Raw genomic sequence first — 115,343 nt, forward strand, 5'->3', positions numbered from 1 at the left:
TCCTCCAACGGACGGCCGATCGGCACACCACCCGGCGCAGCCACGCGATGCGTGGCAGCAAACGTGGTGCACTCCGTCGGGCCGTAACCATTCACGACAGTCGTGTCAGGACACGCCGCCCGGACCCGCTCCACCGCCACCGGCGACACCACATCACCACCGGTCCAGACCTCCCTCACCACCGCGAGGCAACCCGGATCCTCCTCCGCCACCAACGAGAACAACCCCGACGTCAACCACAGCCCCGTCACCCCGGGCAGCACCCGCCTCAGCGAAGCCACCGTCACCTCACCCGGCTCCATCACCACCACCTGACCACCCGTCAACAGCGGCACCCACAACTCCATCGTCGACGCATCGAACGAGTACGGCGAATGCAACAGCACCCGCTCCATCGCCCCACCCGCCGCAAAACCGCCGTCCAGCGCCAGCGCCGCCACCTCCGCATGCGACACCGCCACACCCTTCGGCCGGCCCGTCGACCCCGAGGTGTACATCACATACGCCAACTGAGCAGCCGACACCGCCACGTTCGGCCGCTCGCCCACCGCATCGTCGATGTCCAGTACCGTCAGGCCGAGCTCACCGGCCTGCTCACGCAGCCCGGCATCCGTCAGCACCACCTTCGCGCCCGTCTCCGCCGCAATCGTCTGCCGATGCGCCAACGGGTACCGCGCATCCAGCGGCACATAGCAGCCGCCCGCCTTCACCACCCCCAGCAGCGCCACCACCAACTCCACCGAACGGCCCATCAACACCGCCACACCCTGCTCCGCCACGACCCCGTGCGCCAGCAACCGCCGCGCCACCCCATTCGCCCTGGCATCCAGTTCCGCATAACTCAGCTCCACACCGCCACAACTCACCGCCACCGCCCGCGGCGTCCGCGCCACCTGCCCCGCGAACAGCTCCGGCAGCGAGAGCGGAATCCGCTCCGTCACCGGACCGTTCTGCCACCCGGCCAGCAACTCCCGCTCCTGGCCGGTCAGCACCTCCACCCGCGACACGGGCTGCTCCGGCGCGGCGAGCAGCTGCCCGAGCACCCGCACCAGGCGCGGCCCGAACCGCTCGCCGCTCGCGGGCTCGAAGAGATCGCGGGCGTAGGTGACGCTGCCCGTGATCCCGCCCGGGCCGCCGCCGGGTCCGAAGGACTCGGCGAAGGTGAAGTTGAGGTCGAACTTGGCGGGCGCCTCGCCGCCGGCCAGCGGCTCCGCCACGAGGCCGGGCAGGTCCAGCGTCACCCCGGCGTTGTTCTGCAGGCTGAGCATCACCTGGAAGAGCGGGTGCCTCGCCATCGAGCGCGACGGTGCCAGGTCCTCCACCAGCCGCTCGAACGGCACGTCCTGGTGGGCGAACGCCGCGAGGCCCGCGTCCCGGACCCGCCCCACGAGGTCGGCGAAGCCGGGATCGCCGGACAGGTCGGTGCGCAGCACCAGGGTGTTGACGAAGAAGCCGATCAGGTCGTTCAGGCCCTCGTCCATCCGGCCGGCGACCGCCGTGCCGATCGGGATGTCCTCCCCCGCTCCCAGCCGGGAGAGCAGCACCGCGACCGCCGCCTGCAGCACCATGAACACCGTGCCGCCCTTGGACCTGGCCAACTCGGCCATCGAGCGGTGCAGTTCCACCGGGATCTCGAACTCGGCCGTGCCGCCCCGGTGTCCGGCGACGGCCGGGCGGGCGCGGTCGGCGGGCAGCACCAGCTCTTCCGGCAGGTCGGCGAGCGCGCCGCGCCAGTAGGCCAGCTGCTCGCTGAGCAGGCTCTCCGGGTCATCCTCCTCGCCGAGCAGTTCGCGCTGCCAGAGCGCGTAGTCGGCGTACTGGCCGGGCAGTTCCTCCCAGTCCGGCTCGCCGCCGGTCAGCCGGGCCCGGTAGGCGGTGGCGACGTCGCGGGCCAGCGGGCCCATCGACCAGCCGTCGCCCGCAATGTGGTGCACTACGACCAGCAGCACGTGGTCTTCCGGGCCGCGCCGGAACAGCCAGGCCCGCAGCGGAAACTCGCGAGACAGGTCGAAGACGCAGCGGGCCGCCCGGCCGAGTTCCGCCGTGAGCGCCGCCTCGTCCAGCGCGGTGGCGTCGACCTCGGTGAGCAGCGGACCCACCGTGTCGGCCTCCCGGATGTCCTGCCAGGGCTGGCCGTCGACCGCCGGGAACACCGTGCGCAGCACCTCGTGCCGGCCGACCACGTCGTGCAGCGCGCCGTGCAGGGCGGCGGTGTCGAGGGTGCCGGTCATCCGCAGGCCGAGCGGGATGTTGTAGGTGGCGTTGGGGCCCTCCAGCTGGCCGAGGAACCAGAGCCGCTGCTGGGCGAAAGAGACGGGGATCATTGGTCAGGACTCCTTGTTCCCGCGCATTGCCCGGAACGCGGGCCGTGCCTTCTTGTTCGTCGATTCGAGCCGCTTTGCCACACCGGCGACCGTCGGTGCCTCGAAGAGGGCCTGGATCGGCAGTTCCACGCCGAGCGCGGTGCGGATCCGGCTGACCAGGCGGGTGGCCAGCAGGGAGTGGCCGCCCAGGTCGAAGAAGTTGTCATCCAGGCCGACACCGGTCACGCCCAGCACCTGTTCGAAGGCCTCGCAGAGCTTCTGCTCGCGCGGTGTGGCCGGTGCCCGGTGCGGCACGGTGGAGCCGAGGTCGGGGGCCGGCAGCGCCTTGCGGTCCAGCTTGTTGTTGGCGGTCAGCGGCAGCCGCTCCAGCAGCACCGCCGCCGACGGCACCATGTAGTCGGGCAGCCGCTCAGCCAGGTGGCCGCGCAACTCCTCGACTGTGACGGCCCGTTCGGCCGGCTCGGCGAGCACCGCGTAGGCGACCAGGCGCTTGTCGCCGGGCCGGTCCTCGCGGGCGATCACGGCCACGTCGGAGACCGCCGGGTGGGCGGCCAACACGGCCTCGATCTCGGCGAGTTCGATCCGGAAGCCGCGGATCTTCACCTGGTCGTCGGCGCGGCCGACGAACTCCAGCAGCCCTCCCCCGGCCTCCGGCCGGGAGCACCCCCATCGGTTCCAGCGCACCAGGTCGCCGGTGCGGTAGAGCCGGCCGCCGGCGGAGAACGGGTCCGCGACGAACCGTTCGGCGGTCAGCGCGGCCCGGCCCAGGTAGCCGCGAGCCAGGCCGGTGCCGGCCAGGTACAGCTCCCCCGCCGTGCCGACCGGGACCGGGCGCAGCGCCGAATCCAGCACGTAGGCACGGGTGTTGTCCATCGGCCGGCCGATCGGCAGCACGGCGGGCACCTGTTCGGCGTCGGTGACGGGCACCTGGGTGGCGCAGAGCGTGGTCTCGGTGGGCCCGTAGGTGTTGCGGACCACGATGCCCGGGCAGGCCTCGAGCACCCGACGGACGGCCCCGGCGGGCACCACGTCGCCGCCGGTGCCGACCTCGTGCAGACCGGCGAAGGAGGCCGGGTCGTCCTCGGCGAGCACTCGGAACAGGCCCGCCGTCAGGTGCAGGTGGGTCAGCTGGTGGCGGTCCTTCAGTCCGCGCAGCGCACCGGCGTCGAGCCGGCCCTCGGGGGCGATCACCACGGTGCCGCCGGCGGTGAGCGGCACCCACAGCTCGTAGGTGGAGGCGTCGAAGGCGTGCGGGGCCTGGAACAGCACCCGCTGCGGGACGGTCTCCCGCCAGCACCGGTCGAGCACCAGCTCGGCCACGCCGCGGTGGGTGTTGGCGATGCCCTTGGGCAGGCCGGTGGAGCCGGAGGTGTACATCACGTAGGCCGGCTGGTCGGGGTGGGTGGCGGTCGCGGGGCCGGTCGGGTCGGCCGCCGTGGTGTCGACGGTCAGCACCCGGCCGCCGGCGGCCGCGACGGAGCGGGCGAAGGCGCCCGCTCCGGTCTCGGCGTCCACCAGCAGCAGGTCGCCGCCGGCATCCCGGTGGATCACGGCCATCCGGGCCTCGGGGGCCCGGGCGTCGATCGGCACGTACGCGCCGCCGGACTTGAGGACGGCGAGCAGGGTGATCACCAGGTCGGCCGAGCGGCGCATCAGCACCGGCACCAGGGTCTCGGGGCCGACCCCGAGCCCGGCGAGCTGCCGGGCCAACGCATTGGCCCGGGTGTCGAGTTCGGCGTAGCTGAGCTGCTGGTCGCCGAAGGCCAGGGCGGTGGCCCGCGGGCTGCGGGCGGCCTGGCTCTCGAACAGCTCGGTGAGGGTGGTCGCGGGCCGGTCCACGGCGGTCGCGTTCCAGTCGCCGAGCAGGGTGTGCCGCTGGGCCTCGGTCAGCACCTCGATCCGGGTCAGCGGGGTCTCGGGTGCGTGCTCGAGTGCGGTGAGCAGCCCGTCCAGTGCGGTGTTGGTCAACTCGCAGACCAGCGCCGGGTCGATCGGGCCGACGGCCTGGGCGGAGAGCAGGAATCCGCTGCCCAGGTCGTCGATCGCCACGGTGAGCGGGTAGTTGGTGCGGTCCTGGCCGTGCCGCGCCTCCGTGCCGACCAGTCCCGCGGGTGCGCTGCCGGCCGGCGCCTGGTGGCTGTGGCGGTAGTTGAGCAGCGCGGTGAAGAGCGGCGCGGGCGCCGCGATGCCGCTGGCCTGCTGGGCGAGGGCCAGCGGGGCGTGCTCGTGCACCAGCAGGTCGGCGAGCCGGCCGCGCATGGCGCGCACCGCCTCGGCGGCGCCGAGGCCCGCGGTGTCCAGCCGGACCGGCAGGGTGTTGATGAACAGGCCGGGCACCCGGTCGGCGCCGCTGCCGGAGTTCATCCGGCCGAACAGCAGGGTGCCGAAGACCACGTCCTCCCGGTTGGCCGTCGCCGCGACCACCCGGGCCCAGGCCACGTGGAAGAGCGTCGCCGGGCTGACGCCCGCCGCGCGCGCCTGCTCGCGGATCCGGTCGGCCAGCCCGTCGGCGAGCCGCAGTTCGGCCTCGGTGACCCGGCTGCCGTCGCCGCGCACGTCCAACAGGCCGAACGGCGCGGTCGGTTCGGTGATGCCGCCGAGCAGGTCGGCGAAGAACTTCTGGTGCTCCTCGCGGGAGACCCCGAGCCGGGCCTGGGCGACGAACTCGCGGAACGGCAGGGGCTGGGGCAGCCGGTCGGCGGTGCCGGCCAGCACGGCCTGGATCTCGCCGAGCAGGATGTCCAACGCGGTGTGGTCGGTGACCAGGTGGTGCCGCTGCAGCACCAGCAGCCAGCGCTCGCTGCCGGGTTCGGCGGCGATGTGGGCGCGCAGCAGCGGGGCCCGGGTCAGGTCCATGGTCGCCGGGACGGCGGCGAGCAGTTCGGCCATCGGGTCCGGGCCGGTCAGGCTGTGCTGCTGGAGCGGCAGTTCAGCGCTCCGGGCGACCACCTGGACCGGCTCGGGCAGGTCCTTCCAGAGGACGGCCGTGCGCAGGATGTCATGGCGGCTGACCACCTGCTGCAGGGCGCCGAGGAAGGCGTCCAGCCGCTCGCGGGAGTCGAAGGCCATGAGCGCCGGGACGACGTAGATGTCGTCACCGCCCTCGCCCTCCGCCATCAGGTGGTGGAAGAAGATGCCCTCCTGGAGCGGGGCGAGGGGGTAGAGGTCGGCGATGTTGGCGGCGCCGCCGGGGAATTCGTCGGCGATGCGGTCGAGTTGGTCCTGGGTCAGTTCGGCGAGGGTGACCATGTCGGGGGTGATCCGCTCGGTGCCGGGCGGGATCAGGTTCGGCGGAACGGTCACGCCGCTGGTTCCGGCGGTGGTGGAGGCGGCCAGGCCCGCGGCGGTCGGGGCGGCGAACAGCGCCCGGACGTTGACCTCGACGCCCTGCGCCCGCAGCCGCTCGACCAGCGTGACGGCGAGCAGCGAGTGGCCGCCCAGCTCGAAGAAATTGTCGTCCAGCCCGACCAGCGGCACGCCGAGGACCTGGGCGAACTCGGTGCAGAGCACCTCCTCCTGCGGGGTGCGCGGGGCGCGGTAGGGCGCGGTGCCGCTGGGGAGCTCGGGGGCGGGGAGGGCGCGGCGGTCGAGTTTGCCGTTGACGGTGAGCGGGAGGGCGTCGAGGGCGACGATGGCGGCGGGGACCATGAACTCGGGCAGCACGGTGGCGAGGTGGTCGCGCAGGGCGGTGGTGTCCAGGCCGCCGGGGGCGGCGGCGTAGCCGATCAGCCGGTCCTCGCGGACCAGGACGGCGGCACGCTGGACGCCGGGCCAGGCGGCCAGGGCCGCTTCGATCTCGCCCAGTTCGATGCGGTAGCCGCGGATCTTGACCTGGTCGTCGGTACGGCCCAGGTACTCGATGTTGCCATCGGCCCGCCACCGGACCAGGTCGCCGGTGCGGTACATCCGCCCGTCGTTGAACGGGTCGGCGATGAACCGCTCGGCGGTCAGGCCCGGACGGTTGAGGTAGCCGCGCGCCAGCTGGGCACCGGCGATGTACAGCTCACCGGGCACACCGACCGGGACCGGGCGCAGAGCCGCGTCCAGGACGTAGGCGCGGGTGTTCCACATCGGCCGGCCGATCGGCACGATCCCCGCATCGGGCAGGTCCGGGTGGGCATCGAGCAGGAAATCGGTGCAGCCGACCGTGGCCTCCGTGGGGCCGTAGTGGTTGACCACCGCCACCCCCGGATGCCGCTCACGCCAACGGCGCAGCTGCGCGACCTGCGAACCCTCACCACCCACCATCAGCCGACCCGTCGGCACATGCACCCGCGAGATCGCGTCCAGGTAGGCCAGCGCACTCGGCGTCGCCTTCAGGAAACTCAGGCTCTCCCCCGCGAGGGCAGCGGGCAGGTGCTCGTCGGGGGCCGCGATGCGGACCCGGCCGCCGCTGATCAGCGCGCCGTAGAGGCCGGTGACACCCGCGTCGAAGGAGATCGAGGCGTGCTGGAGCGTGGTGCCCCGCACCTCGGGGTAGGCCTGGACGACGCGGGTGAGGTAGTTGACCAGGCCGGCATGCGGGACCAGAACGCCCTTCGGGCGACCGGTGGAACCGGAGGTGTAGATCACGTACCCGGGCTGACGCGGATCGATCGCCAGATCCAGATTGGCGGAGTCGAAGCCGCTCACGTCCGGGAAGTCGGCATCGGTGAGGATGACCGCCGGAGCGCAGTCCTCCAGCATGTAGGCGATCCGGTCCGCCGGATACTCCGGATCCACCGGAACGTAGGCGCCACCGGCCTTGAGCACCGCCAGCATCGCCACGACCACCTCCGTCGACCGCCGCAGCACCAACGCCACCCGCGACTCCGCACCCACCCCCTGCGCACGCAGGTACCGCGCGAGGCGGTTGGCGCGCGCGTTCAACTCCGCATAGCCGAGCACGGCATCGGCGCACGCCACCGCCTCCGCCTCCGGCGTGCGCCCCGCCTGCGCCTCGAACAACGCGGTCAGCGTCGTCGACGGCACCTCACGCGCCGTGTCGTTCCACTCCACCAGCAACCGGTACCGCTCGGCCTCCGACAACAACTCCACGGCATCCACCGGCCGTTCGGGAGCGGCCAGCAAGCCGGTGAGCACCCGGGCGAAGCGCTCGGCCAACTGCGCGGCCGTCGCCGCGTCGAACAGGTCGGTGGCGTAGGTGAGGAGGCCGCTCAGACCGGCCGGCGTGCCGTCCTGGTCCGCCGACTCTGCGAGCGTGAAGCCGAGATCGTATCGGGCCGCCGGAGCGGCGGCCGGCAACGGCTCGGCGTGCAGGCCGGGGAGGTGCACGGTGGCCGCTTCGTTGTTCTGCAGGCTGAGCATCACCTGGAAGAGCGGGTGCCGCGCCATCGACCGCGACGGCGCCAGCTCCTCCACCAGCCGCTCGAACGGCACATCCTGGTGAGCGAACGCCGCGAGACCCGACTCCCGCACCCGGCCGAGCAGTTCGGTGAAACTCGGCGCACCCGACAGATCCGTGCGCAGCACCAGGGTGTTGACGAAGAACCCGACCAGCTCGTCCAGCGCATCATCCGTGCGACCCGCGACCGGCGTACCGATCGGGATGTCGGTACCCGCGCCCAGGCGTGACAGCAGCACCGCCAGCGCGGCCTGCAGCACCATGAAGACGGTCACGCCTTCCGCCGCCGCCAACTCCGCGAGGCGGGCGTGCACTTCGGGTGTGAGCAGCAGCGGCACGCTGTCGCCCCGGTGGCTGGCCACGGCCGGGCGGGGGCGGTCGGTGGGGAGGGTCAGCTCCTCGGGCAGGCCGGCGAGGTTCTGCCGCCAGAAGTCCAACTGCTCGGCAAGCACCTCGCCCAGCAACTCCCGCTGCCAGAGCGCGAAGTCCGCGTACTGCACCGGCAGCGGCACCCACTGCGGGCTGGTGCCGGTGCTGCGGGCGGCATAGGCGGTGGAGAGGTCGCGGGCCAGCGGGGCGAGCGACCAGCCGTCGCCCGCGATGTGGTGCAGCAGCAGCCGGAGCTCGTGCTCGGTCTCGCTCTGGCGCACCAGCCAGGCGTGCAGCGGCACTTCGGTCCGCAGGTCGAAGGTGTGGCCGGTGCCGTCCTCGCCGGTGGTGACGGTCAGCAGCGGGCCCACCGCCTCGGCGGGCAGCACCTGCTGCACCGGGCCGCCGTCCACCATCGGGAAGACGGTGCGCAGCGACTCGTGCCGGGCGACCACGTCGTGCAGGGCGGCCTCGAGCGCCTGCAGGTCGAGTGGGCCGGAGAGGCGCAGCGCGAGCGGGATGGTGTAGGTGGTGCTGGGGCCTTCGAGTTCACCGAGGAACCAGAGGCGCTGCTGGGCGAAGGAGACCGGCAGCACCTCGGGGCGCGTCCCGGCCGTGAGCGCGGGGCGGCGGCTGCTCATGGCCTCGGCGTCGAGGCGGGCCGCCAAGGCGGCCACCGTGGGCGCCTCGAAGAGCGCGCGGATCGGCAGCTCCACGTCCATCGCCGTCCGGATGCGGCTCACCAGGCGAGTGGCCAGCAGCGAGTGGCCGCCCGACGCGAAGAAACTGTCGTCGATACCGACGCCTGCCAGGCCCAGCAGCTCGGCGAAGAGCCCGCACAACTGCTCCTCGCGCGCGGTGCGGGGGGCGCGCTGGGCGGTGGTGACGGTGTCGGGGGCGGGCAGGGCGCGGCGGTCGAGCTTGCCGTTGACGGTCAGCGGCAAGGCGTCCAGCGGGACCAGGACGCCGGGGACCAGATACTCGGGGAGCGTGGCGGCCAGCTGGGCGCGGACGTCCTGCGGGTCCGCGTCGCCGACCAGATAGGCGACCAGGCGCTTCACACCCGGGGCGTCCTCCCGGACCATCGCCACCGCCTGGGTGACGCCGGACTGCGCGAGCAACGCGGCCTCGACCTCGCCCAGCTCGATCCGGAAGCCGCGCAGCTTCACCTGCTGGTCCGCACGGCCCACGTAATCGAGCTGCCCGGTGCGGTTCCACCGCACCAAGTCGCCCGTCCGGTACATGCGTCCACCACCGAACGGGTCGGCCAGGAAGCGCTCCGCCGTCTGCCCGGGCCGCTGGAAGTAGCCGCGTGCCACCCCGGCACCGGCCAGGTACAGCTCACCGGTGACACCGACCGGGACCGGCCGCAGGGCCGAATCCAGCACGTACGCACGCATGTTGTCCAGCGGACCGCCGATCGGCAGGGCGGACTCGGTGTGCGCGACCGGGGCGGCCGTGGCGAAGGTGGTGGTCTCGGTCGGGCCGTAGACGTTCACCACCACGGTGTCCGGGCAGGCCTCGCGCACCCGGGCGACCAGCACCGGCGCGACGGTGTCGCCGCCGGTCCACACCTGCCGCAGCCCCGCGAAGCAGCCCGGGTCCTCCTCGGCGAAGAGGCCGAACAGGCCGATGGTGAGGAAGAGCCAGCTCACCCCGTGCTCCGCGACCACCCGGGCCAGTCCGGCCGAGGTCAGTCCACCGCTGGGCGCGACGACGATCTGATGGCCCGTCAGGAGCGGTGCCCAGAGCTCGAAGGTGGCGGCGTCGAAGGAGTGCGGCGAGTGCATCAGCACCCGGTCCGCGTCGGCGAACCGGCGGTCCATCGCCAGCGCGATCACATCGCGGTGGGTGACCGCCACGCCCTTGGGGCGGCCGGTGGAGCCGGAGGTGTACATCACGTACACCAGTTGGCCCTCGTGCGCGGCCACGGCGAGTGGCGGCTCGGTGGTGCTGCCCGGGCCGCCCGTGCTGCCGGTGGTGGCGTCGGCTGTCGTCAGCACGGTGAGCCCGAGTTCGGCAGCCTGTTCGCGCAGCCCGTCGTCGGTGATCACCACGGTGGCGCCGGTCTCGGCCGCGATCATCCGGCGGTGGGCCAGCGGGTAGCGGGCGTCCAGCGGCACGTAGCAGCCGCCGGCCTTGACCACCGCGAGCAGCGCCACCACCAGCTCGGCCGAGCGGTCCATCAGCACCGCCACCGCGCGCTCGGGACCGACCCCCTCGGCGGCCAGCCGCCGGGCCAGCGCCTCGGCGGCGGCGTCGAGCTCGGTGTAACTGAGCACCGTCCCGCCGAACGCCACCGCCGGGGCCTCCGGCGTCCGGGCCACCTGGGCGGCGAACAGCTCCGCCAGCGTGCCGGAGGGCAGAGCCGTGGCGGTGTCGTTCCACTCGGCGAGAAGCCGGTGCCGCTCCTCGCTGCTCAGGACGTCGACGGAGCCGACGTTCTGCTCCGGCGCTGCTGCCACCGCGTGCAGGACACGGAGGAAGCGGTCCGCGATCGCGGTCGCGCTCTCCTGGTCGAACAGGTCGGTGGCGAAGGTCAGGGTGCCGAGCAGGCCAGCCGCGCCGGGCTGCTCCTCCAGAGCGAAGGCCAGGTCGAACTTGGCCGCCGGTTCGCCGACCGTGACCGGGGCGGCCGTCAGGCCCGGCAGCTCCACGGTGGCGGGCGCGATGTTCTGCAGGGTGAGCATCACCTGGAAGAGCGGGTGCCGGGCGAGCGAGCGGGACGGTGCCAGCTCCTCCACCAGCCGCTCGAAGGGCACGTCCTGGTGAGCAAAGCCGGCGAGGCCCGACTCGCGGACGCGGGCCAGGAGTTCGGTGAAGCTCGGGTCGCCGGACAGGTCGGTGCGCAGGACCAGAGTGTTGACGAAGAAGCCGACCAGGTCGTCCAGCGCCTCATCGGTGCGACCGGCGACCGGGCTGCCGATCGGGATGTCGGTGCCCGCGCCGAGCCGGGACAGCGTCACGGCGAGCCCCGCCTGCAGCACCATGAACAGCGTGCTGCCCTCGGTGCGCGCCAAGTCTGCGAGCTGATCGTGCAGTTCGCCGGGGATCGCGAGGTCGACGGTGGCGCCCCGGTGGCTGGCGGTGGCCGGGCGGGGGCGGTCGGTGGGAAGCGCAAGCTCTTCGGGGAGATCGGCCAGTGCACCACGCCAGTAGGCGAGTTGCTGGTTCATGAGGTCGCCGAGCTGGTCGCGCTGCCAGAGCGCGTAGTCGGCGTACTGGACGGGCAGCGGGGACCACTGCGGCTCCTGGCCGGCGGTCCGGGCTGCGTATGCGGTGGAGAGGTCGCGGGCCAGCGGAGCCAGGGACCAGCCGTCGCCCGCGATGTGGTGCAGGACGACGAGCAGGATGTGCTCGTCCGGGCCGTGCTGGAAGAGCCAGGCGCGGATGGGGAGTTCGGTGGCGAGGTCGAAGGTGTGGGCGGCCAGGCGGTCGTCCCGGTCGGAGACCGTGGTCAGCAGGCTGCCGATCTCCTCGGCCGGGATGACTCGCTGCTGGTCCACGCTCGGGAAGACGGTGCGCAGCACCTCGTGCCGGGCCACCACGTCGTGGAGGGCGGCGTGGAGGGCGCATGCGTCGAGCGGGCCGGCGAGGCGGAGGGCGAGGGGGATGTTGTAGGTGGCGTTCGGGCCCTCCAGCTCGTTCAGGAACCAGAGGCGCTGCTGGGCGGCGGAGAGCGGCAGGACCTCGGGCCGGGGCTCGATCGCGGTGAGCGCCGGGCGCCGGGCCGTGGTGTCGTCCAGGCGCAGGGCCAGACCGGCCACGGTCGGCGCCTCGAAGAGCGCGCGGATCGGCAGCTCGACGCCGAGCACGGTCCGGATGCGGCTGACCAGGCGGGTGGCGAGGAGGGAGTGACCGCCCAGCGCGAAGAAGTTGTCGTCCACCCCGACCTGCGGCAGGCCCAGGACGTCGGCGAAGGCCGCGCAGAGCAGCGTCTCGTGAGCGGTGGCGGGGGCGCGGTAGGTGGTGGCGGCGAACTCCGGGGTGGGCAGGGCGCGGCGGTCGAGCTTGCCGTTGACGGTCACGGGGAGGGCATCGAGGAGGACGAGGGCGGCAGGGACCATGTACTCGGGCAGGGCACGTGCGACGTGGCGCAGAATGTCGGCCCGGTCGACTTCCGCCGGAACGACCAGGTAGGCGACGAGACGATCCTCGCGGAGCAGAACGGCGGCCTGGCCGACCTTCGGGTACGAGAGCAGGACGCTCTCGATCTCGCCCAGCTCGATACGGAAGCCGCGCAGCTTCACCTGGTCATCGGTACGGCCCAGGTACTCCAGCGCGCCGTCCGTGCGCCAGCGGGCCAAGTCGCCCGTGCGGTACATGCGCTCACCCGGCGAGAAGGGGTTGGCGACGAACCGCTCGGCCGAGAGAGCCGGGCGGGCCAGGTAGCCGTGCGCGAGCTGCACGCCCGCGAGGTAGAGCTCACCCGGGACACCGACAGGGACCGGGCGCAGGCGGGCGTCCAGGACGTGGAGCTGCGTGTTCCAGACCGGACGGCCGATCGGGACGGTCACCGACGGCTCGGCGCAGTCCCAGAACGTCACATCCACCGACGCCTCGGTCGGACCGTACAGGTTGTGCAGGCCCGTGCCGGGGAGAGCAGCCAGGAAGCGATCGCGCAGGTCGGCGGGCAGGGCCTCGCCGCTGCACATCACCGCGCGCAGACCCGTGCACTCGGCGGCGGAGGGCTCAGCAACGAAGGCCTGAAGCATCGACGGCACGAAGTGCGTCACCGTGACCCGCTCACGCCGGATCAGCTCGGCCAGATACGCCGGGTCGCGGTGACCGCCGGGGCGGGCGAGGACCAGCGTCGCGCCCTCCAGCAGTGGCCAGAAGAACTCCCACACGCTCACGTCGAAACCGAACGGCGTCTTCTGCAGGACACGGTCCTCAGCGGTCAGCCCGTACTCCGCCTGCATCCACGCCAGCCGGTTCACGATGCCCGCGTGCGGGACGACGACGCCCTTCGGGCGGCCCGTCGAGCCCGACGTGAAGATCACATACGCCGGACTCTGCGGAGCAACCACACGATCCGTCAGGTTCGACGCCCCGTAGCCAGCCGACTCCTCAACCACGTCACGGGTTACCGGCGCAGCGTCCGCCGCCGACAGCAGGTACTTCCGCCGCTCGGCAGGCAGCTCCGGATCCACCGGCAGATACGCACCCCCCGCCTTCACCACACCCAACAACGCCACCACCAACTCCACCGACCGCTCCATCACGACCGGCACCACGCCAACCCCGCGCTCCACCACCAACCGCGCCAACCGGTTCGCCCGAGCATTCAACTCAGCGAACGTCACCGACTCACCCTCGAACACCACCGCCACCGCATCCGGCGTCCGCCCCACCTGCGCCTCGAACAACCCCGCCAGCGTGGCGTCCGGCACCTCATGCGCGGTCGCATTCCACTCCCCCGCCGGCCCACCCCCAACGTCGACCGACCCGACTTCCCGCTCCGGAGACGCCACCACCGACTCCACCACCCGCACGAACCGCTCCGCCAGCAGCTCGGCGCTCGCACGGTCGAACAGATCCACCGCGAACGTCAACTCACCCGCCAACCCCGCATCACCCGCCGCCAGCTCGACCGCCAGGTCGAACTTGGCCGCCGGTGCCGGCAGCGGCACCACCGAGGCCGCCACACCCGGCAGCTCGAGGGCGGCATCGCCGGTGTTGCGCAGGGTGAGCATCACCTGGAAGAGCGGGTGCCGGGCAAGCGAACGCGAGGGCGCCAGCTCCTCCACCAGCCGCTCGAAGGGCACGTCCTGGCGAGCGAACCCGGCGAGGCCCGACTCGCGGACGCGGGCCAGGAGTTCGGTGAAGCTTGGATTGCCGGACAGGTCGGTGCGCAGGACCAGGGTGTTGACGAAGAAGCCGACCAGCTCGTCCAGCGCCTCATCGGTGCGGCCCGCGATCGGGGTACCGATCGGGATGTCGGTGCCCGCGCCCAGGCGCGACAGCAGCACCGCAAACGCGGCCTGCAGCACCATGAACACCGTCACACCCTCAGCCCGCGCCAACTCCACTACTCGCTGGTGCAGTTCAGTGGTCAGGACCAGCGGCACGCTACCGCCCCGGTGGCTGGCGGTGGCCGGGCGGGGGCGGTCGGTGGGAAGCGCAAGCTCTTCGGGGAGATCGGCCAGCGCGTGCCGCCAGTAGGCGAGTTGCTGGTCCATGAGGTCGCCGAGCTGGTCGCGCTGCCAGAGCGCATAGTCGGCATACTGGACAGGCAGCGGGGACCACTGCGGCTCCTGGCCGGCGGTCCGGGCCGCGTATGCGGTGGAGAGGTCGCGGGCCAGCGGAGCCAGGGACCAGCCGTCGCCCGCGATGTGGTGCAGGACGACGAGCAGGGTGTGCTCGTCCGGACTGTGCTGGAAGAGCCAGGCGCGCAGCGGACGTTCGGCGGCGAGGTCGAAAGTGTGAGCAGCCAGCTGGTCGTTCCACTCCTCAACCAGCGTCAGCAGCGGGCCCGTCTGCTCGGCCGGGATGACCTGCTGCTGGTCCACGCTCGGGAAGACGGTGCGCAGCACCTCGTGCCGGGCCACCACGTCGTGGAGGGCGGCGTGGAGGGCGCGTGCGTCGAGCGGGCCGGCGAGGCGGAGGGCGAGGGGGATGTTGTAGGTGGCGTTCGGGCCCTCCAGTTCGTTGAGGAACCAGAGGCGCTGCTGGGCGGCGGAGAGCGGCAGCACCTCGGGCCGAGGCTCGATCGCGGTGAGCGCCGGGCGCCGGGCCGTGGTGTCGTCCAGGCGCACGGCCAGACCGGCCACGGTCGGCGCCTCGAAGAGCGCGCGGATCGGCAGCTCGACGCCGAGCACGGTCCGGATGCGGCTGACCAGGCGGGTTGCGAGGAGGGAGTGACCGCCCAGCACGAAGAAGTTGTCGTCCATACCCACCTGCGGCAGGCCCAGCACCTCGGCGAACGCCGCGCAGAGCAGTTCCTCGCGGAGCGAGCCCGCTGCCCGGGAGACCGCCAGTGCCACCTGGTCAGGAGCGGGGAGGGCGCGGCGGTCGAGCTTGCCATTGACGGTCACGGGCAGGGCATCGAGGACCACGATCGCCGAGGGGACCATGTACTCGGGCAGGGCACGTGCGACGTGGCGCAGAATGTCGGCCCGGTCGACTTCCGCCGGAGCGACCAGGTAGGCGACGAGGCGGTCCTCGCGGAGCAGAACGGCGGCCTGGCTGACCTTCGGGTACGAGAGCAGGACGCTCTCGATCTCGCCCAGCTCGATCCGGAAGCCGCGCAGCTTCACCTGGTCATCGGTACGGCCCAGGTACTCCAGCGCGCCGTCCGTGCGCCAGCGGGCCAAGTCTCCGGTGCGGTACATGCGCTCGCCCGGCGCGAAGGGGTTGGCGACGAACCGCTCGGCCGAGAGGGCCGGGCGGGCCAGGTAGCCGTGCGCGAGCTGCACGCCCGCGAGGTAGAGCTCACCCGGGACACCGACAGGGAGCGGGCGCAGGCGGGCGTCCAGGACGTGGAGCTGCGTGTTCCAGACCGGGCGGCCGATCGGGACGGTCACCGACGGCTCGGCGCAGTCCCAGAACGTCACATCCACCGACGCCTCGGTCGGACCGTACAGGTTGTGCAGGCCCGTGCCGGGGAGAGCAGCCAGGAAGCGATCGCGCAGGTCGGCGGGCAGGGCCTCGCCGCTGCACATCACCGCGCGCAGACCCGTGCACTCGGCGGCGGAGGGCTCAGCAACGAAGGCCTGAAGCATCGACGGCACGAAGTGCGTCACCGTGACCCGCTCACGCCGGATCAGCTCGGCCAGATAGGCCGGGTCGCGGTGACCGCCGGGGCGGGCGAGGACCAGCGTCGCGCCCTCCAGCAGTGGCCAGAAGAACTCCCACACGCTTACGTCGAAACCGAACGGCGTCTTCTGCAGCACCCGGTCCTCAGAACTCAGCCCATACTCCGCCTGCATCCACGCCAGCCGGTTCACAATCCCCGCGTGCGGAACCACCACACCCTTCGGCCGACCCGTCGACCCCGACGTGAAGATCACATACGCCGGATCGTCCGGGCTGATGCGGCGGTCCGTCAGGTCCGAGGAGTCGTAAGAGCCCGACGCCTCAACCACCTCACGCGTCACCGGCGCAGCGTCAGCCCCCGACAACAGATACTCCCGCCGCTCCGCAGGCAGCTCCGGATCCACCGGCAGATACGCACCCCCCGCCTTCACCACACCCAGCAACGCCACCACCAACTCCACCGACCGCTCCATCACGACCGGCACCACACCCACCCCACGCTCCACCACCAACCGCGCAAGCCGGTTCGCCCGAGCATTCAACTCACCGAACGTCACCGACTCACCCTCGAACACCACCGCCACCGCATCCGGCGTCCGCCCCACCTGCGCCTCGAACAACCCCGCCAACGTGGCGTCCGGCACCTCACGCGCAGTCGCATTCCACTCCCCCACCGGCCCACCCCCAACGTCGACCGACCCGACCTCCCGCTCCGGGTCTTCGACGATCGCGGCGACGGCCGTCCGCACCAGCTCGCAGACCCGGTCGGCGGCTATCGGGGCGACGGCCTGGACCTCGACACCGAAGTCGGTGCCGAAGTCGTCGACGGTCAGCGTGAGCGGGTAGTTGGTGCGCTCGTGCAGGTAGGCGACCTCCACGCCCGTCAGGCCCGTCTCCGCCGACCGGCCCGGTCCGGCGGCCTGGCTGTGGCGGTAGTTGAGCAGCGCGGTGAACAGCGGCGCGGGGGCCGCGATGCCGCTGGCCTGCTGGGCGAGCGCGAGCGGGGCGTGCTCGTGCTGGAGCAGGTCGGCGAGCTGGTCGCGCATCGCGTGCAGGGCGTCGGTCGCGCGGACCTGCCCCGCGTCGACCCGGACCGGCAGGGTGTTGATGAAGAGGCCGGGCACCCGGTCGGCACCGGCGCCCGCGTTCATCCGGCCGAACAGCACGGTGCCGAAGACCACGTCGTCCCGGCCCGAGGTGGCGGCGACCACGCGGGCGAAGGCCAGGTGGAACAGCGTGGCCGGGCTGACCCCGAGACTGCGTGCCCGCTCGCGCAGCCGGGTCGCGAGGGCGGGGTCCAGGGTGGCGTGCGCCTCGGCCACGGCGGCGGCGTCACCGTGGGCATCGAGCACGCCGTACGGCGCGGTGGGCTCGGCAACCTCGCCGAGCAGCCCGCCGAAGTACCGCTCGTGCTCCGCTGCCGGCACACCGAGCCGGGCCTGGGCGACGAACTCCCGGTACGGGCGCGGGGCGGGCAGCTGCTCCTGCCGGCCGTCGAGGATGGCGCGGATCTCGGCCAGCAGCAGCTCGAGCGCCGTGTGGTCGATCACCAGGTGGTGCTGGCGGATCAGCAGCAGCCAGCCTTCGCCGGCCGGCTCAGCGGCGATCCGGGCCTGCAGCAGCGGCGCGCGGGTGAGGTCCATCGGGGCGCGCCCGGTCGCGGCCAGCCGGGCCACCGGGTCTCCGCCGTCCTGGCTCAAGTCGACGACCTCCACCGGCAGTTCCGCCCGCCGGGCGACCACCTGCACGGGCTCCCGCAGTCCGTCGCGCAGGATGGCCGTCCGCAGCACGTCATGGCGGTCCACGACCAACTGGAGCGCGCGCAGGAAGGCGTCGAGCCGGTCGCGCGAGTCGAAGCGCAGGACGGTCGGCATGACGTAGACGTCCTCGCCGCCGGCCGTCAGCAGGTGGTGGAAGAGGATGCCCTCCTGCAGCGGGGCGAGCGGGTAGACGTCAGCGATGTTCGCCACACCGCCGGGGAAGTCGGCGACGATGCGGGCCAGCTCGGCAGCGGAGAGGTCCACCAATGGCAGCATCTCGGGCGTGAGTTCCCGAACGTCGGCGGGGATGACGTTCGGCGGCACCACGACGCCGGGCGCGGCGGACCCGGTCGCGGCGGCCAGGCCGGCGACGGTCGGCGCGGCGAAGAGCGCGCGCACGTTGACCTGCACACCCCGGCTGCGCAGGCGCTCGGCGAGGGTGACGGCGAGCAGGGAGTGGCCGCCCAGTTCGAAGAAGTTGTCGTCCACACCCACCTCGGCGCGGCCAAGCACCTCGGCGAAGACCTCGCAGAGCAGCGTCTCGTGAGCGGTGGCGGGGGCGCGGTAGGCGGCGGAGCCGAACTCCGGGGTGGGCAGGGCACGGCGGTCGAGCTTGCCGTTGACCGTGACCGGGAGCGCGTCGAGGACGACGAAGGCGGCGGGGACCATGTACTCGGGCAGCACAGCGGCGAGGCCCGCCCGCACCTCGGCGGTGTCCAGGTCGGCGGGCGCGACCAGGTAGGCGACCAGGCGGTCCTCGCGGAGCAGAACGGCGGCCTGGTCGACCTTCGGGTACGAGTGCAGGACGCTCTCGATCTCGCCCAGCTCGATCCGGAAGCCGCGCAGCTTCACCTGGTCATCGGTACGACCCAGATACTCCAGCGCACCATCCGTGCGCCAGCGAGCCAAGTCGCCGGTGCGGTACATGCGCTCACCCGGCGAGAAGGGATTAGCGACGAAACGCTCAGCCGACAAAGCAGGACGCGCCAGATAGCCCTGCGCGAGCTGCACGCCCGCGAGGTACAACTCACCCGCAACACCAACCGGGACCGGGCGCAGACGGGCATCCAGGACGTGAAGCTGGGTGTTCCACACCGGGCGGCCGATCGGGACGGTCACCGACGGCTCGGCGCAGTCCCAGAACGTCACATCCACCGACACCTCGGTCGGACCGTACAGGTTGTGCAGACCCACCCCCGGCAGAAGGTCGACAAAGCGATCACGCAGATCCGCCGACAACGCCTCACCACTGCACATCACCGCCCGCAGACCCGAGCACCCCGCAGCCGAAGGCTCAGCAACGAACGCCTGAAGCATCGACGGCACGAAGTGCGTCACCGTCACCCGCTCACGCCGGATCAGCCCGGCCAGATACGCCGGATCCCGGTGACCACCAGGACGCGCGACGACCAGCGTCGCGCCCTCCAGCAACGGCCAGAAGAACTCCCACACACTCACGTCGAAACCGAACGGCGTCTTCTGCAGCACCCGGTCCTCAGAACTCAGCCCATACTCCGCCTGCATCCACGCCAGCCGGTTCACAATCCCCGCGTGCGGAACCACCACACCCTTCGGCCGACCCGTCGACCCCGACGTGAAGATCACATACGCCGGACTCTGTGGAGCAACCACACGATCCGTCAGATTCGACGACCCGTAGCCGGCCGACTCCTCAACCACCTCACGCGTCACCGGCGCCGCATCCGCCGCCGACAGCAGGTACTCCCGCCGCTCGGCAGGCAGCTCCGGATCCACCGGCAGATACGCACCCCCCGCCTTCACCACACCCAACAACGCCACCACCAACTCCACCGACCGCTCCATCACGACCGGCACCACGCCAACCCCGCGCTCCACCACCAACCGCGCCAACCGGTTCGCCCGAGCATTCAACTCACCGAACGTCACCGACTCACCCTCGAACACCACCGCCACCGCATCCGGCGTCCGCCCCACCTGCGCCTCGAACAACCCCGCCAACGTAGCGTCCGGCACCTCACGCGCAGTCGCATTCCACTCCCCCGCCGGCCCACCCCCAACGTCGACCGACCCGACTTCCCGCTCCGGAGACACCACCACCGACTCCACCACCCGCACAAACCGCTCCGCCAACGCCACCGCAGTTGAGCGCTCGAACAGATCCACCGCGAACGTCAGCTCACCCGCCAACCCCGCACCACCCGCCGCCTCGCCGAGGGTGAACGAGAGGTCGAAGCGCGCCGCCTCCGGCCCGGTCGCCAGCTGCTCGACCTCGAGGCCGGCCAGCTCCAGCTCCGCCCGCTGGTTGTTCTGCACCGCCAGCATGACCTGGAAGAGCGGGTGCCGCGCCATCGAGCGCGAGACCGCCAGCTCCTCCACCAGCCGCTCGAACGGCACATCCTGGTGGGCGAACGCATTGAGCACCGACTCCCGCACCCGGCCGAGCAGTTCGGTGAAGCTCGGCTCGCCGGAGACGTCGGTCCGCAGCACCAGCATGTTGACGAAGAACCCGACCAGCTCGTCCAGCGCCTCATCGGTGCGGCCCGCCACCGGCGTGCCGATCGCGATGTCGGTGCCCGCCCCCAGCCGCGACAGCAGCACCGCAAGCGCCGCCTGCAGCACCATGAACACCGTCACACCCTCGGCGCGCGCCAACTCCACCACCCGCTGGTGCAGTTCCGCCGACAGGACCAGCGGCACACGGTCGCCCCGGTGGCTGGCGGTCGCCGGCCGGGGGCGGTCGGTCGAGAGCGCCAACTCCTCGGGCAGCCCGGCCAGCGCACCACGCCAGTAGTCGAGCTGCTGGTCCACGAGGCCGCCGAGCCGCTCGCGCTGCCAGAGCGCATAGTCCGCGTACTGCACGGGCAGCGCAGCCCACTGCGGCGCCCGCCCCTCCACCCGCGCCGCGTAGGCGGCCGACAGGTCGCGGGCCAGCGGAACCAGCGACCAGCCGTCACCCGCGATGTGGTGCAGGACGACGAGGAGCGTGTACTCGTCGGCACCGTGCTGGAACAGCCACGCGCGCAGCGGAAGTTCGGTCGCGAGGTCGAAGGTGTGGGCGGCCAGCCGCTCGTCCCACTCCTCAACCACCGTCAGCAGCGCACCCACCTGCTCGGCCGGCAGCACCACCTGCCGGTCCACCCCCGGGAACACCGTCCGCAGCACCTCGTGCCGCCCCACCACGTCGCGCAGCGCCGCGTCCAGCGCCGCCACGTCCAGCGTGCCCGAGAGCCGCAGCGCCATCGGCGAGTTGTAGGTGGCGTTCGGCCCCTCCAGCTCGTTCAGGAACCACAACCGCTGCTGCGCGAACGACTGCGGCAGCACCTCGGGCCGGGGCTCGACGACCGCGATTGCCGGGCGCTGCGCGAGGGCATCGTCCAGCCGCACCGCCAGCGCGGCCACCGTGGGCGCCTCGAAGAGCAGCCGGATCGGCAGCTCCATCCCGAGCACGGTCCGGACCCGGCTCGCCAGCCGCGTCGCGAGCAGCGAATGCCCGCCCAGCTCGAAGAAGTTGTCGTCCACCCCGACCGCCGCGCGCCCCAGCACCTCCGCGAAGGCCGCGCACAGCAGTTCCTCACGCACCGTGGCAGGGGCCCGGTAACCGGCCGCCGAGCTGAACTCCGGGTCGGGCAGCGCCCGCCGGTCCAGCTTGCCGTTGACGGTGAGCGGCAGCGCGTCGAGCAGCACCACGGCCGACGGGACCATGTACTCCGGCAGCATCGTGCCCGCGTGCGCGCGCAGTTGTGCAGGGTCGACCGCGCCCTCCGCCACCACGTACCCGACCAGCCGGTCCTCGCGCACCACCACGGCCGCCTGGCCGACCGCCGGGTGCGCCAGCAGCGCGCCCTCGACCTCGCCGAGCTCGATCCGGAAGCCGCGGATCTTCACCTGGTCGTCGGCCCGGCCGACGAACTCCAGCTCCCCGTCCGCCGTCCAGTGCACCACGTCGCCGGTGCGGTACATCCGGGTGCCGGGCTCACCGTACGGGTCGGCGGGGAACCGGCTGGCGGTCAGCTCCGGGCGGCCCAGGTAGCCGCGGGCCAGGCCGGCGCCGGCCACGTACAACTCGCCCGCCACACCGGGCGGGCAGGGCCGCAGTGCGCCGTCGAGCACATAGACCCGCAGGTCGGGGATGGCGCCGCCGATCAGGCTGCCGCTGTCCAGCGCGGGCTCCAGGGCCCGGTAGCTGACGTGCACCGTGGTCTCGGTGATGCCGTACATGTTGACCAGCCGCGGCGCGTCCGCCGCATGCCGCCGGTACCAGCTGCCCAGCCGCGACAGGTCCAGCGCCTCGCCGCCGAACACCACCACCCGCAGCGCCAGCCGGCGCCCCGGATCCCCCAGCTCCCCCGACTCCGCCAGCTCGGCCGCCCGGGCGTCGGCGTGCATCAACTGGTAGAAGGCGGACGGGGTCTGGTTGAGCACCGTAACCCGCTCCCGGACCAGCAGCTCGAGGAACTCCGCGGGCGAGCGCGACACCAGAGTCGGCACCACGACGAGCCGGCCGCCGAAGAGCAGTGCGCCCCACAGCTCCCAGACCGAGAAGTCGAAGGCGAAGGAGTGGAACCAGGTCCACACGTCCGAGGCGCCGAAGCCGAACCACTGGTCGGTGGCCGAGAAGAGCCGCGCCACCTGCGCGTGCGCGACGACGACGCCCTTGGGGCGGCCGGTCGAGCCGGAGGTGTAGATCACGTAGGCCGGATGCGCGGGGTCGATCGCCACGCCCAAGTCGGCGTCGCTGTAGGCCTCCAGCAGTCCGGGCCGGTCCACCGCCAGGTCACCCGGGCCGCCGTCCAGCCCGACGGTGAGCACCGGGCGGGCGTCCGCGAGCATGTAGGCGATCCGGTCCGCCGGGTAGTCCGGGTCCACCGGCAGGTAGGCGCCGCCCGCCTTGAGCACGGCGACCAGCGCCACCACCAGCTCGGCGCAGCGCGGCATCGCCACCGCGACCAGCGACTCCGGCCCGACCCCGCGCTCGACCAGCAGCCGGGCCAGCCGGTTCGCCCGCGCGTTCAACTCGCGGTAGGTCAAGGCCTCTTCGCCGGAGCCGAAGGTGACCGCCACCGCCTCCGGCGTCCGCGCCACCTGCGCCTCGAACAGCTCCGGCAGCACCCCGCCGGGCGCGGCCGCCACCGCCGGGGGCTGCCACTCCGCCAGCAGCCGCTCGCGCAGCTCCGGCTCCAGCAGCTCCACCCGGCCCAGCGGCGCGCCGGCGTCGATGGCACCCTCCGCCAGCTCGTCCAGCAGCCGGGTGAACCGGGCGGCGTGCTCGGCGAGTTCGGCCTCGGTGTAGAGCGCGGGGTTGCCCTCCAGCAGCACCCGCAGCCCGCCGCCGGGACCGCCGTCGAGCAGCACGAAGGACAGGTCGTCGACCACGCCGTGCGCGAAGTTGGTGGAGCTCGCCGTGAGTTCGCCGAACCGCGCCGCAGCGCCGATGCCGTCGAAGGCCATCACGTTCACCAGCGGCCCGACCAGCCGGCCGGCGTCGGGGCCGAGCAGGCCCAGGTCGCGCCGCAACTCCTCGTGCCGGTAGAGCTGGTGGCGCAGCGCCTCGCGCATGGTCGCACTGGTCCGCCGGACCAGGTCGGCGAGGGTGGCGTCGGGGCGGACGGTGAGCCGGATCGGCAGCACGTTGCTCTGCATCGCCAGGGTCTCGCGGCGCAGCTTGGTGGCGCGGCCGGTGACGGGCAGGCCGAGCACCAGGTCCTCGGCACCGGTGAGCCGGTTGAGGTAGAGGGCGGTGGCGGCGGTGAGCAGCACGGGCAGGCTGCTGCGCAGGCCGCGGGCGGCGGCGCGCAGCCGGTCGGCGGCGGCCGGTGCGAGGTCGGTGCCGTGCCGCAGCGCGTGGTGGGCGGCGGGCGCGGTGCGGCCGGCCGGGCCGACCGGCTCGGGGCGGTCGGCGAGCAGCTCGGTCCAGTAGCGGCGGTCGGCGGCGTGCTGCTCGCTCCCGCGGTAGGCGAGGTCGGCCTCGACCAGCGGGCCGAAGGGGGCGAGCGGGGTGCCGGTGGGGCGGCCCTCGGTCAGGGCGGTGTAGATCTCGCCGACCCGGGCGGCGGTCTGCGCGCCGACGTAGCCGTCGGCGACCAGGTGGTGGGCCCGCTGGTACCAGTAGAGGCGGTCGGGGCCGGCCGGGAAGACCACCTGGGCGACGGCGGGGTCGCGCAGCAGGTCGAGCGGGCGGGCCAGGTCGGCGCGGATCCACTCCTGCACGGCGGCCCAGGGGTCGGCGGCACGGGTCACGTCGACCACTTGGAGCCCCCGCTCGTCGAGCGGCCCGGCGTACTGCCGCGGCTCGTCGCCGTCCAGTACGAAGCGCAGCCGCAGCTGCCCGGTCTCGCTGAGCAGTTGGCGCACCGCGCGGACGAACAGCGCCGCGTCCACCGGCCCGTGGAACTCCAGGCAGTGGGCGATCCGGTGGGCGGGACTGGCCGGGTCCAACTGCTGGGCGAACCACACCCCGGACTGGGCGGCGGTCAGCGGCCAGGTGACGGATCGGTTGTCCGACATCTTCAGGGTGCTCCGGTTCGTCTAGCGGTGCCGCGGGCGCGGCGGCGGCTTTGCTCGGGGGGGTACTTCAACTAAGGCGGTCGGCCTGGTCAGCGGGCCTGCCAGACCGGGTCGCGCTCCTCGACGAAGGCCCGCGGGCCTTCCTCCGCATCGGCGCTGTGCATCCGGCGCTCCTCCCAGGGGAATCGGGTCCGGAAGGCCTGCTGCAGGGGCATGGTGGCGGCCGCGGCGGCGGCCTCCTTGACGGCCCGGACGGCCAGCGGGGCGCAGCGCAGGATGTCCGCGACCCAGCCGGCCACGCACTCGTCCAGCTGCTCGGGTGGCACCACCTCGTTGACCAGGCCGAGTTCGTAGGCCCGGGCGGCGGTCATCGGGCGGCCGCTGATCAGGTGGCCGAGGGCGATCCGGGGCGGGGCCTGCCGGGTGAGCCGGAAGACGCCGCCGGCGCCGGCGATCAGGCCGAGCCTGGCCTCGGGCAGCGCGAAGGTGGCGGTGTCGGCGGCCACGATCACGTCGCAGGCGAGGGCGAGTTCGAAGCCGCCGCCGAAGGCGTGGCCGTTGACCCGGGCGATCACCGGCTTGGCCAGCTCGAACCGCTCGGTGAGCCGGGGGTAGCCGGGCTTGCCGTGGCTGCCGAAGGTGGCGGGGGTATTGCTGCCGTCGGCGATCCGGCCGGCCAGTTCCCTGAGGTCCTGGCCGGCCGAGAAGGCGTGCTCGCCGGCGCCGGTGAGCACGGCCAGCCACAGCTCGTCGTCGGCCTCGAAGTCGTCCCAGACGCACGCGAGTTCCTCGTGCATCCGCAGGTCCATGGCGTTGCGCCGGTCGGGCCGGTCGAGGGTGACGTGGGCGACCCGGCCGCGCTTCTCGTAGCGCACCCGGGTGAGGTCGGCGAGTTCCATGGCGTTCCTGACTCCTCGATACCTGGTACTTGACGATCCGTCAGTTCGCTTTGGTGAAGCGTCCGACCTTGCCGATCACGTCCGCGCTGTACAGCCGGAGCGCCTGCTGCATCGCGAACTCGGCCAGATAGGCCCGGTACTGCTCCGGCGGCTCCTCGGCGAGGTGGAGCATCCGGCGGTTGGCGACCACGGCGGGGCTGTCCAGCCGGGCCAGCGCCTCCTCCACCGCCTGGTCCATCCGGTCGGGTTCGACGGCCTCGTCGATCAGGTGCCGGGCGTCGGGCTCGGTGGCGTGCAGCCGGCGGCCCCAGAGGATCACCTGGCGGGCGGTGCGGCCGCCGGCCAGTCCGCCGAGCCGCAGGTTGCCCGCTCCCGGGACGATGCCCTCCTGGGCGGCGGGCAGGCTCACGAAGGAGTCGGTCGCGGCGATCACCCGGTCGAAGACCATGAGGAGTTGGGCGCCGCCGCCGATCGCGAAGGTGTCCACGGCGGCCACCCAGGGCTTCTCCACCACCGGCGTGTGCCAGGCGCCGGGGTGGTCCACCCGCAGGCCGCGCAGGATCTTGTTGAGGTAGCCGAGTTCGCGCCGCAGCAGGAAGTCCACCAGCGAGATCTCGCCGCTGTGCAGGCTCTTGAGGTTGATGCCGGCGCTGAACACCCGGCGGCCCCGGTAGCGCGGGTGGGTCATCTCGCCGCCGCGCAGCAGGCAGACCCGCACCTCGGGGTCGAGCAGCGCCAGGTCGACGGCGGTCTCCATGTCCTCGACCTGCCGGTTGTCCTCGGCGTTGAGGCAGTCGGTGCGGACCATGGTGATCCGGGCGGCCGCGCCGGTGCGGACCAGCGTGACGGAGCCCAGGTCGAGTTCGCCGGTGCGGCGGAACTCGTCCAGCAGGCCGAGGGCGCGCTCGGTGGGGCGGGCCATCGACTCGACCAGGTGGGTGCCGGCCACCGGGGAGCGCAGCACGGCCCGCAGGAAGAGGCCCTGGTCGATCTCCCGACCCTCCTTGGCGGCCTGCGGCCGGCCCCGCTCGGCGGCCAACTGCTCGGCGCCGGGCAGCAGTCCCGGCACCTCGGCGGCGGCCGCGGCGACCAGCTCGGGCAGCCGCAGCGCCCGGGTGCCGGAGGCGGTCAGCCGCCGGTACACGGCCTCCACGTGCAGGTGCAGGAACTCGGCGCGCAGGGTGCGGATTCCGTCGTGCACGGCGGTGGCGCGCTCGCGCTGCCCGTCGCCGCGCCCGGCGGGCTCGGGCAGCACGGCGAGTTCGGCCTCGGCGCGCTCGGCGGCCGCGGCGAGCGCCCGGCGGTCGGCGTCCAGGTCGCCACTGAGCCGCACCACCGCGCGGTCGCCTCCGGGCGCCGCGTCCCGCAGGCCGGTGCCGAGCGCCGCGTCCCGCAGGCCGGTGCCGGGTGCCGCGTCCCGGGAGCCGGTGCCGGGCGTCACGCCCCGACCTCCAGGGTGCCCTGGCGCAGCACCCGGTCGCAGGCGGCCAGGTGGCGGCCCAGCGCCTCCTCGAAGCTGGTGGTGCTGGCGTCCAGCATCAGCTGGCGCCGGATGCCGACGCCGCTGCCGCCGGCCGCCGCGAGCGCCCGGGCCGCCGCGGGCAGCACGGCGGCCGGGTCGTCGGCGAGCTGGTCCAGCAGGTGCAGCGCGAGGGCCTGGCCGGCCTCGATGGCGGTGCCGAAGAGCACGGCGCGCCGGGCGGCGGTGACGCCGGCCTGGTTGGTGAGCCGGTAGAGCGCCATGCCGGGCCAGACGCCGTCGACGGCGGCGGCGGGCAGCAGCCGGGTACCGGTGCCGCCGATCCGGTAGTCGGTGGCGAGCAGCACGTCCAGCGCGGTGCCGCCGACGGTGCCGGTGGCGAGGGCGACGGTGGGCCGCTCCAGGCGCTCCAGCCGGCGCACCGCGCGCTCCCACTTGTTGACCACGGCGAGCACGGGCGCGGCCGGACCGGCCGGCGCGCCGTTCAGCCGCAGCACCAGCGGCTCGGCCGGGTCGCCGCCGTGCGCGGCGTCCTCGGCGGCATCGCAGAACGCGTTGAGCGCCTGCACGGTGTCCAGGGTGAGCGGCCGGCTGCCGTCGAGGGTGAGCTGCTGCGGGGAGGAGGGCATGGTCGGTGCGCCTTCGTGCGTGGGGCGGGCGGAGGGTCCGGTCGGGCGGGCGGTCACCAGCGGGCCAGCGCGGTCTCGATGGTGGAGCCGGGGCCCATGGTCATCAGCACGGTGTGGTCGCCGGGGCGGGCCACCTGCTCCTCGAGCAGCCGCTGGTAGGAGAAGAGGAACGAGCCGCTGGACAGGTTGCCGTAGTCGCGCAGCACGCTGGTGGTGTGGCGGACGTCGTGCCGGGTCAGTCCGAGGTTGACGCCGACGGCGTCGATCACCTTCTTGCCGCCGGAGTGCACCAGCCACTGGGTGATGTCGCTGCGGCGCAGCCCGGTGCCCTCGAGGAGCCGGTCGACCACGAGTTCAGCGTGCGCGCCGACCACGTAGGGCACCTCGGGGTCGAGGTAGAAGCTGAACCGGTCCTGGTCGGAGTCCCAGTCGTAGCGCATCGCCTCGAGCGCGTCGGTGATGATGTAGCTGGCGAACTTGAGCAGTCGGGGCCCGCGGGCGGCGGGCAGCGGCAGCGCGGGCCGGCCGGCGAGCACGCCGAGGGCGGCGGCGCCGTCGCCGAAGAGGCTGTTCACCACCGAGGTGCGCATGGTGCCGTCGAAGACGTAGGCGGCGGAGCAGGCCTCCGCGCAGACCATGACGGCCAGTCGGCCCGGGTGGACGACGGCCCAGCCGTTGACGGCGTTCAGCGCGTTCAGCCCGGCGTTGCAGCCCATGCCGACCACGTCGAGGCGGCTGGTGTGCGGGTCGACGCCGAGTTCGCGGATGATCAGGGCGCTCAGGCCGGGGGTGAGGAACCCGGTGGTGGTGACGCAGCAGAGGTAGCCGATGTCGGCGAGGTCGGCGCCGCTCTCCTTCAGGCACTCCTGCACGGCGCGCACGCCCATGTCCACAGCCTGCGCCTTGTGCTTGGCGAGGAGTTCGCCCTGCACCTCCATCACCCGGGTGCCGTCGGGGCCTTCGGGCGGCAGGGTGAGGTAGCGGCGGTCGATGGCGCTGTTGAGGAAGACGGAGCGCACCCGCGGGTCCCGGATGCCGAAGATGTCCAGGATTTCCTGCTGCGAGTACGAATTCTCGGGGGTGGCGGTGCCGACCCCGACGATCCGGGCCTGGCCCGCGGGCGCACCGCCCGGGCGGTCGGCGAGGTCCGGGGACTCCGTAACGGAATTCGCGGGCGATCGGTTCAGTGTGGTCGTCATCGGTAGGTCCAGCCCCAGCTTCTCGGTTTGCTCCGCAGGAGCGGCGTGCAGGATTCCATCGGCCATTTCTCTCAGTCGGTGGGGCTCTCAGTCGGTGGGGCTCTCAATCGGTGGGACTCTCAATCGGTGGGACTCTCAATCGATGCGGCGGATGCAGTAACGGATGAACTCGGCCAGCCGGTTCAATGCCTCGTCGATTTCCTCCGGCTGGAGGTGGCTGAAGGAGAGCCGCATTACCGGGCGCGGCCGGGCGTCGGCGTAGAAGTGGTGCACGGGCGTCCAGAGCACCCGGAACTCCTCGGCGCACCGCTCCAGGAGCTCGTCACCGGCCGCGAACGGCACCCGGAGCAGCAGGAAGAAGCCGCCGGCCGGGGTGTTCCAGCCGATCCCCGGTTCTCCGGCGAACCGTTCGCGCAGCCCGTCCAGCACCTGGGACAGGTTGCGCGCGTAGACCTCGCGCTCGCGGGTGTTGGCGGCCCGCAGGCTGAAGTCGTTGGCGAGCAGCTTGCCGCCGATCACGGACTGGGCGATCGGCGAGGTGTTGACCGTCAGCATGCTCTTGAGCTTGGCGAGTTGGTCGGCGAGGACGCCGCCGGCCACCTCCTGATCGGCCAGCACGTAGCCGACCCGGGCCCCGGGCAGGCCGGTCTTGGCGAAGGAGCCCAGGTGGACGACGCGCGCCCGGCGGTCCAGCGCCTTCAGGGTGGGCGGCCCGCCGGGTGTGCCGAACAGGCCGTAGGGGTTGTCCTCGAGCAGCAGCAGGTCCTCGGCCTCGGCGAGTTCCAGCAGCTCACGGCGGGTTTCAAGGTCGAGCCGGACGCCGCTCGGGTTGGCGAAGTCGGGCACCAGGTAGCAGGCCCGCGGCGTCAGGCCCTCGGCCCGGGCCTGGGCCAACCGGGCCCGCAGGTCGGCCGGGTCGATGCCGCGCTCGGGCGACTCGGCGACCGGCAGCACCGGCATGTCGACCAGGCCGGCGGCCCCGTGCACGCCCACGTAGCAGGGTGCGACGGCCAGCAGCGCGTCCCGCTCGGTGCGGCGCAGCGCGCGCAGCACCAGGTAGAGCGCCTCCTGGCAGCCGACCGTGACGACCAGGTGTTCCGGGTCGGCGGTGATGCCCTCGTCCACCCGGAGGTGCTCGGCGATCAGCTCGTGGATGATGCCCTTGGTGCGGCCGTACTGCAGCAGGGTGCGCCGCACGGCGGTCTCGTCGCCGCCGTGACGGCCCATCAGGTACTGCCGGTGGAGCTGGAGGTAGCGCGGGACGTCGTCCAGGTCGAAGAAGCCCTCGAACGGGCGGCCGGCGGCCAGTGAAATGGCGTCCGGATACCGGTGGGCAATCTCGTTCAGGAAGTTCATCGATTCGCTGACCGGCGATGTCAGCGAATCGTGAAGATTCATCAGTTCAAGTTCCGTGACCGCATGCTGGGCGGCTCGGCCGTTCACCACGGTCGTCCTTCTTGCTGATTGCTCGGACTGTTCCGAGTTGTTCCGGGCTACTTCCGTCGGGTACTTCGCCGGCTGCAGGCTAACCACATCAGTGTTCGGATGACAACTGAACCCGAGTCAAAAGCACGCAATCCCGCGGGAAGCGTGACTATGAAGGGTGAATTCATCCTCCGTTTACACGTCGGAAGTCTGCTGTTCCGCCCGGCCGTCCAACCTCTGGACGTCGATTGCGACCCCGCGGCAATGCCGGCGGATCCCCCGGATCCCCTTGGCCCGCGCAGCGGTCGAACCGGAATTCGCCCGCCGCACGTATTCAATTGTTGATGGCGGGATTCTCGGCCGGGCCTTCGGCCCGGCAGCAGCCCTCCTGGAGAGGAACGCCCCATGACCAACCCGTTCGAGGACGCCGACGGCACCTACCTGGTGCTGGTCAACGACGAGAACCAGCACTCGCTCTGGCCGCAGTTCGCCGAGGTGCCGGCCGGCTGGACCACCGTGCACGGCCCCGCCGGCCGGCAGGACTGCCTGGACTACGTCGAGGCGAACTGGACCGACATGCGCCCGGCCAGCCTGATCCGCGCGATGTCCGCCGCCGACTGACGCGCCGGACGCGACCGGCCCGGCCGGCCAGCCCCGCTCCGCCTCCACCGCCCTCGCCACGACCGAGCATTGGGCCCGCGGGCCCGGAGAGTTGACCCAGCAACCATGCACGGCGATTCGAACGACGCGAACCACTACCGCCTCCGGTGCTCCGTCTGCGGGCAGCGGCGCGCCGACGACGGCCTCGCCCTCGGCTGCGGCGCGGAGCACGGGCCCGGCCTACTGCGCACCGAGTATCGGCAGGCCGGGCTGCGGCCCGACCCGGAGCAGAGCGGGGTGTTCCGCTACCGGCACTGGCTGCCGGTGCGCCGCACCCTGCCCGGCGCCGGTGGCAGCGCCGTCTTCCGCAGCGAGCGGCTGGCCGGCTCGCTCGGGCTGCGCGAGCTGTGGATCGCGTTCAACGGCTACTGGCCGGAGCGCGGCGGCGACCTGGAGACCGGCAGCTTCAAGGAGTTGGAGGCGGCCACCGTGCTGGGCCGGCTGCCCGAGGGCGCCGGGCCGCTGGTGGTCACCTCGGCGGGCAACACCGCGATCGCCTTCGCCGAGCTGTGCGCCCGGCACCGGGTGCCGGTGGTGCTCGTGGTGCCCGCCTCGGTGCTGCCCCGGCTGCGCACCCGGACCGGAGCCGACCCGCACGTCCGGGTGGTGGCCGTGACCGGCGACGCGGACGGCGGGTGCGCCGACTACGCCGACGCCATCGCGCTCGGCGACGCGATCGCGGCGCGGCCCGGCTTCGTCCCCGAGGGCGGCACCCGCAACGTCGGTCGGCGCGACGGCCTGGGCACCGTGCTGCTCGCGGCGGCGGAGGCGATCGGCGGGCTGCCGGCCGTCTACGCCCAGGCGATCGGCAGCGGGGCCGGGGCGATCGCCGCGCACGAGGCGGCCGTGCGGATTCGATGTCGCCGCCCCGGACCGCTGCCCCGGCTCTTCCTGGCGCAGAACGCCGCCTTCGCCCCCGTGCACCGGGCCTGGCGCACGGGCGAGCGCAGTTGGGAGACCGGCTGCGAGGAGGAGCAGCGGCTGGCCGCCGACCGCGCCTTCGCCCCCGAGCTCACCAACCGCCGCCCGCCCTACGACGTGCGCGGCGGCCTGTGCGACGCGCTCACCGAGAGCCGCGGCCGGCTCTACACCGCGGCGGCCTCCGCCGCCAAGGCCGCCATGGACGCGTTCCGCGAGTTGGAGGGCATCGACATCGAACCGCCCGCGGGCGTGGCGCTGGCCGCCCTGCGCGAGGCGGTCCGGGAGGACCGGATCGACCCCGCCGCCCCCGTGCTGCTCAACATCACCGGCGGCGGCCGGGCCCGGCTCGCACGCGACCACACCCTGACCGAGCTGCCCGCCGACCTGCGGGTGCCGCGCTCGGCGGTGCACCAGCCGGGGCGGGTGGCGGAGCTGGCGCAGGCGCTGACGGCGTTGCTGCCGCGGGCCGCGGTGCCGGTGGGATAACGGCATCATCACTTCCCTGCGCGGCCGGTGACCGCGCTGCCAGGCTGACCCCTCGCGAGACGTCCACACTCTCCCCCCGAGTCTCCCGAGGATCACCGTGCCGAAAACACTTCCCGTCCCGCCCGGCTGGGGTCAGCCGCAGCGACCGCCGGAGTCCCGGAAGGGGCTGAAGATCGCCGGGGTGGGGTGCGGGATACCCCTGCTGATGGTCCTGGTGCTGGCGGCGATCGGGTCCACGCAGAAGCCGCACGGGCAGGTGGCGGCGCACACGGCACCGGCGCACTCGGCCGCGCCCTCGGTTTCGGCGCCGCCCTCCTCGCCCGCTCCGCCGGCCGTCTCCCCGCCGCCCGTCTCCCCGCCGGCCGCCGCGGTGGCGCCGACACCGCCCGCCCCCGCTCCGTCCACGCCGCCGCCTGCCCCCGCGACGACGCCGGCCCCGCCGCCGACCCCGCCCGCGGCTCCCCCGGTGACGCACCCCGCCGCTCCCGCACCGGCGGCCGGCAGCCACCGGCCCGCCACCACCCCGCCCCCGCCGGCCCCCGCCACGCCTGCCACCCCGGCGGCACCCCCGGCGCCGGTGGACCAGACGCCCGCCGCTGCCGCCCCGCCCGCCGGAGTGATCATGGCACCGAGCGGCAACTACTACCGCGCGGGCGAGTTCTGCCCTGGCAAGGACGTCGGCCTCTCGACCGTCGACGCCCACGGCACCGCGATCTTCTGCAGCCTGGTCAGCGGCTACAACCGATGGCACTACTGACGCACTAGGCTGGCCCCATGTTCGTCAAGGTGTGCGGGGTCCGGACCCCCGGGGATGTGGCGGCCGCGGTCGAGGCGGGCGCGGACGCGATCGGCTTCGTGCTGACCGAGAGCGCCCGCCGGCTCGACCCCGCCGAGGCGCGCGAACTGGCCGCCGCCGTGCCCCCGGAGATCCTGACCGTCGCGGTCACCGCCGGTGTGCCCGCCGCGGAGGCGGGCCGCCTGGCGCTGGCCGCCGGGGTCCGGGCGCTGCAGCTGCACGGCGACTACCCGCGCGAGGCCTTCGACGAGCTGGCCGGCCTCCCGCTGCGCCTGCTCCGGGCCACCGCGCTCACCCCCGGGACGGACCTCGCCGTGGGCGCCTACGGCGAGGAGTTCCTGCTGCTCGACGCCCCGGTGGCCGGCTCCGGCGCCCGCTGGGACCTCTCCCTGCTCGACGGCCACCGCCCCACCGGCCCCTGGCTGCTGGCCGGCGGCCTCACCCCGGACAACGTGGCCGCGGCCGTCGCCGCCGCCGAGCCGTGGGGCGTGGACGTCTCCAGCGGCGTGGAGTCCTCGCGGGGCGTGAAGGACCACGCGCGGATCCATGCCTTCGTGGCGGCCGCCCGGTCTGCGGAGCAGCCCGCCCGCCACTGACCCGCGGCCGCCTTCGACGGGCCGCTCGCCGCAGCCCCTAACAGTCGACCGTGGCATCCGCGGCGATCTGCACCGTGTCGTGGTCCGGCTGCCCGGCGCGCCGGACCTCGGCGGCGTACCTTCCGCCGCGGTCGAACGGCACCGGGGACCAGTAGAACGTCCGGGTCTCTCCGCCGACTTGGACGTCCATGATCCGGTGGGCCGCCAGCCGACCCTGCCCGCAGGACAGTCCGTCCACGGTCTCACCGCTGGCGAAGAAGACGACGCCGTAGGCACCGGGGTTCCCCCGCTGCCGCCCCGAACCCCGCGATGCCCTGGACCTTCCGCTGCTTCTCCTGCTCCCCCTGTCGTACACAATCGTTCGTATAGCCGTTCGATTTTCACTGACCTTCTACGGCATGAGCACCATACCTGCGTGGAAGAACTCCCGTGCGGATCAGGCTCATTGGTCCGCCGAGTTCTCTCGTGTCATGAACCGCATCAGCAGTGGAAGGAATCCCCATGAAGCGCCAGTTCGTCGCGCTCGCGGCCGCCGCCGCCCTCTCCCTCGCCGGAACCGCCACGCTCGTCGTCACCCAGGCCTCCGCCGCCGACGTCCACCCGGGCGCGGTCGCGGACAGCGACGGCGACCGCCTGCCGCCGTTCGCCGGGCATGCGTACCTGGTGACAGTGGACACAGGCGCCGTGTACCGCAACACCTTCTCGGCGGACGGCACCTTCGTCACCGGCCTCACGGTCAAGGGCGCCGAGCCCGGCAGAACGTTCACCGCGCCCGACCAGGCCGTGCGGACCGGCTCCCGGTACTTCATCTCCTGGATCGAGCCCGGCGATGTGACGGTCAGCCAGGTCGTCGACTTCAAGAAGGGTGACGTGGAGTTCTACGTGACCTCGACGGACAGCACCGGCACCCGGTCGGGCTCGCTGTTCCACGCGACGCTCCAGCAGGTCTCGTAACGCAGGAGCGCGTCCGGACCGCCGCTCGATCCGAGCGGCGGTCCGGACGGCGGCCCGGCAGGAGTGCCCGAGCGGGTGGCCGCTACCCCCCGTACCGCAGCCGCAACTGACGCTCCGCCAGCTCCGGCCGCGGCTCGTGCCCGAAGAACCGGTCGAGCAGCAGCTCCAGCGTCGCCGTCTCCGCCGCATCCGTCCCCCGCCGGTACACCGCCCGGTTCGACTCCACCCACGCGGCGCCCGCATCCAGCCGCAGCTCGAAGATCCGCTCTCCGCTCGCCCGGCTCACCACCAACCGCTCCCCCTCGCAGCGCGCCTGCCACTTCGCGTCCCCCGCGCCGTCCCGCACCCGCTGCAACTGGCCCGGCGTCCACCGCAGCTCGGGCACCGGCAGCTCGCGCGCCTGCACGAACGGCCGCGCCGCCACCCCGCCGGCCGGCCCGCTCGCCAGCCACTGCGGCAACACCTCCGTCGCCGCCCGCCACTGCTCGGGTATCCCCGCCGCACCCACCCGGGCCCCCAGGATCCCGCCGACGATCGCGCAGGTGGTGTCCACGTCGCCGCCCGCCGAGGCGGTGTCCCAGAGCGCGGCGGCGTAGTCGTCCAGGTTACGCGCCGCGCACCACAGCGTGAACGGCACGGTGTCGATCGCGCTCACCAGCCGCCCGTTGCCCAACCGGTGTGCCGCCAGCTCCACATACGGCTGATCCAGCAGCTCCAGCGCCTCCGCCACCCCGTCCCGCACCTTGCTCTGCGGCGTCAACTCGACTGCTGCCTCGATCATCTGATGCCCACTCACCGCGTCGCGCACCACCGCCGCCGCCACCGCGACGGCCACCGCGCCCGCCACCGCCTCCGGATGCGTGTGCGTGGCCCGCGCCGAGCGCGCCGCCTGCCAGGCCGCCTCCGCCGGGTCCACCGCGAACCAGGCGCCCAGCGGGGCGACCCGCATCGCGGCGCCGTTGCCCCAGGAGCCCTGGCCGTCGAACAGGCCCTCGGCCAGGTCGCGCCACCAGCCGCCCTTGCGCACCCCGTGCAGCAGCACCAGCATCGCCGCGCCGTAACCCCGGCCGTAGTCCTGCTGTTCGGCGAAGCGGCCCGCCAGTTTCCCCGGGTCCACCGACCCGTCCTCGCGCAGCACGGACAGCACCGAGCAGGCCATCTCGGTGTCGTCGGTCCAGGGCCAGGGCCCGTCGGGGAGGCGGCGCTCACGCAGGGCGGGCAGGTTCTCGGGGACGAAGAACTGGGCGCCGAAGGCGTCGCCGACGGCGAGGCCGAGGAGGGAGTCGGTGGCCGCGATCCGGTGGTCAGCGGCTGAAGAAGAGGTCGACGGGAACAAGTGCTCGGTCATTGGGCCCCATCATGCCCGGTATTCGACGACGCGTCACCACTGAATCGATCCCTCCACTCGCGTCACACCTGTATGACTTTCAGTGGCCCCCTGTGCTCGGACAGTCACCCCACCTGGACTCCATTTGCCCGGAACCACCCTGTCCAGGCCCTATGTTCATGCCTGAACCGTCCATCTCCGAGCCGCTGCTCGGCTGCTGGTCGCGGCGCCGAGCGAGCTGAGCCAGTCAGCCGGCCGGGCCGGGTCCGCCGCAGCGGTGTGGACCCGGCCCGCCCCGTGCCTCAACGCCCGGCGGTGGCCGCCGGGACGGCCTCGGCCGGTACGCCGCCGCCGGTGGAGCGGGCGGGCGCGGTGGCCAGCAGCAGCACGGTGACCACCAGGATCACCGTCACGCCGGCGAGTTCGAGCAGCACGGTGCGCCCCGGCGCCCGGCTGCCGCGGGCCAACCGCCGCCGGGTCACCGCGGCGGCGGCCAGCACGGCGAGCAACAGTGCGGCCTTGACGATCAGCAGCCGGCCGTAGGAGGTGCCGGTCAGGGCGGCGGCGCTGCTGACCTCGCGGAAGGCCTGGTAGAGCCCGGTGGCGGCGAGCAGCAGCACCGAGCCCGCCGCCAGCCGGGAGAACCGCTGGGCGGTGGCGGCCAGTTCGACCCCGCGCCGGTGCAGCACCGCGAGGGCGAGCAGGCCGCCCGCCCAGACGGCCATCGCGGCCACGTGCAGGGTGGTGACCAGGAGGGCCAGCGGCACCAGTGAGCCGCCCGCCGCATGGCTGGTCTCGGCCCAGGTGAGCGCCAGCAGCAGGGTGAGCACGGCAGCGGAGGCGGTGGCCGCCGGGCCGCGGCGCAGCAGCGGGCCGCTGACGGCCGCGACCAGCGCGAGCAGCAGGATCCGGGCGACCAGCATCTGCCCCTGGTGGCTGGAGAGCGTCGCGGAGAGCAGCGACCGGTCGGCCAGGTGGGCCAGGGACTGCCCCTCACTGGCGGGCCCGTAGGCGAAGAGCTGCAGCACCGTGCCGGCCAGCAGCGCCGTCCACCCGGCCGAGGCGGGCCGGCGCAGCCCCTCGGCGGCGGGTTCGGCGTCGGCGGGCAGGCAGTACAGCCGCACGGCGGCGCAGCCGACCAGGGCCGCGAGTCCGGCCAGGCCGAGCCAGACGGCCAGGTCCTGCGCGGCGTCGGTGAGTCGGTCGCGGTTGCCGGAGCCGGCCAGGGCGGCGTTGCGGCTCGGCGCGCCGACCGAGAAGACCACGGCGCCGGCGGTGGTGTGGCCGTCGTCGGCGGCGGTGACCCGCCAGTCGACCACATAGCTGCCCTGCTGCCCGTCGGGGTCGAGCGGCACGGTGAGGGTGGTGCCGGCGGCCTGCGGGGGGCCGCTGTCCACCCGGTGGCCGTTGGGGGCGATCACCCGGATGCTGCTGAGCCGGAGGGTGACCTCCTCGCTGAAGACCAGCTTCACCTGGCGGGGTGCGGTGGCGAGCACGGCGCCGTCGGAGGGGGTGGCGGAGAGGAGTCCGGCGTGCGCGGCGGCGGGGCTCGTGCCCAGGCCGAGCAGCAGTCCGGCGGCGAGCAGGCCGGTGAGCAGCAGGCGGCGCAGCGCGGAAAGGAGCGAATGGCGGGGGTGGTGGAGGTGGTTCAGTGGCATGAGCCGGCGGCCTGTCTCTGCTGGACGAGCTGGTCGACGCCCGTGCGGTAGGCGGCGAGTGCGGTGGCGTCGGGGGTGAAGCGCCACTTGCCCTGCTGGTAGGCCAGGGTGTTGCTGCCGGTGTCGGCGCCGTGGTGCCAGTCGACCCGCACGGTGTCCTGGTCCAGCTTGGTGCTCTTGTCGATCACGTACGGAATCCCGACGGCGGGCTTGCACTCGGTGTTGAGCTTGGCGAAGTCGTTGCCGCTGATGGCCTGTTGGCTCGTGGCGTCCCAGAGCGACCAGGCCTGGATCCAGCCGCCGCCGGCGAGCAGGCCGAACTCCTGGCGGGCGACGGCCTCGGCCTGGAAGGTCTGCGGCATCGGCGGGGTGGTGGGCGCGCTGGCCGTGCTCCCGGCGGAGCCGCAGCCGGCAAGCAACGCGGCGGCGGAGACGGCGGCGAGGGTGAGTGCGGCGCGTGGCAGCAGCGGAGGCATCGGTGCCTCCCTTCCTGTCCTGGTCGGGTCGTTCGGAGTGCCCGGGGGTGGGCAGGGCCGGGCCCGGGGCGGAGGTCCGCTGGGAACTCCCGCTCCGGGCCCGGCCCGTGGAGCCGAACCGGGATCAGTTGGTCAGGCGGTTGGTGCCGTAGTGCTGGACCAGGGCCTGGTTGGCGGCCAGGTCCAGGTCGGCGGTGAACTTCAGCGAGTCGCGGATCTGGGTGAGGTTGATCGCCGAGCTCGGGATGCCGCCGAGGCTGTAGGTGAAGGACTGGCCGGGCGCCACCTGACGCTGCGCCAGCGGCACGTCGTGGAAGTCGATCCGGGCGATGTAGAAGGACGTTCCGTCGCCGCGGGGCACCTCGAGGTAGTCCTGCTGCGGGTGGCCGTACTGCTGGGTGGCGGTGTAGCCGTGGTTGTCCGAGCCGGACGGCGCGCGGAAGACCAGCACGGCGCAGTCGGTGGAGAGCGTCTGGCTGCTGGTGTTGGTGAAGACGAAGTTCCAGTTGCCGTAGTACTGGTTGCCGCTGAAGTTGACGGACTCGGAGAGACCGACGTTGCTGGTGAACTGGGTGGTCACCGGCTCGCTGAGCACCGGGTTGGCGCCGCTCAGCGGGTAGTTGACGCCGTTGGCGCAGCGCTCCAGCGGGGCGCTGTACTGCGAGGGGGCGCCGGTGGGAACGGCCTGGGTGTAGGTCGACGGGCCGGCGCTGACCGCGCTGGTGCTGTTGGCGTCGGCGTTGGCCGGGCTGCCGCCGGCGAAGGCCGCGATGCCGGTGAGCAGGAGAACGGTGCCGAGCGCGGCGCCGAGCCCCTTCTTGGCGGACTGGTTCTGCATGGGGGACGATCCCTTCGGGTCGCGAAGCCTTTGGACGGCCCCCGACGGTGGTGCCATGTACCGGAAGGCATGCCGGAGTTGCGGTGCAGGCTGCGCCGCCGCTCGGAACTGCCTTGCTGCGCGCCGGCTCGGAGCAGTGGGGGAACGCGGAGACGGTGCGACTCAGGACACCCCGCAGAGGGACCGCCTGTACGGTTGCACCCACCGGATGCACGAGTCAAGGGTCTGAACCTTTCAGGTCTAGTCCATTGGGTCTAGACCTCTCTCGGGACGCATGCAGCTCACCAGGGAAACCTCGCTTCCGGACAAGTTCCTTAGGGATTCCATAACTTGGACTGAAATCCATCGAGGATCAATCGGCGGCCCGGACAGCTGACGGTCCGTCGGATTGCGCAAGTGTGCCGCACACCGGCTCCATGGCGGACGCCCCCCCCCCCCCCGGAGATCACGTCCGCCCATCGAGACGGGGCCCGGCGGCATTTCGGACAGATCTGCGCAGTACTGCCCTGCCCCACCCGGAACAGGCACTGGTGGGCATGGGCCACAAACCGGTGAACAAGCGGTAATGCCCACCAGTGATCGGACGATATCGGCCGTTCTCCCCAGGCGCACTGCCGTCGCTCCACCGGAACGGCGACGATCGACGGCAACGATCGCGCCCCTTGTCCACCCCTGGCCCGGTCGACCTGTTGGCCGTTCGAGCTGATGGAGAAAGTCAGTGACCCGAATCGGATCCTCCCCCGTCGTGATCGAGAACCCGTCGATCCAGTTCTCCAGCGCGCCGCAGCGGGCGCCGCTGCACCACCTGGGCGAGCCTTCGCTGCGCCTCTCGGCCTCCGGCCGCCGCCGGCGCGCCAACGGCGAGCCGCCCCGGGTGCTGCTGGTGGTGCCCTCCTACACCCGGGTGGTCGAACCCGCGCCGGCCGGCAGCCGGTTCCAGGAACTGGGCCTGGACACCTTCGAGGTGATGAAGCGGGCCGGCACCCCGATCGGGCTGCTGCGGATCGCCACCAACGCCATCCTGGCCGGCTACCGGGTGAAGATCGTCGACTCGCCGTTCGCCGGCTGGGAGCAGGAGCGCACCCTGGTCCACCTGGGCGGCGGCTCCCGGCTGGTCCGCTACGGCCTGGAGGACGGCGAACTACGCACCATCATCGAGGAGTTCGAGCCCGACGTGGTCGGCATCCAGTGCATCTACACGGTGCAGTGGGGCAACGCCCGGGCGCTGGCCGACCTGGTCAAGGAGATCGACCCGGGCATCGTCACCGTCACCGGCGGCTCGCACCCCAGCGGCGACTGGCGGTTCGCGGTGCCGGACTCGCCGTTCGACCAGGTGGTGATCAACGAGGCCGACCAGACCTTCACCGCCCTGCTGGAGGCGCTCACCCAGCCGGACGGCGACCTGGACGCCGTCCCCGGGGTCGCCTACCGCCGGGCCGACGGCGCCATCGTCCGCACCACGGCGGCCTCCCCGTACATGCGCATCCTGCCCAAGCGCCAGGGCCTGGAGCAGCGCCTGGGCATGATGCCGCTGCCCGACTTCGGCCTGCTCGACCTCAGCCAGTACCAGCAGCCCTACCACTCCTCCGGCAAGCGGGTGCGCGGCCACGGCGCCTGGGCGCAGATCTTCTCCACCATCGGCTGCAACGTCGGCTGCGACTTCTGCTACATCCCGATGGTCAACGGCCCCTGGCGGGCGCTCGGCACCGACTGGTTCGACCTGCACCTGGCCGAGATCACCAAGCAGGGCGTCACCGAAGTGCTGATCGAGGACGACCACTTGATGCACGACCCGCGGTACGCGATGGAGGTCTTCAAGCTGCTGCGCAAGCACGACCTGCCCTGGGTCGAGGAGGGCGGGCTGAGCCTGTTCAACCTGGTGCTGCTGCACCTGGGCCGCTCGTTCGCCGCCCAGATGGACGAGCGGGAGCGCCGCAACCCCAACTTCCGCAACGTGCTGGCCGCGATGGAGTCCGGCCTGACCTGCCGGGAGCTGATCAAGGCCATGGCCGACGGCGGCTGCTACAGCGTCTACCTGGCCGTGGAGAGCGCCAACGAGGACAGCCTGGAGCAGAGCGGCAAGCCCCGGCTGAACACCTTCCAGCAGGCCACCGCCGAGATCGTGGAGATGTTCACCGAGTACGGCATCCAGGTCACCGGCGGCTTCATGCTCGGCTTCGTCAACCCGCCCGACCGGCCCGGCGCCGCGCCCTACATCGAGTCGCTGGAGCAGATCGAGAAGACCATCGACTACGCCGTCACCCTGATGGGCCACGGCATGGCCTACGCCAACCCGTTCATCGTCACTCCGCTGCCCGGCACCAGGATGTGGGACTTCCAGAAGGACTACGTGGTGCGGCACTACGACAACGGCTGGTCGCACGAGAAGGCGACCATGGCCACCGAGAAGTGGAGCGCGCAGGACATCGAGCGGATGCGGCTGGAGCTGCTGGTCCGGGCGAACGGGGCCGAGCGGGTCACCGAGATGGTCCGGCGCGGGACCTGGCCGGTGGACGCCTGAGCCCCGTCACCGGCGGCGGGCCGCGCGCAGCGCGTCCGTCGAGGCGAGCAGCGCGCCGCCGGTGATCAGCGCGCAGGCGGCCGCCGTGGCCCAGCTCGCGGCGGCCCGCCCGGCCAGCACCAGCAGCGCGGTGGAGAGCAGCGGCGCGAAGTACGAGAGGGTGCCCAGCAGTCGCAGGTCGCCGTGCTTGGTGCCGTGGTCCCAGGCGTAGAAGGCGCCGCCGACCGGCCCGAGGCCGAGCGCGAGCACGGCGAGCCACTGCCAGCCGTGCGGCCAGACGGTGTGCTCGAAGCAGAGGTGGCAGAGGGCGGCCAGGCCGGCGGTGGCCAGGCAGAAGAAGGCCACCGCGTCGGTCGGCACCTCCGGGTAGCGGCGGTTGGCCACCGAGTAGGCCGACCAGACCACCGCGCACACCCCGGCGGCCGCGTAGCCGAGCGCGAACTGGCCCTGGAAGCGCACCCCTTGCCCACCGGTGACGAGCAGGAAGGTGCCGCCGAGGCCGAGCAGCGCGCCCGCCGCGTGCCACCAGCGCAGCCGCTCGCCGGGAAGCAGCGCGGAGAACAGCACGATCAGCAGCGGCCACAGGTAGGCGATCAGGCCGGCCTGCACGGCCGGGGCGTGGCGCAGCGCGAGGAAGTAGCAGAAGTGGTAGCCGAAGAGGCCGCCGATGCCCAGCACCCAGGCGCCGGCGGGCAGCCGGCGCCAACTCGCCCCGCCGGTCGGCCGCCCGCCGCGCAGCGCCCGCGGCAGGCCGATCAGCCCGCCGATCGCGAAGGCGAGCGCGATCAGCTGGAACGGCGGCACGTGGCCGCTGAGCGTGGTGAAGAGGGCGAGCGCCGCCCAGAGCAGCACCGCCAGCGCGCCCACCCCGCTGGCCCGCAGCCGCCCGGCCGCCCCGCCGCTCGCGGTGGCGTGCACCGCCTCGATCTGACTGGTCGCCTGCATCCGATCCGTCGTCCCCATCCTCGGTAGCCCCTCGGTCAGGGGCCGCACTGCGGCCACAATGACGTGCCCCCTTCATTCTGGTCCGCCGGATCCGCCGGTAACCGCCATTTTCCGGGCGGTTCGTGGTCAGCCGGCCATCGGGGAGCGCTCTTTCGCATAGGGGGCGCTCATCGAACGCCGCGCGCTGGGTGTGGACGGCATCCGCCGGGCGCGCGCCGATCCGCGCGCGACAGCGCTGAGCAGGGCGGAGCGGTTGCCCGCAGCGGTGCGGCGCGACTCGGGCGGGACGCGTTCCCGAAGCCGCTGGACTAGCCCTTCGGCACGCTGCTAGACCGTTTGGAGCCCTCATCCACCACCGCCCCCACGCTGCCGTCGCCATTCCCGCCCGAACGACGCCGACCTTGGACGGACCGTATGACCGTGACCTTCTCCGCCGGGCCGACCGGACTGGGCACTCGCTCCACGCGGGTCCAGACCCGGGCCGGCGAACAGCCCGTCCGCCCCATCCCGGGCATCTACTACCACCAGGTGGCCGAGCCCGAGCCCGCCCTGGTGGCCGAGGTGGACCGCCGGGTCAAGGAGTGGGCGGTGCACGAGGTCGACCTCTACCCGCCGGAGTGGGAGGACGAGTTCGACGCCTTCGGCACCGGCCGCTCGGTCTGCCTGGGCTACCCGGCCGCTGCCGGCCTGGAGCACCTGGACGCGGCGGCCAAGCTGCTGGTGGCCGAGAACGCGGTGGACGACTGCTACTGCGAGGACCACGGCGGCTCGCCGCACGGCCTGGGCTCGCGACTGCTGATGGCCCACTCGGCGCTGGAGCGGCCGTACTCGGTGGCGCCCTACGAGCAGCAGTGGCAGGACAGGCTGCAGAGCGAACCGCCCTGCCGTGCCTACCAGTCCGCGATGGAGGCCTTCGACCGGCTGACCGCCGACCAGATCCGCAACCGGGAGATCCACGACCTGGCCCGGCTGCACCTGGGCTACCTGGCCGAGGCCGCCTGGTCGATCGACGGCGCGGTCCCGACCGTGGCCGAGTACCTGATGATCCGTCAGTACAACAGCTTCCGGCCCTGCCTGACCATCGTGGACGCGGTCGGCGGCTACGTGCTGCCGGCCGACCTGCACGACCACCCGCAGCTGCAGCGGGTCTTCGCGCTGGCCGCGCTGGCCACCACCCTGGTCAACGACCTCTACTCGTACACCAAGGAGCTGCGCTCGCCGCGCCCGCACGTCAACCTGCCGGTGGCGATCCGCCACCACGAGGGACTGTCGGTGGAGGCCGCCTACTTCAAGGCGATCGAGATCCACAACGACGTGATGCACCGCTTCGAGGCGGAGGCCGCCGCCGCGGCGGCCGAGCTGCCCGGCCCGCTCACCGCCCGCTTCCTGCGGGACGTGGCGGCCTGGGTGGACGGCAACCACTGGTGGCACGCCACCAACACCAAGCGGTACACGCTGCCGGACTTCCTGCCCAGCGAGTGAGGCGATTCTGACGGCCCGCCGGATCTCCCTCGGCGGGCCGTCAGCTCCGGGCCGCCCGCGCGTTCAGCGCCAGCACCCCGGTCACCAGCAGCACCAGGCCGATGTCGATCGCGGCCACCACCGCCATCGCGGTCGCGTGCTGTTGGCCGCCGACCACCACCCCGGCCGCGGGGACGGGGCCGGCGATCCCGAAGAAGACCGCGCCGACGATCGACACCCCCGCCGAACTGCCGAACTGCTGAGCGGTGTTGAGCACACCCGCGCCGATCCCGGCCTGCTCCCGGCGCACCCCCACCATGGCGGCCCCGATCAGCTGCGGCAGCACGGCGCCGTTGCCCGTGCCGATCAGCATCACCGCGAGCACCAGCCCGGCGGTCGGCGTGTCGATCCCGAAGGCGGTCAGCTGCACCATCAGCAGCGCCAGCCCCAGCACGGTCAGCAGCCCGCCCGCCACCACCACCCGCAGGCCGTGCCGCCGCACCAGCCGGGCGGCGCTCAGCGCACCGGCCGAGAACATCACCGCGCTGCAGGCCACGATCAGCCCGGCATGCAGCGGCGGGTAGCCCCGGCCCACCTGGAGGAACTGGGTGAAGGCGAAGAGGAACCCGGCGAAGTAGGCCAGGAAGGCGGCCCCGGCGACCAGCCCGGCGGCGAAGCCGCGGGCCCGGAAGAGCGACAGGTCCAGCACCGGGCTGCCGCCGCGCGCCCGCTGCGCCTGCTGCCAGCGCAGGGTGGCCGCGCCGACCGGCAGCGCCGCCGCCAGGCAGGCCCAGGACCAGGCCGGCCAGCCCTCGGTGTTGCCCACCGAGAGCGGCACCAGCACCAGCCCGACCGTGCAGGCGATGCCCAGCGCGCCGACCGGGTCCAGGCCTTGGCGCCGGGACGGCCGGTTGGGCGGCAGCAGCCGGACCGCGAAGGCCAGCGCCGCGGCCGCCACCAGCAGGTTGACCAGGAAGATCGCCCGCCAACCCAGTCCGAGCACACCGGTGTTGATGAGCAGCGCGCCCAGCAGGTTGGCGGTCACCGAGCCGAGCCCGCCGACCACGCCGAACCAGGCCAGCGCCCTGGGCCGTTCGGCGGGCGGGAAGGTGGCGGTGATGGTGGCCAGCACCTGCGGCACCATCAGCGCCCCGGTCAGCCCCTGCAGCATCCGGGCCGCCACCAACTGCCAGGCGTTCTGGGCCAGTCCGCAGAAGAGCGAGGCAAGGGCGAAGGCCGTCATGCCGACCAGGTAGAGCCGCCGGTGCCCGTAGAGGTCGCCGAGCCGGCCGCCGGTGATCAGCCCGGAGGCGTAGGCGAACGCGTAGCCGGCCACCACCAGTTCCACCAGCACCGGCCCGGCGTGCAGGTCCCGGGCGATCGACGGGGCCGCCACGTTGACCACGAAGAAGTCGAACTGGGCCATGAACATCGCCACCAGCAGCACGGCCAGCACGGCCCCGCTGTGGCGCACCGGGCCGTCCACGGGCCTCGGCGCCGCCGGCGGCGCGGGGTCGGCCGCCTGGGTGTCGCTCATCTGCCCGCCGTTCTCCCCGTGGGCGCATCCGGCCGGCGGGCCGCCCAGTCTCCGCTGCGATGTCGCGGAGGCTAGTGATCCGCGCCGCCGTCCGTCCAGCGGACGCGCCCGAAGGGGTGACAGCACGTCAACCCGGCTACTCCGGGCTCGAACCGCCCTTATATAATCTGCTTGATCGTCATCAATACATTGATATGGTGCCCTGGACAGCCACCGTTCTCCGGCGAGGAGCCCGCACCATGTCCGTGATCCCCGACAGCCACCGCGACCTGCTGGAGCGCCCGCTCTTCGGCCACCTCGGCACCGTGAAGGCGGACGGCACCCCGCAGGTCACGCCGGTCTGGTTCGTCTGGGACGGCGAGTTCCTGAGCTTCACCACCTCGACCCAGCGCGCCAAGTACAAGCACATGGCCGCCAACCCGCACATCGCGCTCTCGGTCAACGACCCCGAGCAGCCCTACCGCTACCTGGAGGTGCGCGGCACCGTCGAGCGCTTCGACCCGGACCCGGAGGGCGACTTCTTCTTCACCCTGGCCGAGCGCTACGCCCTCGACATCGCGCGCGACGGCCTGGGCGATGCGCCCTACCGGGTCCGCGTGGTCGTCCGGCCGACGCACACCACGCAGCAGTAGCCGGGCTCGCTCAGGGCAGCAGCAGCACCCGCCCCAGGTTCGTCCGGGCGTCCAGGATCCGGTGCGCCTCGACGGCCTCCGCGAGCGGGACGCGGGCGTGCACGGCGGTGCGCAGCCGGCCGGCGGTGAAGTGGGCGGTCGCCCGCTCGACGTCCTCGCGGGCGAGGTCGGGGCGGGCGGTGCGCCAGGCGAGCAGGGAGTAGCCGGCGACCTGCCTGAGGCCGAACAGCTTGGCCACCGGGACGGCGGTCAGCTCCCCGGTGGCGGCGCCGTAGACGACGGCACGGCCGAGCGGGGCCAGCAGGTCCAGGCTGCGCTCCAGCACCTCGCCGCCGACCGAGTCGAGCACCAGGTCCACCCCGCCGGGCGCCGCCGCCCGGACCCGCTCGGGCCAGTCGGGCGCGGCGTAGTCCACGGCGGCGTCGGCACCCAGCTCACGGACGAAGTCCAGCTTGGCCGCCGACCCGGCGGTGGCGATCACCGTGCCCGCGCCCTGCAGCTTCGCCAACTGCACGGCCAGATGGCCGATCCCGCCTGCCGCGGCGTGCACCAGCACCGTCTCCCCCGCCGCGATCCGGCCGAGCCGCAGCGCGCCCAGCGCCACCGGCGCGCCCATCGGCAGCATGCTGGCCGCGCCGATCTCCAGCCCGTCGGGCACCGGGGCCAGCCAGGCGGCGTCCGCGAGCACGTACTCGGCGAACGCGTCCTCGGCCAGTGCGGCGACCCGCCGGCCCGTCAGCCCGTCCGGCGTGTCCGGCCCGACGGCCGCCACCTCGCCCACCACATCGCCGGTGAGCACGGCCGGCAACTCGCGCCGGAAGAGCGGGCCACTGGCCGGCCCCCGGCGGAACCTGGTGTCCACGAAGTTGGCGCCGACCGCCTCGGTGCGGATCAGCACCTGCCCCGGCCCCGGTTCCGGGACCTCGGCCTCCTCCACTGTCAGCACCTCGGGGCCGCCGTACCGGTGGTAGCGGACTCGTCGCATGGGTATCCCCTCTCCCGACCAACTGGACCAGCGGTCAGTTTCGCACCGCATCGCGACCGTACTGGACCGCCGGTCCAGTTGTCCACGAGGACGGGTACAGTCGTCGCCAGCACCCCGAGAGGAACGAGCCCCCATGCCGGAGCCCAGACCCGAACGCGCCGACGCGGCCCGCAACCGGCGCGCCATCCTGCGCGCCACCGAGCAGCTGCTGGCCGCCCACCGGCCCGAGCAGGTCTCGATGGAGCAGGTCGCGGCGGCGGCGGGCGTCGGCAAGGGCACCGTCTTCCACCGCTTCGGCAGCCGGATGGGCCTGATGCTGGCGCTGATGCAGGAGCGGGCGCTGGACCTCGGCGAGGCGGTCCGCAGCGGCCCGCCGCCGCTGGGCCCCGGCGCGCCGGCCCGGGAGCGGATGCTCGCCTTCCTGGACGCGGTGGTGGCCGTGGTCGCCCGCAACAAGAGCCTGCTGGCCGCCCTCGGCCACGCCGCCTCCACCACCCCGCGCCCCGCCGACGCCCCGCCGCGCGGCGAGCACCCGGTGTACGAGGCCTGGCACGCCCACCTCGGCGCCCTGATCGCCGAACAGCGCCCGGCGGCGGACGCCGAACTGCTCGCCCACGTGCTGCTCGGCGCCCTGCACAGCGATCCGGTCCTGCACCTGCTGGAAGCCGGCCAGGCGCAGCGACTCGCCGACGCGCTGCGGGAGTTGGCGGAAGGGCTGGTCAGCGGGGGTGTCCAACCGGGCCCCGGTGCGCGAACGGCGGCCGCTGGCTAGCATTCCCCTCAGTGATCTCAGGCATGGGGCCTGACCGGGTTTGGGGGTTGGCATGGTCGCGGGTCGTGTGGTGCGGTTCGACGGAGCGCGGGGTTACGGGTTCATCACCCCGGAGGACGGCGGCGAGGACGTCTTCCTGCACGTGAACGACATGGAGATCCCGGAGGCGTACCTGCGCCCGGGCCTCGCGGTGGAGTTCGAGATCGAGGACGGCGACCGCGGCCCCAAGGCCTCCGCCGTCCGCCTCGCCGAGGGCCCGGACGGCAAGCCGCTCACCCCGCCCCGCCCGGCCACCGCCTCCGCCACCGCCCGTGGCACCGACGCGGACGACGGCATGTGCGACGTGCTCACCGCCGAGGACTACCTCCGCGAGGTCACCGAGGCCGTCCTCGCGACAGCCCCCGAGCTGACCGGCGCGCAGATCGTCAGGATCCGCGAGAGCCTGCTCCCGTTCGCCAAGAAGCACAGCTGGGTGATCGGCTGACGGCCGCCGCGGGGGCGGTCCGCCACCCCCGCGGCGACTTCTTACGAACTCCGAACGACTCCCCCACCGCGTCCGTTTCCTCCCGTTCCGGGCGGTGGACGCGGTTTAACGTTGCTCTCGTCCCGCCCCCGCAGGGGCTGCTGACGTGTCATCAACTTCATTGCCACATCGGGGAGTCACCATGTCCAACCGAATCGCCCGGGCCGCCGCGCTGGCCGGCGCCGCGCTGACCGCCGTCGCGCTCTGCACCGTCCCGGCGAGCGCCACCGCCGCCCACCGCGTCTGGGACCCGGTCTTCGTGCAGACCGACGCGCTCGACGGCAACACCGTGGTCGCCTACGACCGCGCCCTCCACCAGCTCGGCAGCTACCCGACCGGCGGCAACGGCGGCCGGCTCGCCGGCTCGGCCGTGGACCACCTCGCCTCCCAGGGCTCGCTCGCCTACGACCGCGCGCACGGCCTGCTCTACGCCGTCAACGCGGGCAGTGACACCATCACCGTCTTCGCCGTGCACGGCGACCGCCTGGAGCGCCGCCAGGTGCTGCCCTCCGGCGGCGCCTTCCCGGTCGGCCTCGCCGTCCACGGCGACCTGGTCTACGTGCTGAACGCCCTGGACGGCGGCTCGGTGCAGGGCTTCCGCCTCGACGACCGCCGGCTGCACCCGCTCCCGCAGAGCCACCGCGGCCTGGGCCTGGACCCCGCCGCCACCCCGCAGTTCACCCACACCCCCGGCCAGGTCGCCTTCACCCCCGACGGCTCCGGCCTGGTGGTCACCACCAAGGCCGGCGGCAACAGCATCGACGTCTTCCCCCTGGACCACCACGGCATGCCCGCCGCCCAGCCCGTGGTCAACACCGAGCCGGGCACCGTCCCGTTCGGCTTCACCTTCGACCCCCAGGGCCGCCTGGTGGTCACCGAGGTCGGCCCGGAGGCGGTCGCCGTCTACACCCTCGACCACGCGGGCCGCGCCACCCTGGTCACCCAGTCCCCCACCGGCCAGGCCGCCACCTGCTGGATCGCCGCCGCGGGCGGCCACTACTACGTCTCCAACGCGGGCAGCGCCACCGTCTCCACCTTCGGCGCCGACCCCCTCACCCCGCTCGCCACCACCCCCACCGACCCCGGCACCGTCGACGCCGCCACCACCCCCGACGCCCACTGGCTCTACGTCCAGACCGGCGCCACCGGCACCGTCGACGCCTTCCGCATCGCCCCCGACGGCATGCTCACCCGCACGGGCTCGGTGACGGTCCCGGACGCGACGGGGGGCGAGGGGATCGTGGCGCTCTGACGGGGTGCCAAAGCGTGTCCCCACCGCCCGCCGGCGGTGGGGACACTTACCTCCAGGTAACCGCTGACCTGCATGTTCGTACTTGTCGACCCCCATCGCCCGGCCCGAAGCTGGTGCCCGGCAACAGCGAGCGAGGGGATGGGCGATGACCGAATACGCGGGCAGGAAGGCCGTCATCACCGGCGGCACGGCGGGGATCGGGCTGGCGGTGGCCGAGGCCGTGGTGGCGGGCGGCGGGGAGGTCGTGGTCACCGGGCGGCGGGCGGCGGATCGGGCGCGGTTCGGGGACCGTGGCCTGGTGGTGCGGTCGGACAGCGCGGACCTGGGGCAGATCGAGGAGTTGGCGGCGGTGGTCGAGCAGCGGCTGGGGCGGGTCGACCTGCTCTTCGTCAATGCCGGGTTCGCGCAGCCGGGGCCGTTCGGGCGGGTGACCGAGGAACTGTTCGACGCGACCTTCGGGGTGAACGCCAAGGGGGCGTTCTTCACCGCGCAGCGGCTGGCGCCGCTGGTGGTGGACGGCGGGGCGATCGTCTTCACCACCTCGGTGGCGAACGGCGCGGGCAATCCCGGGATGACGCCCTACGCGGGGGCGAAGGCGGCGGTGCGGGCGTTCACCAAGGGGATCGCGGCGGAGCTGCTGCCGCGGGGGATCCGGGTGAACGCGGTCAGTCCGGGGTTCATCGAGACGCCGAGCGGCGGGATCACCGATGCCGATCCCGAGCTGCTGCGGCGGTTCGCGCAGGCCGGGGACGCGATCACGCCGATGCGGCGGCACGGGTCGGTGGCGGAGGTGGCGCGGGCGGTGCTCTTCCTGGCGTTCGGGGCGACCTTCACCACCGGGGCGGAGTTCAACGTCGACGGCGGGCTGGGGCTCCGGCTCACTCGCCCGTAGCCGGGTCGAGGCTGGGGTCATCGTTCGCTGAAGCGAACGAGTCGGCCAGGTGCAGCCGGTCGCCGGCCCGGGTGTGCAGCAGCAGGACGGAGCGGACGGGGCCGTCCAGGGCGGTGTAGGAGTGCGGGGTGGCGGCGTCGAAGCCGACGTAGTCGCCGGGGCCGAGCTCGACCTCGCGGCCCTCGATCCGCACGCCGAGGCGGCCGCTCTGCACCACCGTGTGCTCGGTACCGAGGTGGCCCAGGGAGTGCTGGGTGGCGCCGGCCCGGACCTGTTGGTCGTAGAGCTCGAAGACCGCGTCGCCGGTCTCGATCCGGCGCAGCGGTCGCAGTTCGACGCCTTCGCCGCGCAGCACTTCGACCTCGGTGGCGCGCACCACGGTCGGGCCGGCGGCCGGGCCGTCCTCCAGCAGGTCGGAGATCGGCACGGCGAGCACCCGGGCCAGCCCGAAGACCGTCTCGATGGTCGGGTTGCCGGTGCCCGACTCCAGTTCGGAGAGGGTGGCCTTGCCGATCCGGGAGCGCCGGGCCAGCTCGGAGAGCGAGAGGCCGCGCTGGGTGCGGACCCGCTTCAGGTTGGCGGCCAGCACGGCGCGCACGGATCCCTCGGTGACGGTCACTCTTCCCCTTTTCCTCCGCCAGTGTTCGGGATACCGTACGGATCGAGTCAGTGGGACGCGAACATTATGCCGCTCGCTCCCCGCAGGAATTCGATTCAGGAGACGGTAGTGACCGAGCGGATTGCCCAGGGCGGACTGCCCGAGGACGACGCCAGCGAGCGCCGGCAGCGGAAGAACGGACTGCTCAAGAACGTGAGCGACGCCCTCGTCGAGAACATGAAGCACGGCTGGGCCGACATCGAGCGCAGCGACCTGGAGCCGATCGCACAGGCACCGCACACCGCGCGCCGCCGGGCCGAGCTGTCGGCGCGGTTCCCGGGCGAGCTGCTGGTGGTCCCGGCCGGCAACCCGGTGGTGCGGGCGAACGACACCGACTACCCGTTCCGGCCCTCCTCCGACTACGTCTACCTGACGGGCGACCAGTCGCAGGACGCGGTGCTGGTGCTGGAGCCCGCCGAGGACGGCGGCCACGAGTCCGTCGCCTACCTGCTGCCCCGCTCGGACCGGGAGAGCGGCGAGTTCTGGCAGGACTACCACGGGGAGCTGTGGGACGGCCGGCGCAACAGCCTGACCGAGAACGAGCGGCTGCTCGGCCTGCCGTGCCGCGACGTCCGCACGCTGCCGGAGCGGCTGGCCGCGGCCACCGGGCCGATCCGGGTGCTGCGCGGCTACGACACCGGCATCGAGGCGGCGCTGCGCGACAAGGTGACCGCCGAGCGGGACCGCGAGTTCCGCGTCGTCCTCTCCGAGCTGCGCCTGGTCAAGGACGAGTTCGAGATAGCCGACCTGCGCTTCGCCTGCGAGGCGACGGCCCGCGGCTTCGAGGACGTGGTCCGGGTGCTGGGCACCGACGAGCCGACCCCGGAGCGCCGGATCGAGGGCACCTTCTTCGTCCGGGCCCGCACCGAGGGCAACAACGTCGGCTACTCCTCGATCTGCGCGGGCGGCGAGCACGCCACCACACTGCACTGGGTGCGCAACGACGGCGAGGCCCGTCCGGGCGAACTGCTGCTGCTGGACGCGGGCGTGGAGACCAACAACCTCTACACCGCGGACATCACCCGCACCCTCCCGGTGGACGGCCGGTTCACCCCGCTGCAGCGCAAGGTCTACGAGGCCGTGTACGCGGCCCAGGAGGCGGGCATCGCGGCGGTGAAGCCGGGTGCCGCGTTCCGCGACTTCCACGACGCCGCCCAGCGCACCATGGCCGAACACCTGGTCTCCTGGGGCCTGTTCGGCGACCGCACGGCGGAGGAGGTGTTCTCGCTCGGCCTGCAGCGGCGGTTCACCCTGGCCGGCACCGGGCACATGCTCGGCCTGGACGTGCACGACTGCGCCAAGGCCCGCACCGAGCTGTACGTGGAGGGCACGCTGGCGGCCGGCATGGTGCTGACGGTGGAGCCGGGCATGTACTTCCAGATCAACGACACCACCGTGCCGGAGGAGTACCGCGGCATCGGTGTCCGGATCGAGGACGACATCCTGGTCACGGCCGACGGCAATGTGAACCTCTCGGCCGGCCTGCCGCGTTCGGCTGACGAGGTCGAGGCCTGGATGGCCGGGCTGCGCGGCTGAGGACGCGAAGGGCGCCGCCGGGGATCACCCCGGCGGCGCCCTTTCCACTGCCCGGCACCACCCGTTCAGGGCCGCGGGCGGCGGGAGTTCAGCGCAGCGACGCCATCCAGGCCTCGACCTCGTCAGCCTGGCGCGGCAGGCCCGCGGAGAGGCAGACCGGACCGTCGGCGGTGATCAGGAAGTCGTCCTCGATCCGCATGCCGATGCCGCGCAGCTCCTCGGGGACGGTCAGGTCGTCGGGCTGGAAGTAGAGCCCGGGCTCGACGGTGAGCACGTGGCCCGGCTGGAGCTCGCCCTCCATGTACGTCTCGCTCCGGGCGGCGCCGCAGTCGTGGCAGTCCAGGCCGAGCATGTGGCCGGAGCCGCAGACGGTGTAGCGGCCGAAGAGCGCGGGCTCGTGCGGGAGCGTGTCGCCGCCGGGGCGCAGGCCCCAGCTCTCCAGGCCCTCGGCGATCACCCGGGTCGCGGCGTCGTGGAAGTCGCCGTAGCGGGCGCCGGGCTTGAGCGCGGAGATGCCGGCCGACTGGGCGGCGTACACCAGGTCGTAGACCTTGCGCTGGGCGTCGGTGAAGCGACCGCTGATCGGCAGCACCCGGGTGACGTCGCCGGTGTAGAAGGTGTCGGCCTCGACGCCGGCGTCCAGCAGCAGGATGTCGCCGTCGCGGATCGGGCCGTCGTTGCGCATCCAGTGCAGCACGCAGGAGTGCGCGCCGGCCGCCGCGATGGTCTCGAAGCCCAGGCCGTAACCGTCCAGCCGGGCGCGCCGGTTGAAGGTGCCCTCGATCCAGCGCTCGCCGCGGGCCAGGCCGCCGGCGTGCCGCAGCTCGCGGGTCACGTCACGGAAGCCGGCCACCGTGGAGTCGACGGCGGCGCGCAGCTGGGCGATCTCCCACTCGTCCTTGATCAGCCGCAGCTCGGAGAGGAAGGTGCGCAGTTCGGCCTCGGCCTCGGCGGCCGGCGGGATCAGCGAGTCGACCAGCGGGTCCTCGCCGCGCAGCACCCGGGTCGGCACCCGGCCGGCCAGCGCCCGCTCCAGCTCGTCCCGGGGGGCGGCCCGGAGGCCGAAGGCGTCTGCGGTCTCGGCCAGGGTGCGGCGCCGGCCGATCCAGAACTCGCCGTGCTGGCGGCCGCGGTAGAACTCGGTGCTGTTCGGGCCGGCGTCCCGCGGCGAGCGCGGGCGGGTGAACAGGGTGATGTCGTGGCCGGTGCCGGTGGGCTCGAGGACCAGCACGCTGTCCGGCACGGCGGAGGTGCCGGTCTCGGCGGTGAGGTGGATGAAGGCGGAGTGCGGGCGGAACAGGTACTCGAAGTCGTTGCTCCGGGTCTTCAGCCCGCCGGAGGGTATGACGATCCGCTCACCGGGGAACCGGGCGGAGAGTGCCGCGCGCCGCTTGGCCGCGTAGGCGGAGCCGGGCAGCGGCTCCAGCTTCCGGGTGGTGTCGGCCCAGCCCTGCTGGAAGCACTCGGTCAGGGCGGCTGGCACCGCTCGATCGTGGCTTCCGACTCCGCCTGCCGCATCCTGCCGTCCCACAGCGTGCCTCCGATCGGCGTTGATCCTGGAGGGGCGACGATACCATTTCACATGTGACGTTCCCATCCTTGGCGCCACCCCGGTTCCCAGAGCTCCGGCCGTCCGCAGCAGCCCGTCGAGGATCGCTTGTCGGTGGTCCCGCCGGGCTCGCACGCAGTCCCCGCGACCGGTCGTACAGCCGGCCCTCGGGCCGGGTGGTCCGCTCCTTCGGGGCCTCCCCGCAGCTCCCCTCGAGACCCGCCGCCCACCCGTCGTGCGTCTACGGCTGAGCCGGTACGCTGGCCCGTCGTTGTCGCGTCCTTGACGCGGAGTGCATGGGGGAAGGAAGCGGGGAGCTTGGCCACCGTCGGTGCTGGTTCGGAGGTGTCCGTGTCGTTCGACGACGGCACGTGGGTGCGGCTGCTGGCGGAGGTGGCGCAGAGCGGGCGGCGGCTGCGGCGCGAGGAGTTGGAGGCGCTGCGCGAGTACGGCGACCGGGCCGCCGAGGAGGGCCGGGGGCTGGCCGAGCTGGTCGACGAGCGGCTGGCCGCCACCGGGCAGGTGTGGACCGGGCAGCCGGTGGACGCGGCCTCGATGGCGGCGCTGCGGGCCGGCGTCGCGGCGCTGGCCGCCGGGCACGGCCGGGCCTACCGGGAGCGCCTGCGCCGGGAGGAGGCCGGGCGGCGGCAGTTCGTCGCCGATCTGCTGAGCAGCCGCAGCGACCTGGGCCGACTGGCCGAGCACGCCGAGCGGTTCGGCCTCAACCTGGCCTGCGCGCACGTGGTCGCGGTGGCCGGGGGCGACGGCTACGACCTGGAGGACCCGCTGGTGCGCGGCCTGGAGCGGCAGTTGCTCAGCCGGTTCGGCGAGCAGGAGGTGCTGCTGGCGGTCAAGCACGGGCGGCTGGTCTGCATCGTGCCGTCCGGGCCGGGCGAGGACACCGCCGTCAAGGCCTTCGCCGAACTGACGCCCGGACGCCGGGTGGTGGTCGGGCGGCCGCACAGCGGGCCCGGCGGGGTGGTGCACTCCTACGAGGAGGCGCGCGCCGCGCTGGAGCAGGCCGACCAGCTGGGCCTGCCGGGCATGCTGCTGCACGCCGCCGACCTGCTGGTGCTGCCGGTGCTGCTGCGCGACCGCGAGGCGCTGGAGCAGCTGGTGCGCAGCGTGCTGGAGCCGCTGCGCAAGGCCCGCGGCGGGGCCGGCCCGCTGGTGGAGACGCTGATCGCCTATGCCGACTCGCGCTACGTCACCGCCGAGGCGGCCCGCCGGCTGGGGCTGAGCGTGCGGGCACTGGCCTACCGGATCGCCCACATCGTGCGGTTGACCGGGCTGGACCCGGACGACGCGCTGCAGCGCTACACGCTGGAGACGGCCGTGCTCGGCGCCCGGCTGATCGGCTGGCCGGACCACTCCGCCAATGAATAGCCAAGGAATAGCCAAGGAATAGGCCCGCCGGCTCAACCTGCCGAGTCGTAGGCCTTGCAGAGCACCCGCCAGCGCGCCTCCTGCTCGGCGGTGGCCCGGCCGCGCAGCCGGGCCAGTGCCAGCAGGTTGGCCTCGGCGGCGCTGCCCAGGGTGCGGGCCTCGGCCAGGTAGTGCTCGTCGAGCAGTGCCTCCACCTCGGCCTCGCTCTGCACCGGGTCGAGCCGGGCGGCCAGTTGGCCCATGGTGCGGTAGGAGCCCTGGAGCAGGAACGGCGGCTCGGTGCGGGCGGACTCCTGCTGGGCGGCCGAGGCGATGTAGGCGTCGTTGACGGCGAGCACGGTGCGCTGGACCCGGCGCAGCCGGGTCAGGGTGGCCAGCACCCGGTCCAGCTCCGGCACCGGGTGGGCGAGTTGGTCGGCCTGGGCGGCCGGGTCACCGTCCGCCAGCGCGATCAGCAGCCGCAGGTCCGCCGGATCGCTGCCGGCCAGCTGGGCCAGCACCGGGTTGGCGGCCAGCGCGTTCTCCAGGAAGGAGAGCGCGAACAGCTGCCGGTGGCCGGTCAGCACCTCGCCCAGGTTCCAGACGTCGGCCCGGTTGGCGAGCATGTCCGGGATCTCGAACCGCTCCCCGTTCGCGGTGTACGGGTTGCCGGCCAGGCAGACGGCGAACCGGCGCCCGCGCAGGTCGAAGCTGCGGGCCTGCCCGTCGCTGACCGCCTCCACCCGGCGCTGGGTGTCGCAGAGCGGGATGAACTTCTGCAGCAGCTCGGCGCTGACGTGCTGGATGTCGTCCACGTGCAGCAGCACGTTGCTGCCCGCTTCCAGGGCGAAGACGATCTTCTCCACCTCGCGCCGAGCGGCGGCGTCGGACGCGCGGTCCGGGTCGAGCGAGGTGGTGGCCGTGCCGAGCGCCGGGCCGTCCACCCGGACCATCAGCAGGCCCAGCCGGTCGGCCACGTACTCCAGCAGCGTGGTCTTGCCGTAGCCGGGCGGCGAGAGGAGCAGCAGCAGGCCGCTGCGGTCGGGTCCGGCGGTGTTCTCCAGGGTGCCGAGCTGCTTGGCCAGGTTGTCGCCGACCAGCGGGAGGTAGACCCGGTCGATCAGCTGGTTGCGGACGAAGCCGGCCAGCGGGCGCGGGCGGTAGTCGTCCAGCCGCAGCCGGCCGCGCTCGGCGGCCAGCGCCTCGGCCCGGCGCTGCTGGAAGGCGCGGAAGGCCGGGGCCCGCCGCTCCCGGAAGTCCTGCGCCCGGTGCGGCAGTTCGTCGATCCGCACGGTCAGCCGGCCGTCCTGCAGCCGGGGGTGGGCGCCGAGCAGGCCGGTGACGGTCTCGGCGACCGGGGCGTCGATGCCGTAGCGCGCCAGCTCCGGTGCGCACAGCTGCGCGACGGCCTCCGGCAGGCCCTCGGCCGCCCGGCCCGCGTAGCCGGTGAGCCAGGCGGTGGCGAGCTGGTGGCGGGCGGGCAGGTCGGCGGCCAACTCCCGCAGGTCGGCGGCCAGCTCGGGCGCCGCCGCGCTCTGCCGGAAGCCGTCGAGCAGCGTGCGGGCGGCGGCGGAGGCCGCGAAGCCCTCGCGCGGGTCGGCGAGTTCGGCACACAGGTAGCCGCCCGCCCGGGCTGCCCCGGGCAGTCCGCTGCGGTCGGCGAACTCCTGGACGGCGGCGGAGAGTTCCTCGGCGAGCTCGGCCAGGGCGGCGGCCGGGCCGGCGGTGCCGAAGTGGCCGCGGGCCCGGGCGAGCGAGCGGGCCCGGCGCTGCCAGCCGGCGCGCTGCGGCCCGGTGCAGCCGTGCGCCCAGAACAGCTGCGCGGCGGCCCGGGGTTCGGCGGGGTGCTCGAGCAGGCCGGCGCCGGCCCGCAGCCGCAGCAGCGCCTCGAGGATCAGCGCGGCGTCGTGGTCGTGGACGCCGCGCTCGTAGCCCTCGTCGTAGGCCCGCTCGGCGGCCCGCCGGACCTGCTCCAGCGGCGGCTCCCCGCTCGCCTCCGCCAGCAGGCCGGCGGCCAGGTACTCGGCCCGGTAGAGCGCGGGCGACTCGCTGACCAGCGGCTGGGTCCAGAACTCCCGTCCGGCCGCCAGCTGCGGCAGCACGGCGGGCCGCCGGTAGCCGGTGCCGGTGACCAGGAAGTCCAGCCTGTCACCCGCCGGCTGCAGGGTCAGCTCCACCGGCTCGCGGCGCACGGCGAACCGGTGCCGGCCGAGCCGCACGCTCGCCCCGCCGTCCGCGGAGAGGTCGGCCCGGTCCCGCAGCTCGCGCAGCGCGGCCCGCACCGCGCCGGTCAGCGCGTCCGCCAACTCCTGCGCGCGCACCTGGTCGTCGAGCCCGCGCAGCTCCTCGGCGGCGGCCCGCACCCGCACCGCCATCGGGTCGGCGGCCGCGGCGGCGTGGATCTCGGCGGCGCCGCCCAGCCCGGCGAGCCGGCGGCGCAGCGCGGCGAGGGCGCGCTGCGCGGAGGCGGCGATCCGGTCGGCCCGGGCGGCGGCCTCGTCGACCAGGGTCTGCCGGCGCACCGCGAAGGCCTGCCGGATCTCCTCCCGGCGCACCGCCAGATCGGCGGCCAGGTCCTCGGCCTCGGCGAACCGCGCTTCCAGCGCGTCCACCCGCAGCAGCAGCCGGGCCAGTTGGTCGTCGCAGGCGGCGGGGCTGTCGGCGGCGGTGAGCGCGGCGGTGCCGGCCTGGGCGAGCAGGGCGGACTCGGCGGCGTGCGCGGCCCGGTGCTCGGCGTCCAGCAGCGCCCGCCGCCGGTTCGCCAGCACGGCACGGGCCCGGTTGACGGCGGCCAGCACCTCACCGATGGCCAGCAGCACGGCGGTTCCGGCGGCGGGGTCGGCGGCGACGGCGCCGGTGACCAGGTCGGTGACGGTGGCCAGCGCCTCGGACTGCTCGGTGAGCCGGCCGTCGAGTTCGGCGGCCTCGGCGGCGCTGGCGGTGGACTCGGCCTGCTCGGCGGCGGCCCGGGCGGCCGCCAGCGGCGCGGCGAAGGCCTCGGGGCCGGCGAAGTAGGCGAAGGCGCGCTCGGTGGCGGCGGTCAGCTCCCCGGCCAGCTCGGCCTCGACCCGGTCGAGCCCGGCCTGGTCGACCTGCGGCAGCTCGCGCAGCGTGCGGGTGCGGCCCTGGGCCTGGCGCAGCGCGGCGAGCAGCGCCGTCCAGCCGTCGGCGTCGGTGGGCGGCTCGCCGTGCGAGCGGCGCAGCAGGGCGGCGGCCTCCTCCTCGGCCTGCGCCAGCGCCTCGGCGGCGCGGGCGGCCAGCGCCCGGACCCGGTCCTCCTCCACGGCCAGCTGTTCGGCGGCCTCGCGCAATTCGGCCAGCGGCTGGAGCAGCCCGGTGTCGCCGAGCCAGTAGTGCCGGTCGGCGGCCTTGGCGCAGGCCGCCAGCACCAGCTGGGCGTCGGCGGCCGGCTCCTGCTGCCCGGCGGTGCGCACCACGTCCAGGCAGTCGGCGATCCCGCGCACCAGGTCGGCGTTGCCGATCCGGGCCAGCGGGCCGTCGCCGAGCGGCTGTTCGGCGGCGTGCTCGGCGGACTGGAACGGGGTCTGCCAGAGCTGGAGTTCATGGGTGCGCACCGGTTCGCGGTCCGGCTTGAGCAGCACCAGGGTGCCGTCCGGCAGCAGGGTGTGCGCGGCGCCGTGCAGCGCGGCGCCGGCCTCCCGGCGCACGGTGTTCCAGGGCAGCAGCAGAACCTGCGCCCGGCCGGGGCGGCGCAGCACGTAGAGCAGGTCCTCGCCGTTGGGCGCGGGCAGCACGGCGTCGAACCGCAGCCCGCCCTCGGTCCGGAACTCGCGGTGGGTGCCGTCGGCGAGTTCGTAGCCGCCGGGGAAGATCAGGCCCTGCTCGGCGGGCAGCAGCCGGGCGCCGAAGGCCAGCGAGTCCTGCCGGCGCACCGTGCCGGTGCGGGTGTTGACCACCAGGTAGCGCTCGGCGGGCTCGTTGTAGGGGCGGATCCGCAGCAGCAGCAGCGGCCCGCTCCCGGCATGCGCCACGGTGGCGTCGGCCAGGCTCTGCAGCGGATCGTCCACCGGCTCCTCGAAGAGCAGCCGGTCGCCGGGGACGGCCCGCACGGTGAGGCTGCCGCCGGTGGTGGCGACGGTGACCGCGCCCTGGCCGCCCTCGATCCGCAGCCGCCCGTGGTCGTGCTGCTCGCGTCCGGCGGTGGTCCAGGGCAGCTCGTAGACCGGCGGCTGCGGCAGGTCGCGCTCGCCGCGGTTGCCCAGGTACTCGATCCGCTCGCCGGTCGACTGCCAGCTGAGCACCCGCTGGTCGCCGTCGTTCTCGCCGGTGCGGAAGACCGCCAGCAGCCGGCCGGCGGGGGTGCGCAGCAGCTCCGCGAGCCGGGCGTCGCGGTAGTAGCGGAGCAGTTCGGCCAGGTCGCGGTGGAACCGCTCGTCGTCCAGCAGGCCGGGCACGGCGCTGTCGGGCAGCGCCGTGCCGTCCGGGGCGTGCAGCGAGAGCAGGCCCGCGCCGAGGTCCGGTGCGGTGGTGCCGAGCAGCAGCACCCCGGGGCCCAGCGCGACCACGCCGCAGACCGTGCCCTCACCCGCCGTCCGCGGCCGGGCGGAGGCGGTGAGCTCCAGCGCGCGGGCGCCGAACTCCTCCTGCCGGCGGGCGTTCAGCTCCGCCGCCCGCCGCCCCAGCTCCGCCGCGCGCTCGGCCAGCCGCGCCCGCAGGATCCGGTAGGTGCCGCCGCCCTCGCCGCTCATCGCTTCTTCCCGCATTCCCTTTGAGCTTCTCTCAGTTCCGGTTCGGCACCGGGTCCACCGACAGCGCGCCGTCGCCGTTGCCGTTCCCGCCCAGCAGCCTGGTCAGCAGCGCCAGGTTCCAGGGTCCGCCGGCGGCCAGCGCCCGCAGCACCTCGGTGGCGTCCTCGCTGAAGCTCTTCTCGCCGTTCAGCCAGTCCGCGCCCAGCGCCTTGACGGTGTCCGAGCCCTGCACCACCCCGTCGATCGACTTGCCGAAGGAGAGCGCTCCGACCAGCTTCTCCAGGAAGACGCTGTCGCCACCCACGATGTCGATGTCCGCGCTCTCCAACCCGGCAGCCAGCACCGCGGCCTGGGCCTCGGCCACCTTGGCCTGCACCTCCAGCGCGGCCAGCCGGACCTCCTTGTCGGCCGCCAACCGGAGCCTGAACTCCTCGTGCGAGCGGGAGACTTCGTCCAGTGCGGCCATCGCCGCCGCCTTCTTCTCCAGACCGGCCGCCTCGCCGAGCAGCTTCTCCCGGATGCCGGCCGCCTCGGCGTTGGCCTTGCTCTCGGTCACCGCGGCCTCGGCCAGGCCGACCTTCTCGATCGCCTCCGCCTTCTCCTTGAGACCGGCCGCCTCGCCCTCCAACCGGGCCCGCACACCGGCCGCTTCGGCGATCGCCTGGCGCTCCGCCACCTCGGCCTTGGCCAGGCCGGCCGCCCCGGCCAGCGCCCGCTCGCCCTCGGCCCGGCGCAGGTTGGCGGCCGCCTCCAGCTCGGCGCTCTTCTGCGCGGCCTCGGCCAGCACCAGCTGCTCCTTGGCCCGCAGGTGCGCGGCCTGTTCGGCCGCCTCGGCCGCCTTGATGTCCTTGACCAGCTGCTCCTGGGCCTCCGCCTCGGCGGCGATGATCACCGACTGCCGGGTGCGCTCGGCCTCCTGGACCACCCGGACCCGCTTGATCTCCTCCTCCTGCTCGGCGACCGTGCGCTCCACCGCGATCCGCTCGCGGACCACCTCGGCCACCCCGCGGCGCTCGGCCTCGACCTCCTTCTCCATCCCGGCCCGGGCCAGCTGCACCTCGCGGTCGCGGTTGACCACCTCCAACTGGCGGTCCTTCTCGATCCGTTCGGTCTCCACCGCGAGCACCCGCTCGCGGTTCTTCTCGGCCACGGCGATCTCGCGCTGCTGGTTCTCCCGCTGCACGCCCAGCAGTTCCTCGGTGCGCAGCAGCGCGCCGTGCGCCTTCAGCCGCTCCTCCTCCTGCACCTGGGCGGTGGCCGCCTCCTCCTGGGCCTTCAGCGTCTCGATGCCCTTGCGCTGGCGGATCTCGGCCTCGGCCTTGCGGCGCTCGAGCTCCAGCACCGCCTCGCGGGCGTCCACGTCCTGCCGGGTGATCTCCATCTGCTCGTTGCGCTGGAAGTCGTTGGTGCGGATGTGCTCCAGCGCGGTCAGCTCGGTGATCTTGCGGATGCCCTGCGCGTCCAGGATGTTGGTCGGGTCCAGCTGGGTGAGCGGCGTCTGCTCCAGGTGGTCGATCGCCGCGTCCTCCAGGTGGTAGCCGTTCAGGTCGGTGCCGATGGCCGCGATGATCCGGTCCCGGAACTCCTCGCGGTGGGTGTAGAGGTCGGCGAAGTCCAGCTGCTTGCCCACGGTGCGCAGCGCCTCGGCGAACTTGGCGCTGAACAGGCTCTGCAGGGTCTCCTGGTGGCTGGCCCGCTCGGTGCCGATCGCCTGGGCGACCTTGACCACGTCCTCCTCGGTCTTGTTGACCCGGACGAAGAAGGTGATCTGGATGTCCGCGCGGATGTTGTCCTTGCAGATCATGCCCTCCCGGCCGGTGCGGCCGATCTCGATCGCCTTGACCGAGATGTCCATGACCTCGGAGCGGTGCAGCATCGGCAGCACCAGCGCGCCGGTGAAGGTCACCGTGACGCCCTTGGGCCGGGAGACGATCAGCGCCTCGCCCTGCACCACCTTGCGGAACAGCCGGCCGAAGAGCAGCAGCGTGCCCAGGCCGATGAGCAGGAGGACGGCGACGAGCACGCCGATACCGATGGTGACGACAGACATGACTGTTCCCTTGGACAGATGGTGAGAGGGTCCGTTGACTTGACCGGTCGTCAGGTCGACTGTGCCGGTGCGGGCATGACCCAGAAGAACTCGCCCTCGGCGTCGTACTCGTAGATCAGCGCGGCGGAGCCGGACTTCAGCGCCGCGCCGGCCGCGCCGGCGTCCTCGGCGCTCTGCCGCACCTGGACCACGGCGGCCGAGCCGTCGGCGGCGCGGACCTCGGCCTGCCCGAAGTCCGGCCCGACCCGGCCGGTGCGGATCACGCAGCCCAGCCCCACGAAGTCCCGGCGCGAGGGCGGCGGCACCGGCTCCGGCAGCAGCCGCCGCAGCGGCACCACCAGCAGGCGGGCCCCCACCCACCCGCCGGCCAGCGCTCCCGCCGGCAGCAGACCCCAGTCGGCACCCCCGTGACCGACTCGGGTCCGCAGCACCAGCGCCGTGAACCAGGCGAAGGCCACCACGAGCGAGACCGCCACGGTGATCGGCACCCCGCCCAGTCCCAGCCCCCGCTGGAACCCGCCGTGCCCGTGACGCCCTCCTCCCCCGTGCCCGTGGTGCCCACCACCGTGCCCCCCGCGTGCGCCGTGCAGATGCGCTCCCCCGACCAGCACCAGCACCCAGTACCCCACCACCACGACCAGCGCGAAGGTGAAGACCGCGGTCGGATACCCGGTGACCGCCCCCAGAAAGCCACGCACGGTGCTCGCCTGCCTCTGCACGTCCCCCAGCGGCCACACTCCGTGAGCCGCAGGCGTCAGAGTGGCAGCGCGGCCCTTGCCCGCGCACTGCACGAACCCGGCAGTCTTAGCGCCCCCTTGACGTCCTGGATCAGCTCACAATGATCACGGGGCGCCCTTCAGTGCCCGACCGCCGCCTTCGCCACCACGATCAGCAGCCCCAGCACCAGGTTGACCGCGCCCTCCACCGCGATCTGGCGCGGCCCCGCGCCGGCCCGGCGGGCCCCGAGGGTGGCCCAGAGGACCTGCTGGGCCACCGCCACGCCCAGCGCCAGCCAGGCGGTTTCCGCGTCGCCGAGCCAGGGGCTGACCAGCACCGCCAGCGCGGGCAGCGCGGCGGCCTCGACGATCGACCACTCGTGCCGCCCCACCTCGCGCGCCGCCCGCCAGGTCACCGTCCGACCGGCCTCCCGCTCCCCGGTGAGCCGGGCGTAGACGTGCGCCAGCCAGAAGACGACGCCGGTGACCAGCAGCAGCACGACCAGCGACAGCCGGGGGTGCGCGCCGTGCACGCCCGAGGCGGCGACCACCGAGGCTGCGAGCAGCGAGCCGTAGACCGCGCCGGCGTAGTCGGTGCGCGGCGCGACGGCGGACGGGTGGCTGCCGGACTGCTGACCGGGCGCGGCCATGGCGTGACCTCCTGCGACGACGGCGGGGGACTGCGATGCCCCGATCCTCGCCGCTCCCCGGGGCGCCGCCGGGTGCGCCGCCCGCCCGTTGGCGGCGCCTCACCCATGCGGACTACCGTCGAACGCGTGCGCCCCTCGTCGAGTGCGTGCGCCCCTCCAGCCACCACGGGCGGTGACCGATGCCACGGAACCCCGCGCTGCCGGGCGGCGACCCGGTGCTCCTCACCCGGCTGCGCCCGCCGCTGCCGCTGGCCGCCTTCCTGCGCCGCCCCCGCCTGGTCCGCCGGCTCGACGCGGCCGTCCGCTCGCCGGTCACCCTGGTCAACGGCCCGGCCGGCGCGGGCAAGACCCTGCTGGTCGCCGACTGGCTCGGCTGCGGCCGGCTCCCCGGCCCGGCCGGCTGGCTCACCCTGGAGCCGGAGGACAACCAGCCCGGCAACTTCTGGGCCTACCTGCGCGAGGCACTGCGGCAGAGCACCGGCGAGCTGCCCGCCGAACTCGCCGCCCCGGCCCGGGCCGGCCACGTCGAACCGTCGCTGCTGGTCCGGCTGGCCGCCTGGCTCACCCGCCGGCCCGAGCCGGTGCTGCTGGTGCTGGACGAGTTCGAGCACATCGACGACCCCGTGCTGACCGGCCAGTTGCACGAGCTGGTCCGGCACACCGCCGGACAGCTGCGGCTGGTGCTGCTGAGCCGCAGCGAGCCGCTGCTGCCGCTGCACCGCTACCGGGCCGCGGGCGAGCTCGCCCGAGCTCCGGGGCGCCGAGCTGGCGCTCACCCCGGCCGAGACCGCCGCCGTGCTGGCCCGGCACGGGCTGCGCCCCGGCCCGCAGGCGGTGGCCGCCGTGCACCGCAGACTGTCCGGCTGGGCGGCCGGCCTGCGGCTGCTGGCGCTCGCTGCCCGGCGCAGCGAGGACGCCGAGGCCTACCTGAAGCGGATCGACGCCGAGCAGGCCGCCGTCTCCGACTTCCTGCTCGCCGAGGTGCTGCGGGCCCAGCCGCCCGCCACCCAGGACCTGCTGCTCTGCTGCAGCCTGCTCGCCCGGGTCCACCCCGACCTGGCCGACGCGCTCACCGGCCGCCGGGACGGCCGGGCCGTGCTGGAGCGGCTGCACCGGGCCAACGCCTTCACCGAGGCGCTGCCGGACGGCTGGTACCGGCTGCACCCGATGTTCGGCGGCATCCTGCGGCTGCACCTGCGGGCCACCGCGCCGGAGCGGATCGACCTGCTGCACCTGCGCGCCGCGCACTGGCTGGCCGCGCACGGGCGGTACCGCGCCGCGCTGGACCACGCCGCCGAGGGCGGTGCCTGGGGGCTGGCGGCACAGCTGCTGGTGGACCAGCTGGCCGTGGGCGAGCTGTTCACCGGACGGGACGCGGCCCGGCTGCGGGCGCTCTTCGCCGGGATGCCGCCGGGGGTGCGGGAGCCGGCCGCCGAGCTGGTCAGGGCCGCCGTGCACCTGGCCGAGCAGGACGCCGGGACGGCGCTGCGGGTGCTGGAGCGCGCCGAGCCCGGCCTGCCGCCGGAGGTGCCCGCGCAGCTCGCCGCCGCCTTCCTCCGGGCCGACGCCGGCCGGCTGCTCGGCTCGGCCGCGCTCGCCGACCGGGCCGCCCGCCGGGCCCACGAGCTGGCGCACCGGGCACCGCCCGGCCCGCTGGCCCGGCACCCCGAGCTGCTGCCGCTGGTGGACGCCGACCGGGGGTCGGCGCTGCTCTGGCAGGGACGGCTGACCGAGGCCGGGCAGGCGCTGGACGCGGCGGCCCGGGTGCCGGCCTCGCCCGCCACCGCCGAGCTGCGCCACGACGCGCTCTGCCGGCTCGCGCTGATCGACTGCCTGCGCGGCTGGCCGGGCCGGGCCGAGCGCCGGGTGCGCGCGGCCGACCGGGAGGCCGAGCGCGCCAGCCTGCCGCCCGACAGCCGCACCGAGGTCGCCGACCTGGTGCTGGCGGCCGCCGCCCTGGAGCGCGACGAGCCGGCCGGCGCCCGCGCGGCGCTGGACCGGCTGGCCGCCGCGCCGGGACGCGACCCCGTGGTGGCACTCGGCAGCGCGGTGGTGCGGGCGGAGCTCCACCTGGCGCAGCGCCAACCCGCGGCCGCCCTCGCCGTGTTGGCGGAGGTTCGGGACACGGTGGGGCGGCGTTCCGCCTGGGGCCGCGAGCGGCTGGCCGTCACCGCCTGCGCCGCGCACCTGGCCGCCGGGCGGCCACAGGCGGCGGTCGCCGCGCTGGACGGGGTGCCGACCAGCGCGCCGGACTCCGTCGTGGTCGCCGCCCGGGCCCGGCTGGCGGCCGGCCGGGACCGGCGGCGCACCCTGGTGCAGCTCCGTGCCCTGCGCGCCGATCCGGCGGTGGGCAGTGCCACCCGGGCCCGGGCGCTGCTGCTGCTCGCCCAGGCCGAGCCCGGGCCGGAGGCGGCGGACGGCCTGCGGCTGCTCGCCGAGGCGCTGGCCGCGGCGCGGCCGGAGCGGCTGCGGCGGCCGTTCCGCGAGTCGGCCGGGTGGGTGCGGCGCGGGCTGCGGCGCCGTCCGGAGCTGGCCCGGGAGCACCCGTGGCTGCCCGCGGACCTGCTGCCCGCCGAGGCGGCCGCGCCGCAACCGGTGGAGCGGCTCACCGCACGCGAGCGGGAGGTGCTGGGGTGCGCGGCCCGGATGCTCTCCGTCCAGGAGATCGCCGAGGAGCTCGTCGTCTCGCCCAACACCGTGAAGACGCACCTGAAGAGCATCAACCGCAAGCTGGCCACCGGCAGCCGCCGGGAGGCGGTGCGCGCGGCCGAGCGGCTGCACCTGCTGGAGGAGGACTGACCGCCGTGCTGGTGGGCCTACTCCGGAAGCCTGCGGAACTCCGTGACCGTCAGCCCCAGCGACTGGAAGCGGGTGAGCAGCCCGTACAGGTGCGCCTCGTCGACGACCTCGCCGAAGAGCACCGTCTGCCCCGCCATCACCACGCTCTCCAGCTCGGGGAAGCCCTCCCGGCGGGTGGTCTCCTGGAGCACCCCGGCAACCCGGATCTCGTAGCGCACCGGCCCGCTCCCTTCCTGCTGCCCCGGTGGCGACCAGCCTCCGCCCGCGCCCGGGCGCGCCACATCACCCGGGCCGGGTGATCCGCCCGCCCCCGGCCGGTCCCTAGCCTGGCCGGGCAGGCACAGCACCCGCCGTTTCCTGGGGAGACCGCCATGAGTACCCAGCCCCCGACCGGTACCTATCCGCCGATCGCCGAGCACGGCATCGTCGGCGATCTGCAGACCGCCGCGCTGGTCTCCACGGCCGGCGACATCGACTGGTGGTGCACCCCGCGGTTCGACTCGCCCAGCCTCTTCGCCTCGCTGCTGGACCGCGCGAAGGGCGGCCACTGCCGGCTCGCCGTGGACCGGGAGGCGGTGCCGGACGCCGAGGTGAAGCAGCTCTACCTGGCCGACACGGCGATCGTGGTCACCCGCTTCCTCTCCCCGGACGGCGTGGCCGAGGTGGTCGACTTCATGCTCCCGGACACCTCACCGGTGCCCAGCCCCGAGCACCGACTGCTGCGGGTGGCACGGGTGGTGCGCGGCCGGGTGCCGTTCGTGCTGGAGTGCCGGCCGCGCTTCGACTACGGCCGCGGCACGCACCGGCTCGCCCTCCCGGACCGGCACACCGCCCACTTCCAGGGCCCGGACCAGGAGTTGTTCCTGCAGAGCACCGGCCCGGCCGAGCTGAGCGCGGACGGCACCGACGCGGTGAGCCGATTCGTGCTGGGCGCGGGTGAGCTGACGGCCGTTCAGCTCACCACCCGGCCGCCGGGCGGCCAGGGCCGGCCTTCGCCGCCGACCGACGACGGGGCCTTCGCCGCCTTCGAGCAGTGCCGGGAGTTCTGGTACCGCTGGCTGAAGGCCTCGCGCTACCACGGGCGTTGGCAGCAGATCGTGGACCGCTCGGCGATCACCCTGAAGCTGCTCAGCTACCACCCGACCGGCGCGCTGATCGCCGCCGCCACCATGGGCCTGCCCGAACAGGTCGGCGGGGAGCGGAACTGGGACTACCGCTACACCTGGATCCGGGACGCCTCGCTCTCCGTGCACACCCTGATCGAACTCGGCTTCGAGCAGGAGGCGCTGGCCTTCCGCCACTGGGTGCGCGACCGGATCGAGGCGGCCGGCGCCGGGGCGGAGCCGTTGCAGATCATGTACCGGATCGACGGCGATCCACACCTGAGCGAGGAGGTACTGGCCGACTGGGAGGGCTACCGCGGCTCGTTCCCGGTCCGCGCGGGCAACGCCGCCGCCGACCAGCTCCAGCTCGACATCTACGGCGAGGCCGCCTACGCCTTCGCCGCCGGGGACGGCGACATGGGCGCACTGCGCGGCTGGCAGGCCTTCTCCCGGCTGGTGGACTGGCTCGCCGACAACTGGGACCGGCCCGACGAAGGCATCTGGGAGACCCGCGGCGGGCGCCAGGACTTCACCTACAGCCGCCTGATGTGCTGGGTGGCCTTCGACCGCGCCGTCCGGATCGCGGGCAAGCACGCCCGCCCCGCCGACCTGCACCGCTGGTCCGGGGTGCGGGACGACATCCTGCGCCAGCTCGTCGACCGCGGCTGGAACGCCGAACGGCGGGCCTTCACCCAGCACTACGCCACCGACGTGCTGGACGCCTCGCTGCTGCTGATGCCCAAGGTGGGCTTCCTCTCGCCGACCGACCCGGACTGGCTCTCCACCCTGGACGCGATGGACCAGGAACTGGTCAGCGACAGCCTGGTCTACCGCTACGACCCGGCCGCCTCCCCGGACGGCCTGCGCGGCTCCGAGGGCACCTTCAACCTCTGCAGCTTCCTCTACGTGGAGGCGCTGGCCCGGGCCGGGCGGCTGAACCAGGCCCGGTACGCCTTCGACAAGATGCTCACCTACGCCAACCACGTCGGCCTCTTCGCCGAGGAGATCGGGCCCTCCGGCGAGCAACTGGGCAACTTCCCGCAGGCGTTCACCCACCTGGCGCTGATCGACGCGGCGCTGGCCCTGGACCGGGAGCTGGACCGCCATGACCACCTCCTCTGACGCGCCGTCGGTGCCGGTCGCGGCGGCCCGCCGGGTGCTGGTCCCGCTGGCCCTCGCCCAGTTCATCTGCAGCTTCGCCGGCTCCAGCATGAACGTGATGATCAACGACATCAGCAAGGACCTGGACACCAGCGCCCAGGGCGTCCAGATCGCGATCACCGTCTTCCTGTTGGTGATGGCGGCGCTGATGATCCCGGGCGGCAAGCTGACCGACCGCTTCGGCCGCAAGCCCTGCCTGATGCTCGGCCTGGTGGTCTACGGCGTCGGCGCGCTGCTCAGCGCGGCCGCCCCCGGGCTCGGGGTGCTGATCCTCGGCAACTCGATCCTGGAGGGCGTCGGCACCGCGCTGCTGATCCCGCCGGTCTACGTGCTCACCACCCTGCTCTTCACCGGAACCGCCAACCGCGCCCGGGCGTTCGGCGCGATCATGGCGCTGGGCGGCATCGGCGCCGCCGCCGGCCCGCTGATCGGCGGCCTGCTCACCTCGGCGATCAGCTGGCGCGCCAACTTCGTCTTCCAGGCCCTGGTGATCGCGCTGATCCTGCTGCTCACCCGGACGTTGGAGGACCCGCGGCCGCCGGACCCGAGCACCGTCTTCGACACCGTCGGCGCCGTGCTCTCGGCGGGCGGCCTGGTGCTGGTGGTCTCCGGCATCCTGGCCGCCGACACCAACCGGTGGGCCACCCTGGCGCTGCTGCTGGCGGGCGCGGCGGTGCTGGCCGGCTTCTTCGGCTGGATCCGCCGCCGGGAGCGGACCGGCCGCGAACCCCTGCTGCCCACCAGCCTGTTCCACGACCGCACCGCCAACCTCGGCCTGGTCACCCAGAACTCCCAGTGGCTGGTGCTGATGGGTGTCTCCTTCACCATCGGCGCCTACCTCCAGGTCGTGCGCGGCTACAGCGCCATCGCCACCGGCGGCGTCTTCACCGCGGCCACCGCCGGCCTGCTCGCCTCCTCCCTCGCCGCCGAACGGCTGGCCAGGCGCCGGGCCCAACGCACGCTGATCGTAGCCGGGTTCGCGATCACGGTGGCGGGCATCCTGCTGCTGCTCCTCCTGGTCCGCTCGTTCGGCGGGGTCTGGGCCTTCCTGCCCGGACTGCTGCTGATCGGCCTGGGGGTCGGGCTGATGCTGACGCCCTCCGTCAACGTGGTGCAGTCCGCCTTCCCGGACAGCCGGCAGGGCGAGATCTCCGGGCTCTCCCGCAGCATCTCCAACCTGGGCTCCTCGCTGGGCACGGCCATCGCGGGCACCATCCTGGTCTCCGAGCTCACCAAGCACGGCTACGCGGCGGCGATGGCCGTGCTGGCGGCCTTCGGTGTGCTCGGCCTGCTGGCGGCCCTGCTGCTGCCCCACGGGCGCGGTGCGGGTCAGGGGCGCAGCGGCGGGTAGTCCGGGTCGAGGAGGCCGCGCTCCCGGAGGTAGCCGTGGAGCGGAGTGGTCTCCGGGTGGTGGCCCCACTGGTGGTCCCCCGGCACCTGGCCGGGCGCGGCCAGCCGGGCGCCGAGCAACTGCCGCTGCACGGGCGTGAAGTGGGCGGCCTGCGGGGTGGCGAGCAGGTCGTCGTTCTCGTCCCGGCCGTGCGACCAGCGGTGCGAGTAGGCGAAGAAGGCGCCCTTGCGGGTGAGTTCGGGGAAGGTGCACGGGAGCGACGGAAGCAGAGTGTCGACTCCATCATGCCTGCTCGCAGGCCCTGCCGGTAGGACGGAGCGCACGCATCCCCACCCTTGTCCCCGCCTCCCCGCGAACCGCAGACTCGACCCCATCCACTTACCCGACCGCCCTGCCGGTGGCTCTTCTCAGCCCCCGGCAGGTACGTCGTGCTGACCCGCCGCCGGCGGGAAGGCCCTGGGAGGTGCCGAGGTGAAGGGGATCGATGAATCAGGACGCCGTACTCCGCGCACGGGTGAAGCTGCTCGGCACCAACCGACGAGTGCTGCGCGGACGGGACGGACTGTGGGTGTACCGGACACTGACCGAAGTCAACCCGGCCGTCTACGGATCAAAGCTCGCCTACCTGCTGGTGGAGGCCGCGCGCTCGGAGCGACTGCGTGAACTCCACACCGCACGCCGCGCATTGCTCGAGGAGGCGGTGGCGGTGGCCGAAGCGCTGGACGCCTCGAACCCGTTCCGCGCGAGGGTGCTCGGCCGGGCGCTGCAGGCGCTTCGGGAGGAGGCGGACGCCTCGTAACGGCTCGGCGGCACGACGACCTCCGGGGCAGGGCGGCGGCGGCCCCGCGCCGCCCTGCCCCGGGCTAGGCCCAACCGGTGACCGGCCGCCCCGCAGTAGAATCCCAACAGAGGGGCCGGACAAGCGCGTTCGCTCCCGCTGGACCTGGGGGCGGCACCGCATGGATCCCGAGTTGATCGACCTGGCGAGGGCGGCCGGAGCGGCGGTGGCGAGTTCGGCCGGCACGGATGCCTGGCGCGAGGTCCGGGAGAAGGCGGCCCGGCTCGTCCAGCGCGGCCGGGAGCGACTGGACCGCACGGCCGCCGAGGTGGCGAGCGCGGGACCCGGCGGCGTCGAGCAGGCCGCCGCCTCCTGGCAGACCCGCTTCCAGGACCTGCTGGAGGAGCTGGACGACGCAGGGCGCGCACAGGTCGTCGCCCAGCTGAGGGAGTTGGTCGCGCTGAGCGCGTCGGCCCGCGACCACGGGACCGTGATCATCGGCGACGTGCACATCGAGAGCAGCGGCAACGCGATCGCCGTGCTGCGGATGGGCGACCTGACGATCCGGCACCCTCCGCCGCCGCGCCCGGCCCAGGACTGACCTGCGGCCTGCCGCTGCTGAGGATCAGTGGGCAGCGCCGGCGTCCAGCTGGCCCGCGTACGGCATCGAGGACTGCGCGCCGAGCCCGGTGACGGCCAACGCGGCGGCCCGGACGGCGCGTTCCGCGGCGGCGGCCAGGTCGGCGCCGCGGGCGAGGGAGTCGGCGAGGGCGCCGCAGAAGGTGTCCCCGGCGCCGACGGTGTCCACCACCTCCACCACCGGGGCGGGCAGATGGACGGCAGGCCGGCCGGGCTGCTTGAGCAGAGCCCCGTCCGCACCCAGCGTCACCAGCACCGCAGCGCAGGGCAACTCCGCCCCCCGCTCCAGCAGTTCGCGAGCACCGGCCACGCCGGACGGGCGGGGTGCGTCGAGCAGCGCGGCCAGCTCGCCCAGGTTGGGGACCAGCACGTCGACGGCGGCCAGCACCTCGGGGGCGACCGACCGGGCGGGTGCCGGATTGAGCACGACCGTGCCGCCCTGTTCCCGGGCCCGCAGCACGGCGGCGGCGACCACCTCGGCGGCGATCTCGTGCTGCACCAGCACCACCTCGCCCTGGGTACGGGCCAGTTGCCGCGGCAGGTCGTCGACGGAGAGCGCGGCGTTGGCGCCCGGGTTCACCACGATGGTGTTCTCGCCCGCCCGGTCCACCACCACCGAGGCGATCCCGGTGCCGGCCTGCGCATCGGTGCGCACCTCCGTCACGGCGACGCCCTCGGCGGCCAGCGTCCGCAGGATCGCCCCGGCGTCCGCGCCCACCCGGGCGACCAGCCGCACCTCGGCGCCGAGCCGGGCGGCCGCCACGGCCTGGTTGGCGCCCTTGCCGCCGGGGCCCTCGACGAAGCCGTGCGCGAGCACCGTCTCGCCGGGCCTGGGCAGCTCGGCCACGGTGAGGACGAGGTCGCGGTTGACCGAACCGACGACGGTGATGGACGGCATCTGCACTCCTCCGGGAGATCGTTCTCCCCCACCATGCCACGGACGGAACCCGTGACCCGGCGAACCGTCATCACCCGCACCCGCCCTCCCAGTCGTGCGCGCACCCCCGCCCCGCCGGAACGGACCTGAGCCCGCCCCCGCCGCCCGCCAGCCGCACCGCCACCGCGTCGACCAGCGGGCGCACCTCCCCGCCCACGTAGTTGTTGACGTCCACGCTGAACGCCAGCGTCCGCCCGTCCGCCCGCTCCACGTACCCGGCCAGCGCCTCCACCCCCGTCAGCGAGCCGGTCTTCGCGTGCACCCGCCCGGCGGCCGCCGTGCCGCGCATCCGCGACCGCAGCGTGCCGCCGACCATCCGCCGGTCGTCGCCCGCCACCGGCAGCCCCGCGTACCAGGCGGCGAACCACGGCTGCCTGCGGGCGAACTCCAGCAGCGCCACCAGCCGCCGGCCCGTCAGCAGGTCCTGCCGCGACAGCCCGGAGCCGTCCACCTGCCGGGCGGGGGTCACCGCCAGCCCGTGCGCCCGCAGGAAGCCGTCCAGCTGCGCCAGCCCGGCCGCCCAGCTGCCCTGGCCGGCCCGGACCGCGCCGATCTCCTTCACCAGGTGCTCGGCGATGCCGTTGTTGCTGAGCTTCAGGAACGGCACCAGCAGCTCGCCCAGCGGCGCCGAATCGTGCGCGGCGAGCAGCGCCGCACCGGCAGCCGGCCCGGGCTCCTCCCGGACCCCGCCGCGCACCGCCACGCCGTGCCGGGCCAGCGCCGCGGCGAACACCGCGACCGCGCAGCGCGCCGGGTCGTCGATCGCCACCCACTCGTCGGTCGGCCCGGCGTCGGCCGGCAGGCTGCCGGAGAGCAGCAGCTCGTTCGACCCGGGCCGCCGGTCCACCCGGACGGTGTCCGCGCTCCCGGGCGCGCCGGTGGCCACCCGCCCGCCGACCCGCACCGGCGCCTGGTCCGGCGTCACCCGGACGGCCGCCGGGCCGCCGCCCGGGGTGCCGGCGGGCGTGAGCGTCAGGCGCACGCTGCCCACGTCGTCGTCGGCGTCGGTGGTGAGGGTGAGCGCGGAGATCTGCGGGCTGTAGTACTCCGCCTGGTCGTCCCAGGCCCAGCCGGCGCCCAGCGGCACGGCGTCGTAGCGCGAGGCGTCGGCGAGCACGGCGCCGGTCACCTCCCGCACCCCGCCCGCCGCGACCCGGGCGGCGAGGGCGTCGAGGTCGGCCTCCCGCAGGCTCGGGTCGCCGCCGCCGCTCAGCACCAGGTCGCCGTCGAGCCGTCCGCCGCCGTTCTGCGGGCCGGCCGCCAGCACCCGGGTGGTGAACCGGTGCCCCTCGCCCAGCAGCTCCAGGGCGGCCGCGGCCGTCACCGTCTTCAGCGTCGAGGCGGGCAGCAGCAGCGCGTCCGCGTCGTGCTGGTACAGCACCTCGCCGCTCGCCGCGTCGGCCACCAGCACCGACACCTCGGCGCCGGCCAGCCGGGGGTCGGCGAGCAGCCGGTCCAGGTCACCCGTCAGCGACGGGGATGCGCCGCCCGGCGCCGAGGAGCCGGCCAGCAGCAGCGCGACGAGGACGGTGGCCAGCGGCACGGCGGCGCGCCGGACGGGGATGCTCCACACGGTGGCTCCGGGGGTGGGCGGACCAGGGTGCTCCCACCATCGCCCGGCCCTCCCCCGTCACCGCGGCGGCGCGCCGCCGTCAGCGGTACTCGCACAGGTAGCCGGTCTCCACGGCCACCTTGAGCTGGAAGGTGCTCTGCCCGGGCACGGTGAACCGGGTGCCGGCGGCGAAGGTCTCCCACTCCTGCGCCCCGGGCAGCTTCACGGTGAGCGCGCCGCTGATCACGTGCATGAGCTCCACGCTCGCGGTGCCGAACTCGTACTCGCCCGGAGCCATCACCCCGATGGTCGCCGGCCCGTCCTCGCCGGTGAAGGCGATCGACTTGACCGTGCCGTCGAAGTACTCGTTGACCTTGAACATGGACGTGCTCCCGGGACGGGGTGACATGGGCAGGCCGGATCCTCACCCACCGGTCGGCGGCCGGGCAACTCGTGTCCACGGACCGAACCGGCCCGGCCCCGCCCGCCCCCGGGCGCGCGTCAGCCGAAGCCCGGCAGCGGGCCGCCGTCACCGAAGAAGAACCACCAGAGCAGGTTCAGCAGGTTGCCGACCAGCCGGACGAACTTGGCGATCGTGTCCGTCCAGAACGCCACGTCCTCCTTGTGGCTCTGCAGCCACCGCAGCACCCCGTTGTTGTCGCGCAACCAGCCCCAGGCACGCCTGAGTTGGATCTTCAGCCAGACCCAGAGCGAACCCTCGCGGACCTCCACGCCTCTCAGCGCGAAGTCCTCGGAGTCGATCAGGGCGTGGAGTTCGCGCAGGAAGCGCGAGCCCGTCCGGTGGTAGCGGGCCAGCAGGGCGGGCTCCTGGGCGTCCGTGATCAGGATGCCGATCTCGACGGTGTCATTGCTGACGAACCCCTCGACGGTCGGGCCGCCGCTGGTGCTGTTCGCCCGCACCACCCTGACCTCGCCCACCCCTTGGCGGTGGACCAGTGCGGTCAGCCGGGCGAAGTCCGCGTCCCGGAAGAACGGTTCGACGGGAGTGCTGGGGGTGCGCGGAGCGGGGGCGCCACCCGGCACCCGGCCCAGCGCCTCGTTGACCACGTGCTGCACGACATCGGTAAGGGGGACGCCGGTCACGACGCCTCGACGGGGATCGATCGTTGCCATGGTGCACCTCTACGGGGTGTCAGCTGCAGCAATGAGCGGAGTCGAAGTCACCTGTGGTTTCCCCTGCATGATGCCACATCAGCTGCTCAGTGCCACTGCTCCGAGAGTGCCAGGAACTCCCCGACCAGCGCCGCGAACCGCTCGGGCTCCTCCACCCACGGCCGGTGGCCGGACTGCTCCAGCACCTCCAGCCGGCTGCCCGGGTGCGCGGCCGCCACCGCCCGCGCGGGCGCCGTCCCGACCATGCCGTCGGCCGCACCGGCCAGCACCAGCACCGGAGTCGCCGCGGCGCCCAGCCGTGCGACCCGCTCGGCGAGGGTCCGCTCATCGGCCGAGCCCGCATAGAAGGCCTCCCGCAGCCACGGGTGCGCGCAGGCGTACTCCGCCGGGTACTCGGCCGACCGGTCGGCGGTCCACCGGTACCAGAAGAACGGGAGTATCCGCCTTTGCAGCGCCGCGAGTTCGGCACCGCGCTCCCCCTCGGCCAGCAGCCGGTCCGCCTCCGCCGCGTCCCGGTACCAGGGCTCGCCGGCCCGCCCGGCCCGCAGCGCGGCCAACTCCCGTTCGTCGGGCTCCCGTCCGGCCCGCCCGACCGGCGCCACCAGCACCGCCCCGGTCACCCGCCCGGGGAACGCCGCCAGGTACTCCTGCGCGGTCAGACACCCGGCGGAGTGCGCCAGCAGCTGGAACCGCTCCAGCCCCAGGTGCACGCGCAGCGCCTCGAGATCACGGGCCTGCGCCACGAAGGAGACCGTCCCCCGGTCGGCCGGCACCCCCGACCGCCCCGCCGCCCGGGCGTCCACCCGGACCAGCCGGCGCCCCCGGCCCACTCCGGCGAGTTCCCCCAGGTACCGCACGTCCATCCCCGGTCCGCCGGGCAGCACCACCAGCGGCGCGCCCTCGCCGGTCGTTTCGTACCAGATCACGCAGTCGTCGTAGGACGGGAAGCCAGGCATGATCACGATTGTCGGCAGTGGTCCAGACCTTGGTCAAGGCCACTGCCGACACCCGCCCCGGCCGGGCAGGCCCGCTCGGCCCGGCTCGGCCCGGCTCGGCCCGGCTCAGGCCGCGATCGGCAGCACCGTGGGCCGGGCCAGCACCCGGTAGTCCGCCGCCGACAGCGCGAACGAGACGTCGAGCCGGCCGGCGTTGAAGTAGATCTCGTCATGCACGAACAGGCCCTCGTCGGCCAGCAGGTCCAGCTCGGCGGAGAACGCGAACGGCGTGATGGACCCGCTCACACTCCCCGCCAGCCGCTCCGCCACCTCCCGGCTGGCGAACGAGGCCTCCTGCCCGTCGTAGTGCTCGGCCAGCACCCGCAGGTCCACCCGCCGGTCCCCGGGCACCACCGCGAGCACGTACCGCCGCGAGCGCTTCCCCGTCGCGACCCGCACCACCAGCGACTTCGCGGCCTGCGCCAACGGATGCCCGCGCAGCCGGCTGGCGACATCCGTGCGCCCCTCGGGCTGGTGCGGGATCGTCCGGTACGGCACCGAGCCGGCGCCGAACAGGTCGACCAGCCGCTGGAACACGTCGGGCGGCGCTGCCGTTTCCGGAGCAGGGCTGTGGGAGAACATCGTGCCTCGGCAATCAGGAGAAGGGATCTGGGCCGGCCATGGGGTCGGGCCGTCGAACACCACTTCTGCGGGATCGCGCCGCAGGCTCGCTGCCTCACGCGCCCCTCGTGGCGGCGCGTGAGTTCCTTTGCGAGGCGACTATATGATCGCCACTCACCTCTCCCCTAGCTGTTCAACCCAGCACCCCCTACACCCGGCTCAACTCCAGCACCGGAATCGTCCGCACCCCCGCCGTCTGCTCCGCGTACTCCGCGAACCCCGGATACCGCCCCGCCTGCTCGGCGTAGATCCGGTCGCGCTCGCCCCCGGTCACGTCCCGCACCGCCACCCGGTACTCCTCGGTCCCGACCTCCACGGTGCCCTCCCCGGCCGCGACCAGGTTGAAGTACCACTCCGGATTGGCCGGCGCCCCGCCCGCACTCGCGAACACGTAGATCACCCCCGGGTCCGAATCGTGCGCCAGGTACATCACCGGACTGATGAACTCCCGCCCGCTCTTGCGCCCCACATGGTGCAGCAGGACGAGCGGAGCCCCCTCGAACATCCCGCCGACCCTGCCCTCGTTCGCCCGGAACTCGGCGATGGTCCGCGCGTTGAAGTCGAGTGCGTCGCTCATGTCGAACTCCCTTTCTGGTCCGCCACTAGCATCCGTGGCCACGGAGGGCAACCTCCCCGTCCAGCGGCAGTTGGACACCTGAACCGCCCCTCCGCCCGACACGAATCGCCCATCTGCCTCAAGGACCTGCACGGCCCCTACCCCGGCATCCCGCTGGTCGCCTCCGGCGGCATCGACGGCACGAACGCCGCCGGCTACCTCGCCCACGGCGCCCTCGCGGTCTGCGCCGGCAGCAACGTCGCCCCGCCGGACGCCACCGCCGCCGGCGACTGTCCCGAACTCACCTGCCGCGCAGGCATGTTCACCAACACGCTCGGCGAGTACCCGGCCCGGTAGCCGAGTGCCCGGGCGAGCCGTTCGGCTCGCCCGGGCACTCAGTGGCCGACCCTAGGGTCAGGGGACGATCGGGTGCGAGATCTCGCAGCCGCCCGCGCCGCCGTTGTAGTCGTTGCTCCAGGTGCCCTGCATCGCGAAGGAGCCGGTCGCGAGCGTGACGTTCTGCGCGCCGCCGACGCCGCCGGTGCCCTTCCAGGCGCACTTGTCGGCGTTCTCCGCGCCGGTCGAGTCGGTCCAACCACCGGCCGGGTTCTGGTCGGTGACGGTCTCGGCGTACTCGTGGCCGTAGACCATGGTCACGCCGTCCAGCGCGCCCGCGGTGCCGGCGTTGACGTAGTTCGCGCCGCAGGAGGCACCCATGTCGGTGACGTACGGGTCGTTGGTGAACGCCACGTCGCCGTAGGGCGAGGAGGCCGCGCCACCGGACAGGGTGGTGTCGCCGTTCCAGTCGTGCCAGGCGCAGAACTGCCCGGTGGAGGTGTTGAAGCCGTCCGGGTGGGTGCCGGTCGGCGAGAGGATCACGTACTGCGCGTCGCGGTTGGCGGCGGCCGTGGTGTTGCCGAAGTGGCCGGCGGCCTTGACGGCCTCCTGGGCCAGCTGGTTGCCGGTCGCCTGCGAGGGCGAGGCGGCCGAGGTGTCCACCCAGACGCCGGCCAGCGCACCGCCGGTCGGGTAGCCGACGTGGGTGCCGCCGGTCCCGCAGGAGGTGGAGCCGGCGGAGATGCCCTCGCAGTACTGGGTCATCACGCCGGACCAGGCCTCGCCGTTGGTGCCGAGGCCCTTGAAGAGCTGCTGGGCTCGGACCGCGATGCCGCTCGGGTCGCCGCTCAGGGTGGTGTAACCGTTCGCGTCGGTGCCCTGGGTACCCCACTGAGAACCCAAGAAGACGAGGTAGACCTTCTGGGGGCCGGTGGTGACACCGATGCCGTCGACGCCGCCGCCGAACTTCAGGTTCGAGCTCGGCCGCGGCCTCGCCGCCGGGCTGACGCCCTTCGCCTGGACCATACCGTGCCGGTACGGGTGCGACGGGCCGGCGAGCTCGTTGCCCGGCTGGCTCGCCGACGCCGGGGTGGCGGCGAAGGCGATGCCGGCGATGGCCAGCGTGCTGAACGCGGCCAGCGCCTTGGCGCGAGCCGAACGGTTCGTGGAGGAAACGCCCATCGTGTGGGAACCTCTCTCTTCCTGCCGACCGCTCCTCTGTCGGGTGCGGCGACAGTGCGTGGGGATGGGGAGCCGCAGGCGGCGGCTTCCGGCACGCCGCCGGGAATCCTCCCGCGGCGTGGGGTCCGCAGGCATGGAAACGCAGAACTGACGTGCCGTCATTGGGGGTTCGGCGAGCCGCCGCCTGACATGCGATAGCCAAGCAGAGCCCGCAAATGGACGTCAATGATCTCCACCGGAGCGAGACCTGAGCCCCCGCCGCACTGTTCCGGAGATCCGCAGGCCACCGCCGGTCCATGCGCGTAGCCCGTCTTTCATTCACCGTAAGAGGGATTTGAATCAACAGAGTTGGGCCGCGGCCTGGCGGATCGCCGACGCCCTGGGCCGGTAGCATGATGAAACTAGTATCGAACTGCAATGGAGGGAGCCCCCGTGGCGAACGACTCGCAACCCGTCGTCTTCCAGCACGGCCAGACGTTTCTGGCGACGATCTCGGAGCGCTGGAACTATCAGATCCTGCGCGAGGTCTTCTTCGGCACCGCGCGGTTCGGCGAACTGAAGCGCGCGCTCGGCATCTCTACGAACATCCTGACCGCGCGCCTGAACACCCTCACCGAGCTGGGCCTGCTCACGCGGCGGGCGTACCGCGAGGACAAGCAGTGGTTCGAGTACGAGCTCTCGGACGCCGCTCGCGAGCTGGTCGTGCCGGCGATCGTGGCGATCACCCGCTGGGCCGAGGAGCACGGACCGGATCCGCAGACCGCCGACGCCGGCCCGCGCCGGCCGCTGCTGCACACGGTCTGCGGCGAGGAGACCGAGCCCTACCTGGCATGCAGCGTCTGCCACCGGCCGATCCTGGCCTCGAACCTGGTTCCACTGGTTGCAGAAGAGAACTAGTTGCAATACGCTTCCAGCGAGAGAGTGGAGAACGATCCCCGTCAGAGAGGAATCGCCATGACCACGACCTGGCTCGACGGCGTCACCGAACGGCTCATCCCCACCTCGCTCGGCTGGATCAACGTGCGCGACGGCGGCAAGGCGGACGGCCCGCCGCTGATCTTCTGGCCGAGCCTGATGATGGACGGCACCATGTGGCGCTACCAGTACGAGCGCTTCGCCCCCACCCACCGCGTGCTGCTCGTCGACAGCCCCGGACACGGCAAGTCCGACGCCCTGCGCCGGATCATCGACCTCGAGCAGTGCGCCGACGCGCTCGTCGAGATCCAGGACGCGCTCTGCATCGACAAGGCTGTCCTCATCGGCAACAGCTGGGGCGGCATGCTGGCCGGCGTCTTCCCGGCCTACCACCCGGACCGCTCGGCAGGGACGGTCGGCATCAACTGCACCGCCTCGCTCCCCACGACCTTCGAGAGCATCTGGGCCACCGCGCTGGCCGGGTACCTGTCGCTGAACTCGAAGATGCCTCGACTGGCCTTGGCAGCGGCCCGCGGCGCGTTCGCCGGGCCGACCGCCGAGGCCGAACGCCCGGAGTTCGTCGAGTTCCTGGAGTTCGTGCTCACCAACGACCCCAAGTCGGTCGCCTGGGCGCTGCGCAGCATCCTGATCGGCCGCCGCGACGAGCACCGCCTGCTCGCCACGATCGAGCACGTCCCGGTCCTCGTGATCGCCGGCGAGGAGGACAGCCAGTTCCCCGTGCACGCCGTGCGCCGGATGGCCGACGCGATCCCCACCGCCACCTTCAGAGTGCTGCCGCACACCGGCCACCTCGCCGCCCGCGAGAACCCGCAGGCCGTCAACGCCGAGATCGACGCCTTCCTCGCCGAACTCCCCGCGCTGGAAAGGATCTGAGCAGCATGACCGCCACCACCACCGACCGCGGCGAGGCCCCCGGATGGGTCAACGCCTTCATGCACGAGATCGACACCCTCGAATTCGCGACCGCGTTCGCCACGAACCTCGACCAGAACACGGAGATGATCTTCGGTACGGCCCGCGTCCACGGAGTCGAGGCCATCAAGGACTTCTTCGTGCAGATCGACGCCCCGCTCACCACCACGCACGAGGTGATCGAGACCTGGACCGTCGGGGACGTGCTGATCCTTCGGGGCGAGGCGACCATCGCCAAGAAGACCGAACCCGACAACCTCGTGCGGGCCCCGTTCACGCACATCTTCTACCTCGACCAGAGCGACGAGGCGGCACCGCGAGTCCGCTGCCTGCACATCACGGCAGGACCCGTCGAGACCAGCGCCCTGCTCTGACGGCAGATCCGGCCAGGATCCTCTGCGGTCCCCCTGAGCTCGGACGGCTCATGCTGACGCTGCGGGGGTGCAGGCGCGGAGCCTGCCGCGGTTGTATCCGGACCAGGTCACCGTCACCCCCCGGAACGTGAGCCGGCCCCGCTGGCTGGACGCGCCCGCCCTCGCAAGGAGGTGGCGATGTCGGCGGAGAGCCGGGCGCTGAGGGCTCGACGTTGTCGAGCGGGTAGGTGTGATTACCGGGTAAGAGGCGCGGGGTGGCCGGGGGCGCTCATCCCTGCGGGCGGCAAGCAGTAGAGCCGCAGGAGGTGTTCGTCACCGCTGGCCGGGCTCAGCGCGACAAACGTCCGTCCTCGGCCGCCTCGTGGCCCACGGCGGGAGACCTCTGTATCTGGGCTGACTCGTGGTCAAGCGCGGAGGAGGTCACGGATGGCTCCCTATCGATGAGTGCAGGCTAGTGACCAGCAGATTCAAGCAGAGCAACCCCGCCGGCCGATGACTCGGCCCTCCTTGCCCGCAGATCTGATCCCTCGTCACAAGATCATTCACGGAACCCCGGTCAGAGCCGTTTTCAGGGATCGCCATCACCCCGAACCACCGCGGCTGCGTCATGTCCGGGACCGGCTCACCACCGGGCCCCACCGGCCCGGCCTCCTCCACCTGAACGGTGGTAGAGCCCGGCGCGGCTCCCGCCTCGGATACCGTGTTCCTACACGGGGTGCCATAACGGATGTGGCGCCCCCTACGGAGGTAGCCAGCGTATGAGTTCCAAGCGCAGCCAGAATCCAGCCCTGCCCGTCCTCGACGACGCATACCGACTCGCGTCGGTCAAGGACACCGAAGAGTCCACCCGCGACTTGGCCGCACGGCTGGCCACCACCGAGCTGCGCCGCGTCTCCCACCCCGGCCGGGTCACCTGGGATCCCATCGATCAGGCCGATCCCGTACCGGCCCCGCCGACTGTGGTCGACGGTGACGGGGATCTGTGGCTGCGGGACCGGGGCACCGGCACCTGGACCATGCCCGAATTCGACCCGAAGACGTTCCCGGCCCGCTGTGGCGAGGTTCTGACGTGGAATCAGCTCGCCTGTGAGTACGGCCCGCTGACCGCACTGGCCAACGACCGCCACATCGGCGGCGGCCGCCGTCGATGACCGCGCCGCCCTCTGAGTAGAGCGCACCCCGGAAGGACACCGACGCGGCCCTGACAGTGGCCCTTTCTCCCCGACCGGGCGCGGATCGGGCAACACGGTCCGGCGGTTGTCCTGGCCGTGTGCCCGCTTCGAGGTGTTGCGTGAGCCGGCGGGCAAGCGAACCGCCCCCACGGGATGCCCGACCTGACTGCTGACGCCCTGGGAGCAGGCCCACAGCAGCGCCCGAGGCGGAGCACGCCTGCTCCCTGGTGGGGCCGCTGAGCTGCACTGATCTTCGTGGAGTCCTTGAAGCCCGGGTGACGATCCAGGCGTGAGGAGAGCCACAGCAGTGCCAGCACCACGCCAGCACTCCAATGCCGCGTAGTTAACGTGAACCCGCAGGTGCAAGTCCGTTTCGTGTAGCGGTTCTTGCTGGTAGGGCGAGGCCCAGTCGGGTGCAAGGATGTCGGTCACCGGGGGTGCGCACCTGCCGCGCGGTTTGCCGCCCCTCCAGCGCTCCGCCTCCTTCTCACTCCCCAAGGCGAGGACGGTGGTTTCCGGTCACGCATACGCGATCCGCGCACGCCCCACCCCCGGGGCGACGCGGACACAAGGAAGCCGGCCACAGTGACCGGCACCACCCCCGGCTTCCTGCGCTCTCTCGGCGAGCCGGGCCTCATCACACCGTTGCGCTCGGAGGGCGGACACCGCCGCTACTCCCGCTACCAGCTACGGATCGCGATGCGCGCCCGCGACCTCGTCGACCAGGGCAGCGCCATCGACGCCGCCTGCCGCATCATCATCCTCGCAGACCAACTCGAAGAAGCGCTGCGCATCAACGAGCAACTGCGCTCCCCCAGCACGGTCAGGAACCCGCCGCCGACACCTGACCCGCCTACCAGGGCGCCGAACCGGCCCGCGCGGCACCTGCCGCACCGGTCACGGCCCTGCCGCACCGCCCCGGCGTCGACCAGGTGCTGTGTGAGGGTTCCCCCTGCGGAAGCCGCTTCCGGGCCGCGGGATTCCGGGGGTCGTGTGAGGCCGCACCGACCTGCGCGTCCACTGCCCGGAGGGCCCCCTGGCGGGACACGGGGCCGAAAGCAGCGGTGAGGGCTACTGCGAGCGGACAGGGCGATGGCCGGCGTGTCGGCGCCGACGGGACGCCCCTAGAAGCTGAGCAGGCCGACGGCGTGGCCGTCATGGTCCACCACCGGCCACGCGACCAGGCCTCGGGCGCGCATGGCGGCGGCCGCCGCGTCTGCGGGCATGTCAGCGGTGGCGAACGGGCCACGGTCGAAGACGATGTCGCGCACCGCGGTCCGCTCGGTGTACCACGAGCGGGCCTGGAACGGCGCGAGATGCAGGCGTGTCAGCAGCCCCGCACAGCGGCCGTCGTCGTCGCGGACCAGGAGGTGGTCGGCGCCGGAGCTCTGCAGGACGTCCACTGCCATGTCGACCATGACGTCGTCGCTGACCTGCAGCTCAGGGCATTTCATGAGGTCGCCGACCGTGACGGCGGTCTCGGTACGTTCGAGGGTGATGGTCATGAGCAGACTCCTTCGCGTATCCACTGCCGGGACCGGCGGTGGGCAGAGTGCTGACGGTGGGACGGCCGGTGGGTGCGCCGGCACTGAGAATGCTGTTCGCTCGATGAGGGGTGGGGCGGGGACTGCGCGGCAGTCCCCGCCCCCATACGTGCTAAGCGGCGAGGACGACGCGGCGCGGTGCCCGGCGGCGGCCGGACGAGCCCTTGTCGTCGCGACTCGTGGCGGTAGCGCGGGTGTCGACTCCCGCGTGGGCGGCCCGGCCGCGGCGGCCGCGGCTCATGGACGCGCTGCGGCGGGGGCGTTCGACGACGGGGGCGGCAATCACAGTGGGGATGCCCGTGGGCACCCGGGCGCCGGTGATGCGGGCCAGGTCGTCGTCGCCGGCGCTGACGCGGGTGGTGACGGGGGTGATGGCGGCCGTGTTCATCATGCGGGCCATCTCGCGGCGCTGGTTGGGCAGCACCAGGGTGACGACGGTGCCGGACTCGCCGGCGCGGGCCGTGCGCCCACCGCGGTGGAGGTAGTCCTTGTGGTCGCTCGGCGGGTCGAGGTTGACGACCAGGTCCAGGCCGTCGACGTGGATGCCCCGGGCGGCGACGTTGGTGGCGATCAGCGCGGTGACCTGGCCGGTGCGGAACTGCTCCAGGGTGCGGGTGCGCTGCGGCTGGGACTTGCCGCCGTGCAGGGCGGCGGCCTTCACCCCGTTCGCGAGCAGGTCCTCCACCAGGCGGTCCGCGCCGTGCTTGGTGTCGATGAACATGATCACGCCACCCTCGCGGGAGGCGATGTGTGCGATCGTGGCGGCCTTGTCGTAGTTCTGCACGTGCAGCACGTGGTGCTCCATCGTGCTGACCGCGCCTGCGGACGGGTCCACCGAGTGCGTGACCGGATCCTTCAGGAAGCGGCGGACCAGGCGGTCGACGTTGCGGTCCAGGGTGGCGGAGAACAGCATCGTCTGGCCGCCCTCGGCGACCTGGTCGAGCAGCTCGGTGACCTGCGGCAAAAAGCCCATGTCGGCCATCTGATCCGCCTCGTCGAGGACCGTGATGCCCACTCCGTCCAACTGGCAGTCACCGCGCTGGACCAGGTCCTTGAGGCGACCGGGGGTAGCGACCACCACCTCGGCCCCCTGGTTCAGAGCGTGGGCCTGGCGTCCGATCGACATCCCGCCGACCACGGCCGCCATGCGCAGCCGCACCGCGTGGGCGAACGGCGTGAGGGCGTCGGTGACCTGTTGCGCGAGCTCGCGGGTGGGAACCAGCACGAGGGCCAGCGGCCGGCGCGGCTCCGCGCGCCGGCCGGCAATGCGGGCCAGCACGGCGAGACCGAACGCGATGGTCTTGCCGGAGCCGGTGCGGCCTCGTCCGAGGACGTCACGGCCGGCCAGCGAGTTCGGCAGCGTGGCGGCCTGGATCGGGAACGGCGTGGTAACGCCCTGCCGGGTCAGCACCGACAGCAGCGCCTTCGGCATGTCCAGCTCGTCGAACGCTTCGACGGCCGGCAGCGCCGGGGTGGTGCTCACCGGCATCGCGAACTCACCCTGCATCGAAGAGACCTGACGGGAGTTCCGGCTGCCGGCGGGCCGGTCACCGTAGAAGGAGCCGCCGCCGGAGCGGGATCCGTGGGAACTGCCGGAGCGGGCGGAGGCCGAGGAGCGTGAGCTGGTATTCCGGTACGGGGAGCGAGTGGAGCGGTTCATGGGAAACCTTCCTGGGGCGGCACGTCGCGAGGCGGCTCCGCAGCGCGGGGCGCCGGCAGGAGATCGCGAGGAACGGGCCGAAAGTATGGAGAGGGCGGGGCGTGGACGGTGAAACCGTGCGGCACGTCACCTCAGGTCCGCGCTCACCGCGAAGGCAAGGAGCGAAGATCCTCGAACCGTGGGTGTCACGGCAGGGCGCCGATCCGGACGCGGCGCGGGGCGGCTCGCGTGGGGATGGCCGCCGGTGGCGGAGCCAGGGGCCTGAACGGCCGGGGTGTGCAGTGTGGCGCAATGCCGAGGGGCCCGCACCGGGCATCATGTACGCGGTGCGGGCCCCTCGCTACCAGGCGGGTGCCGTGGCAAAAAACTACAGCGGACGAATGTTCTCGGCCTGCGGGCCCTTCTGGCCCTGCGTGACGTCGAACTCGACCTTCTGGCCCTCGAGCAGCTCACGGAAGCCGTTGGCGTTGATGTTCGAGTAGTGGGCGAACACGTCAGCGCCGCCGCCCTCCTGCTCGATAAAGCCGAAGCCCTTTTCCGCGTTGAACCACTTCACAGTGCCATTAGCCATAAAGAAATCTCCTTCAAGGGGCTGTCCGAAACCCGCACAGTGCGGGCCTCGAGTCGCCGCGATGAGCACCCACCCGGGGAAGAGCCGGGAAACAAAAATGCGCCTACGAAACCTCAGCAGGCGCACACAAAGTTCATGGGAACCACTACTGCAACTACAACGACTGTAGCAGGCCCAGGCCCGCCACGGGCGGAAATTCCACCCCCGGTTCTACCGGCCCCCTTCCCCGGGGCCATGGAGCGCGAGGCGAGATGACCGCCAACACACATGAGACACCGCCCAGTTGGTCTGGAAGCTCCGCCTCTCGACGCCCGCGGCCCCCTCCTCGGGATGGGCGAGCCCCACGGGTGCCAAGGACGGATCTGCCCCGCCGCGCCGGCCGCGCAGCTCGCCCACCGACACCGTCCGTGATCATTTCGGACCGCGCGAAACTTCTGCCGCGGCATAGATTGCACCGGAAAGACCCGCTCCCGCGATTTTCGGCGCATACTGCAGGGAATGAGAAGATCCGTAGCAGCCCGCCGCACCCTGCCCACCAGCCCCTTCAAGGCCCGGATCGAAACGCCACGCAAGCACTTCGCCGTCGGCGACCGCGTCACCCACGACACGTACGGCCTCGGCCGGGCCATCGAGGTCGAAGGAGACAGCGATATCGCGGTACTCGTCGACTTCGGATCGCGGCGCGAACGCATCACCCAGCCCTACGCCACGATGTACAAGCTCTGACCCGAGACCGACGCGGTCCTCTGAGGCGGAGGGTACGCGCGACGCCGAGCTGGCCGCGCGTCCCCTCCGAATCGCACGGGCGCCCGCCACAGCGCCGCTGAAGCGGTACCGGCGGTGACCGGCAAGGCACATGAGACGCGCCGTTCGCGACCTCGACGACGAAACCTCTGGCGAGGACTGTCCCCGGCCGTACGAGCCCAACAACCCACGGCCGACCTGCAGACCATTTTCTCCCGCTCCGCGGCCAGTTGCCGAGCAACGCTGCCGGGTCGGTGACCCGGTCGACCGGGCATCCGCACGTGCCCGTCCCACCATTCGGCGGGAACCGATCGTGCGGCAGCACAGCTGCCGCGTCATGGATCTATGACGCATGCTCTGGTGGTGCTGGCCGTCGCCGGGCGGCGCGGCGGCACTCCAACGCACCATGGCCAGAAGCACCTCCGCCGACAACGACCACGTCTTCCAGTGCCCCCACCGGCAGACCCTCCACCCGGCCGCGGTCCGCCGGCGCGTCCACGAACTGCGAAAGCAGGCCGGGCTTCCCCACGTGACGATCCATGACCTACGGCACCTCGCCGCCACGCTCGCCCTGGAGGGCAACGTCTCCATGGCCGTCATCTCCAAGACACTGCGGCGCTCCACACTCTCGACCACCGCAAACATCTACAGCCACCTGCCATGGGAGGTCGCCATGGCCGCCGTCCAGACCATCGAGGCCAAGCTCTGCCTCGTCGAGGCCCAAAACCGTCACGGCGCCGAAGCCTCCGCTTAGAGTGCAGCCCCGCCGAACCCCCTGTTCGGCCACGCGGCCTGACGGCCGCACCGCAGCTCATCCGGCCCACCGGGCAATAGCACCGCAAACAGCCGGCCCCGCCGGCTCACAGCTGACACCCACCCAGGCGCACTGCCCACTGGAACAGTCCACGCCTCGGGTTCCACGAGCATGCTCTCTTCCCGGGAAGCCGTGATCGTGCCCGCACCGGAGAGACGTCCCACCCCGGGTCGAGTGCGCTCAGTCCTGCAACCGAACGGACAAAGCCCCATCGTGTTGCGCCGGGCCGATCCGGGATCAGCCGGGGCACTCACCCGGCAGGCTGTGAACGAGCGTTCACGACCACACTGCGATCACCAACCACGAAGGCCGTCTCCGCCATCCGGCGGAAACGGCCTCTGACTTGCAGTGATGCAAGTCGGGACGACAGGATTTGAACCTGCGACCCTTTGACCCCCAGGGTTCAAGTCTTGAAGATCACCAAAGCTGACAGAAAATCAGACCTTGCGGCTTCAACTCAACTGAGAATGCAATGAGTTGAGCAAGAGCAGCAGCTCGCTGCGGTGCGGCGACCCGCTGCCGGCCGACGGCAGCGGGTCGCCGACAGCTCGGATCAGCTCAGCTTCTCAGGCTGTCGTTGTAGGTGCCGGAGAAGCTCTCGATGCCCGTCATGGTCTTGCACCAGGCACTGATCTGGCAGTCCAGGGTGCGGACTTGGGCGTTCGGGTCCTCGACGGTCTGCAGCACCGCATTGCCAGAGGCCTCCGCACGGCCGAGGTCGGAGTCGCCCGGCGCCCGGCCCACCTGGCCGTTGAAGTTCTCGATGTTGAGGTCGCCGCCGATCAGCACCGGTCCGTGGGTGCCCACGGTGGCGTTGACCCAGTTGCGGATCTCGCCCATCTGCTCGACCCGGGTGGCCCGGGTGGTGTCGATCGAGGTGCCGGCCTGGTCGGCCTGAAGGTGGGTGCCGACCACCCAGCTGCGGGTGCCGTTCTTGTCCACCTCCGCCAGCACGGCGCCCTTGTTGGAGAACCAGTCCCAGGAGTTGGCCTGCCGGAAGACGTAGGCGTGCTGGGACAGGATCGGGTACTTGGAGAGGATCATCGTGCCGCCGCGGATGATGCCGGGCGCGGTCGAGCAGTTGCCGCCGATCGAGTCCCAGCCACCGCCGGAGCAGACCTGGCCGACGTTCGGGGTGGTGTACGGGTACTGGTCGGCGAGGTCGCGCGGGATCTGGTCGGACGAGGTCTGGTTGAACAACTCGTCGAGGATCACCACGTCGGCGTCGTGCTAGCGGATGACCGCCTCGACCCGCGGGGCTCGGCCGGCCGCGTCCTCACTCTTGACGCTGTCGACCGCCGAGGTGGCCAGGTCGACGTTGAACGCGAAGACGGACAGCGAGGAGGGGGTGGGGGCGGGGGTGGTCGCGGCACCGGCGGTGCCGGCGGCGGGTGCCAGGGCGGCGATCAGTGCGCCGGCCGTGGTGAGCACGGCCGGGAGGGTGCCGAATCTGGACAACTGCGAGCGCTCCATCCGAGGGGATCGGGATGAGGGATTGCCCGTTGATCCGGAATCTCTCACTCAGGACTTGGCACCTCGCAACACCCCATCAGCCGCTGCGTGAACAGCAGATGACCGCTTGGATCAGGGTTCAGCAGCGGTCCGCGAACGCGCAGGTGAGGCTATGTCAGGAGAACTCGGTCAAACCTTAGTTGTCTACACGCGGAGCCCAGAAACCCCATCACTGCAGGCAACTTGGCACATCGTCAGGAACGACTGCGAACCGCCACCGATTCGGTGGCGGTTCGCAGTCCCAGCGAGGCCCTTCGCTACGCCGGCAGCCCCACCGCCCGCTCGCGGTTGCGGCGCTGCTGGATCACCACGGCGGCCACCAGCAGGGCGCCCTGCGCGACGTTCTGCCAGAAGGCGTTGATCCCCTGCACGGTGAGCCCGTTGGAGAGCGCACCCAACAGGGAGACGGCCAGCAGGGTGCCGCCGATGCCGCCCTTGCCGCCCTTGAGCGCGCAGCCGCCGAGGGCCGCGGCGGTGATGGACTGGAGTTCCAGCCCCTCGCTGCCGGAGACGGGCTGGCCGGAGCCGGTGCGGGCGGTGAGCAGGATGCCGGCGACGGCGGCGACCATGCCGCTAAGGGCGTAGACGGCGATCAGGTACTTGTTGAGGTTGATGCCGGCCAGGCGCGCGGCGGTGTCGTTGCCGCCGATGGCGTAGACGTTGCGGCCGATGTCGGTGTACTTCAGCAGTACGTGGACGGCGATCGCGACCAGGATCAGCAGCCAGACCATCACCGGCAGGCCCGCGACGCTGCCGCGGCTGAGGAACACGAAGATCGGGTCGTTGAGCACGTAGCCCTGCGCCCGGCCGTCCGAGACGAGCTGCGCGACGCCCTTGTAGGCGGCGAGCCCGGCCAGCGTGGCGATGGTGGCGTTGACCCGGCCGTAGACGATCACGGCGCCGTTGAAGAGCCCGACCAGGCCGCCGATGCCGATCGCCGCGCCCATCCCCAGCACGGCGTTGGAGCCCGTCGCCGTGAACACCATGGCGCTGGTGACGGAGGCCAGTCCGGCCTGGGAGCCGACCGAGATGTCCAAGGCGCCGCAGATGATCACGACGGTCTGCACGACGGCCAGCAGGCCGGTGATGGTGACGGCCTCGGCGATGACCTGGACGTTGGCCCAGCTCAGGTAGTTGGGGTTCAGCGAGCCGAAGAGCGCGAGGATCAGCGCCAGTGCGCCGACCAGGGCGAGGTTCTGGCCGCCGGCCCGGGCCAGCCATCCGCGTGCGCCCGCGCCGGTGCTCCTTCTGGGGGCGGCAGCGGTCGTGGTGGTCATCGGGGTCCTCCGAAGGTCGGGGTGGTGCTGCCGGCGACGGCGAGGTCGTCGGCCATGGCGAGGGCGAGGATGGCCTCCTCGGTGGCGTCGGCGCGGAGGAGTTCACCGGTGATCCGGCCGTTCTGCATCACCACGACGCGGTCGGCCAGGCCGAGGACCTCCGGAAGTTCGGAGGAGATCACCAGCACGGCCACGCCCCCGCGGGCGAGGTCGGCGATGATGTGGTAGATCTCGGCCTTCGCGCCGATATCCACGCCCCGGGTGGGCTCGTCGAGGATCAGCACCTTGGGCTTGCGGGCCAGCCAGCGGGCCAGTACCACCTTCTGCTGGTTGCCGCCGGAGAGCTTGCGCACCTCGTGCTCGATGCCCGGGGCGCGCACCCGCAGCCGGTCGGCGTACTGCTGGGCGAGCTGCTTCTCCGCACGGTTCCTGACGAACCGCCAGCGGCGCAGCCGGTCCAGGCTGACCAGCGAGGTGTTGTCGCGGATCGTGCGCTGCAGGAAGAGGGCCTGGGCCTTGCGCTCCTCGGGCGCCAGACCGATGCCGGCGCGGATCGCGTTGCGCGGGCCGCGCAGCCGGACCGCCTTGCCCTCCACCCGGATGGTGCCGGCGCGGACGGGCGTGTCGCCGGCCAGGGCGAGGGCGAGTTCGGAGCGGCCGGCGCCGATCAGGCCGGCCAGGGCGACGACCTCGCCGGCCCGCACCCGCAGGCTGACGTCGTGCACGTCGTCGGTGCTGACGCCGGCCACGTCCAGCACCACGCGGTCGGTGGCGACCTGCTGGCGGACGAAGAGCGAGGAGAGGTCGCGGCCGACCATCAGCCGGACGAGTTCGCCCTCATCGGTGTCGCGAGCCTCGACCACGCCGGCCACCGTGCCGTCGCGCAGCACGGCGATCCGGTCGGCGAGCCGGAAGATCTCCTTCATCCGGTGCGAGACGTAGATGACGGCGATGCCCTGGGCGCGCAGTCGGCCGATCAGCGCGAAGAGCGCCTCCACCTCGTGCTCGGAGAGCGAGGAGGTGGGCTCGTCGAAGGCGATCGCCCGCGGCGGGGTGGCCCCCGTGAGGGCCCGCAGGATCTCCACCAGCTGCCGCTGGGCGGCGGTGAGTTCGGAGCCCAGCAGGTCCGGGTCGAGCACCCGGGAGAAGCCGAGCCGGTCCAGGTCGGCGCGGATCCGCCGGCGCAGCTCGGCCCGGTCCAGCCGGCGCCCGGCCGCGCGGGGCAGCGCCCCGGCGTAGACGTTCTCGGCGACCGAGACGTGCGGGATGATCTCCGGTTCCTGCGGGATGATCCGGATGCCGGCGTTGCGGGCGTCGGTCGGCGAGGCGAGCGCGAGCGGCTTGCCGTCGAGCAGCACCCTTCCCTCGCTCGGTCGGTGATCGCCCGTCAGGATCCGCAGGAGGGTGGACTTGCCGGCGCCGTTCTCGCCCATCAGGGCGGTGACCTGGCCGGGCGGGAAGGTCAGGGTGACGTCGTGCAGGGCCTTGACGCTGCCGAAGCGCTTGGCGACGGCTTCGGCAGCGAGACCCGCACCGAAGGTGGCGGGGCTGGTCATCCGGATCAGCTGCACTTCACGCCGGCGGCCTGCCAGGTGGTGGCGTCGACCATGGTGGTCTTGGCGAAGGCCTCCTGCGGGAAGTCCTTGCTGTTCTTGAGCTTGTCGTACATGGTCTGCACGGCCAGCGCACCGATGTCCTTGCCGCTGATGAAGAGCGAGGCCTTCATGCCCGACGGCTTGCCGGAGGCCCAGTCCTTGCAGGCCAGGTAGGCGCCCAGGCCCACGCCGTCGACGTCGGCGGGGCTGACGCCGGCGTTCTGCAGGGCGGTGACGGCGCCCTGGACGTTCTCGTCGTTGCAGCCCCAGACCACCCAGTGCTTGACGCCGGGGTTGGCGGTGATGGTGGCCGCGACCTTGTCCTGGGCGCCGGTGGGGGTGTTGTCGGTGGCGACGTCGATCGTCTGGATCCGGGGGCCCGCGGCGGCGAACGCCGCGTCGGCGGCCTTGACCCGGTCGCCGCAGACCGTGACGTCCTGCTTCCAGGCCGAGATGATCCGGGTGTCGGCCGCGTTCCAGCCCGCCTTCTGGAACTCCTCGGCCGCGCGCTTGCCGACCTCGGCGCCCATCTGCTCGCCGCTGAAGCCGATCCGCGGCACCAGGTCCTGCTTCGCGCAGCCGGCCGGGTCCGGGCCGGTGGCGCAGACCTGGTCGTCCGAGGTGAGCAGCGCGACCTTGGCGTCCTTGGCGGTCTGCACCACCTGCGGGCCGACGGCCGGGTCCGGCACCACGATGATCAGACCGTTGCTCTTCTGCGCGATCGCGGCCTGGACCTCGCTGACCGTCTTGTTGGCGTCGCTGCCGAGGTTGACCGTCTTGAGGTCGATGCCGAGTTCGGCGGCCTTGGCCTTGGCACCGTGGGCCTCGTCGACGAAGTACTGCTGGTCGCCCTGCTTCTGGAGGTAGGTCAGGGTGATCTTGCCGGTGACCGGCGCGACGGCGGCCGGACCGCCGGAGGAGGTCTGACCGGTGGAGCACGCGGTCAGACCGAGGACGACGGCGACGCCCAGGGCGGCGGCAGTGCCGCGGGTGCGGGCAGTGAGCATGGTCGGCTCCAGAGGGATGAGCGGATTCGTCTGTGGGAGGGCAACGAACCGAGGGGATTGTCCCGATATGACAGCCGGGACCCGGGGCACTGGGGGTCGGGACCCGGAGTTCACCGGCGGGATCTCAGGGGTGGGGATTGGGTACTGCGGGGGTGGAACGGGTGGCCCGCGGGGTTGCGTTTCGCGGACCCGTGTGGGTCGGTCCGCGACAGCGAGCCGGTCGGCGCGCCCCCTCACGGGGGACGAGGGGGCGCGCCGGGGAGCGGGGTCGTGCCCCCAGGACGGGCGGGCCGTCGGTCAGGGAGTCCGATGGCACGCCCTCTCCCGCACGGGCGGCGGATGGCTTCCGTTTCCGCCCTTGCGGTCGAGGGCGCCGATCGAGCGGGGGCGGCTCCCTACCGCCGCTTGTCCTGCTCTCTCGCCTGTCGTCCTGGGCAGAAGCTTGGAGCAGCGGCGACACGGCGTCAAGATATTTCCATAATTAATGCCAAGGGTTAGGGTGGTGGCATGACAGAACAGACGTGTCGAAGGTTCCAGGGCCGAGTGGCGCTGGTCACCGGTGCCGCCAGCGGCATCGGTGCGGCCACCGCCCGGCGGCTGGCCGCCGAAGGCGCGGCGGTGATCGCCGTGGACATCGCCGACGCCGCCGGCTCGGCACTCGCGGAGGCGATCGTACGAGACGGTGGCCGGGCCGAGTACCGGCACGGCGACGTGACCTCCGCCGCCATGTGGCAGGAGCTGGCCGTCCACGTCCGCACCCGGTACGGGCGCCTCGACGTGCTGCACAGCAACGCCTACGCGGTGGTGGTCAAGCCGGCGCACGAGCTCAGCGAGGCGGAGTGGGACGGGCAGCTCTCCGTCACCCTCAAGGCGAGCTGGCTGGCCGTGCGCGCCTTCGCCGACCAACTGCGGGACAGCAGCGGCTCGTTGGTGCTCACCTCCTCGGTCCACGCGCTGGTCGGCCTGCCCGGCCACCCGGCGTACGCGGCGGCCAAGGGCGCGCTGGTCGCGATGGGCCGTCAGCTGGCCGTCGAGTACGGCCCGCGGGTGCGGGTCAACACCGTGGTGCCGGGGCCGATCATGACCCCGGCCTGGGACCGGGTGGACGAGTCCGGACGGGCCGACAGCGTGGCGGAGACGGTTGCCAAGCGGTTCGGAGCACCCGAGGAGGTGGCCGCGGCGGTCGCCTTCCTGGCCTCCGACGACGCCTCCTACGTGACTGGTACGACCCTGGTGGTGGACGGTGGCTGGTCCGTGGTCAAAGCTTCGTCATGACCGCAGCGAAGATCGCGGCGGTCGCTGACCGCACGACCAGTCGAAGCGAGGGGAAGCAACCATGAACCAGCCGGCCCGGGGCTTGCACGGACAGGCCGTCGAGATCATCGGCGAACGGATCATCAGCGGCGCTTATCCCGAGGGCGCCTCGCTCTACCCGGAGCAGATCGAGCAGGAGCTCGGGGTGAGCAAGACCGTGGTGCGCGAGGCGCTGCGCGTGCTCGCCGCCAAAGGGCTGATCGAATCCCGGCAGAAGCGCGGCACGTACGTCCGGCCCCGCGCGGACTGGAGCCTGCTCGACAGTGACCTGCTGCGCTGGCAGGGCCGGGGCGTCCCGGAGGAGGGCTTCCTGGAGAACCTCGACGAGGTCCGCTCGATCGTCGAACCGGCCGGCGCCCGCCTGGCCGCCCAGCGGCGCGACGCGCATGACCTGGCGGCGCTCGACGCGGCGCTCGACGCGATGGCGGCCGCCGGTGCGGACGCGGACGCCATGGTCGAGGCCGACCTGCTCTTCCACCGCGCCCTGCTGGCCGCCGCCCACAACGAGCTGCTCACCCGGATGGAGGTGGTGATCGAGGCCGGTCTGCGGGTGCGCGACCACCTCGTCCACGGCGCCGACAATCCGGCCGACGCCGTCCCCATCCACCGGGCCGTGCTCGACGCGGTGCGCGCCCAGGACCCCGAAGCGGCCGAGCAGGCCGTGCAGACACTGCTCGCCCAGGCCACCGCCGACCTCCACAAGCTCATAAAGCAGACCGACCCGGGGGAGACCGGATGAAGATCACATCGCTGGAGACGTTCCTCGTCGCGCCCCGCTGGCTGTTCCTGCGCATCGCGACCGACGAGGGCGTCACAGGCTGGGGCGAACCCGTGGTCGAGGGCCGCGCCGAGACCGTCCGCGCAGCCGTCCACGAGCTGGCCGACTACCTGGTCGGCCAGGACCCGCTGCGGATCGAGCACCACTGGCAGGTGCTCACCAAGGGCGGCTTCTACCGCGGCGGTCCGGTGCTCTCCAGCGCCGTGGCCGGCATCGACCAGGCCCTGTGGGACATCGCCGGCAAGACGCACGGCGTGCCGGTCCACCAGTTGCTCGGCGGCCACGTCCGCGACCGGGTCCGGGTCTACGCCTGGATCGGCGGCGACCGCCCCGCCGAGGTCGCCGAACTGGCCCGCGAGCAGGTCGAGGCCGGCTTCACCGCCGTCAAGATGAACGGCTCGGCCCAGATGGGCCCGATCGACACCCCCGCCGCCACCCGGCAGGTCGTCGACCGGGTGGCCGCGGTGCGCGAAGTCCTGGGCGACGAACGGGACGTGGCGATCGACTTCCACGGCCGGATGTCCACCGCGATGTCCCGCCGCATCCTGCCACTGCTGGAACCGCTGCACCCGATGTTCGTCGAGGAGCCGGTGCTGCCGGAGCACGCCAGGGACCTGCGCCAGTTGGTCGACTCGACCTCGGTGCCGCTGGCCTGCGGCGAACGGCTCTACTCCCGCTGGGACTTCCGCGACGTACTGGCCACCGGCATCGCCGTCGCCCAGCCCGATGTCTCGCACGCCGGCGGCATCTCCGAACTGCGCAGGATCGCGGCGCTCGCCGAGACGCACGACGTGGCCATGGCCCCGCACTGCCCGCTGGGACCGATCGCCCTCGCAGCCAGCCTCCAACTCGCTTTCACGATACCGAACTTCCTCATCCAGGAGCAGAGCCTCGGGATCCACTACAACCAGGGAAGCAGCGACCTGCTCGACTACCTGGTCGACCCGGAACCGTTCCGGTTCACCGACGGCCACGCGGCCCGGCCCACCGGCCCCGGGCTCGGCATCGAGATCGACGAGGCCGCGGTGCGCCGCGCCGCCGAGACCGGCCACCGCTGGCGCAACCCCGTCTGGCACCACACAGACGGGTCCTTCGCGGAATGGTGACAGTCCAGCCCCTGATCGTCGACACCGACCTCGCCCACGGCGGCCGCTGGACCTCCCTGCGCACCGCCTCCCGGGAATGGCTCTGGCACCGCCCCGACCCCACCCGCGACACCGTCCGCCCCGGCGACGCCTTCGTGGACGCCGGCGGACTGGAGGAGTGCGCTCCCACCATCCGGGGCACGCCCGACCACGGCGACGCCTGGTCCCGACCCTGGCACCGGGTCGGCAATTCCGACGTGCTGCACACCCCCGACTTCACCCTGCTGCGCCGCATCCGGCAGACCCCGGCCAAGGTGCACGCCTCCTACGAGCTGGCCGCCGCACCCGGCTACCGCCTGCTCTGGGCCGCCCACGCCCTGCTCGACCTCTCGCCACGCGCCCGGCTGCACGCCCCCCTGGGAATCCCCACCCGGCTCTTCCCCGAGGCGGCCGGCCTCCTCAACCGCCGCTGGCCGGCCGACGCCCGCTACCTCACCGGCCAGTGGCCCACGCCGTGCGGCCTGCACCTCGACCGGCTCGGCCCCGACGACGGCAACGCCGTCGGCGCGATCCTCACCGGCTGCCGGCGGGTCACGGTCACCGACGGCGCCGACACCCTGACCTTCGCTCTCGGCACCGATGCCAAGGTCCCCGTCTCGGTGGCCCTGTGGCGCAACCTCCGCGGCTTCCCGACCTCCAGCCCCTACCGCAGCATCGGCGTCGAGCCCATGCTCGGCTCCGTCTTCGACCTCGCCGAAGCCGGGCCCTCCGACGCGGCGACCGTCCCCGCCAGTGGCGAACTGCGCTGGGAGCTGGAGATCACCTCGACCAGCACCCGCTCCAGCTGACAAGGCCTCACCCATGGACCTCTCCCAACTGCCCTACCGGACACTGGCCATCGTGCGCGGCACGGACCGCGACGCGGCGGTGCGAACCGTGCTCACGCTCGCCGAGGAAGGCATCACCGCCGCCGAGGTGTCCCTCACCACACCCGACGCCTTCGGGGTGATCGAGCAGGCTCGGCGCGAGCTCGGCCCCGACGCTGTCCTGGGCGCCGGCACCGTGCTGACCGACGCCGACGCGGCCCGCTCCGCCGACGCCGGGGCGAGCTTCCTGGTCACTCCGGGGCTGGTGCCGGATCTCGCTACTGAACTCCCTTGTCTGATAGGTGCTCTGACGCCCAGCGAGGTCATCGCGGCCACCCGCGCGGGTGCCCTCGCCGTCAAGCTCTTCCCGGCCTCGCACGGCGGCCTCGGCTATCTGAAGGCGCTGCGCGACCCGTTCCCGCAGGTGCCGTTCCTCCCGGTCGGCGGCGTGGACGCCGCCACCGCGCGGGCCTACCTGGCCGCCGGGGCGGTCGCGGTCGGCGTCGGCTCGCCGCTGATCGGCGACGCCGCCAGCGGCGGCGACCTGTGGGCGCTGCGCGACCGCGCCGCCCAGTGGCGCCACGAGCTCGCCGAGGCGGTGGCGGAATGAGCCTCGCACCGTCCCCCGAAGTCCTGACCGTCGGCGAGACCATGGCCGCCCTGCGCGCCACCGGCCGGGTCCGGCTCGGCGCACCGATGGAACTGTCCGTCGCCGGCGCCGAGGCCAACGTGGCCATCGGCCTGGCCCGGCTCGGCCACCGGGCCGGCTGGATCGGGCGGGTCGGCGACGACGAGTTCGGCCAACTGGTACTGCGCACCCTGCGCGCCGAACAGGTCGCCGTCGAGCACGCCCGGATCGACCCGGACGGGCGGCCCACCGGCCTGCTCACCCGCGAGGGCCGGATCGGCGACCTGGTCCGGGTGGGCTACTACCGGGCCGGCTCGGCCGGCTCCGCGCTGCGCGCCGAGGACGTGCTGCCCGCGCTCACCCCCGCGGTCCGCGTGCTGCACCTGACCGGCATCACCCCCGCGCTCAGCCCGACCGCCGCCGACGCCGTGCTGACCGCCGCCCGGCGGGCCCGGGAGCTCGGAACCACCGTCAGCCTCGACCTCAACTACCGTGCCCGGCTGTGGGATCCTGAGCAGGCTCGCGCGGTCCTGCTGCCGCTGGCCCGCTCGGCGGACGTGCTCTTCGCCTCCGCCGACGAGCTGCAGCTGGTCAGCGAGAACCCCGCGCTGCCCGAGGGCGAGGCCGTCGCGGCACTGCTCGCCCAGGGCCGGCGGGAGGTGGTGATCACCCGCGGCGGCGACGGCGCCAGCGTCAGCACCGCCGCGGGCACCCTGGCGGCGGCCGCCCGGCGGGTGCCGGTGGTCGACGTGGTCGGCGCCGGCGACGCCTTCGTGGCCGGCTACCTCTCCGCACTGCTGGACGGCCTCGACCCCGCCGCCCGGCTCGAACGCGCTGTCACCACCGGCGCGTTCGCCGTCACCACCCGCGGTGACTGGGAGGGCCTGCCCACCCGCGAGGACCTCACCCTGCTCGACCAGCCCGCCGGCACCACCCTGCGCTGAGGCCCGTCCGGCCGACCGTGCCCGAGCGCCGCGCGCTCGCCACGGTCGGCTTTCGGCGTCTTGGCGGCCGGGCCCCCGACCGATCGGAGAACCACCATGCCCGACACCAGTGCGCGCGCCGAGATCTGGGCCGCCGGCGACTACGAGCTCGGGGAGGGCGCCCGCTGGGTCGACGACCGGCTCGTCCTCACCGACATCCTCACCGGCCGGCTCCTCGAAGTCACCGGCACCGAACCGCGCACCCCGCGCGAACTGCTTTGCCTGGATGTCCCATTGGGCGCCGTCGCGCCGATCGCCGACCGGCCCGGACACTGGATCGCCGCCGCCGGCACCGGCATCGCCCTGCTCGCCCCGGACGGCTCCGCCCAGTGGCTGGCCCGCCCCGAGGACGGCGCCGCCACGCCGATGCGGATGAACGACGGCGTCTGCGACCCGCTCGGCCGGTTCTGGGCCGGCAGCATGGCCTACGACGGCACGACCGGCGCGGGCTCGCTCTACCGCACCGATCCGGACGGCGCGGTGCACCGCGTGCTCACCGGCCTGACCATCGTCAACGGCCCAGCGGTCAGCGCCGACGGCGAGTTGCTGTACGTGGCGGACAGCGCCGCCGGCACCATCCTGCGCTGCACCCTGAACGCTGCCGGAAAGCCCCTCTCCGTAAAGGAGTTCGCGCAGGTCGACGGCGGATCGCCGGACGGCATGACGCTGGACACCGAGGGCCGGCTCTGGGTGGCGGTCTGGGGCGGCTCCGCCGTCCACCGCTACGACCCGGACGGCACGCTCTCGGCCGTCCTCCCGCTGCCTGTTCCGCAGCCCACCTCGGTCTGCCTGCGCCCCGGCGGCGGGCAGTTGCTGGTCACCACCGCCCGCTACGGCCTCACCGGCGGCCCCGGTGCCTCCGGCAGCGTGCTCACCGTCCCGGTCGACGCGGCCGCTCCGGCGGCCGCCGCCTACCACCTCGCCTGACGGAACGTCATCAGGGCGGCCGCCAGCAGGCGGCCGCCCTGTCTCCTGTCCGCGGACAGCCCGACGGGCGATGCGGGAGCACCCGGAGGGCGCTCCCGCATCGCCGCGCCGGCGAGCCGACGGCTCGCTACAGTCGGCCTGCCGCAGCCGGGCTGCCGGTCAGGGACCGGGTGCTGTCGAGCTGCTGCCAGACCCAGGAGCTGCCGCTCCGGTAGGCCTGCCAGAGGGTGTTGTCGGTGCCGCGGGCGTAGACGTTGGCCCGGGAGCCGACCTCGGCAGCCGACGGGGTGCCGGTGACGGTCTGGGTGCCCACGCTGCTCCAGCTGGAGGCCCAACCGCCCGCGGCGGTCCAGCCGAGGGTGCTGACGGTGTTGTCGGACTTGGTGGCGAAGACGTCGATCTGGCCGGGGCCGCCGCTGGCCGCGACGGGGGCGGAGTTCAGGGTGCCGCCGAGGCTGGTCCAGTTGCTCCAGACACCGCTGACGTAGCTCTTCTGCCACAGGGCGTTGTCCGCACCGCGGGCGAACAGGTCGACGCGGTTGAGGGACGCGACGGCGGTCGGGGCGCCGACGATGGTGTTGGGGCTGCTGGTGGTGGCGGGGCCGAGCAGGTCGGTCCAGCTGGAGGTCCAGGAGACGCTGGGCCAGTAGGCGGGGCAGCAGCTCTGGTTGGCGTTCGGGGTTCCGGGGGCCTGCTGGTAGGTCTTCTGGAAGACGGCGCCGTCGGTGCCGCGGACGAAGACGTCGATCCGGTCCTGGCCGATGCTGGCGGCGGTGGGACTGTCGGACAGGGTGCCGCCGAGGCTGGTCCAGCTGCCCCAGGTGCCGTTGAGGTAGCTGTCGACCCACAGCGCGTTGTCCGCACCGCGCACGAAGACGTCGGTGCCGGAGGGCGAGTTGACGACGGCGGGGTTGCCCTGGATGCTGACCGGCCCGGTGCCGGTGGTGCCCAGGTTCAGGTTCTGCCAGCCGGACCAGGAGCTGCCGTTCCAGGTCTTCTGGCCCAGGCCGGAGGCGCTGGTGGCCAGGACGGTCTCGGGCTTGGCGTCCGCGCCGCCGGTGAGCTTGAGCATCACCGACTGGTGCGGGGCGAGGGTGAAGGAGAGCGAGCCGCCGGAGGCCAGGGTGCCCAGGTTCGCACCGGTGTAGAGGTTGCTGACGGTGGAGGTGCCGGTCAGGTCCAGGCCCTGGGTGGTGAAGGTGTAGGTGCTGGAGCCGCCGCTCGTGTTGAGCAGCAGGACGGCGCGGTTGCCGGAGCCGGACAGCTGCTTGGACCAGGTCTGCACAGTGCCGTTGTCGAGCACCTTCTGGCCCTGGTGGGCGGCGCTGTCCTGGTCGACGCCGATCACGGCCTGGTTGCCGATCACGCCCAGGGTGGTGGGGTCGAGGCTGGTGACGTCGGTGCCGAGCACCAGGGGCGCGCCCTGGATGGCCCACATGCCGAAGTAGGACTGCTTCTCATCGGGGGTCAGGCCCCACAGCGTGGGGTCGGTGCCGTGGGTCTGCTGCGCCCCGGTGCTGGGGTTGTCGCCGAAGCCGGGGCCGATGAGCAGGTAGTCGGGGTCGTTGTACTGGCCGGCGGCCTGGTTGCTGGGATGGTCGTTGAGCTGGAAGTTGTTCCAGACCTGGCTCCAGTTGATCCAGGTCGCACCGCCGTTGGTGGTCGTGCCGTAGCCGGCGGCGCCGCTGATGTCGCGGCCGGTGCGCGCCGTGCGGGCGGCCGCGCCGCCCCAGGCCCAGGGGCCGTCCGGGCTGCCCTCGCCCCACTCGCAGATCTCCAGGGCCATCGGGTGGGCGGTGCCGGCCGAGGTCCTGGCGTTCGCCAGCAGGCTGCCCCAGTACTTGTAGCCCTCCATGGTGTTGGTGTAGTTGGGGCTGGTCGGCACGCCGCCGCAGTGGTCCAGCTTCAGCCAGTCGAAGCCCCAGGTGGCGAAGGTCGTCACGTCGCCGGCCTCGTGGTTGCCACTGCCGTTCTGACCGCCGCAGCCGCCACCCGCGCCTGCGCCGGTGTCGCTGTAGATGCCGGCGTACAGGCCCAGCGAGTGGATGTAGCCGGTCAGGTCGCTCATGCTGTTCAGCGTCACCGAGGGCACGACGGTGCCGTTGGAGAGGGTCACGGCCTTGGTGCGGTAGCCGGTCAGGAAGCCCGCGTTCGGCACGGGGTTGCCGTTGGCGTCGCGCCCGGCGGTCCCGTTGGTCCACCAGCCGCCGTCCATGCCGACGTCCTTGTAGCCCAGATCGGCCATGCTCTCGTGATTGCCGGAGCCGTTGACCGGCAGGTTGCCGTTCTGGGCGGCGAGGCCGGCGGCGGCGTCGGCGATGTTCTGCGCCGTGTACCCGTTGTTGTAGAAGTACCAGGAGTTCCAGCCCATCGGCGCGGCCGTACTGCCGTAGACGCCGGGCGGGACCACGGCCTGGGCCGGGGCGGACGAGGTGACGGTCGCCGTCGCAACGGAACCGGTGAGGATCACGGTGGCGCTCAAGGCCGCTCTGAACAGACGCGCCCGCGACATGCGGCGGGTGGGGGACATGATCACGCTCCACTACCTGAGTCGCCGGCCCGGGGCGGCCGGCGCTTCGAGACAGTGACACGCGTGACATCCCAGCGTCAACGATTATTCCATAATTAATGCCAAGTTGTTTCAGGCGCGTGCCCGACCTGCCAGACTGTCGCCCCGCCGCCTCCCACGGCGGCCCCTCCACTGACAACTCGCGCATTCAGGAGCCCTGGTGCGTTCCCTCACTCTGCGTGCACGGCGGCTGCTGCGCCCCGCGCTCGCGCTCGCCCTCGCCTTGGCAGCGCTCCCGGCTGTCCTGTTCACCGCCGCCCCACCAGCTCGCGCCGAGGACAACGGCGCGGCGCCCACCCCGCTGATGGGCTGGAGCAGTTGGAGCTACCTGCGCTCCAATCCGACCGAGCAGAACATCGAGGCCCAGGCCAAGGCGATGTCGGACAGCGGCCTGGTCTCCCACGGCTACCGGAACATCAACATCGACGACTTCTGGTACCTGGACCCGCGCAGCACCGTCGACGCGTACGGCCGCTGGGCGACCGACCCGGCCAGGTTCCCCAACGGCATGGGCTCGGTGGGCAGTTACGTCCACTCGCTCGGGGAGAAGTTCGGGATGTACCTCACCCCCGGCATCCCGGTCGCCGCCTACAACCAGAACACCCCCATCGAGGGCACCCCGTTCCACGCCCGGGACAACGGCTCCAGCACCTCCAGCTACGAGACCAACTACAACTTCTGCAGCGGCTGGGTGGGGACGATCTTCTACCGCGGCCCGATGTACTACATCGACTACGCCAAGAACCCCGCCGCCGCCCATGCCTTCCTCAACTCCTTGGCGAAACAGCTGGCTTCGTACGGCATCGACTACCTCAAGATCGACGGCGTGGGCGACGGCGACATCGCCGACGTCCAGCACTGGTCGCAGGCGCTGCGGCAGACCGGCCGCCCGATCGCCCTGGAACTCTCCAACGCCCTTGACGTGAACAACGGTTCGACCTGGCGGAGCAACGCCAACGGCTGGCGGATCGAACGCTCGAGAACCCCGGCCACACTGATCACCGCCCTTCACCCGTCACGCTAGACCGGCGCCTGGGCGGCGGCAATCACCCGTTGGCGGGACGGATGGGCGGGTGCGGGCGTACCCCCTTGCCGCGTACGGCGCCCGGCAGCAGGGGTCCCAGAACGACCACCGCAGAGGGAGTCTCGATCACGTCAGGCGACTGCCGCCGCCACGGGCAGGCAGGCGACCACCCGGCTGCCCGCCGGGCCGAGGAAGGCCAGCCACCAGCTGCAGCAACGCCCGATCAGATCCAGCCCGGGCCCACAGCTCGCATCAGCGTCCTCCGGCACCTCACGCGGAGTGGTGCGGTCCTGCCACCGCCCGGCGTCCTTGACCTCGACCGTGACCTCGGCGCGGTCGACGACGGTGAGCAGCACCGTGACCTCGGGACTGCCGCTGTGCAGCACGACGTTGGTGACCAGCTCGGTGACGACCAGCGACAGCGCGTCGATCGTCTCCTCCGGCACCGCCCAGCACCGGGCGGTGTCACGGACGAAGTGGCGCAGGGACGGCACCGCGGCCTCGCTGACCGGCATGCTGCTCAGCGCGGAGATCTGGGGGCGGCCCGGCTGCCGGTCCTGGGGGCGCTCGGCCGGTGCGATCTGCGGACGCTCGGTGGTGATCATGCTCAGCTCCTGGGTCGTCCCGCGGGTGGTGCGTGTGGTGCGGGCTGGTCTCCACCGTGCCGACCCTGGTCACTGTGAGCAATAGGGATCCGGGAGCAGTGGGTATACGCAATACCCGGCGACTGGCGAGCGGTGCCGCCGGTGTGCCAGTTGTCCTCGACGAACCGCAGGATCGAGGACTGGTCGGTCCGCGCGCGGTCGACGAAGTTCGACCTGGCGTACGGCGAGAGCACCCGACGGAAAGGTCGCCCTGGTCACCGGCGGCGACGGTGCCGCCGACTGCCGGACCCTTCGGGAACGGACCAGCCGCGCCCGGAATCGTGAACAGCGGGAGGGACAGCTCCTTGGCAAGAGCAGCTGCGGTCATACTCTTCCCGGTGCCCGGTGGACCGGACAGCAGGACCCGGTGCACTGGGGTGAAGCCGAAGCGCTCCAGACGCGCTCGCTGGCGCTGCTCGTGCAGCACCTTGTCGAGACAGGAGCGGACGACCGGTCGCCAGTGGGTCCGGACTACGTGCCACCACAATGCGTATGCGCGTCGGGCCAAGCCGCCACCGAACTGCTACTGACGGCAGCGGAAGCGTCACGATTGGTAGTAGGCAGAACTCGACCAGCCCGCCCGAAGACCTCGCGGAGAGCGTCCGCACCGACGTCGGCGCCAGCGGATTCCTCACCTACGTCGCCGAGGTCCTTGAGCGGACCACATCACCATTGACAGGTGCTCGATGCCGTCGGCGTCGAGCCACGGCAGGACCCTCGGCGACCTAATGAAAGCGCTCGCCAGCACACCACCCCATCAGCCGTCCGTGGCCCCAGCTGATCTCAGGGTTCTTGTCGGCGGCGGCTGAACCGTGGTTGTGGATCACTTAGCGGGCCCGCCCGTCGATCCCGGGGTGTCGCCTCGGCCGGGTGCGGGCCGCGCTGCCGAGGTGGGGATCTTGGAGCGGACGGCGCACGATGGAAGTAGTGCTGACCCCGGGGTGGACAGCGATCCTGCGGGAGACCACCATGACCGAGCCGTCCTTGACCCTCTCCGAACTCAGACTGGTCGCCGCCGCCGCGGGCGCGGCGCCGTCGTTGCACAACAGCCAGCCCTGGCGCTTGCGGCCCAGCGCAGACCTCCGCACGCTGTCGGTGTTCGCGGATCGCGCGCGCGCCGTGCCGGTCGCGGATCCGGACGGCCGGGCGCTGCACATCTCGGTGGGCGCCGCGGTGTTCAACGTGCGGGCGGCGGCCCGTCACCTCGGGCGGAGCGGCTCCGTACGGCTCTGTCCGTCGTCGGCGGATCCGGACCTTCTCGCGGTGATCGACCTGACCGGGAGCGCCCCTGCGGATGAGCCGGACCTGCAACCGGCGATCGAGCAGCGCCACTCCAGCCGCCGCCCCTTCGCCAACCGCGACGTTCCAGAGGCGGTCATCGGTGAGCTGATCGCGGCCGCAGCCCAGGAGGGTGCCACGCTGGCCGTGCTGGAGGAAGCTGGTGTGCGCCGAGTGCTGGAGCTGACCACCGAGGCCGAGCGGCGCACTGCCGATGACGTGGCCCGGCTGGCCGAGACGCGCGGCTGGCTACGGCTGGAGGAGCCGGCCGCCGACGGTATCCCTGCGGCGGCGCTCGGCCCGCTGGACCATGACGCCCGGGTGCCGATGCGCAGTTTCACCGGCACGCCGCCCCGGCCGGGCTCGCACACCGAACGCTTCGAGGCGCTGCCGCAGATCGCCGTCATCACCACCCACGGGGACCACCCGGTCGACTGGCTGCGGGCCGGCCAGGCGATGGAGCGGGTTTGGTTGCTCGCGACGCTGCGCGGGGTGCGTGCGTCAGTGCTGCACCAGGCCGTCGAGTGGTCCGATACCCGGTGGCGTCTACGCGATCCTGCGGAGGGGCCCGGGCACGTCCAGATGGTGATGCGACTCGGTTACGGCCCGCCCGGCGCGCGGACGGCGCGGCGGGCGGTGGAGGAGATCCTCGACATGGGCGACTGTCAGAGGCTTCATGACGAGACGTCGGCCGGTGCCTGAGCCTGTGGTCGCGAGACGTGCCGCCTGCGCACGCTCGCAGAGGAGGAGATCGTGAGCGACAACACTGCAGGGCCGACCGATCGCGAGCTCCTTCACCGGATCGAGGTACGGATCGGGCAGCTCGGCCTGTCCGAAAGGCAGCTGGCTGGGCAGGCCGGCATGTCGACCCGCTACTTCCGGCACTTGATCGAGTCCGGACCCGACTTTGACCCCGGCGGCTTCCTGCGGCTCGCCGCCGCCCTCGGGATGACCCGCCAAGAGCTGATCGAGGGCCGGCGTGACGCACCTGCGGGCCAGCGCGGGGCGGCCCGGCACCCGGTCCTCGCGAGACTTACCGCCGAGGAGTGCTGGGAGCGGCTCGGAACCCACGGGGTCGGGCGCATCGCAGTGCCCGTCCATCCCGGGCCAGGCGTGTTCCCGGTCAACTACAGCGTCGACGGCCACACTGTCGTGTACCGAACGGCTGAGGGGGGCGCTGCGGCGGCGGAACTCGGCGGCGAGATCTCGTTCGAGGTCGATCACCTTGACGAGCACCAGTCGACAGGCTGGAGCGTCCTGCTCGTCGGCGTCGCCGAGCACGTCACGGATCCCGGTGCGGTCCGACGGTTCGAGGAGCAGCCTGGCGTCAGGCCATGGGCCGGGGGCGTCCGGGACCTGTGGATCCGTATCGTCCCGGGGCAGGTCAGCGGCCGCCTGATCCGCAGCCTCTGACCTCGGTCGGATCCCGATACGGTCAGCGCTTCCATGGCTGGCCGGTGGTCATATCTGGAGACCTCGCCCGGTGCGCGGGCAGATCGGCCAGCGCGACGCACCCCGGCGCCGAGACCTGGTGCCTGCAGAACGCGGGCATCGGGTTCCGGGCGCACGGGGTGGTGCGCATCTGTTCAGTGAACCGGGTGCAGGACTGCGGCGTCGTCCGTCCGGTAGTCCAGTCGGCTGGTCACGTCGATGACACCGTCCACACTCCGGCACAGCCGTTCCACCACCGACACCAGGGCGCGGTGCTCGACCGTGCCGCTCAGGGTGACCCGGCCCTCGTTGACTCGGGCGTCGACGCAGCCCGGGGCAAGTCCCAGGGTGCGGTCGAGGATCTCGTGGGTGATCTCCTCGTTGATGGCTCGGTCCTGGCGGAGGAAGACGCGCAGCAGGTCGCTCCGGCTGACGATGCCGACCAGGCGTCCCGCCTCGTCGACGACCGGCAGGCGCTTGAGGTGGTCGCGCTGCATCAGGCGGGCGGCCTCGACCACGGTCCACTCGGGCCGCGCGCACACCGCCGGACTGGTCATGAGGCCTTCGGCGGTGGCGGCGCGGCTGCGGGTGTGCTCGTCGGGCGACAGCTGCGGGGTGAGCAGAAGCCCGGCGGGGTCCTCCTGCGCGGCCTCGTTGAGCAGCAGGTCGGCCTCGGAGACCAGGCCGATCGGCCTTTCCTCGTGGTCCAGGACGGGCACGGAGGTGATGTCGTGTTCGGCGAGCAGGCGGGCGATCTCCTTGAAGCCGGTGTCGGGCCGTACGTGCACGACGGCCGAGGTCATCAGCTCTCCCACGATGCGGTGTCGCATGGTCGGCTCACTCCTTCTCTGCTGCCGCGCGGCCCAGGGGCCGCGCGGGTGGGTGCGGTGGGTGCGGTGTGGTGTGGTGTCCGGTTCAGGTCCTGGACGGGCGGTGTCGTGCAGTCGGGTGTTCAGTGCGTCGAGTGGCGGACCACGACGACGGGGCACGGCGCGTGCTGCACGCAGTGGCCGGCGACGGAGCCCAGCAGCGCGCCGACGAAGCCGCCGTGGCCTCGGCTGCCGACGACCAGGAGATCGGCGCCCTGGGCCGCCTCCAGCAGGCAGGACGCGGCGCCGCCCTGCACCACCCGGGGGCGGATCTCGATCGGGCCCACCGCGCCGGTCGCCTGCGCGATGGCGTCGTCGAGCACCTTGCGCATGATGGCGGCGAGATCCTCGCCGGTCTCCATCGGCAGCGTCCAGCCGGTGGCCACCGGGTACTGCCAGGCGGTGAGCGCCTCGATGACGGCGCCACGGGTGCGGGCCTGGTCGACGGCCCAGCTCAACGCGTCGATCGAGGACGGCGATCCGTCCACGCCGACGACGATCCGCCGCTGGGGTTCAGTCTGCTCGGTCACGGTTCTTCTCCCTGTCGCTGTGGTCGCCTCCACCATCGGTCGACGGGCCCGTGGTGGCGAAGGGCCGAGGGGGCCGCTGTGCCGGGACCTTCAGCCCCGGTGCGGCACGAATGCCGTTCCGGGGGCCGACGGGCCTGCCGAACAGGGCCCATGAGTCCCTGTCACCGCCCGGGTCCATGCGGTGCAGTAGGCGTGCGAGACGAAGCCTCAACAGAGGCGGCCGCGAGGCAGGGAGACGAGCATGGAGCTAGAGGGGCCGGCCATCGAGCTGGCCGGACTGAGCAAGTTCTACGGCCACAAGGCGGGTGTCGACCAGCTCGACCTCACCGTGCAGCGAGGTGAGATCTTCGGGTTCCTGGGCCCCAACGGCGCTGGGAAGACCACCACCATCCGCTGCCTGGTGGGCTTGCTGCGGCCGAGCGCCGGGCGGATCCGCCTGCTGGGCCTGGACCCGGTCGCCGATCACCGGCACGTGGCCCCGCGGCTGGGATACCTGCCGGGGGAACTCCGCCTGTATCCGGAGCTGACCGGCACTCAGACGCTGCGGCTGCTCGGGGATCTGCAGGGCGCGGCAACGCCCCGGCGCGCGGAGCTGTGCGAGCGTCTGGGGCTGAGGGGTGCCGATTTGGGCCGGCCGGTGCGGGAGTACTCGCGCGGTATGAAGCAGAAGCTGGGCCTGGTCCAGGCGCTTCAGCACGACCCTGAGCTGGTGGTGCTGGACGAGCCCACCGAGGGTCTGGATCCGCTGGTCCAGGAGGTCTTCTTCGCGCTGCTTGAGGAGGCTTCGCACGCGGGACGTACGGTGCTGTTGTCGAGCCACGTGCTGCCGGAGGTGCAGCGGGCCTGCGGGCGGGTGGCGCTGGTGCGCGCGGGGCGGTTGGTCGCGGTGCGGGCCGTGTCCACCTTGCGGCAGGAGCGCGCCAGGCGGGTGCGGCTGGTACTGGCCGATGGCCGGGGTACCCGGGGCCTGGGGCCGGCGGAGCGCTGGTCACCGCGCTGGAACGGGGACGAGGTCCAGCTGCTGGTCCCGCCGGCGGAGTTGGTCGCGGGCCTGCGGGAGCTCCTGGCCGCGCTGCCGGTGGCGGACCTGTCGGTGGAGGAGGCCAGGCTGGACGAGGCGTTCCTCGACCTGTACCGGCAGGATGTCGAAGCGGCGGAGGTGCGGTCGTGAGGGCCCGGTTCCCGTTGTTCTGGCTGGCTCTGCACCGGCGCCGCAGGATGCTGGCATTCCTGGCCGCCGGAATGGTCGTCTTCGAGGCGCTGATCGTGGCCGTCATCCGCGCGGTGCCGCCGACCCAGCTGTTCGCCGGGACAGGCCCGACCGGACCCGAGGCATTGAAGGCGTTCTCCGGATCGACCGGTGACGTGTCCATCGCCAGCTACCCCGGTCTGCTCGGGGCCGGTCTGGTGCACCCGTTCTGGATCGCCATGCAGCTGACGGCGATCGGCTCGCTCGCTGCGGCTGCTGTCGCGGCCGACGTCGAGTCGGGCACCGTGGAGCTGCTGATGGTCCGTCCGGTCTCCCGTCTGAGGCTGCTGGCCGAACGGGCGGCCGCCGTGGTCGCCGCCTCGCTGGCGCTCAACGCCGCCGCCACGTTGGCGGTCGCCGGTGGTGTGGCCCTCACTCCTGCCCTGCACCATGCGGTCCCTCTGCGCGGCGTGCTCGCGGCCGGCCTGGCGGGCTGTGCGTTCACGCTCTGTCTGTCCGGTCCGGCGTTGGCCGTCTCGGCTGCGGCTCGCCACCGGGCCCAGGTGATCGGCGCCACCATCGCGGTGGGCGCCGTTGGCTTCGCCGTCAACTTCATCGCGATGGCCTGGCATCCGGCCGGGCCGCTGCGCTACCTGAGTCCGTTCCACTACTACACGCCCGGTGACGCGCTCGCCCACGGGACGATCGCCTGGGTCCCGTTCGCCGTCCTGGTGGCCGTCGGGTGCGCCGGGATCGCGGCCGCACTCCCGTTGCTCCTGCGCCGGGACCTGGCTCCCTGAGCACCACACCGCCCGCAGCCCGCCCGAGAGCCGGCTGGCATCCACACCCTGATCGAACAACCCGATCAGCAGAGCACTGCCCGCGGCCGACAGCTGGAGGCTGGGGCCGACACCCACCGCACCCGCAGTGGCCGACCGCGGCACGATCGCGGCCGGCCACTGCGCTTTCGCGTCCACGGGTCTCGGCCGCTTTCCGGTATCCATGGCCCAGGGCCGGAGCAGCCCTGGAAGTAGGCCACGGAAATCCCTCGGCGGCTGCCGGATCACGCGCGCCAGGAGCCCGGTGCCACGCCGCCGCTGCTCCAGCGGCACGCAGCGCGAGCACGACGATGCTCCCCGGTCGGTCGAGGAGCTGTGGGCTCGACCTGCCGGGGAGCAAGTGTTGCGGGCTCGGTCAGACGGCGTGCAATCCGTGGGCGGCGAACACCGCGCGAGCCGCGGCCACCTGGTCGCGGGTGGGCGTCGGCGTGTCGGCGAGGGTGAACTCCAGACCCAGCGCACGCCATTTGGCGGCGCCGAGCTTGTGGAAGGGCAGCACGTCGACCCGGGCGACGTTGCCGAGGGAGGCTGCGAAGGAGGCAACGCCCTCGATGTTCTCGGCGAGGTCGGTGAGCCCCGGGACGAGGACGAAGCGGACCCAGACCTCCGTGCCGAGGCCGGCCAGGCGTCGGGCGAAGTCCAGGGTGGGAGCGAGCCTCTGCCTGGTCAGGTGGCGGTAGAGCGCGTGGTTCCAGGATTTGATGTCGAGCAGGACGAGGTCGGTGTCGGCGAGCAGCGTGTCGGTGGCGCGGGAGCCGAGGAAGCCGGAGGTGTCCAGGGCGGTGTGCAGGCCGAGTTCGTGCTTGAAGCGGTGCAGCAACTCGCCGGTCAGATGCGGCTGGAGCAGCGGCTCGCCGCCGCTGATCGTCGCTCCGCCGCCGGAGGCGCGGATGAACTCGGTGTACTTGGCGGCCTCCTGGACGATCTCGTCGGCGGTGGTGCGCCGGCCCTCGCGCAGGTGCCAGGTGTCGGGGTTGTGGCAGTAGAGGCAGCGCAGCGGGCAGCCGTCGAGGAAGGCGACGAAGCGCGTGCCTGGACCGTCGACGCCGGTGGACAGGTCCCAGGAGTGCAGTCGGCCGGTCACCAGGCAGGACGGAGGTGCAGAGGTGTCGGCCGGGGCGGCGGTGGTTTCGGTCATCGCGGTTCTCCTTGCACAAAGACGCGGTGCCGACACCTGTGGTCGGGGAGGGTGTCGGCACCGCGGGCTGGTGGGCGGCGGCTACAGCGCGCTGTGGAAGGTGCGGCCGATCACGTCGAGCTGCTGCTCCCGGGTGAGGCGGACGAAGTTGACCGCGTAGCCGCTGACCCGGATGGTCAACTGGGGGTAGTTCTGCGGGTGTTCCATGGCGTCCAGCAGGGTGTCGCGGTTGAGGACGTTGACGTTCATGTGGAAGCCGCCGCAGGCGGTGTAGCCGTCGAGCACGCCGACCAGGTTGGCGATCCGCTCCTCCTCGGTGCGGCCGAGTGCGTCGGGGGTGACGGTGTTGGTGAGGGAGATGCCGTCCTCGGCCTGCTCGTAGGGGAGCTTGGCCACGGACAGGGCCGCGGCGACGTAGCCGTGGCGGTCACGTCCGTTCATCGGGTTGGCGCCCGGGGAGAACGGTTCGCCGGCCTTGCGGCCGTCCGGGGTCGCGCCGGTCTTCCTGCCGTAGACGACGTTGGAGGTGATGGTCAGCACGGACTGGGTGTGCTCGGCGCCGCGGTAGGTGGGGTGCTTGCGTACCTTGTCCATGAACTCCTCGACCAGGCGCACCGCGATGGCGTCGGCCCGGTCGTCGTTGTTGCCGTAGGCCGGGTACTCGCCCTCGACCGAGTAGTCGACGGCGAGACCGGTGTCGTCGCGCACCGGGCGGACCGTCGCGTGCTTGATGGCGGAGAGCGAGTCGGCCGCCACCGCGAGGCCTGCGATGCCGCAGGCCAGGGTGCGCCGGACGTCGCGGTCGTGGAGGGCCATCTCCAGACGCTCGTAGGCGTACCTGTCGTGCATGTAGTGGATGACGTCCAGTGCGTGGACGTAGGTGGCGGCCAGCCAGTCGAGCTGCTGGTCGAACTTGGCGAGCACCTCCTCGTAGTCGAGGACGTCGGCGGTGATCGGGCCGGTGGCAGGGCCGGCCTGGGTGCCGGAGATCTCGTCCCGGCCGCCGTTGATCGCGTAGAGGAGGGTCTTGGCGAGGTTGACCCGGGCGCCGAAGAACTGCATCTGCTTGCCGACCGGCATCGCGGAGACGCAGCAGGCGATGGCGGTGTCGTCGCCGAAGCGCGGGCGCATCAGCTCGTCCGACTCGTACTGGATACTGGAGGTGTCGATTGACACCTTGGCGCAGAACTCCTTGAAACCCTCAGGGAGTTGTGGCGACCAGAACACGGTCAGGTTGGGCTCGGGAGCGGGGCCGAGGTTGTAGAGGGTCTGGAGGTAGCGGAAGGAGGTCCGCGTCACCAACGGGCGCCCGTCCTCACCCATGCCGCCGATGGACTCGGTGACCCAGGTCGGGTCGCCGGAGAACAGCTCGTCGTACTCCGGGGTACGCAGGAAGCGCACGATCCGCAACTTGATGACGAAGTCGTCGACCAGCTCCTGCGCCTGCTCCTCGGTCAACCTGCCTGCTTCGAGGTCCCGTTGCAGATAGATGTCGAGGAAGGTGGAGGTGCGGCCCAGCGACATCGCGGCGCCGTTCTGCTCCTTCACGGCGGCCAGGTAGGCGAAGTAGAGCCACTGGACCGCCTCGCGGGCCGTCGTCGCGGGGCCGGAGACGTCGTGGCCGTAGCCGGCGGCCATCTGCTTCAGTTCGCCGAGTGCCCTGATCTGCTCGGCGAGTTCCTCGCGCTCCCGGATGGTCTCCTCCAGCCGCGACGGATCGTGCGGCAAGTGGTCCAGTTCGGCCTTCTCGGCCCGCTTCCCCTCGATCAGCCGGTCCACGCCGTACAGCGGCACCCGGCGGTAGTCGCCGATGATCCGGCCGCGGCCGTAGGCGTCGGGCAGGCCGGTGATGACGCCGGCCTTGCGGGCGGCGAGGATCTCGGGGGTGTAGGCGTCGAAGACGCCGTCGTTGTGGGTCTTGCGGTACTCGGTGAACACCTTCTCCAGTCCCGGGTCGACCGGGTAGCCGTAGGTCTTCAACGCGCCGGCGACCATCCGCCAGCCGCCGTAGGGCATGATCGCGCGCTTGAGGGGGGCGTCGGTCTGCAACCCGACGATCAACTCCCGCTCCCGGTCGATGTATCCGGGCACGTGCGCGGTGATGCCGGCGGGCACGTCGTGGGCGACGTCGTACACCCCCTTCGCCCGCTCCTCGGGGAAGCGGTCGGCAATCAGCTTCCACACCGCGAGGGTCCGCTCGGTGGGCCCGGCCAGGAAGAATCCGTCGCCTTCGTAGGGGGTGTAGTTGTGCTGGATGAAGTCGCGCACGTCGATGGCCTCGCGCCACCGCTCTCCTTGGAAGCCGTCCCAGGCGGTGGCGGTCGGCTGCTGCTGGGTGGTCATGGTCGGTCCGTCCTTCTCGCTCGGGTTGGTGGTGGTCAGGACCGGTCGCCGTAGAAGGCCTGACGCATCAGCTGCTGCATGTCGGCGAGCAACGGCATCCGGGGGTTGGCCGGGGCGCACTGGTCCTCGTAGGCGTTCATCGCCTGCTGTGGCAGGGCCGCCAGGAACGCCTGCTCGTCCACTCCCGCCTCCTTGAAGGAGCGCGGGATGCCCACCCGGTCGCGCAGTTCCTCGACCGCGGCGGCCAGGGACTCGACGCCCTGCTCTGAGGTGTCGGCGGGCAGACCGAGCATCCGGGCGATGGCCTGGTACCGCTCCGGGGCCACGTAGCTGCGGTACTTGGGCCAGCTGGTGACCTTCGCCGGCGCGGTGCCGTTGTAGCGGATCACGTGCGGCAGCAGCAGCGCGTTGGTGCGGCCGTGGGCGACGTGGAAGGTGGCGCCCAGGGTGTGGGCCATGGCGTGCACCACGCCGAGGAAGGCGGAACCGAAGGCCATGCCGGCGATGGTGCCGGCGTTGTGCATCTTCTCCCGCGCGAGCGGGTTGTTCGGGCCGTCGGTGACGGCCTGCTCCAGGTGCTCGAAGACCAGCCGGATGCCCTGGAGGGCGAGTCCGTCGGTGAAGTCGTTGGCGTAGACGGAAACGTAGGTCTCGATGCAGTGGGTGAGGGCGTCGAAGCCGGTGTCTGCGGTGACCGCGGGCGGCAGGTGGGTAGTGAGCGCCGGGTCGATTATGGCCACGCTCGGGGTGAGCGCGTAGTCGGCGAGCGGGTACTTCTGTCCGGTGGCGGTGTCGGTGATCACCGCGAACGGGGTGACCTCGGCTCCGGTGCCCGACGTCGTCGGGACGCACACGAGCTTCGCCTTCTCGCCGAGGTCCGGGAAGGTGAAGGCGCGCTTGCGGATGTCGAAGAACTTCTCCTTCAGGTCGGCGAACTCGACCTCGGGGTGCTCGTACATCAGCCACATCACCTTGGCCGCGTCCATCGGCGAGCCGCCGCCGAGCGCCACGATGGTGTCGGGGTGGAACTCGCGCATCAGCTCGGCGCCCCGCCGGACGGTGTCGATGCTCGGGTTGGGCTCGACGAAGTCGACGACGCGGACCTCGACGGGTTCGCGGCGGCGGTCCAGGATGCCCCGGATCCGCTCCAGGTGCCCGATCTCCACCATGGTCGGATCGGTCACGATGACGATCCGGTGAGCGTTCGGCATGCTGGCCAGGTACTTGATCGAGTTGCGCTCGAAGTAGATCTTCGGGGGGACCTTGAACCACTGCATGTTGGTGTTGCGCCGCCCGATCCGCTTGATGTTCAGCAAGTTGAGTGCCGAGACGTTGCCGGCCACGGAGTTGTGCCCGTAGGAACCGCAGCCGAGCGTCAGCGAGGGGGTGAAGGCGTTGTAGACGTCGCCGATGCCGCCCTGTGAGCTGGGCGCGTTCCAGATGATCCGACAGGCCTTGACGGCGTGACCGAACTCCTCGACGAACGCGGCGTCCTCGGTGTGCACCGCCGCCGAGTGCCCCAAACCATTGAACTCCACCATTGCCGCCGCCAGTTCGACACCCTCGCGGCGCGAGGCGGCGGTCAGCACGGCCAGTACCGGGCACAGCTTCTCCCGGGTCAGCGGCTCGCTCGGGCCCACCCGGTCCGCATCCACCAGGATCACCGAGGTATCGGCCGGCACCTCGAACCCGGCCGCGGCGGCGATCTCGTGGGCGCTGCGGCCCACTGCCTCTGCGTTCAGACGCTCGCCCGCGCAGGAGGAGCCGCCGTCCCCGGCGGGGAACAGGTGCCGCTCCAGCAGCACCTTCTCCTCGGCGCTCGCGTGATACGCCTTCAGCGTGCGGAACTCCGCGAGCGCGGCCTCGCGGATCTCCGCGTCCAGGATGACGGCCTGTTCGGAGGCGCAGATCATGCCGTTGTCGAAGGTCTTCGACAGCACGATGTCGTTGACGGCCCGCCTCAGGTCCGCGCTCCGCTCGACGTAGGCGGGGACGTTGCCGGCGCCGACGCCGAGGGCCGGTTTGCCGCAGGAGTAGGCGGCGCGGACCATCGCGTTGCCGCCCGTCGCCAGGATGGTCGCCACGTCCGGGTGGTTCATCAGGGCGTGGGTGGCCGCCATCGACGGCTCCTCGATCCACTGGATGCAGGACTCCGGCGCTCCGGCCGCCACCGCCGCCTCCCGCACGATCCGGGCTGCCTGTGCCGAGCAGCGTTGGGCCGAGGGGTGGAAGGCGAAGACGATCGGGTTGCGGGTCTTCAGTGCCAGCAGGCACTTGAAGATCGTGGTGGAGGTGGGGTTGGTGACCGGGGTGATGCCGGCGACCACGCCGACCGCTTCGGCGATCTCCACGATCCCGTCGATCTCGTCCCGGTGCACCACGCCCACGGTCTTCGTGCGGGCCATCACGTGGGTGACGTTCTCGCAGGCGAAGACGTTCTTGACGGCCTTGTCCTCGAACACGCCGCGCCCGGTCTCCTGCACCGCCAGCGCGGCCAGGCCGGTGTGC

General features: G+C 72.8%; 84 protein-coding genes and 3 pseudogenes (1 of these 87 running past the window's edge). 39 read left to right on the plus strand and 48 right to left on the minus strand.

Annotated features, from left to right (window positions below):
* The 7 genes from ACFYNO_RS22285 to ACFYNO_RS22315 form a co-directional block, all read right to left on the minus strand.
* Positions 1–2,324, minus strand: a 2,324-nt coding sequence (locus ACFYNO_RS22285; RefSeq protein ID WP_388014993.1) for a condensation domain-containing protein, incomplete at its 3' end; no start/stop codon positions are given.
* Positions 2,325–2,327: 3 nt separating this feature from the next.
* The gene (locus tag ACFYNO_RS22290; RefSeq protein ID WP_388014996.1) at positions 2,328–24,041 is read right to left on the minus strand and encodes a non-ribosomal peptide synthase/polyketide synthase; all 21,714 of its coding nucleotides are present in this window, start codon (positions 24,039–24,041) and stop codon (positions 2,328–2,330) included.
* 89 nt (positions 24,042–24,130) lie between these two features.
* Positions 24,131–24,940: an enoyl-CoA-hydratase DpgD gene (gene dpgD / locus ACFYNO_RS22295; protein WP_388014999.1), complete on the minus strand. Its 810-nt coding sequence runs from the start codon at positions 24,938–24,940 to the stop codon at positions 24,131–24,133.
* 40 nt (positions 24,941–24,980) lie between these two features.
* Positions 24,981–26,276, minus strand: a complete 1,296-nt coding sequence (gene dpgC / locus ACFYNO_RS22300) for a (3,5-dihydroxyphenyl)acetyl-CoA 1,2-dioxygenase DpgC (protein ID WP_388015433.1) — start codon at positions 26,274–26,276, stop codon at positions 24,981–24,983.
* A 101-nt stretch (positions 26,277–26,377) separates the two neighbouring features.
* The gene (gene dpgB / locus ACFYNO_RS22305; RefSeq protein ID WP_388015002.1) at positions 26,378–27,049 is read right to left on the minus strand and encodes an enoyl-CoA-hydratase DpgB; all 672 of its coding nucleotides are present in this window, start codon (positions 27,047–27,049) and stop codon (positions 26,378–26,380) included.
* A 53-nt stretch (positions 27,050–27,102) separates the two neighbouring features.
* Positions 27,103–28,248, minus strand: a complete 1,146-nt coding sequence (gene dpgA / locus ACFYNO_RS22310; protein ID WP_388015005.1) for a 3,5-dihydroxyphenylacetyl-CoA synthase DpgA — start codon at positions 28,246–28,248, stop codon at positions 27,103–27,105.
* Between the two features lie 135 nt (positions 28,249–28,383).
* Positions 28,384–29,646: an aminotransferase class I/II-fold pyridoxal phosphate-dependent enzyme gene (locus ACFYNO_RS22315; protein WP_388015008.1), complete on the minus strand. Its 1,263-nt coding sequence runs from the start codon at positions 29,644–29,646 to the stop codon at positions 28,384–28,386.
* Positions 29,647–30,078: 432 nt separating this feature from the next.
* Here ACFYNO_RS22315 and ACFYNO_RS22320 point away from each other — a divergent pair, with 432 nt between their 5' ends.
* Both ACFYNO_RS22320 and ACFYNO_RS22325 read left to right on the plus strand, forming a co-directional pair.
* Positions 30,079–30,294 (plus strand): MbtH family protein, encoded by a 216-nt coding sequence (locus ACFYNO_RS22320; protein ID WP_388015011.1) that lies wholly within the window; start codon positions 30,079–30,081, stop codon positions 30,292–30,294.
* 105 nt (positions 30,295–30,399) lie between these two features.
* Complete coding sequence (locus ACFYNO_RS22325; RefSeq protein ID WP_388015014.1) at positions 30,400–31,740, plus strand: cysteate synthase; 1,341 nt, start codon at positions 30,400–30,402, stop codon at positions 31,738–31,740.
* 132 nt (positions 31,741–31,872) lie between these two features.
* Here the strand turns inward: ACFYNO_RS22325 and ACFYNO_RS22330 are convergent, their stop codons facing one another.
* A complete protein-coding gene (locus ACFYNO_RS22330; RefSeq protein WP_388015017.1) occupies positions 31,873–32,364 on the minus strand; it encodes a hypothetical protein in 492 nt (163 codons plus the stop codon).
* Between ACFYNO_RS22330 and ACFYNO_RS22335 the strand changes: the two genes are divergently transcribed.
* Both ACFYNO_RS22335 and ACFYNO_RS22340 read left to right on the plus strand, forming a co-directional pair.
* A complete protein-coding gene (locus tag ACFYNO_RS22335; RefSeq protein WP_388015020.1) occupies positions 32,363–32,497 on the plus strand; it encodes a hypothetical protein in 135 nt (44 codons plus the stop codon). The two genes, ACFYNO_RS22330 and ACFYNO_RS22335, sit on opposite strands and share 2 nt — an antisense overlap.
* A gap of 17 nt (positions 32,498–32,514) precedes the next feature.
* Positions 32,515–33,132 (plus strand): phosphoribosylanthranilate isomerase, encoded by a 618-nt coding sequence (locus ACFYNO_RS22340; protein WP_388015023.1) that lies wholly within the window; start codon positions 32,515–32,517, stop codon positions 33,130–33,132.
* 37 nt (positions 33,133–33,169) lie between these two features.
* On the opposite strand, the gene ACFYNO_RS22345 is transcribed toward ACFYNO_RS22340, so the two are convergent.
* Entirely contained in the window at positions 33,170–33,370 is a 201-nt protein-coding gene (locus tag ACFYNO_RS22345; RefSeq protein WP_388015026.1) for a hypothetical protein, read from the minus strand.
* 263 nt (positions 33,371–33,633) lie between these two features.
* Here ACFYNO_RS22345 and ACFYNO_RS22350 point away from each other — a divergent pair, with 263 nt between their 5' ends.
* The gene (locus ACFYNO_RS22350) at positions 33,634–34,086 is read left to right on the plus strand and encodes a hypothetical protein (RefSeq protein WP_388015029.1); all 453 of its coding nucleotides are present in this window, start codon (positions 33,634–33,636) and stop codon (positions 34,084–34,086) included.
* Positions 34,087–34,168: 82 nt separating this feature from the next.
* Here the strand turns inward: ACFYNO_RS22350 and ACFYNO_RS22355 are convergent, their stop codons facing one another.
* From ACFYNO_RS22355 to ACFYNO_RS22370, 4 genes are all read right to left on the minus strand, one after another.
* Complete coding sequence (locus ACFYNO_RS22355; RefSeq protein WP_388015032.1) at positions 34,169–35,434, minus strand: ADP-ribosylglycohydrolase family protein; 1,266 nt, start codon at positions 35,432–35,434, stop codon at positions 34,169–34,171.
* 281 nt (positions 35,435–35,715) lie between these two features.
* Positions 35,716–37,071, minus strand: coding sequence for a copper resistance CopC/CopD family protein (locus tag ACFYNO_RS22360; RefSeq protein WP_388015035.1), 1,356 nt, complete (start codon positions 37,069–37,071; stop codon positions 35,716–35,718).
* Complete coding sequence (locus ACFYNO_RS22365) at positions 37,062–37,547, minus strand: hypothetical protein (RefSeq protein ID WP_388015038.1); 486 nt, start codon at positions 37,545–37,547, stop codon at positions 37,062–37,064. The genes ACFYNO_RS22360 and ACFYNO_RS22365 overlap by 10 nt, the downstream gene beginning before the upstream one ends.
* A 124-nt stretch (positions 37,548–37,671) precedes the next feature.
* Positions 37,672–38,385, minus strand: a complete 714-nt coding sequence (locus ACFYNO_RS22370) for a hypothetical protein (protein WP_388015041.1) — start codon at positions 38,383–38,385, stop codon at positions 37,672–37,674.
* Positions 38,386–39,103: 718 nt separating this feature from the next.
* Between ACFYNO_RS22370 and ACFYNO_RS22375 the strand changes: the two genes are divergently transcribed.
* On the plus strand, positions 39,104–40,906 hold the full coding sequence (locus ACFYNO_RS22375) for a B12-binding domain-containing radical SAM protein (protein WP_388015044.1): 1,803 nt from the start codon (positions 39,104–39,106) through the stop codon (positions 40,904–40,906).
* A 6-nt stretch (positions 40,907–40,912) separates the two neighbouring features.
* On the opposite strand, the gene ACFYNO_RS22380 is transcribed toward ACFYNO_RS22375, so the two are convergent.
* The gene (locus tag ACFYNO_RS22380; protein WP_388015047.1) at positions 40,913–41,851 is read right to left on the minus strand and encodes a DMT family transporter; all 939 of its coding nucleotides are present in this window, start codon (positions 41,849–41,851) and stop codon (positions 40,913–40,915) included.
* Positions 41,852–42,271: 420 nt separating this feature from the next.
* On the opposite strand from ACFYNO_RS22380, the gene ACFYNO_RS22385 reads away from it, so the two are divergent.
* Positions 42,272–43,333 carry a 2-methylisoborneol synthase gene (locus ACFYNO_RS22385; protein ID WP_388015050.1) on the plus strand — a complete coding sequence of 354 codons (1,062 nt, stop codon included), beginning with the start codon at positions 42,272–42,274 and terminating at the stop codon, positions 43,331–43,333.
* Positions 43,334–43,373: 40 nt separating this feature from the next.
* Here the strand turns inward: ACFYNO_RS22385 and ACFYNO_RS22390 are convergent, their stop codons facing one another.
* The gene (locus tag ACFYNO_RS22390; protein WP_388015053.1) at positions 43,374–44,849 is read right to left on the minus strand and encodes an MFS transporter; all 1,476 of its coding nucleotides are present in this window, start codon (positions 44,847–44,849) and stop codon (positions 43,374–43,376) included.
* Between the two features lie 239 nt (positions 44,850–45,088).
* Between ACFYNO_RS22390 and ACFYNO_RS22395 the strand changes: the two genes are divergently transcribed.
* Positions 45,089–45,481, plus strand: a complete 393-nt coding sequence (locus ACFYNO_RS22395) for a PPOX class F420-dependent oxidoreductase (protein WP_388015056.1) — start codon at positions 45,089–45,091, stop codon at positions 45,479–45,481.
* Between the two features lie 10 nt (positions 45,482–45,491).
* Here the strand turns inward: ACFYNO_RS22395 and ACFYNO_RS22400 are convergent, their stop codons facing one another.
* Positions 45,492–46,466: a zinc-binding alcohol dehydrogenase family protein gene (locus tag ACFYNO_RS22400; RefSeq protein WP_388015059.1), complete on the minus strand. Its 975-nt coding sequence runs from the start codon at positions 46,464–46,466 to the stop codon at positions 45,492–45,494.
* 133 nt (positions 46,467–46,599) lie between these two features.
* Between ACFYNO_RS22400 and ACFYNO_RS22405 the strand changes: the two genes are divergently transcribed.
* From ACFYNO_RS22405 to ACFYNO_RS22420, 4 genes are all read left to right on the plus strand, one after another.
* Positions 46,600–47,238 (plus strand): TetR/AcrR family transcriptional regulator, encoded by a 639-nt coding sequence (locus ACFYNO_RS22405; RefSeq protein ID WP_388015062.1) that lies wholly within the window; start codon positions 46,600–46,602, stop codon positions 47,236–47,238.
* 52 nt (positions 47,239–47,290) lie between these two features.
* On the plus strand, positions 47,291–47,722 hold the full coding sequence (locus ACFYNO_RS22410; RefSeq protein ID WP_388015065.1) for a cold-shock protein: 432 nt from the start codon (positions 47,291–47,293) through the stop codon (positions 47,720–47,722).
* A 181-nt stretch (positions 47,723–47,903) separates the two neighbouring features.
* Positions 47,904–49,013 (plus strand): lactonase family protein, encoded by a 1,110-nt coding sequence (locus tag ACFYNO_RS22415; RefSeq protein ID WP_388015068.1) that lies wholly within the window; start codon positions 47,904–47,906, stop codon positions 49,011–49,013.
* Positions 49,014–49,158: 145 nt separating this feature from the next.
* Positions 49,159–49,905: an SDR family NAD(P)-dependent oxidoreductase gene (locus ACFYNO_RS22420; RefSeq protein ID WP_388015071.1), complete on the plus strand. Its 747-nt coding sequence runs from the start codon at positions 49,159–49,161 to the stop codon at positions 49,903–49,905.
* On the opposite strand, the gene ACFYNO_RS22425 is transcribed toward ACFYNO_RS22420, so the two are convergent.
* Positions 49,892–50,524, minus strand: coding sequence for a helix-turn-helix domain-containing protein (locus ACFYNO_RS22425; protein WP_388015074.1), 633 nt, complete (start codon positions 50,522–50,524; stop codon positions 49,892–49,894). The genes ACFYNO_RS22420 and ACFYNO_RS22425 overlap by 14 nt on opposite strands.
* Before the next feature lie 216 nt (positions 50,525–50,740).
* Here ACFYNO_RS22425 and ACFYNO_RS22430 point away from each other — a divergent pair, with 216 nt between their 5' ends.
* Positions 50,741–52,099, plus strand: a complete 1,359-nt coding sequence (locus ACFYNO_RS22430; protein ID WP_388015436.1) for an aminopeptidase P family protein — start codon at positions 50,741–50,743, stop codon at positions 52,097–52,099.
* A gap of 88 nt (positions 52,100–52,187) precedes the next feature.
* On the opposite strand, the gene ACFYNO_RS22435 is transcribed toward ACFYNO_RS22430, so the two are convergent.
* Complete coding sequence (locus tag ACFYNO_RS22435; RefSeq protein ID WP_388015077.1) at positions 52,188–53,582, minus strand: aminopeptidase P family protein; 1,395 nt, start codon at positions 53,580–53,582, stop codon at positions 52,188–52,190.
* A gap of 417 nt (positions 53,583–53,999) precedes the next feature.
* Between ACFYNO_RS22435 and ACFYNO_RS22440 the strand changes: the two genes are divergently transcribed.
* Positions 54,000–55,034 carry a PucR family transcriptional regulator gene (locus tag ACFYNO_RS22440; RefSeq protein WP_388015080.1) on the plus strand — a complete coding sequence of 345 codons (1,035 nt, stop codon included), beginning with the start codon at positions 54,000–54,002 and terminating at the stop codon, positions 55,032–55,034.
* A gap of 32 nt (positions 55,035–55,066) precedes the next feature.
* Here the strand turns inward: ACFYNO_RS22440 and ACFYNO_RS22445 are convergent, their stop codons facing one another.
* The 4 genes from ACFYNO_RS22445 to ACFYNO_RS22460 all read right to left on the minus strand — a co-directional run bounded on the left by ACFYNO_RS22445 (position 55,067) and on the right by ACFYNO_RS22460 (position 63,138).
* Entirely contained in the window at positions 55,067–59,737 is a 4,671-nt protein-coding gene (locus ACFYNO_RS22445) for a DNA repair ATPase (RefSeq protein ID WP_388015083.1), read from the minus strand.
* A gap of 16 nt (positions 59,738–59,753) precedes the next feature.
* Positions 59,754–61,772: an SPFH domain-containing protein gene (locus ACFYNO_RS22450; protein ID WP_388015086.1), complete on the minus strand. Its 2,019-nt coding sequence runs from the start codon at positions 61,770–61,772 to the stop codon at positions 59,754–59,756.
* A 50-nt stretch (positions 61,773–61,822) separates the two neighbouring features.
* On the minus strand, positions 61,823–62,470 hold the full coding sequence (locus ACFYNO_RS22455) for a hypothetical protein (protein ID WP_388015089.1): 648 nt from the start codon (positions 62,468–62,470) through the stop codon (positions 61,823–61,825).
* A 158-nt stretch (positions 62,471–62,628) separates the two neighbouring features.
* Complete coding sequence (locus ACFYNO_RS22460; RefSeq protein ID WP_388015092.1) at positions 62,629–63,138, minus strand: hypothetical protein; 510 nt, start codon at positions 63,136–63,138, stop codon at positions 62,629–62,631.
* Between the two features lie 179 nt (positions 63,139–63,317).
* Here ACFYNO_RS22460 and ACFYNO_RS22465 point away from each other — a divergent pair.
* A pseudogene (locus ACFYNO_RS22465) lies at positions 63,318–63,758 on the plus strand (AAA family ATPase); the annotation flags it as partial.
* Positions 63,759–63,933: 175 nt separating this feature from the next.
* On the plus strand, positions 63,934–65,937 hold the full coding sequence (locus ACFYNO_RS22470) for a LuxR C-terminal-related transcriptional regulator (RefSeq protein ID WP_388015095.1): 2,004 nt from the start codon (positions 63,934–63,936) through the stop codon (positions 65,935–65,937).
* A 17-nt stretch (positions 65,938–65,954) separates the two neighbouring features.
* On the opposite strand, the gene ACFYNO_RS22475 is transcribed toward ACFYNO_RS22470, so the two are convergent.
* Positions 65,955–66,155 carry a hypothetical protein gene (locus ACFYNO_RS22475; RefSeq protein WP_388015098.1) on the minus strand — a complete coding sequence of 67 codons (201 nt, stop codon included), beginning with the start codon at positions 66,153–66,155 and terminating at the stop codon, positions 65,955–65,957.
* A gap of 153 nt (positions 66,156–66,308) precedes the next feature.
* On the opposite strand from ACFYNO_RS22475, the gene ACFYNO_RS22480 reads away from it, so the two are divergent.
* Together ACFYNO_RS22480 and ACFYNO_RS22485 are read left to right on the plus strand one after the other, a co-directional pair.
* Entirely contained in the window at positions 66,309–68,162 is a 1,854-nt protein-coding gene (locus ACFYNO_RS22480) for a glycoside hydrolase family 15 protein (RefSeq protein ID WP_388015101.1), read from the plus strand.
* Positions 68,146–69,552 carry an MFS transporter gene (locus ACFYNO_RS22485; protein WP_388015104.1) on the plus strand — a complete coding sequence of 469 codons (1,407 nt, stop codon included), beginning with the start codon at positions 68,146–68,148 and terminating at the stop codon, positions 69,550–69,552. The genes ACFYNO_RS22480 and ACFYNO_RS22485 overlap by 17 nt, the downstream gene beginning before the upstream one ends.
* Here the strand turns inward: ACFYNO_RS22485 and ACFYNO_RS22490 are convergent.
* Positions 69,531–69,875 carry a hypothetical protein gene (locus ACFYNO_RS22490; protein WP_388015107.1) on the minus strand — a complete coding sequence of 115 codons (345 nt, stop codon included), beginning with the start codon at positions 69,873–69,875 and terminating at the stop codon, positions 69,531–69,533. The genes ACFYNO_RS22485 and ACFYNO_RS22490 overlap by 22 nt on opposite strands.
* Before the next feature lie 161 nt (positions 69,876–70,036).
* Between ACFYNO_RS22490 and ACFYNO_RS22495 the strand changes: the two genes are divergently transcribed.
* Positions 70,037–70,351 (plus strand): hypothetical protein, encoded by a 315-nt coding sequence (locus ACFYNO_RS22495; RefSeq protein WP_388015110.1) that lies wholly within the window; start codon positions 70,037–70,039, stop codon positions 70,349–70,351.
* 160 nt (positions 70,352–70,511) lie between these two features.
* Positions 70,512–70,931 (plus strand): hypothetical protein, encoded by a 420-nt coding sequence (locus ACFYNO_RS22500; protein ID WP_388015113.1) that lies wholly within the window; start codon positions 70,512–70,514, stop codon positions 70,929–70,931.
* A 24-nt stretch (positions 70,932–70,955) separates the two neighbouring features.
* Here ACFYNO_RS22500 and ACFYNO_RS22505 read toward each other — a convergent pair whose 3' ends face one another.
* From ACFYNO_RS22505 to ACFYNO_RS22540, 8 genes are all read right to left on the minus strand, one after another.
* Positions 70,956–71,867, minus strand: a complete 912-nt coding sequence (locus ACFYNO_RS22505) for a ribokinase (RefSeq protein ID WP_388015116.1) — start codon at positions 71,865–71,867, stop codon at positions 70,956–70,958.
* A 70-nt stretch (positions 71,868–71,937) separates the two neighbouring features.
* Entirely contained in the window at positions 71,938–73,479 is a 1,542-nt protein-coding gene (dacB, locus tag ACFYNO_RS22510; protein WP_388015119.1) for a D-alanyl-D-alanine carboxypeptidase/D-alanyl-D-alanine-endopeptidase, read from the minus strand.
* A gap of 79 nt (positions 73,480–73,558) precedes the next feature.
* On the minus strand, positions 73,559–73,840 hold the full coding sequence (locus tag ACFYNO_RS22515) for a pyrimidine/purine nucleoside phosphorylase (protein ID WP_388015121.1): 282 nt from the start codon (positions 73,838–73,840) through the stop codon (positions 73,559–73,561).
* Positions 73,841–73,959: 119 nt separating this feature from the next.
* A complete protein-coding gene (locus ACFYNO_RS22520; protein ID WP_388015123.1) occupies positions 73,960–74,592 on the minus strand; it encodes a hypothetical protein in 633 nt (210 codons plus the stop codon).
* A gap of 86 nt (positions 74,593–74,678) precedes the next feature.
* Positions 74,679–75,548 (minus strand): alpha/beta fold hydrolase, encoded by an 870-nt coding sequence (locus ACFYNO_RS22525; protein WP_388015125.1) that lies wholly within the window; start codon positions 75,546–75,548, stop codon positions 74,679–74,681.
* A 105-nt stretch (positions 75,549–75,653) separates the two neighbouring features.
* Entirely contained in the window at positions 75,654–76,124 is a 471-nt protein-coding gene (locus ACFYNO_RS22530; RefSeq protein WP_388015127.1) for a YbaK/EbsC family protein, read from the minus strand.
* A 232-nt stretch (positions 76,125–76,356) separates the two neighbouring features.
* Positions 76,357–76,785, minus strand: a complete 429-nt coding sequence (locus ACFYNO_RS22535; RefSeq protein ID WP_388015129.1) for a nitroreductase family deazaflavin-dependent oxidoreductase — start codon at positions 76,783–76,785, stop codon at positions 76,357–76,359.
* Positions 76,786–77,178: 393 nt separating this feature from the next.
* Positions 77,179–78,282: a hypothetical protein gene (locus ACFYNO_RS22540; RefSeq protein WP_388015132.1), complete on the minus strand. Its 1,104-nt coding sequence runs from the start codon at positions 78,280–78,282 to the stop codon at positions 77,179–77,181.
* Between the two features lie 432 nt (positions 78,283–78,714).
* On the opposite strand from ACFYNO_RS22540, the gene ACFYNO_RS22545 reads away from it, so the two are divergent.
* From ACFYNO_RS22545 to ACFYNO_RS22565, 5 genes and pseudogenes are all read left to right on the plus strand, one after another.
* On the plus strand, positions 78,715–79,179 hold the full coding sequence (locus tag ACFYNO_RS22545) for a winged helix-turn-helix transcriptional regulator (RefSeq protein WP_388015135.1): 465 nt from the start codon (positions 78,715–78,717) through the stop codon (positions 79,177–79,179).
* 57 nt (positions 79,180–79,236) lie between these two features.
* Positions 79,237–80,091 (plus strand): alpha/beta fold hydrolase, encoded by an 855-nt coding sequence (locus ACFYNO_RS22550; protein ID WP_388015138.1) that lies wholly within the window; start codon positions 79,237–79,239, stop codon positions 80,089–80,091.
* A 5-nt stretch (positions 80,092–80,096) separates the two neighbouring features.
* A complete protein-coding gene (locus ACFYNO_RS22555; RefSeq protein ID WP_388015141.1) occupies positions 80,097–80,504 on the plus strand; it encodes a nuclear transport factor 2 family protein in 408 nt (135 codons plus the stop codon).
* A 758-nt stretch (positions 80,505–81,262) separates the two neighbouring features.
* Complete coding sequence (locus ACFYNO_RS22560; RefSeq protein WP_388015144.1) at positions 81,263–81,655, plus strand: hypothetical protein; 393 nt, start codon at positions 81,263–81,265, stop codon at positions 81,653–81,655.
* Between the two features lie 546 nt (positions 81,656–82,201).
* Positions 82,202–82,498: pseudogene (locus ACFYNO_RS22565) on the plus strand (MerR family transcriptional regulator); the annotation flags it as partial.
* A gap of 302 nt (positions 82,499–82,800) precedes the next feature.
* On the opposite strand, the gene ACFYNO_RS22570 reads toward ACFYNO_RS22565, so the two are convergent.
* The 3 genes from ACFYNO_RS22570 to ACFYNO_RS22580 form a co-directional block, all read right to left on the minus strand.
* Positions 82,801–83,181, minus strand: coding sequence for a CBS domain-containing protein (locus ACFYNO_RS22570; protein ID WP_388015146.1), 381 nt, complete (start codon positions 83,179–83,181; stop codon positions 82,801–82,803).
* Positions 83,182–83,332: 151 nt separating this feature from the next.
* Positions 83,333–84,880 (minus strand): DEAD/DEAH box helicase, encoded by a 1,548-nt coding sequence (locus ACFYNO_RS22575; protein ID WP_388015149.1) that lies wholly within the window; start codon positions 84,878–84,880, stop codon positions 83,333–83,335.
* Between the two features lie 367 nt (positions 84,881–85,247).
* The gene (locus ACFYNO_RS22580) at positions 85,248–85,451 is read right to left on the minus strand and encodes a cold-shock protein (protein ID WP_035850027.1); all 204 of its coding nucleotides are present in this window, start codon (positions 85,449–85,451) and stop codon (positions 85,248–85,250) included.
* 498 nt (positions 85,452–85,949) lie between these two features.
* Here ACFYNO_RS22580 and ACFYNO_RS22585 point away from each other — a divergent pair, with 498 nt between their 5' ends.
* Positions 85,950–86,177: a hypothetical protein gene (locus tag ACFYNO_RS22585; protein ID WP_388015152.1), complete on the plus strand. Its 228-nt coding sequence runs from the start codon at positions 85,950–85,952 to the stop codon at positions 86,175–86,177.
* Between the two features lie 370 nt (positions 86,178–86,547).
* A complete protein-coding gene (locus ACFYNO_RS22590; RefSeq protein ID WP_388015155.1) occupies positions 86,548–86,949 on the plus strand; it encodes a tyrosine-type recombinase/integrase in 402 nt (133 codons plus the stop codon).
* Between the two features lie 618 nt (positions 86,950–87,567).
* Here ACFYNO_RS22590 and ACFYNO_RS22595 read toward each other — a convergent pair.
* The 5 genes from ACFYNO_RS22595 to ACFYNO_RS22615 all read right to left on the minus strand — a co-directional run bounded on the left by ACFYNO_RS22595 (position 87,568) and on the right by ACFYNO_RS22615 (position 92,400).
* Positions 87,568–88,227 carry an endonuclease/exonuclease/phosphatase family protein gene (locus ACFYNO_RS22595; RefSeq protein ID WP_388015158.1) on the minus strand — a complete coding sequence of 220 codons (660 nt, stop codon included), beginning with the start codon at positions 88,225–88,227 and terminating at the stop codon, positions 87,568–87,570.
* Between the two features lie 12 nt (positions 88,228–88,239).
* Entirely contained in the window at positions 88,240–88,467 is a 228-nt protein-coding gene (locus ACFYNO_RS22600; RefSeq protein WP_388015161.1) for a hypothetical protein, read from the minus strand.
* A 311-nt stretch (positions 88,468–88,778) separates the two neighbouring features.
* Positions 88,779–89,798, minus strand: coding sequence for an ABC transporter permease (locus tag ACFYNO_RS22605; RefSeq protein WP_388015164.1), 1,020 nt, complete (start codon positions 89,796–89,798; stop codon positions 88,779–88,781).
* Positions 89,795–91,354: a sugar ABC transporter ATP-binding protein gene (locus ACFYNO_RS22610; RefSeq protein ID WP_388015167.1), complete on the minus strand. Its 1,560-nt coding sequence runs from the start codon at positions 91,352–91,354 to the stop codon at positions 89,795–89,797. Before ACFYNO_RS22610 ends, ACFYNO_RS22605 begins: the two co-directional genes overlap by 4 nt.
* Positions 91,355–91,359: 5 nt before the next feature.
* Entirely contained in the window at positions 91,360–92,400 is a 1,041-nt protein-coding gene (locus ACFYNO_RS22615) for a substrate-binding domain-containing protein (RefSeq protein ID WP_388015170.1), read from the minus strand.
* A gap of 507 nt (positions 92,401–92,907) precedes the next feature.
* On the opposite strand from ACFYNO_RS22615, the gene ACFYNO_RS22620 reads away from it, so the two are divergent.
* The 7 genes from ACFYNO_RS22620 (at position 92,908) to ACFYNO_RS22650 (ending at position 98,981) form a co-directional block, all read left to right on the plus strand.
* A complete protein-coding gene (locus ACFYNO_RS22620) occupies positions 92,908–93,675 on the plus strand; it encodes an SDR family NAD(P)-dependent oxidoreductase (RefSeq protein ID WP_388015173.1) in 768 nt (255 codons plus the stop codon).
* Positions 93,676–93,736: 61 nt separating this feature from the next.
* Positions 93,737–94,453, plus strand: coding sequence for a FadR/GntR family transcriptional regulator (locus ACFYNO_RS22625; protein WP_388015176.1), 717 nt, complete (start codon positions 93,737–93,739; stop codon positions 94,451–94,453).
* Positions 94,450–95,598 (plus strand): galactonate dehydratase, encoded by a 1,149-nt coding sequence (dgoD, locus tag ACFYNO_RS22630; RefSeq protein WP_388015179.1) that lies wholly within the window; start codon positions 94,450–94,452, stop codon positions 95,596–95,598. The genes ACFYNO_RS22625 and dgoD overlap by 4 nt, the downstream gene beginning before the upstream one ends.
* Positions 95,592–96,425 (plus strand): hypothetical protein, encoded by an 834-nt coding sequence (locus tag ACFYNO_RS22635; protein ID WP_388015181.1) that lies wholly within the window; start codon positions 95,592–95,594, stop codon positions 96,423–96,425. Before dgoD ends, ACFYNO_RS22635 begins: the two co-directional genes overlap by 7 nt.
* Before the next feature lie 13 nt (positions 96,426–96,438).
* On the plus strand, positions 96,439–97,053 hold the full coding sequence (locus tag ACFYNO_RS22640) for a bifunctional 4-hydroxy-2-oxoglutarate aldolase/2-dehydro-3-deoxy-phosphogluconate aldolase (protein WP_388015184.1): 615 nt from the start codon (positions 96,439–96,441) through the stop codon (positions 97,051–97,053).
* Positions 97,050–98,015, plus strand: a complete 966-nt coding sequence (locus ACFYNO_RS22645) for a sugar kinase (protein ID WP_388015186.1) — start codon at positions 97,050–97,052, stop codon at positions 98,013–98,015. The genes ACFYNO_RS22640 and ACFYNO_RS22645 overlap by 4 nt, the downstream gene beginning before the upstream one ends.
* Before the next feature lie 96 nt (positions 98,016–98,111).
* Entirely contained in the window at positions 98,112–98,981 is an 870-nt protein-coding gene (locus ACFYNO_RS22650) for an SMP-30/gluconolactonase/LRE family protein (RefSeq protein ID WP_388015189.1), read from the plus strand.
* A 127-nt stretch (positions 98,982–99,108) separates the two neighbouring features.
* On the opposite strand, the gene ACFYNO_RS22655 is transcribed toward ACFYNO_RS22650, so the two are convergent.
* Positions 99,109–101,463 (minus strand): hypothetical protein, encoded by a 2,355-nt coding sequence (locus ACFYNO_RS22655; RefSeq protein ID WP_388015192.1) that lies wholly within the window; start codon positions 101,461–101,463, stop codon positions 99,109–99,111.
* Between the two features lie 247 nt (positions 101,464–101,710).
* Here ACFYNO_RS22655 and ACFYNO_RS22660 point away from each other — a divergent pair, with 247 nt between their 5' ends.
* Positions 101,711–102,574 carry a glycoside hydrolase family 27 protein gene (locus tag ACFYNO_RS22660; protein WP_388015195.1) on the plus strand — a complete coding sequence of 288 codons (864 nt, stop codon included), beginning with the start codon at positions 101,711–101,713 and terminating at the stop codon, positions 102,572–102,574.
* Between the two features lie 131 nt (positions 102,575–102,705).
* Here the strand turns inward: ACFYNO_RS22660 and ACFYNO_RS22665 are convergent, their stop codons facing one another.
* Both ACFYNO_RS22665 and ACFYNO_RS22670 read right to left on the minus strand, forming a co-directional pair.
* Entirely contained in the window at positions 102,706–103,179 is a 474-nt protein-coding gene (locus tag ACFYNO_RS22665; RefSeq protein WP_388015198.1) for an ATP-binding protein, read from the minus strand.
* A gap of 322 nt (positions 103,180–103,501) precedes the next feature.
* Positions 103,502–103,645: pseudogene (locus ACFYNO_RS22670) on the minus strand (AAA family ATPase); the annotation flags it as partial.
* A gap of 542 nt (positions 103,646–104,187) precedes the next feature.
* On the opposite strand from ACFYNO_RS22670, the gene ACFYNO_RS22675 reads away from it, so the two are divergent.
* Both ACFYNO_RS22675 and ACFYNO_RS22680 read left to right on the plus strand, forming a co-directional pair.
* Positions 104,188–105,198, plus strand: coding sequence for an Acg family FMN-binding oxidoreductase (locus tag ACFYNO_RS22675; RefSeq protein WP_388015201.1), 1,011 nt, complete (start codon positions 104,188–104,190; stop codon positions 105,196–105,198).
* A gap of 51 nt (positions 105,199–105,249) precedes the next feature.
* Complete coding sequence (locus ACFYNO_RS22680; protein ID WP_388015204.1) at positions 105,250–105,909, plus strand: pyridoxamine 5'-phosphate oxidase family protein; 660 nt, start codon at positions 105,250–105,252, stop codon at positions 105,907–105,909.
* A gap of 173 nt (positions 105,910–106,082) precedes the next feature.
* On the opposite strand, the gene ACFYNO_RS22685 is transcribed toward ACFYNO_RS22680, so the two are convergent.
* On the minus strand, positions 106,083–106,757 hold the full coding sequence (locus tag ACFYNO_RS22685) for a CBS domain-containing protein (RefSeq protein WP_388015207.1): 675 nt from the start codon (positions 106,755–106,757) through the stop codon (positions 106,083–106,085).
* A 122-nt stretch (positions 106,758–106,879) separates the two neighbouring features.
* Positions 106,880–107,326, minus strand: a complete 447-nt coding sequence (locus ACFYNO_RS22690; RefSeq protein ID WP_388015210.1) for a universal stress protein — start codon at positions 107,324–107,326, stop codon at positions 106,880–106,882.
* A gap of 241 nt (positions 107,327–107,567) precedes the next feature.
* Here ACFYNO_RS22690 and ACFYNO_RS22695 point away from each other — a divergent pair, with 241 nt between their 5' ends.
* Complete coding sequence (locus tag ACFYNO_RS22695; protein ID WP_388015213.1) at positions 107,568–108,497, plus strand: ABC transporter ATP-binding protein; 930 nt, start codon at positions 107,568–107,570, stop codon at positions 108,495–108,497.
* Positions 108,494–109,315, plus strand: coding sequence for an ABC transporter permease subunit (locus ACFYNO_RS22700; RefSeq protein WP_388015216.1), 822 nt, complete (start codon positions 108,494–108,496; stop codon positions 109,313–109,315). The genes ACFYNO_RS22695 and ACFYNO_RS22700 overlap by 4 nt, the downstream gene beginning before the upstream one ends.
* Before the next feature lie 394 nt (positions 109,316–109,709).
* On the opposite strand, the gene pflA is transcribed toward ACFYNO_RS22700, so the two are convergent.
* The 3 genes from pflA to adhE form a co-directional block, all read right to left on the minus strand.
* On the minus strand, positions 109,710–110,492 hold the full coding sequence (pflA, locus tag ACFYNO_RS22705; protein ID WP_388015219.1) for a pyruvate formate-lyase-activating protein: 783 nt from the start codon (positions 110,490–110,492) through the stop codon (positions 109,710–109,712).
* Between the two features lie 81 nt (positions 110,493–110,573).
* The gene (pflB, locus tag ACFYNO_RS22710) at positions 110,574–112,835 is read right to left on the minus strand and encodes a formate C-acetyltransferase (protein WP_388015222.1); all 2,262 of its coding nucleotides are present in this window, start codon (positions 112,833–112,835) and stop codon (positions 110,574–110,576) included.
* A 35-nt stretch (positions 112,836–112,870) separates the two neighbouring features.
* Positions 112,871–115,343, minus strand: partial view of a bifunctional acetaldehyde-CoA/alcohol dehydrogenase gene (gene adhE / locus ACFYNO_RS22715; protein WP_388015225.1) — the 3' portion only. 170 nt of this gene lie beyond the right edge of the window; the window shows 2,473 of its 2,643 coding nt (coding positions 171–2,643); the start codon falls outside the window, past its right edge — the gene reads right to left on this strand; it ends in the stop codon at positions 112,871–112,873.

It is taken from the genome of Kitasatospora sp. NPDC006697 (genome assembly GCF_042869935.1).
Lineage (GTDB): Bacteria > Actinomycetota > Actinomycetes > Streptomycetales > Streptomycetaceae > Kitasatospora.

Excerpts from the sequence above, each read along its gene's own strand:
- ACFYNO_RS22360 (WP_388015035.1), bottom strand. The coding sequence starts at position 37,071 with ATGCCACTGAACCACCTCCACCACCCCCGCCATTCGCTCCTTTCCGCG.
- ACFYNO_RS22480 (WP_388015101.1), top strand. The coding sequence starts at position 66,309 with ATGAGTACCCAGCCCCCGACCGGTACCTATCCGCCGATCGCCGAGCAC.
- ACFYNO_RS22330 (WP_388015017.1), bottom strand. The coding sequence starts at position 32,364 with ATGATCACTCCGGCGGGCGGGGCGGCAGCGGCGGGCGTCTGGTCCACC.
- ACFYNO_RS22365 (WP_388015038.1), bottom strand. The coding sequence starts at position 37,547 with ATGCCTCCGCTGCTGCCACGCGCCGCACTCACCCTCGCCGCCGTCTCC.
- ACFYNO_RS22350 (WP_388015029.1), top strand. The coding sequence starts at position 33,634 with ATGAAGCGCCAGTTCGTCGCGCTCGCGGCCGCCGCCGCCCTCTCCCTC.
- ACFYNO_RS22650 (WP_388015189.1), top strand. The coding sequence starts at position 98,112 with ATGCCCGACACCAGTGCGCGCGCCGAGATCTGGGCCGCCGGCGACTAC.
- ACFYNO_RS22420 (WP_388015071.1), top strand. The coding sequence starts at position 49,159 with ATGACCGAATACGCGGGCAGGAAGGCCGTCATCACCGGCGGCACGGCG.
- ACFYNO_RS22645 (WP_388015186.1), top strand. The coding sequence starts at position 97,050 with ATGAGCCTCGCACCGTCCCCCGAAGTCCTGACCGTCGGCGAGACCATG.
- ACFYNO_RS22540 (WP_388015132.1), bottom strand. The coding sequence starts at position 78,282 with ATGGGCGTTTCCTCCACGAACCGTTCGGCTCGCGCCAAGGCGCTGGCC.
- ACFYNO_RS22640 (WP_388015184.1), top strand. The coding sequence starts at position 96,439 with ATGGACCTCTCCCAACTGCCCTACCGGACACTGGCCATCGTGCGCGGC.
- ACFYNO_RS22535 (WP_388015129.1), bottom strand. The coding sequence starts at position 76,785 with ATGAGCGACGCACTCGACTTCAACGCGCGGACCATCGCCGAGTTCCGG.
- ACFYNO_RS22355 (WP_388015032.1), bottom strand. The coding sequence starts at position 35,434 with ATGACCGAGCACTTGTTCCCGTCGACCTCTTCTTCAGCCGCTGACCAC.
- ACFYNO_RS22550 (WP_388015138.1), top strand. The coding sequence starts at position 79,237 with ATGACCACGACCTGGCTCGACGGCGTCACCGAACGGCTCATCCCCACC.
- ACFYNO_RS22395 (WP_388015056.1), top strand. The coding sequence starts at position 45,089 with ATGTCCGTGATCCCCGACAGCCACCGCGACCTGCTGGAGCGCCCGCTC.
- ACFYNO_RS22605 (WP_388015164.1), bottom strand. The coding sequence starts at position 89,798 with ATGACCACCACGACCGCTGCCGCCCCCAGAAGGAGCACCGGCGCGGGC.
- ACFYNO_RS22525 (WP_388015125.1), bottom strand. The coding sequence starts at position 75,548 with ATGCCTGGCTTCCCGTCCTACGACGACTGCGTGATCTGGTACGAAACG.
- ACFYNO_RS22625 (WP_388015176.1), top strand. The coding sequence starts at position 93,737 with ATGAACCAGCCGGCCCGGGGCTTGCACGGACAGGCCGTCGAGATCATC.
- ACFYNO_RS22460 (WP_388015092.1), bottom strand. The coding sequence starts at position 63,138 with ATGGCCGCGCCCGGTCAGCAGTCCGGCAGCCACCCGTCCGCCGTCGCG.
- dpgD (WP_388014999.1), bottom strand. The coding sequence starts at position 24,940 with ATGGAACTCGCCGACCTCACCCGGGTGCGCTACGAGAAGCGCGGCCGG.
- ACFYNO_RS22410 (WP_388015065.1), top strand. The coding sequence starts at position 47,291 with ATGGTCGCGGGTCGTGTGGTGCGGTTCGACGGAGCGCGGGGTTACGGG.
- pflA (WP_388015219.1), bottom strand. The coding sequence starts at position 110,492 with ATGACCGAAACCACCGCCGCCCCGGCCGACACCTCTGCACCTCCGTCC.
- ACFYNO_RS22570 (WP_388015146.1), bottom strand. The coding sequence starts at position 83,181 with ATGACCATCACCCTCGAACGTACCGAGACCGCCGTCACGGTCGGCGAC.
- ACFYNO_RS22500 (WP_388015113.1), top strand. The coding sequence starts at position 70,512 with ATGGATCCCGAGTTGATCGACCTGGCGAGGGCGGCCGGAGCGGCGGTG.
- ACFYNO_RS22560 (WP_388015144.1), top strand. The coding sequence starts at position 81,263 with ATGAGTTCCAAGCGCAGCCAGAATCCAGCCCTGCCCGTCCTCGACGAC.
- ACFYNO_RS22620 (WP_388015173.1), top strand. The coding sequence starts at position 92,908 with ATGACAGAACAGACGTGTCGAAGGTTCCAGGGCCGAGTGGCGCTGGTC.
- ACFYNO_RS22675 (WP_388015201.1), top strand. The coding sequence starts at position 104,188 with ATGACCGAGCCGTCCTTGACCCTCTCCGAACTCAGACTGGTCGCCGCC.
- ACFYNO_RS22445 (WP_388015083.1), bottom strand. The coding sequence starts at position 59,737 with ATGCGGGAAGAAGCGATGAGCGGCGAGGGCGGCGGCACCTACCGGATC.
- ACFYNO_RS22505 (WP_388015116.1), bottom strand. The coding sequence starts at position 71,867 with ATGCCGTCCATCACCGTCGTCGGTTCGGTCAACCGCGACCTCGTCCTC.
- ACFYNO_RS22370 (WP_388015041.1), bottom strand. The coding sequence starts at position 38,385 with ATGCAGAACCAGTCCGCCAAGAAGGGGCTCGGCGCCGCGCTCGGCACC.
- ACFYNO_RS22685 (WP_388015207.1), bottom strand. The coding sequence starts at position 106,757 with ATGCGACACCGCATCGTGGGAGAGCTGATGACCTCGGCCGTCGTGCAC.
- ACFYNO_RS22585 (WP_388015152.1), top strand. The coding sequence starts at position 85,950 with ATGAGAAGATCCGTAGCAGCCCGCCGCACCCTGCCCACCAGCCCCTTC.
- ACFYNO_RS22495 (WP_388015110.1), top strand. The coding sequence starts at position 70,037 with ATGAATCAGGACGCCGTACTCCGCGCACGGGTGAAGCTGCTCGGCACC.
- ACFYNO_RS22400 (WP_388015059.1), bottom strand. The coding sequence starts at position 46,466 with ATGCGACGAGTCCGCTACCACCGGTACGGCGGCCCCGAGGTGCTGACA.
- ACFYNO_RS22380 (WP_388015047.1), bottom strand. The coding sequence starts at position 41,851 with ATGCAGGCGACCAGTCAGATCGAGGCGGTGCACGCCACCGCGAGCGGC.
- ACFYNO_RS22635 (WP_388015181.1), top strand. The coding sequence starts at position 95,592 with ATGGTGACAGTCCAGCCCCTGATCGTCGACACCGACCTCGCCCACGGC.
- ACFYNO_RS22320 (WP_388015011.1), top strand. The coding sequence starts at position 30,079 with ATGACCAACCCGTTCGAGGACGCCGACGGCACCTACCTGGTGCTGGTC.
- ACFYNO_RS22485 (WP_388015104.1), top strand. The coding sequence starts at position 68,146 with ATGACCACCTCCTCTGACGCGCCGTCGGTGCCGGTCGCGGCGGCCCGC.
- dpgB (WP_388015002.1), bottom strand. The coding sequence starts at position 27,049 with ATGCCCTCCTCCCCGCAGCAGCTCACCCTCGACGGCAGCCGGCCGCTC.
- ACFYNO_RS22390 (WP_388015053.1), bottom strand. The coding sequence starts at position 44,849 with ATGAGCGACACCCAGGCGGCCGACCCCGCGCCGCCGGCGGCGCCGAGG.
- ACFYNO_RS22610 (WP_388015167.1), bottom strand. The coding sequence starts at position 91,354 with ATGACCAGCCCCGCCACCTTCGGTGCGGGTCTCGCTGCCGAAGCCGTC.
- ACFYNO_RS22340 (WP_388015023.1), top strand. The coding sequence starts at position 32,515 with ATGTTCGTCAAGGTGTGCGGGGTCCGGACCCCCGGGGATGTGGCGGCC.
- ACFYNO_RS22315 (WP_388015008.1), bottom strand. The coding sequence starts at position 29,646 with ATGAATCTTCACGATTCGCTGACATCGCCGGTCAGCGAATCGATGAAC.
- ACFYNO_RS22615 (WP_388015170.1), bottom strand. The coding sequence starts at position 92,400 with ATGCTCACTGCCCGCACCCGCGGCACTGCCGCCGCCCTGGGCGTCGCC.
- ACFYNO_RS22415 (WP_388015068.1), top strand. The coding sequence starts at position 47,904 with ATGTCCAACCGAATCGCCCGGGCCGCCGCGCTGGCCGGCGCCGCGCTG.
- ACFYNO_RS22520 (WP_388015123.1), bottom strand. The coding sequence starts at position 74,592 with ATGGCAACGATCGATCCCCGTCGAGGCGTCGTGACCGGCGTCCCCCTT.
- ACFYNO_RS22555 (WP_388015141.1), top strand. The coding sequence starts at position 80,097 with ATGACCGCCACCACCACCGACCGCGGCGAGGCCCCCGGATGGGTCAAC.
- ACFYNO_RS22580 (WP_035850027.1), bottom strand. The coding sequence starts at position 85,451 with ATGGCTAATGGCACTGTGAAGTGGTTCAACGCGGAAAAGGGCTTCGGC.
- ACFYNO_RS22450 (WP_388015086.1), bottom strand. The coding sequence starts at position 61,772 with ATGTCTGTCGTCACCATCGGTATCGGCGTGCTCGTCGCCGTCCTCCTG.
- ACFYNO_RS22290 (WP_388014996.1), bottom strand. The coding sequence starts at position 24,041 with ATGTCGGACAACCGATCCGTCACCTGGCCGCTGACCGCCGCCCAGTCC.
- dgoD (WP_388015179.1), top strand. The coding sequence starts at position 94,450 with ATGAAGATCACATCGCTGGAGACGTTCCTCGTCGCGCCCCGCTGGCTG.
- ACFYNO_RS22430 (WP_388015436.1), top strand. The coding sequence starts at position 50,741 with ATGAAGCACGGCTGGGCCGACATCGAGCGCAGCGACCTGGAGCCGATC.
- ACFYNO_RS22590 (WP_388015155.1), top strand. The coding sequence starts at position 86,548 with ATGCTCTGGTGGTGCTGGCCGTCGCCGGGCGGCGCGGCGGCACTCCAA.
- ACFYNO_RS22405 (WP_388015062.1), top strand. The coding sequence starts at position 46,600 with ATGCCGGAGCCCAGACCCGAACGCGCCGACGCGGCCCGCAACCGGCGC.
- ACFYNO_RS22515 (WP_388015121.1), bottom strand. The coding sequence starts at position 73,840 with ATGTTCAAGGTCAACGAGTACTTCGACGGCACGGTCAAGTCGATCGCC.
- ACFYNO_RS22575 (WP_388015149.1), bottom strand. The coding sequence starts at position 84,880 with ATGAACCGCTCCACTCGCTCCCCGTACCGGAATACCAGCTCACGCTCC.
- ACFYNO_RS22335 (WP_388015020.1), top strand. The coding sequence starts at position 32,363 with ATGGCACCGAGCGGCAACTACTACCGCGCGGGCGAGTTCTGCCCTGGC.
- ACFYNO_RS22695 (WP_388015213.1), top strand. The coding sequence starts at position 107,568 with ATGGAGCTAGAGGGGCCGGCCATCGAGCTGGCCGGACTGAGCAAGTTC.
- dpgA (WP_388015005.1), bottom strand. The coding sequence starts at position 28,248 with ATGACGACCACACTGAACCGATCGCCCGCGAATTCCGTTACGGAGTCC.
- ACFYNO_RS22665 (WP_388015198.1), bottom strand. The coding sequence starts at position 103,179 with ATGATCACCACCGAGCGTCCGCAGATCGCACCGGCCGAGCGCCCCCAG.
- pflB (WP_388015222.1), bottom strand. The coding sequence starts at position 112,835 with ATGACCACCCAGCAGCAGCCGACCGCCACCGCCTGGGACGGCTTCCAA.
- ACFYNO_RS22325 (WP_388015014.1), top strand. The coding sequence starts at position 30,400 with ATGCACGGCGATTCGAACGACGCGAACCACTACCGCCTCCGGTGCTCC.